Origin of the sequence: Myxococcus sp. NMCA1, from assembly GCF_026810205.1 — a bacterium.
In the GTDB taxonomy this organism is placed as follows: domain Bacteria; phylum Myxococcota; class Myxococcia; order Myxococcales; family Myxococcaceae; genus Myxococcus; species Myxococcus xanthus_A.
In genome coordinates, this window is record NZ_CP113950.1 from 1,711,643 (window position 1) to 1,824,224 (window position 112,582).

At 68.9% G+C, this 112,582-nt stretch carries 94 protein-coding genes, 9 tRNA genes and 2 pseudogenes (1 of these 105 only partly in view); 40 read left to right on the top strand and 65 right to left on the bottom strand.

Features of this window, described 5'->3' with window-relative positions; translation table 11 throughout:
• Positions 1 to 2,458: the 5' portion of a tetratricopeptide repeat protein gene (locus OZ403_RS07315; protein ID WP_268783776.1), read on the bottom strand. Its footprint begins 1,013 nt before the window's first position; the window shows 2,458 of its 3,471 coding nt (coding positions 1-2,458); it begins with the start codon at positions 2,456 to 2,458; its stop codon lies beyond the left edge, outside the window.
• Between the two features lie 146 nt (positions 2,459 to 2,604).
• Here OZ403_RS07315 and OZ403_RS07320 point away from each other — a divergent pair, with 146 nt between their 5' ends.
• Entirely contained in the window at positions 2,605 to 3,504 is a 900-nt protein-coding gene (locus OZ403_RS07320) for a MaoC/PaaZ C-terminal domain-containing protein (RefSeq protein ID WP_268783777.1), read from the top strand.
• Positions 3,505 to 3,532: 28 nt separating this feature from the next.
• Here OZ403_RS07320 and OZ403_RS07325 read toward each other — a convergent pair whose 3' ends face one another.
• Complete coding sequence (locus tag OZ403_RS07325; RefSeq protein ID WP_268783778.1) at positions 3,533 to 4,747, bottom strand: polysaccharide deacetylase family protein; 1,215 nt, start codon at positions 4,745 to 4,747, stop codon at positions 3,533 to 3,535.
• A 194-nt stretch (positions 4,748 to 4,941) separates the two neighbouring features.
• Between OZ403_RS07325 and OZ403_RS07330 the strand changes: the two genes are divergently transcribed.
• Positions 4,942 to 5,514 (top strand): hypothetical protein, encoded by a 573-nt coding sequence (locus OZ403_RS07330; protein WP_268783779.1) that lies wholly within the window; start codon positions 4,942 to 4,944, stop codon positions 5,512 to 5,514.
• Between the two features lie 15 nt (positions 5,515 to 5,529).
• On the opposite strand, the gene OZ403_RS07335 is transcribed toward OZ403_RS07330, so the two are convergent.
• From OZ403_RS07335 to OZ403_RS07385, 11 genes are all read right to left on the bottom strand, one after another.
• The gene (locus tag OZ403_RS07335) at positions 5,530 to 8,352 is read right to left on the bottom strand and encodes an AAA family ATPase (protein WP_268783780.1); all 2,823 of its coding nucleotides are present in this window, start codon (positions 8,350 to 8,352) and stop codon (positions 5,530 to 5,532) included.
• A 116-nt stretch (positions 8,353 to 8,468) separates the two neighbouring features.
• Positions 8,469 to 8,852, bottom strand: coding sequence for a hypothetical protein (locus OZ403_RS07340; RefSeq protein WP_268783781.1), 384 nt, complete (start codon positions 8,850 to 8,852; stop codon positions 8,469 to 8,471).
• Positions 8,809 to 9,072 carry a hypothetical protein gene (locus tag OZ403_RS07345; RefSeq protein ID WP_268783782.1) on the bottom strand — a complete coding sequence of 88 codons (264 nt, stop codon included), beginning with the start codon at positions 9,070 to 9,072 and terminating at the stop codon, positions 8,809 to 8,811. Before OZ403_RS07345 ends, OZ403_RS07340 begins: the two co-directional genes overlap by 44 nt.
• Before the next feature lie 396 nt (positions 9,073 to 9,468).
• The gene (locus OZ403_RS07350; RefSeq protein WP_090484395.1) at positions 9,469 to 10,011 is read right to left on the bottom strand and encodes an HNH endonuclease; all 543 of its coding nucleotides are present in this window, start codon (positions 10,009 to 10,011) and stop codon (positions 9,469 to 9,471) included.
• A gap of 21 nt (positions 10,012 to 10,032) precedes the next feature.
• A tRNA-Leu gene (locus OZ403_RS07355) sits at positions 10,033 to 10,106 on the bottom strand.
• Positions 10,107 to 10,116: 10 nt separating this feature from the next.
• A tRNA-Ala gene (locus tag OZ403_RS07360) sits at positions 10,117 to 10,187 on the bottom strand.
• A 134-nt stretch (positions 10,188 to 10,321) separates the two neighbouring features.
• Positions 10,322 to 10,397 (bottom strand) — tRNA-Gln (locus OZ403_RS07365).
• Between the two features lie 18 nt (positions 10,398 to 10,415).
• Positions 10,416 to 10,486: transfer RNA gene (locus OZ403_RS07370), tRNA-Lys, on the bottom strand.
• 76 nt (positions 10,487 to 10,562) lie between these two features.
• Positions 10,563 to 10,633, bottom strand: a tRNA-Ile gene (locus OZ403_RS07375).
• Positions 10,634 to 10,677: 44 nt separating this feature from the next.
• A tRNA-Tyr gene (locus OZ403_RS07380) sits at positions 10,678 to 10,753 on the bottom strand.
• A 105-nt stretch (positions 10,754 to 10,858) separates the two neighbouring features.
• Positions 10,859 to 11,017, bottom strand: a complete 159-nt coding sequence (locus tag OZ403_RS07385) for a hypothetical protein (RefSeq protein WP_268783783.1) — start codon at positions 11,015 to 11,017, stop codon at positions 10,859 to 10,861.
• A gap of 529 nt (positions 11,018 to 11,546) precedes the next feature.
• Between OZ403_RS07385 and OZ403_RS07390 the strand changes: the two genes are divergently transcribed.
• A complete protein-coding gene (locus tag OZ403_RS07390; protein WP_268783784.1) occupies positions 11,547 to 11,828 on the top strand; it encodes a hypothetical protein in 282 nt (93 codons plus the stop codon).
• 291 nt (positions 11,829 to 12,119) lie between these two features.
• On the opposite strand, the gene OZ403_RS07395 is transcribed toward OZ403_RS07390, so the two are convergent.
• Both OZ403_RS07395 and OZ403_RS07400 read right to left on the bottom strand, forming a co-directional pair.
• Positions 12,120 to 13,610 carry an Ig-like domain-containing protein gene (locus tag OZ403_RS07395; protein ID WP_328285509.1) on the bottom strand — a complete coding sequence of 497 codons (1,491 nt, stop codon included), beginning with the start codon at positions 13,608 to 13,610 and terminating at the stop codon, positions 12,120 to 12,122.
• Positions 13,611 to 13,742: 132 nt separating this feature from the next.
• Positions 13,743 to 14,615: a helix-turn-helix transcriptional regulator gene (locus OZ403_RS07400; protein WP_140797524.1), complete on the bottom strand. Its 873-nt coding sequence runs from the start codon at positions 14,613 to 14,615 to the stop codon at positions 13,743 to 13,745.
• A gap of 182 nt (positions 14,616 to 14,797) precedes the next feature.
• Between OZ403_RS07400 and OZ403_RS07405 the strand changes: the two are divergent.
• A pseudogene (locus OZ403_RS07405) lies at positions 14,798 to 15,145 on the top strand (DUF6444 domain-containing protein); the annotation flags it as partial.
• A gap of 666 nt (positions 15,146 to 15,811) precedes the next feature.
• Here OZ403_RS07405 and OZ403_RS07410 read toward each other — a convergent pair.
• The 7 genes from OZ403_RS07410 to OZ403_RS07440 all read right to left on the bottom strand — a co-directional run bounded on the left by OZ403_RS07410 (position 15,812) and on the right by OZ403_RS07440 (position 20,284).
• Positions 15,812 to 15,884: transfer RNA gene (locus OZ403_RS07410), tRNA-Asn, on the bottom strand.
• Between the two features lie 6 nt (positions 15,885 to 15,890).
• Positions 15,891 to 15,961: transfer RNA gene (locus OZ403_RS07415), tRNA-Lys, on the bottom strand.
• 6 nt (positions 15,962 to 15,967) lie between these two features.
• A tRNA-Pro gene (locus OZ403_RS07420) sits at positions 15,968 to 16,042 on the bottom strand.
• Positions 16,043 to 16,684: 642 nt separating this feature from the next.
• The gene (locus OZ403_RS07425; RefSeq protein ID WP_140797525.1) at positions 16,685 to 17,257 is read right to left on the bottom strand and encodes a HesA/MoeB/ThiF family protein; all 573 of its coding nucleotides are present in this window, start codon (positions 17,255 to 17,257) and stop codon (positions 16,685 to 16,687) included.
• A 9-nt stretch (positions 17,258 to 17,266) separates the two neighbouring features.
• On the bottom strand, positions 17,267 to 17,515 hold the full coding sequence (locus OZ403_RS07430) for a hypothetical protein (protein WP_026113817.1): 249 nt from the start codon (positions 17,513 to 17,515) through the stop codon (positions 17,267 to 17,269).
• A 162-nt stretch (positions 17,516 to 17,677) separates the two neighbouring features.
• Entirely contained in the window at positions 17,678 to 18,985 is a 1,308-nt protein-coding gene (locus OZ403_RS07435) for a S8 family peptidase (protein ID WP_140788568.1), read from the bottom strand.
• A 144-nt stretch (positions 18,986 to 19,129) separates the two neighbouring features.
• Positions 19,130 to 20,284 carry a hypothetical protein gene (locus OZ403_RS07440; RefSeq protein ID WP_268783785.1) on the bottom strand — a complete coding sequence of 385 codons (1,155 nt, stop codon included), beginning with the start codon at positions 20,282 to 20,284 and terminating at the stop codon, positions 19,130 to 19,132.
• 199 nt (positions 20,285 to 20,483) lie between these two features.
• Between OZ403_RS07440 and nfi the strand changes: the two genes are divergently transcribed.
• The 3 genes from nfi (at position 20,484) to OZ403_RS07455 (ending at position 24,348) form a co-directional block, all read left to right on the top strand.
• Positions 20,484 to 21,191 (top strand): deoxyribonuclease V, encoded by a 708-nt coding sequence (gene nfi, locus OZ403_RS07445; protein WP_268783786.1) that lies wholly within the window; start codon positions 20,484 to 20,486, stop codon positions 21,189 to 21,191.
• A gap of 197 nt (positions 21,192 to 21,388) precedes the next feature.
• Positions 21,389 to 23,734 (top strand): GMC oxidoreductase, encoded by a 2,346-nt coding sequence (locus OZ403_RS07450; protein ID WP_268783787.1) that lies wholly within the window; start codon positions 21,389 to 21,391, stop codon positions 23,732 to 23,734.
• A 107-nt stretch (positions 23,735 to 23,841) separates the two neighbouring features.
• Entirely contained in the window at positions 23,842 to 24,348 is a 507-nt protein-coding gene (locus OZ403_RS07455; RefSeq protein WP_268783788.1) for a DUF2267 domain-containing protein, read from the top strand.
• A gap of 4 nt (positions 24,349 to 24,352) precedes the next feature.
• Here the strand turns inward: OZ403_RS07455 and OZ403_RS07460 are convergent, their stop codons facing one another.
• The 4 genes from OZ403_RS07460 to OZ403_RS07475 all read right to left on the bottom strand — a co-directional run bounded on the left by OZ403_RS07460 (position 24,353) and on the right by OZ403_RS07475 (position 28,521).
• A complete protein-coding gene (locus OZ403_RS07460; RefSeq protein WP_225888602.1) occupies positions 24,353 to 24,724 on the bottom strand; it encodes a Mov34/MPN/PAD-1 family protein in 372 nt (123 codons plus the stop codon).
• 10 nt (positions 24,725 to 24,734) lie between these two features.
• Positions 24,735 to 25,724, bottom strand: coding sequence for a hypothetical protein (locus tag OZ403_RS07465; protein ID WP_268783789.1), 990 nt, complete (start codon positions 25,722 to 25,724; stop codon positions 24,735 to 24,737).
• 30 nt (positions 25,725 to 25,754) lie between these two features.
• Positions 25,755 to 27,524: a vWA domain-containing protein gene (locus OZ403_RS07470; RefSeq protein ID WP_268783790.1), complete on the bottom strand. Its 1,770-nt coding sequence runs from the start codon at positions 27,522 to 27,524 to the stop codon at positions 25,755 to 25,757.
• 289 nt (positions 27,525 to 27,813) lie between these two features.
• Positions 27,814 to 28,521 (bottom strand): metallophosphoesterase, encoded by a 708-nt coding sequence (locus OZ403_RS07475; protein WP_268783791.1) that lies wholly within the window; start codon positions 28,519 to 28,521, stop codon positions 27,814 to 27,816.
• Between the two features lie 433 nt (positions 28,522 to 28,954).
• Between OZ403_RS07475 and OZ403_RS07480 the strand changes: the two genes are divergently transcribed.
• Together OZ403_RS07480 and OZ403_RS07485 are read left to right on the top strand one after the other, a co-directional pair.
• Positions 28,955 to 29,623 (top strand): RNA polymerase sigma factor, encoded by a 669-nt coding sequence (locus OZ403_RS07480; RefSeq protein WP_140788585.1) that lies wholly within the window; start codon positions 28,955 to 28,957, stop codon positions 29,621 to 29,623.
• Positions 29,624 to 29,671: 48 nt separating this feature from the next.
• Positions 29,672 to 30,859 (top strand): hypothetical protein, encoded by a 1,188-nt coding sequence (locus OZ403_RS07485; RefSeq protein ID WP_268783792.1) that lies wholly within the window; start codon positions 29,672 to 29,674, stop codon positions 30,857 to 30,859.
• A gap of 50 nt (positions 30,860 to 30,909) precedes the next feature.
• On the opposite strand, the gene OZ403_RS07490 is transcribed toward OZ403_RS07485, so the two are convergent.
• The 4 genes from OZ403_RS07490 to OZ403_RS07505 are packed head-to-tail and all read right to left on the bottom strand — an operon-like array spanning position 30,910 to position 33,897.
• Entirely contained in the window at positions 30,910 to 32,082 is a 1,173-nt protein-coding gene (locus OZ403_RS07490; RefSeq protein WP_140788589.1) for an AraC family transcriptional regulator, read from the bottom strand.
• An 11-nt stretch (positions 32,083 to 32,093) separates the two neighbouring features.
• Positions 32,094 to 32,648, bottom strand: coding sequence for a zf-HC2 domain-containing protein (locus OZ403_RS07495; protein WP_140797532.1), 555 nt, complete (start codon positions 32,646 to 32,648; stop codon positions 32,094 to 32,096).
• Positions 32,641 to 33,408, bottom strand: a complete 768-nt coding sequence (locus OZ403_RS07500) for an RNA polymerase sigma factor (RefSeq protein ID WP_140788593.1) — start codon at positions 33,406 to 33,408, stop codon at positions 32,641 to 32,643. The genes OZ403_RS07495 and OZ403_RS07500 overlap by 8 nt, the downstream gene beginning before the upstream one ends.
• 3 nt (positions 33,409 to 33,411) lie before the next feature.
• Positions 33,412 to 33,897, bottom strand: coding sequence for a PaaI family thioesterase (locus OZ403_RS07505; protein ID WP_140788595.1), 486 nt, complete (start codon positions 33,895 to 33,897; stop codon positions 33,412 to 33,414).
• Between the two features lie 117 nt (positions 33,898 to 34,014).
• Between OZ403_RS07505 and OZ403_RS07510 the strand changes: the two genes are divergently transcribed.
• Both OZ403_RS07510 and OZ403_RS07515 read left to right on the top strand, forming a co-directional pair.
• The gene (locus tag OZ403_RS07510; RefSeq protein ID WP_140853334.1) at positions 34,015 to 36,363 is read left to right on the top strand and encodes an ATP-dependent helicase; all 2,349 of its coding nucleotides are present in this window, start codon (positions 34,015 to 34,017) and stop codon (positions 36,361 to 36,363) included.
• Between the two features lie 215 nt (positions 36,364 to 36,578).
• Entirely contained in the window at positions 36,579 to 37,043 is a 465-nt protein-coding gene (locus OZ403_RS07515; protein ID WP_140853335.1) for a hypothetical protein, read from the top strand.
• Between the two features lie 31 nt (positions 37,044 to 37,074).
• Here the strand turns inward: OZ403_RS07515 and OZ403_RS07520 are convergent, their stop codons facing one another.
• Positions 37,075 to 38,166 (bottom strand): outer membrane protein assembly factor BamB family protein, encoded by a 1,092-nt coding sequence (locus OZ403_RS07520; RefSeq protein ID WP_268783793.1) that lies wholly within the window; start codon positions 38,164 to 38,166, stop codon positions 37,075 to 37,077.
• Positions 38,167 to 38,201: 35 nt separating this feature from the next.
• Between OZ403_RS07520 and add the strand changes: the two genes are divergently transcribed.
• From add to OZ403_RS07540, 4 genes are all read left to right on the top strand, one after another.
• Positions 38,202 to 39,362 carry an adenosine deaminase gene (add, locus tag OZ403_RS07525; RefSeq protein WP_090484346.1) on the top strand — a complete coding sequence of 387 codons (1,161 nt, stop codon included), beginning with the start codon at positions 38,202 to 38,204 and terminating at the stop codon, positions 39,360 to 39,362.
• An 80-nt stretch (positions 39,363 to 39,442) separates the two neighbouring features.
• Entirely contained in the window at positions 39,443 to 40,222 is a 780-nt protein-coding gene (locus OZ403_RS07530) for an SDR family oxidoreductase (RefSeq protein WP_140788604.1), read from the top strand.
• Between the two features lie 161 nt (positions 40,223 to 40,383).
• Entirely contained in the window at positions 40,384 to 41,808 is a 1,425-nt protein-coding gene (locus OZ403_RS07535) for an RtcB family protein (RefSeq protein ID WP_140797535.1), read from the top strand.
• A gap of 122 nt (positions 41,809 to 41,930) precedes the next feature.
• Entirely contained in the window at positions 41,931 to 42,380 is a 450-nt protein-coding gene (locus OZ403_RS07540) for a hypothetical protein (RefSeq protein WP_237078112.1), read from the top strand.
• Here OZ403_RS07540 and OZ403_RS07545 read toward each other — a convergent pair.
• Positions 42,377 to 42,898, bottom strand: coding sequence for a GNAT family N-acetyltransferase (locus tag OZ403_RS07545; RefSeq protein WP_140788610.1), 522 nt, complete (start codon positions 42,896 to 42,898; stop codon positions 42,377 to 42,379). The two genes, OZ403_RS07540 and OZ403_RS07545, sit on opposite strands and share 4 nt — an antisense overlap.
• Positions 42,899 to 42,905: 7 nt before the next feature.
• Complete coding sequence (glgC, locus tag OZ403_RS07550) at positions 42,906 to 44,135, bottom strand: glucose-1-phosphate adenylyltransferase (RefSeq protein WP_140788611.1); 1,230 nt, start codon at positions 44,133 to 44,135, stop codon at positions 42,906 to 42,908.
• A 260-nt stretch (positions 44,136 to 44,395) separates the two neighbouring features.
• On the opposite strand from glgC, the gene OZ403_RS07555 reads away from it, so the two are divergent.
• Positions 44,396 to 45,277 (top strand): GGDEF domain-containing protein, encoded by an 882-nt coding sequence (locus tag OZ403_RS07555; protein ID WP_140788612.1) that lies wholly within the window; start codon positions 44,396 to 44,398, stop codon positions 45,275 to 45,277.
• Positions 45,278 to 45,280: 3 nt separating this feature from the next.
• Positions 45,281 to 45,451: a hypothetical protein gene (locus OZ403_RS07560; protein ID WP_174258684.1), complete on the top strand. Its 171-nt coding sequence runs from the start codon at positions 45,281 to 45,283 to the stop codon at positions 45,449 to 45,451.
• A 198-nt stretch (positions 45,452 to 45,649) separates the two neighbouring features.
• On the opposite strand, the gene OZ403_RS07565 is transcribed toward OZ403_RS07560, so the two are convergent.
• From OZ403_RS07565 to OZ403_RS07585, 5 genes are all read right to left on the bottom strand, one after another.
• A complete protein-coding gene (locus OZ403_RS07565; protein ID WP_268783794.1) occupies positions 45,650 to 46,678 on the bottom strand; it encodes an NAD-dependent epimerase/dehydratase family protein in 1,029 nt (342 codons plus the stop codon).
• On the bottom strand, positions 46,675 to 51,087 hold the full coding sequence (locus tag OZ403_RS07570) for an AMP-binding protein (protein ID WP_268783795.1): 4,413 nt from the start codon (positions 51,085 to 51,087) through the stop codon (positions 46,675 to 46,677). Before OZ403_RS07570 ends, OZ403_RS07565 begins: the two co-directional genes overlap by 4 nt.
• A gap of 8 nt (positions 51,088 to 51,095) precedes the next feature.
• Positions 51,096 to 52,706, bottom strand: a complete 1,611-nt coding sequence (locus OZ403_RS07575; RefSeq protein WP_140788616.1) for a lactate racemase domain-containing protein — start codon at positions 52,704 to 52,706, stop codon at positions 51,096 to 51,098.
• Positions 52,707 to 52,719: 13 nt separating this feature from the next.
• Positions 52,720 to 53,385, bottom strand: coding sequence for an HAD family hydrolase (locus OZ403_RS07580; RefSeq protein ID WP_011551641.1), 666 nt, complete (start codon positions 53,383 to 53,385; stop codon positions 52,720 to 52,722).
• Positions 53,386 to 53,476: 91 nt separating this feature from the next.
• Positions 53,477 to 54,457, bottom strand: coding sequence for an NAD-dependent epimerase/dehydratase family protein (locus OZ403_RS07585; RefSeq protein WP_268783796.1), 981 nt, complete (start codon positions 54,455 to 54,457; stop codon positions 53,477 to 53,479).
• 346 nt (positions 54,458 to 54,803) lie between these two features.
• On the opposite strand from OZ403_RS07585, the gene OZ403_RS07590 reads away from it, so the two are divergent.
• From OZ403_RS07590 to hemH, 6 genes are all read left to right on the top strand, one after another.
• Positions 54,804 to 55,121 carry an SWIB/MDM2 domain-containing protein gene (locus OZ403_RS07590; RefSeq protein WP_011551643.1) on the top strand — a complete coding sequence of 106 codons (318 nt, stop codon included), beginning with the start codon at positions 54,804 to 54,806 and terminating at the stop codon, positions 55,119 to 55,121.
• Positions 55,122 to 55,286: 165 nt separating this feature from the next.
• Positions 55,287 to 58,388 carry a malto-oligosyltrehalose synthase gene (treY, locus tag OZ403_RS07595; RefSeq protein WP_268783797.1) on the top strand — a complete coding sequence of 1,034 codons (3,102 nt, stop codon included), beginning with the start codon at positions 55,287 to 55,289 and terminating at the stop codon, positions 58,386 to 58,388.
• Positions 58,385 to 60,526: a glycogen debranching protein GlgX gene (gene glgX, locus OZ403_RS07600; protein WP_268783798.1), complete on the top strand. Its 2,142-nt coding sequence runs from the start codon at positions 58,385 to 58,387 to the stop codon at positions 60,524 to 60,526. The genes treY and glgX overlap by 4 nt, the downstream gene beginning before the upstream one ends.
• Positions 60,527 to 60,654: 128 nt before the next feature.
• On the top strand, positions 60,655 to 61,605 hold the full coding sequence (locus OZ403_RS07605) for a TerC family protein (protein ID WP_140788621.1): 951 nt from the start codon (positions 60,655 to 60,657) through the stop codon (positions 61,603 to 61,605).
• A 69-nt stretch (positions 61,606 to 61,674) separates the two neighbouring features.
• Positions 61,675 to 62,061, top strand: a complete 387-nt coding sequence (gene apaG / locus OZ403_RS07610; RefSeq protein ID WP_140788622.1) for a Co2+/Mg2+ efflux protein ApaG — start codon at positions 61,675 to 61,677, stop codon at positions 62,059 to 62,061.
• On the top strand, positions 62,061 to 63,149 hold the full coding sequence (gene hemH, locus OZ403_RS07615) for a ferrochelatase (RefSeq protein WP_268783799.1): 1,089 nt from the start codon (positions 62,061 to 62,063) through the stop codon (positions 63,147 to 63,149). Before apaG ends, hemH begins: the two co-directional genes overlap by 1 nt.
• On the opposite strand, the gene OZ403_RS07620 is transcribed toward hemH, so the two are convergent.
• A complete protein-coding gene (locus tag OZ403_RS07620) occupies positions 63,100 to 64,119 on the bottom strand; it encodes a hypothetical protein (RefSeq protein WP_140788625.1) in 1,020 nt (339 codons plus the stop codon). The two genes, hemH and OZ403_RS07620, sit on opposite strands and share 50 nt — an antisense overlap.
• A gap of 48 nt (positions 64,120 to 64,167) precedes the next feature.
• The gene (locus tag OZ403_RS07625; protein WP_268783800.1) at positions 64,168 to 64,758 is read right to left on the bottom strand and encodes a hypothetical protein; all 591 of its coding nucleotides are present in this window, start codon (positions 64,756 to 64,758) and stop codon (positions 64,168 to 64,170) included.
• 184 nt (positions 64,759 to 64,942) lie between these two features.
• On the opposite strand from OZ403_RS07625, the gene OZ403_RS07630 reads away from it, so the two are divergent.
• A complete protein-coding gene (locus tag OZ403_RS07630) occupies positions 64,943 to 68,488 on the top strand; it encodes a DEAD/DEAH box helicase (RefSeq protein ID WP_268783801.1) in 3,546 nt (1,181 codons plus the stop codon).
• Between the two features lie 436 nt (positions 68,489 to 68,924).
• Complete coding sequence (locus OZ403_RS07635) at positions 68,925 to 69,401, top strand: hypothetical protein (protein ID WP_268783802.1); 477 nt, start codon at positions 68,925 to 68,927, stop codon at positions 69,399 to 69,401.
• Positions 69,402 to 69,555: 154 nt separating this feature from the next.
• On the opposite strand, the gene sitI6 is transcribed toward OZ403_RS07635, so the two are convergent.
• The 3 genes from sitI6 to OZ403_RS07650 all read right to left on the bottom strand — a co-directional run bounded on the left by sitI6 (position 69,556) and on the right by OZ403_RS07650 (position 72,008).
• Positions 69,556 to 70,275, bottom strand: a complete 720-nt coding sequence (gene sitI6 / locus OZ403_RS07640) for a SitI6 family double-CXXCG motif immunity protein (protein ID WP_442929762.1) — start codon at positions 70,273 to 70,275, stop codon at positions 69,556 to 69,558.
• Between the two features lie 27 nt (positions 70,276 to 70,302).
• Entirely contained in the window at positions 70,303 to 70,971 is a 669-nt protein-coding gene (gene sitA6 / locus OZ403_RS07645) for a SitA6 family polymorphic toxin lipoprotein (protein ID WP_328285511.1), read from the bottom strand.
• A gap of 74 nt (positions 70,972 to 71,045) precedes the next feature.
• Positions 71,046 to 72,008, bottom strand: a complete 963-nt coding sequence (locus OZ403_RS07650; RefSeq protein WP_268783803.1) for an L-threonylcarbamoyladenylate synthase — start codon at positions 72,006 to 72,008, stop codon at positions 71,046 to 71,048.
• Between the two features lie 31 nt (positions 72,009 to 72,039).
• Between OZ403_RS07650 and OZ403_RS07655 the strand changes: the two genes are divergently transcribed.
• The 5 genes from OZ403_RS07655 to OZ403_RS07675 all read left to right on the top strand — a co-directional run bounded on the left by OZ403_RS07655 (position 72,040) and on the right by OZ403_RS07675 (position 78,132).
• Positions 72,040 to 73,461, top strand: a complete 1,422-nt coding sequence (locus OZ403_RS07655; RefSeq protein ID WP_268783804.1) for a TIGR01777 family oxidoreductase — start codon at positions 72,040 to 72,042, stop codon at positions 73,459 to 73,461.
• Between the two features lie 72 nt (positions 73,462 to 73,533).
• A complete protein-coding gene (locus OZ403_RS07660) occupies positions 73,534 to 74,463 on the top strand; it encodes an ABC transporter ATP-binding protein (RefSeq protein ID WP_268783805.1) in 930 nt (309 codons plus the stop codon).
• Complete coding sequence (locus OZ403_RS07665) at positions 74,460 to 75,182, top strand: ABC transporter permease (protein WP_140788636.1); 723 nt, start codon at positions 74,460 to 74,462, stop codon at positions 75,180 to 75,182. The genes OZ403_RS07660 and OZ403_RS07665 overlap by 4 nt, the downstream gene beginning before the upstream one ends.
• On the top strand, positions 75,179 to 77,047 hold the full coding sequence (locus tag OZ403_RS07670; protein ID WP_268783806.1) for a Gldg family protein: 1,869 nt from the start codon (positions 75,179 to 75,181) through the stop codon (positions 77,045 to 77,047). Before OZ403_RS07665 ends, OZ403_RS07670 begins: the two co-directional genes overlap by 4 nt.
• The gene (locus tag OZ403_RS07675; protein WP_268783807.1) at positions 77,044 to 78,132 is read left to right on the top strand and encodes a hypothetical protein; all 1,089 of its coding nucleotides are present in this window, start codon (positions 77,044 to 77,046) and stop codon (positions 78,130 to 78,132) included. The genes OZ403_RS07670 and OZ403_RS07675 overlap by 4 nt, the downstream gene beginning before the upstream one ends.
• A gap of 17 nt (positions 78,133 to 78,149) precedes the next feature.
• Here OZ403_RS07675 and OZ403_RS07680 read toward each other — a convergent pair whose 3' ends face one another.
• The 4 genes from OZ403_RS07680 to OZ403_RS07695 are packed head-to-tail and all read right to left on the bottom strand — an operon-like array spanning position 78,150 to position 81,700.
• Positions 78,150 to 78,983: a GvpL/GvpF family gas vesicle protein gene (locus OZ403_RS07680; protein WP_268783808.1), complete on the bottom strand. Its 834-nt coding sequence runs from the start codon at positions 78,981 to 78,983 to the stop codon at positions 78,150 to 78,152.
• A gap of 8 nt (positions 78,984 to 78,991) precedes the next feature.
• The gene (locus OZ403_RS07685) at positions 78,992 to 79,402 is read right to left on the bottom strand and encodes a response regulator (protein WP_140788644.1); all 411 of its coding nucleotides are present in this window, start codon (positions 79,400 to 79,402) and stop codon (positions 78,992 to 78,994) included.
• The gene (locus OZ403_RS07690) at positions 79,399 to 81,504 is read right to left on the bottom strand and encodes a PAS domain-containing sensor histidine kinase (protein ID WP_174258687.1); all 2,106 of its coding nucleotides are present in this window, start codon (positions 81,502 to 81,504) and stop codon (positions 79,399 to 79,401) included. The genes OZ403_RS07685 and OZ403_RS07690 overlap by 4 nt, the downstream gene beginning before the upstream one ends.
• 4 nt (positions 81,505 to 81,508) lie before the next feature.
• Complete coding sequence (locus OZ403_RS07695; RefSeq protein WP_140788648.1) at positions 81,509 to 81,700, bottom strand: hypothetical protein; 192 nt, start codon at positions 81,698 to 81,700, stop codon at positions 81,509 to 81,511.
• A gap of 215 nt (positions 81,701 to 81,915) precedes the next feature.
• Between OZ403_RS07695 and OZ403_RS07700 the strand changes: the two genes are divergently transcribed.
• From OZ403_RS07700 to OZ403_RS07710, 3 genes are all read left to right on the top strand, one after another.
• A complete protein-coding gene (locus OZ403_RS07700) occupies positions 81,916 to 83,430 on the top strand; it encodes an FAD-dependent oxidoreductase (RefSeq protein ID WP_268783809.1) in 1,515 nt (504 codons plus the stop codon).
• 54 nt (positions 83,431 to 83,484) lie between these two features.
• Positions 83,485 to 83,973 (top strand): hemerythrin domain-containing protein, encoded by a 489-nt coding sequence (locus OZ403_RS07705; protein WP_140788653.1) that lies wholly within the window; start codon positions 83,485 to 83,487, stop codon positions 83,971 to 83,973.
• Between the two features lie 70 nt (positions 83,974 to 84,043).
• The gene (locus OZ403_RS07710; protein WP_140788655.1) at positions 84,044 to 84,718 is read left to right on the top strand and encodes a DNA-3-methyladenine glycosylase family protein; all 675 of its coding nucleotides are present in this window, start codon (positions 84,044 to 84,046) and stop codon (positions 84,716 to 84,718) included.
• 21 nt (positions 84,719 to 84,739) lie between these two features.
• Here OZ403_RS07710 and OZ403_RS07715 read toward each other — a convergent pair whose 3' ends face one another.
• Positions 84,740 to 86,005 carry an MFS transporter gene (locus OZ403_RS07715; protein WP_140788657.1) on the bottom strand — a complete coding sequence of 422 codons (1,266 nt, stop codon included), beginning with the start codon at positions 86,003 to 86,005 and terminating at the stop codon, positions 84,740 to 84,742.
• 240 nt (positions 86,006 to 86,245) lie between these two features.
• Here OZ403_RS07715 and OZ403_RS07720 point away from each other — a divergent pair, with 240 nt between their 5' ends.
• Both OZ403_RS07720 and OZ403_RS07725 read left to right on the top strand, forming a co-directional pair.
• Positions 86,246 to 87,643, top strand: coding sequence for an APC family permease (locus tag OZ403_RS07720; protein WP_268783810.1), 1,398 nt, complete (start codon positions 86,246 to 86,248; stop codon positions 87,641 to 87,643).
• The gene (locus tag OZ403_RS07725) at positions 87,640 to 88,245 is read left to right on the top strand and encodes an SAM-dependent methyltransferase (protein ID WP_140788661.1); all 606 of its coding nucleotides are present in this window, start codon (positions 87,640 to 87,642) and stop codon (positions 88,243 to 88,245) included. The genes OZ403_RS07720 and OZ403_RS07725 overlap by 4 nt, the downstream gene beginning before the upstream one ends.
• A gap of 59 nt (positions 88,246 to 88,304) precedes the next feature.
• Here OZ403_RS07725 and OZ403_RS07730 read toward each other — a convergent pair whose 3' ends face one another.
• From OZ403_RS07730 to OZ403_RS07755, 6 genes are all read right to left on the bottom strand, one after another.
• Positions 88,305 to 89,594, bottom strand: coding sequence for a pyridoxal phosphate-dependent aminotransferase (locus OZ403_RS07730; protein ID WP_140788663.1), 1,290 nt, complete (start codon positions 89,592 to 89,594; stop codon positions 88,305 to 88,307).
• Between the two features lie 54 nt (positions 89,595 to 89,648).
• Positions 89,649 to 90,455, bottom strand: a complete 807-nt coding sequence (locus tag OZ403_RS07735; protein ID WP_237081769.1) for a hypothetical protein — start codon at positions 90,453 to 90,455, stop codon at positions 89,649 to 89,651.
• A 176-nt stretch (positions 90,456 to 90,631) separates the two neighbouring features.
• The gene (dps, locus tag OZ403_RS07740; protein WP_268783811.1) at positions 90,632 to 91,108 is read right to left on the bottom strand and encodes a DNA starvation/stationary phase protection protein Dps; all 477 of its coding nucleotides are present in this window, start codon (positions 91,106 to 91,108) and stop codon (positions 90,632 to 90,634) included.
• Between the two features lie 131 nt (positions 91,109 to 91,239).
• The gene (locus OZ403_RS07745; RefSeq protein ID WP_140788667.1) at positions 91,240 to 91,764 is read right to left on the bottom strand and encodes a carboxymuconolactone decarboxylase family protein; all 525 of its coding nucleotides are present in this window, start codon (positions 91,762 to 91,764) and stop codon (positions 91,240 to 91,242) included.
• Positions 91,765 to 91,770: 6 nt separating this feature from the next.
• On the bottom strand, positions 91,771 to 92,325 hold the full coding sequence (locus tag OZ403_RS07750) for a peroxiredoxin (protein ID WP_140788669.1): 555 nt from the start codon (positions 92,323 to 92,325) through the stop codon (positions 91,771 to 91,773).
• 435 nt (positions 92,326 to 92,760) lie between these two features.
• Entirely contained in the window at positions 92,761 to 93,036 is a 276-nt protein-coding gene (locus tag OZ403_RS07755) for a hypothetical protein (protein ID WP_140873701.1), read from the bottom strand.
• Between the two features lie 128 nt (positions 93,037 to 93,164).
• Here OZ403_RS07755 and OZ403_RS07760 point away from each other — a divergent pair, with 128 nt between their 5' ends.
• Positions 93,165 to 94,760 (top strand): sigma 54-interacting transcriptional regulator, encoded by a 1,596-nt coding sequence (locus OZ403_RS07760; RefSeq protein WP_140800625.1) that lies wholly within the window; start codon positions 93,165 to 93,167, stop codon positions 94,758 to 94,760.
• A gap of 17 nt (positions 94,761 to 94,777) precedes the next feature.
• Here the strand turns inward: OZ403_RS07760 and OZ403_RS07765 are convergent, their stop codons facing one another.
• Both OZ403_RS07765 and OZ403_RS07770 read right to left on the bottom strand, forming a co-directional pair.
• A complete protein-coding gene (locus OZ403_RS07765) occupies positions 94,778 to 96,142 on the bottom strand; it encodes a hypothetical protein (protein WP_268783812.1) in 1,365 nt (454 codons plus the stop codon).
• A 5-nt stretch (positions 96,143 to 96,147) separates the two neighbouring features.
• Positions 96,148 to 97,532, bottom strand: a pseudogene (locus tag OZ403_RS07770) (hypothetical protein).
• A 169-nt stretch (positions 97,533 to 97,701) separates the two neighbouring features.
• Here OZ403_RS07770 and OZ403_RS07775 point away from each other — a divergent pair.
• Entirely contained in the window at positions 97,702 to 98,277 is a 576-nt protein-coding gene (locus OZ403_RS07775) for a Uma2 family endonuclease (protein WP_174258689.1), read from the top strand.
• Between the two features lie 27 nt (positions 98,278 to 98,304).
• Here OZ403_RS07775 and OZ403_RS07780 read toward each other — a convergent pair whose 3' ends face one another.
• The 3 genes from OZ403_RS07780 to OZ403_RS07790 form a co-directional block, all read right to left on the bottom strand.
• Positions 98,305 to 99,183, bottom strand: coding sequence for a biotin-dependent carboxyltransferase family protein (locus OZ403_RS07780; RefSeq protein WP_268783813.1), 879 nt, complete (start codon positions 99,181 to 99,183; stop codon positions 98,305 to 98,307).
• Positions 99,180 to 100,469: a LamB/YcsF family protein gene (locus OZ403_RS07785; RefSeq protein ID WP_268783814.1), complete on the bottom strand. Its 1,290-nt coding sequence runs from the start codon at positions 100,467 to 100,469 to the stop codon at positions 99,180 to 99,182. Before OZ403_RS07785 ends, OZ403_RS07780 begins: the two co-directional genes overlap by 4 nt.
• 251 nt (positions 100,470 to 100,720) lie before the next feature.
• Positions 100,721 to 102,262, bottom strand: a complete 1,542-nt coding sequence (locus OZ403_RS07790) for a c-type cytochrome (RefSeq protein WP_268783815.1) — start codon at positions 102,260 to 102,262, stop codon at positions 100,721 to 100,723.
• A 139-nt stretch (positions 102,263 to 102,401) separates the two neighbouring features.
• Between OZ403_RS07790 and OZ403_RS07795 the strand changes: the two genes are divergently transcribed.
• Positions 102,402 to 103,538, top strand: coding sequence for an aminotransferase class V-fold PLP-dependent enzyme (locus tag OZ403_RS07795; RefSeq protein ID WP_140853351.1), 1,137 nt, complete (start codon positions 102,402 to 102,404; stop codon positions 103,536 to 103,538).
• Positions 103,539 to 103,549: 11 nt separating this feature from the next.
• Here OZ403_RS07795 and cysK read toward each other — a convergent pair whose 3' ends face one another.
• Together cysK and epsC are read right to left on the bottom strand one after the other, a co-directional pair.
• Positions 103,550 to 104,470: a cysteine synthase A gene (gene cysK / locus OZ403_RS07800; RefSeq protein WP_140788683.1), complete on the bottom strand. Its 921-nt coding sequence runs from the start codon at positions 104,468 to 104,470 to the stop codon at positions 103,550 to 103,552.
• 21 nt (positions 104,471 to 104,491) lie between these two features.
• Entirely contained in the window at positions 104,492 to 105,337 is an 846-nt protein-coding gene (epsC, locus tag OZ403_RS07805) for a serine O-acetyltransferase EpsC (protein ID WP_140788685.1), read from the bottom strand.
• Between the two features lie 208 nt (positions 105,338 to 105,545).
• Between epsC and OZ403_RS07810 the strand changes: the two genes are divergently transcribed.
• Entirely contained in the window at positions 105,546 to 107,195 is a 1,650-nt protein-coding gene (locus OZ403_RS07810; protein WP_268783816.1) for an AMP-binding protein, read from the top strand.
• Here the strand turns inward: OZ403_RS07810 and OZ403_RS07815 are convergent.
• Both OZ403_RS07815 and OZ403_RS07820 read right to left on the bottom strand, forming a co-directional pair.
• Positions 107,182 to 107,583 carry a TfoX/Sxy family protein gene (locus tag OZ403_RS07815; RefSeq protein ID WP_140788687.1) on the bottom strand — a complete coding sequence of 134 codons (402 nt, stop codon included), beginning with the start codon at positions 107,581 to 107,583 and terminating at the stop codon, positions 107,182 to 107,184. The genes OZ403_RS07810 and OZ403_RS07815 overlap by 14 nt on opposite strands.
• Positions 107,584 to 107,640: 57 nt before the next feature.
• A complete protein-coding gene (locus OZ403_RS07820) occupies positions 107,641 to 108,576 on the bottom strand; it encodes a LysR family transcriptional regulator (protein WP_268783817.1) in 936 nt (311 codons plus the stop codon).
• Positions 108,577 to 108,646: 70 nt separating this feature from the next.
• Here OZ403_RS07820 and OZ403_RS07825 point away from each other — a divergent pair, with 70 nt between their 5' ends.
• Entirely contained in the window at positions 108,647 to 110,020 is a 1,374-nt protein-coding gene (locus OZ403_RS07825) for an MFS transporter (RefSeq protein ID WP_140788690.1), read from the top strand.
• A gap of 17 nt (positions 110,021 to 110,037) precedes the next feature.
• On the opposite strand, the gene OZ403_RS07830 is transcribed toward OZ403_RS07825, so the two are convergent.
• Both OZ403_RS07830 and OZ403_RS07835 read right to left on the bottom strand, forming a co-directional pair.
• Complete coding sequence (locus OZ403_RS07830) at positions 110,038 to 111,228, bottom strand: serine/threonine-protein kinase (RefSeq protein ID WP_268783818.1); 1,191 nt, start codon at positions 111,226 to 111,228, stop codon at positions 110,038 to 110,040.
• A 37-nt stretch (positions 111,229 to 111,265) separates the two neighbouring features.
• A complete protein-coding gene (locus OZ403_RS07835; protein WP_140788694.1) occupies positions 111,266 to 112,423 on the bottom strand; it encodes a hypothetical protein in 1,158 nt (385 codons plus the stop codon).
• Positions 112,424 to 112,582: the final 159 nt, after the last annotated feature.

Sequence of the window (112,582 nt, forward strand, 5' to 3'; positions counted from 1 at the left end):
TCACCAACCGCGCCGACGCGCGTGCCGCCAGGTGGTCATGGCGGTGCGCCTGCGCGGTGAAGAGGGATTCCCGCAGGGCCGCGGCGGCGCGAGCGTCATCCCCCGCGACGAGCTCGAGCCGGCCCTCCAACTCCAGCGCCTCCGCCAGCACTGGCCCGTAGCCGAGCTGCCGCGCCTCGGTCAGCACCGCCTTCGCTTCTTCCTGCGCCTGGGGGTAGCGGCCGGCGTCGACCAGGGCCGTGGCCCGGTCCACCCGGGCGCGCAGGGTCTCCACCTGCTGCCGCTGCCCCTCGGGCTCCGACAGGCCCCGCCAGAGCGCGTCCACGTCCGCGCAGGCGGCGATGGGAGGCAGGCGCTGGGCCGCGTCCGGTGCGGCGTTCAGCGCCTCCGCATCCGTCTGTGCGAGCACGCCCGTCAAGGCCACCAGGGCCGAGTGGCGCCGGTCCAGGCACGCCATGCGCAGCGCGAGCTCGTGGTCCGACTGGTGGCCCTGCACCCGGGTGGCCTCGCAGGCCTCGCGGTGCATGCGCGTCCAATCGTGCGCGAAGCCATCCAGGGTCGTCGCCACGCGTTCGAAAGCGGCGGAGGCGTGGACCTTGCCCGTGGAGGCGAAGGCCTTCTGGATTTCCGCCCGGCGTGCCGTGTCCCAGACGCCGGTGAGCCGGGCCTCGGCATCCGGACACGGGCCGTCCCGCTGCGAGCCCACCAGCAGCCAGGTAACGGCGACCACGCTGTTGAGCAGCATGGACGCGGCGGCCACCGCGCCACGGCGGCGCCAGGCCGCCAGCGGGTCTGCGCCCAGTGCATCCAACAGCACGCCCATGGACGGGAAGCGCGCTTCGGGAGCCGGGGACAGGCCCCTCGTCACGGCGCGCAGCACCCACGTGGGGACGCGGCTGCCCCGAGGAGGCGGGCGCACGCGGCCGGCGCGGGCTTCCTCCAAGTACTCATCCGGGCGCTTGCCGTTGAAGGGAAGCTGTCCGTAGAGGGCTTCGTAGAGGGACGCGCAGAAGCTGAACTGGTCCCCTCGCGCGTCGATGCGCCCATCTTCGTGCTGTTCGGGCGGCATGTACGCGGGCGTGCCCATGACGAGCCCGGCCTCGGTGAGCGCCGTCTGGAGCAGGTCTTCCGGGGCGAGGCGCGGCAGCACGGGCGTGGTGCCCCGGCCCGCCTCGGCCGCATCGAGGTCCGCGGTGGTGCGGGCCAGCCCGAAGTCCGTCACCTGCGCCCGGCCGTCCTTGCTGACCAGCACGTTGGCGGGCTTGAAGTCCCGGTGGACCAGTCCAGCGGCATGTGCGGCGGCGAGCCCTCGGCCCGCCTGGCGGAAGATGTCGAGCACCTCTCGCCAGGTGCGGTGCTCGGCGCGGAGCCAGTGGCGCAGGGACAGGCCGTCCACCCGCTCCATGGCGATGAAGACGCGCCCCGCGAACGTGCCCGCGTCGTAGACGGAGACCACGTTTGGGTGAGACAGCCGCGCCATCGCCTGGGCTTCGCGGAGCAGCCGGGACGCGCCGTCCGAGCGCGCCGCCGGGTTGGCGTCCGGGTGCAGCAGCTTGATGGCCACGCGCCGGTGCAGCTCCGGGTCATAGGCGCTGTAGACAGCGCCCATGCCGCCCGCGCCCAGGGTGTCCAGGATGTGGTAGCGGCCCACGCGGATCTGGGCCGAATCCCGGGGCTCGGTGTCCTCGACATCCCTGCGCGCGGGGGGGCGGCCCGACTTTCCACCCCCGGGGCTCGCCAGAAGCGGCTTGGCCGGCGAGGGCGCCAGGGGCATGGACAGGGTGACTCGAGAGCCGCGTCCCTCCGCCGCGTCCGGGGCGGAGAGCAGCCGGCCGCCATGCGGGAGCACATGGGCGCCTGCGAAGTTCTTGGGGCTCGCGCTGGGACCCGGCGCGGCGTGTGCGTTGGGCAGGATGCGCGCGCTCAGGTCCTGAGGCGGCGCGGGTGGCGGAATCGAGAGGATTGCCGGTGGAGGCGGGGCGGGTGGCGCGGCGAGCCCCGCGGGGGCTGGAATCGACACCGGCGCGGCGGGACGGTGGGGGGCGACCGGCTCCGGGGGGCGGGCCTCAGCGGTCGGCACCGTCGCCTTGGGAGGCACGTCCAGGTGGGGGGCGTGCCCGGTCTGGCGGATGGAGGGGCGGGCGGGCCGTTCGGAAGGCTTGGAGCCCGATGGCGACGACGATGATGGCGCACGGGCCGTGGGCCGGTTCCCCATCCGGATGAGCTCGGTGGGGAGCGTGTCGTCATCACCGCGACCCGCCGTCAGGGTGGACGTGTCCGTCGAGATTTCCTGCGCGACGGCGGTGCGCTGCGCCGCCGCGCCAGGCGGCGTCACCCGCGCCAGCAACTGGGCGCACTTGCGGCAACCTTCCGCATGTCTGCGCAATGGATTGGATTCCGAAGCATGAAGCTGTCCAGCGGCGAGCGCACGCGCGGTGATTTCGTCAAAGCAGGACACGGAGGCAACGTTCTCCCACGCTCCGTGTTCCCGAGAAAGGGGGGCTTTACATTCCAAACGGTCCTTTCTTGGACTCTCTGCTTCACGCCGTGGGCCGCGCGTGCTGCGATGCGGTACGTCCGGCTGCGTCATCCTGGAGTCCCAACGTGTCCCACACTTCGCCCTCGCTCGAGCTCTCCCAGCCTCCGCTGCTCGCCAAGGAGCTGCTGCGTGCCGCCGTGGCACGCCGGCCCTCGCGGCCCGGAGAGGTGCCCCGCCTGGATGTGCGGGTGAAAGGCTTCACCCCGGACGCCAGGCAACTGGCTCGCTACCGGGAGGTGTGTGGGTTTCCCGAGGATGGCTACCTGCCGCTGCCTTTCCCTCAGGTGCTCGCGACGTCGCTGCACCTCACGCTGCTCAACCACCCGGCGTTCCCCTACCGGTTGCTGGGCATGGTGCACGTGCGCAATCACATCCAGCAGCATCACCGCCTGAACGCTGGGGCCATGCTCTCCGTCCATGCCTGGGTCGAAGGCCAGCGTGAGGCACGGCAGGGGCGCGAGCTGGATTTGCACACCGTGGTGGAGTCGGACGGCGCGCAGGTGTGGAGCGCCGTCACCACCATGCTCCGCCGCCTGCCTGGAATGGGGGAGCGGCCGCGTGAGGCGGGGCGTCCTCCCTCCACCGAGGAGGCGCAAGTCTTCGCCAACAGTCGTCCGGCCAGCTGGTCCGTTCCGGAGAACGCGGGCCGCCGTTACGCCCGGGCCTCGGGCGACTACAACCCCATCCATCTGTATGGCTTCACGGCGCGCCCCTTCGGCTTTCCCCGCGCCATCGTCCATGGAATGTGGACCGTGGGCCGCTGCGTGGCGGAGATGGGCGAGGCCGCCGAGGCCCCCGCGCTCACGCTGTCCTCGGAGTTCCGCCGTCCGCTCCTGCTGCCCTCCCGGGTCATCTTCCAGACCGCTCCGCAGCCAGAGGGTGCCGTTGCCTACCGGGTGATGGCGGAGGACGGCCAGCTCCACTTGCTGGGCCACCTGTCGCCGGGCGCGTCGCTGGCGCGGTGACGATGCGCCTGCCGCGGGACTGAGGACGTCACTGCGGCAGGAGCACCACGTCATCCAGGTACATCACCGGCTGGTCCGTGCCGGAGTCGTCCTGGAAGTAGATGTCCCGCAGCGTGCCCGTGGTGGCCCCGATGCTGGAGAGGGAAATCGTCACCTGCTGCCAGACCCCCGGGGCGATGGGCGCCCCCAGCGCGGTGTCCAGGCGCGTGGTGCCAAGCATCTGGGTGCCATCGTGGAGCACCAGCCGCACCGCTTGTCCTCCCGCGGTACCGCCGTGGACCCAGAAGCGGATGGACTGGTGCTGCGCCAGGTTCAGCCCGTGGTGGTGGAAGAGCAGGCCATTCCACGTGTCCGGCTCGAAGCGGATGGCGGCCGAGCCCGCATGGACCACCCCTGTCTCGTCGAGCGAGTGGTCCGCCCAGCTCCAGTTGGCGAAGCCGTTCTGCAGCGCGTCGGTGTAGACGAACAGGCCCGCTGTCAGGTCGGGTTCGGTGCGCCCCTCCGTCAGTGCCAGTCCTTCGGCCAGCGTCACGGTGCGCACGCCGCGCGTCTGCACGTAGTCGAGGATGTCCGCGAAGTGGGACGTCTCGTACTGGGTGTCACGGGGCGGCGTGCCGTTGACGAACTCGTGGAAGACGAGGATGAGCCAACTCTTCTCCGCGATGGCCTGGTCCACCCAGCCCTGGACGGTGCTGACCGGAACGGTGCGGGCAACGTCGTTGGCGCGGAGCTCGTAGACGACGGTGTCGCGGAAGTTGCGGCCCTCGTTCACCGTGCGGCCGCTGGCGTAATGCTGGCGGATGACGTCGAGCACCGGGCCGTTCTGCAGGCCATACGGCACCACGAGATTGGGGACGGCGGGCAGGCCCAGCGCGCTCTCCAGCCAGGCGCGCGAGTCCTGCAGCTCGGCCACGAGCTGCGTCGGGGACAGCGACGTCAGGTCCGGGTGTGTCAGCGTGTGGCTGGCGATGTCATTGCCCTCGGAGACGAGCGTCTGGGCTTGCGTCAGCGACATGTAGCCACCCCAGCCTTCGTGGATGGCCAGGGTGACGAGACCGTAGGTGGCGGGGATGTTCCGCGCGTTGAGCTCGGGGCGGGCCAGCGAGAACTGCGTGGCCCAGCCGTCGTCCAGGGTGATGGTGACCATTCCCTCGGTGAAGGGCGCCGCGGCGAACGCGGGCGGCGCCAGCGACAGGAGGAGCAGCGAGACGAACCTTCGAAACACCCCGTGCGGTCTGGACATGGATTTCCCCCCACCGAGGCGAGTCAGCCTCGTGCGGCATGATGAATCCGATACCAGACGGAACGGACGCCAGGCAACCGGCCGGGCCCCCTGGGCAAGCGGCGTGGACCTGGCAGGTGCGGGGAAGGGATTCGAATAGCGGTGCCCCGTGTTCGTCCGAGCCACCGTAGGCCCTTGGAAAAGGAACTCGCTGCATGAAGAAAGTCGCCGCGCTCGCATGTCTGTTGGCCCTGTTGGGAGCGACTTCCTCTCAGGCCGCCGAGCTGAAGGACGTATTCGGCCGTGAGGTTCCCATCGGCAAGGGGCGGCCCACCCTGGTGCTGTACGCCAACCGGGGCTCTCGGGACGAGCTGCGCCAGCACGCCTACTCGTTCATCTACGACCTGCGCGAGGAGCGGCCCATCGTCCTGATTCACGTGGACCTGCGGGACGTCCCCGGCCTCTTCAAGGGCATGGCGCGGGGCGAAATCAAGAAGAGCCACCGCGAGTCCATCGAGCACATGCGGAACATCTTCCGTCAGCACGGCGAGGCGCCGCCTCCCGAGCTGGAGTCGTCGCTCTTCATGGTGGCGGACGCCAAGGGCGAGCCGCATCAGGCCATGGGGCTGAAGAAGGGGTTCGGCCAGGTCGTCGCCAAGGTGCTGAGCCCGTCGGGGCAGGAGCTGGGACGGGGCCCCTTCCCCGAGAGCGCCCGCAAGCTCGGCCAGACGATGGCCTCGGCCTCGGAGAGCCTTTCGACGCTCCGAGTCGTGGACATGTCCCGCTGACGCCTCGCGCCCCGCTCAGCTGCCGGGCGCCTGGGGCTCGGTGGGTGGCCGTGTAATCCACGCGGCGATGAAGACGTCCAGCTCGCCGCGCAGGACGTCCTTCACGCGCGGGGTGCCGGCGCCAGTGCGCGGGTCCTCCACCCGGGCGCCCCGTCCCAGGTAGTAACGCCGTGCCTCGTCCGTGTTGCTGCCCTGGCCGTAGACGACACGCGCGGCGATGTCCTTCAGCTCGTCGATCTCCGTGGCGCCAGTGAGCGTGAGCACGCGTCCGGAGGACTCGTCCTTCACCGTCACCTCGGTGCGGACGCGCTGGAGGTAGGCGCCCTCGTGGCTCTTCATGGGCCGGCCCTGGACCTCCAGGTAGGCCAGCTCTTCCTCGGAGAGCGAGCCGCCGCGGTGGACGCGCACGTAGGCGCGCTGGCGCTTCTCGTCCTCCAGCCGCCGGTGCATGCCTGCTTCGCCCGCGAGGAAGCCATAGGCTCCCGGGCCGGCGATTCGCACGACGACGCGCGAAGGCTCCTCCGCCTCGGCGACCGCGACCGCCTCGTAGCCGCGCCGCTGGGCCCAGCCCAGGTACATGGTGGCCAGTTCCTGCACCCAGGTCGCCTGGGCCTCCGCTGAGTCACTGGCGCAGATGTCCACCAGTGCCTCGGTGTCCTGGGTGGTGGCTCCGGAGGCGTGCAGGGCCTCCGCCATCTGGACCTCGCGCGCCACGTCCTCCACCTGCCGCGCCGCGGAGGCGAGCTGCACCTCGTTCTTCGCCTCGCGCACCAGCCGCCGCGCGAACAGGCCCGCGGCCTCCAGTCGCTCCAGTTCGTTGAGTTGCGCCTCCACGGTGCGGAAGGCGCGGATGACCTCGGCGGCACGCGTGGGGTCGTCCCAGAGGTTGGGCGCCTGCGTCTCCGCCAGCAGCTCCGCGCGGCGCTGCTCCAGCTGCGGCCGGCCGGCGGAGTCCGCCAGGGCGCGCGCCTTGCCCACCAGGCGGTCCATCTCGAACAGGAGTGACTTGCGGTCCAGCCGCCGCTTCACCGGCGCCGCGCGCGCGGACGGCAGCAGCAACTGCGCGGTGGGGGAGGGCGGCGGCGCGGCGGGCTCCGCCACGGCGGTGACGCGGCCGCCCAAGCGGGCCTCGACGCGGACGGGCGTGCCCGGAGGCAGCGGCCTGCGCGCAATCTCCACAGCCAGCGCCGCGGTGAGCGTCTTCTCGATTTCACGCTGCAGGTACCGCGCGCCGAACTGAGGCGAGTAGCCCCGCTCCACGAGCAGGTCCACCACGGCGGGTGTCACCTCCACGTCCAGGGCGCGCGCGCGGATGCCTTCGCGCTCCAGCACTCGGCCGACCTCTCGCTGCGCAATCTTCCGGATGTCCACCTTGGACAGGGGCCGGAAGTGGCAGATGGCGTCGAAGCGGTTGAGGAACTCCGGACGGAACGCCTCTCCGATGCGCCGGTCGACCTCGGGGACCATCTCCTCCGCGCGGCGCGCGCCCGTGAAGCCCATGCCGGACTCGCGATACACCTCCGCGCCCACGTTGGACGTGGCGACGATGAGCGTGTTGTTGCACGACACCGTCTCGCCGGCCCCGTTGACGAAGGTGCCCTCGTCGAAGAGTTGGAGGAAGCGGTCGTGGACGCTGCGCGCCGCCTTCTCGAACTCGTCGAGCAGCAGCACGGTGAACACCTTGCCGTCCAGCAGCGCGCTCAGCTCTCCCCGCCGTGTCTCCAGCGCGGGGGCCCAGGTGGCGCCGAAGGGGACGCTCTCGTCACCGTCGTTGGGGTAGTCCGCCATGTTGAGGCGCACCAGCCTGTCCGCCGAGCCGAACAGATACTCCGCCAGCAGCTTGGCCAGCTGCGTCTTTCCCACGCCCGTGGGGCCCGCGAAGAGGAACACGCCCAGGGGGCGGCGCGGGTCGTTGAGGCCGGCCTTGAGCAGCGCCACTGAGCGCAGCACCGCGCCCACCGCGTCCGTCTGTCCCAGCAGCCGCTCGCCGAAGAAGCGCTCCGTCTCCTCCAGGTCCAAAGGCATCGCGTCGTCGACGACGAAGCGAGGCAGTCGCGTGGCCGCGCAGAAGCGGGTGAGTACGTCTTCGGGACCCACATGGTCCTTGGCCGCGCTCGCCGCCTCCGCGGCCGTCTCCTTAAGCAGCTCGATGGCCTTGCGCGGCATGCGCTGCGCGAGCAGGAACTTGGACGACAGGCGCAGCGCCAGGTCGCACGCCGCCGGGTCGATGGGCAGCCGCAGCTCGCGCTCCAGCTCCTCCGCCACGCGGCCCAGCACCCAGCGGGCCTTCTCCGTTGGAGGCTCGTGCAGGGGCAGCAGGTGGAGCCGCTCGGCCAGCGCCTCGTCGGAGCGAAGCAGCTCCTGCACGCGCTTGGGCTCTGTCTCGAAGATGAAGCGCAGGCCTCCGGTGCGCAGCCCGCGCACGGCGACGGGCGCCAGCGGGCCGCCGAGGGCCGCGGGCAGGTCCCGGATGTAGACGATGGGGCAGGGGTGCCGGGAGAGGTAGGCCAGCAGCTCCTCGAAGCTCTCCGCCGCCTGGCGCTGGGTGCTGCGGGCCAGGATGTTGGCGACGGACACCTCCACCACCCGTGCGTTCGCCAGCTCGGCGTCCACACGACCTTCGGCGATGCGCCGGGCCACTTCCTGCACCAGGGCGCTCTTTCCCACGCCAGGCTCACCGGCCAGCAGGGGATGCTTGCCGCCCCGCGTGAGCAGGCCCAGCACTTCCGTCACCGCGGCGTCCACTCCGTGCGCGGCCGGCAACTTGTTCTCCCGTGCCAGCGCGGTGAGGTCGCGGTCGATGAGCCGCTCCTGGTCCTCGCTTTTCCTCGTCGCCATGTCTTTTCAGCCGCCCCCTCGCCGGGAGCGCACTCTAACCCCCTTGAACCGCGGGGGTGAGCGCGCAATCCCGGTCAAATGCGTACCCGAAGGGGACGCGGCCGTGACGGCCCCGCTCAAGGGGCTGGCGGCGGGGCCATTCCTGGCTGGGCCGAGGGGATGGCCCGGAGATATTCGTAGACGGCCTTCAGGTCCTGGTCGCGCATCTTCGCGTAGGTGGGCCAGGGCATCACCGGGATGATGGCCCCGTGTTCACGGCCTGTCCGCATCAGCGCCAGAAACGCCTCGAAGGTCATGCCGCCTGGGAGACCCTGCGCATCCGGGGTGATGTTGGAGGAGACGAGGCCTGGACCGAACGGCTTTCCTCCCGCGAGGAAGTTCGTGGTGTTGATCTGCTCGGGTTCGCCCTGATACGGGTTGCCTCCGGGGAGATAGCCCGGCTGGGTGTGACAGTCGCTACAGCCGGCCTGGGCATTGAGGATGTAGCTCCCCAATCCCACCCCGGTCCAGGCCTTCCAGCTTCAACGGCACGGGCGAGATTCGAAGCCCGATGTCGATGCGCTCCTGGTCCTCGGCGCCCACGGGAATCTGGGCCTGCTCTCCTCCGGGAGGCCCCTCTTGGGCGGAGCCATCCGACCCGCAGCCAACGCCGATACCTCCCGCGACGCCCAGGAGGACCCAGCCCGCCGTCACCCACCGTCCCATCCGCGCATGCATCATGTGTCCGTCCCCTTGTTTGGCCGGGGGGCCCCGGTGGCGGGATCGTAGGGACGCTCGGGGGGACTGCCATGCTGCGTGCCGGTGTCGCATCACGTCACGCTGCATACAGTCCCGTGTGGCCCGAGAACCGGCGGGGCATACGCAGCGGAAGCCGGAGGACTCGAACCTCGGGCCGAAGAGCGGCTCGCACCCGTTAGCAGCGGGGCCTGGCGCCATCGCCAGTTCAGCTTCCAGAAAAACCGCCAGCAGCGACATCCCGCCTGCTGGCGCGCGGGGCGGCTGTCGGGGTGGGAGCCGCCTCTGGCGGACTCCCGGACCTCCGAGTGCATCCACCGCCGGGGCGGAACACTCAGGAGGCGGAAGCCACCTCGGGTGGCTCCCCTTTCCCCCACGGCCTTACTCCTGCAGTTCCACGTGCCAGTAGGCGACGTCCCTGAGGAACTTCGCCCAGGACATGGGCATGCCCTTCTCGAACAGGAACGTCAGGTGCATCGCCTCGGGCACCTTCTTCGGCTTCATGGGCGCCGTGCGCAGGGCCATGCGGGCCTGCTCCGGCGTCCGGTTGCCCTTCTTCTGATTGCAGGGCACGCACGCGATGACGATGTTCTCCCAGCTCGTCTTGCCACCCTGTGCGCGCGGCAGGACGTGGTCATACGTGGCCTCCGGGCGCGTCACCTTGATGCCGCAGTACTGGCAGCGGCAGTGGTCCCGCAGGTAGACGTTCTCCCGGCTGAACTTCACGCCCTTGGGCCGCCGGCGCAGGCCTCGGATGAAGCGGATGACGGAGGGCATGCGAATCTCCACCGTCACCGAGCGCACGACGCGGTCCTCGTACTCCTCGACCACCTCGACCTTGCCCTGGAAGATGAGCATCACCGCGCGTTGCCAGGGAACACGTGCGACAGGTTCGAACGACTGACTCAGGACCAGCGTCTCCATGACACGGAGCCTCGTGGGTTGTGCCGGAAGCGGGAGTCGAACCCGCACCCTCCAGGTTCTCGACCTGGTGCCTCTGCCAATTGGGCTACTCCGGCGTTGGTGAAGTGGATTCGCCGGGATTCGAACCCGGATCCCTCGGGTGCAAGCCGAGTGCTCTCCCCTTGAGCTACGTACCCATGTGCTGCGAGAGCAGGCCGCCAGGGAATCGAACCCTGCATGCGCGGATTTGGAGTCCAAGCTGCTCCCAAAGCGCGGCCTATGACGAACTGCTCCCCAAGGAGCGCGCAAACGCTCTGAGGGGGTGGAAAGGTGGAACCGGAGGCAGGCTTTGCACCTGCACCTGCGGAGTCAGAGTCCGCCATCCTCGCTGGTTGGACGACTCCGGTATGTGCTGCTGCTTCAGATACCTCCGGAGGGATTCGAACCCTCGCCGTCCGCTTAAGAGGCAGATGCTCTACCAATGAGCTACGGAGGTGTGTTGTGTGCCGCCCCAGGAACGAGCAGACGGCATGCATTCACCACGACGATTCAGTTGTCAGGGCGCTTGTCTGTCGGGGTACTCGGACTCGAACCGAGATTTCTCGCGTATCAGACGAGTGCCCTGCCCTTGAGCGATACCCCGTGAGGTGTGTGCGACTGGGCGTGGCGGGCCACGCTCGTGCTGCATGGGCCCGCTGGGAGTTGAACCCAGCGGGCCCTGTCAGGCTCGGGCTCTACAGGCCCGCGCGTCTCCCCTAACGCTCTACGTTCCCGGAGGAGCGGGGGCCCAAAAAGCCGAGAGGCTGGGTCCCCTGGATGGGAGCCCGGCCTCTGCGTGGCTTGGCGCGCCGGTGATGGGGCGCGAGCGTCAGCAGGGTACGGGCGGATGGCCGCCAATCCGGTCAAATCCCAAGATGCACTTCGAATCGAAGCTCACAAGGGAGCAGGAGGCGGCGTCGAGCTGGGACCAGAGGTTGTTGCGATAGCTGCGCTTCATCGGGTTCGTTTGCATCGTCAACGTCGTCATGGTCGCCGCTCCTTTCGAGGAGACTCTACGTCCGGTGATTATTGTTCCTGACAAGGCTCGATTGTTCGGGCTTCACTGTTGCGATTCATGTCCCCGTGGCAGGTGGTGTCGCCGAGACAAGGCATGCGGGTCGTCGCGCGGCCGTGCGCGGTCCTGGTGATAAGCGGGATGCTCGGGTACGTGGCGGTGACACTGAGTGTCGCATGGAGCTTGCGATGGAGCCCGGAGCCCCTTCATGCTGCCGATGCAGAACCCCATTGTCGGTTCTCAACCAGAAAGGTCGCCCTTCATGCGTGGTGCATTTGGCAAATCCTCGTGGGCCGGCGGTGTCGCCTTGTTGGCGGGTGCGCTCGCCTCGTGCACGGAGCAGGCGCCACCGACATCAATGAACCTTCGAGAACTGAACATTGTGGACGCGCAAGGACAGACACGTGTCCGCATCGGGGCCCCCCTCCCGGGGCCACGTGCCGCGCCCGGTTATGGACTTCAGTTCCTGGGCCCGTCGGGCCAGGAAATGGGAGGGATTGGAATGCTGGACGAGCGAGGCTTCCACGGACTGTGTTTCGACAGCTCGGAGGGCTATGAGGCCGTGTGTGTCTCAACCATCCACGGGAGGCCCTCGATTCAACTTCGCTCGAACGATGGGAACTCCCCCCAAGAGCGCATCACCCTCGGTGTCAACGAGAGCGGCGTCGCGACCGTGGAGATCCGCGACGCCGCTGGCAAGACGCAAGTCCGATTGGAGGTCGGAAAGGACGGTCAGACGCGCATCGAGGGTGTCAGCCCGCCCCTGACAAGCCATGCCCCCTAGACTCCGCGCTGACGGCCCTCGTGCCGGTCAAGTCCCGAGTCGTGTGTAGTCGGTGAAGAGCCCCCTGTGTCAGGGAGTTTGTCGCCGCTGCGGTGCGCGCCTCGCTCGCTTTGACGCATGGTTCGACGCGGCCTTGACGTCCCCATGTCGCAGCGACCGAATTTTGGATAGGCACAGGGAGTTGAGCGAAGCAGATTCCAGACTCGTTGCCGCCACAGAAAGGCGGTGGCGGCAACGAGCGAGGGACGGAGACCGTCATCCGGTCCCACGCCCCACCTCACACATCAGGGCTCAATGGCCGCACTGCGCGGGGCCTGAGTTATCAGAGAACACGTTCCCCAGGCTCGGCGCGGTGAAATCCGTGGTGAAGGTGTCATAGTTGGGGGTCTTCGCACGAGTGATTCCGCACCCCATGGAGTGACGGAGCGTGGTCTGGGTAATGATGGGACCCTTGTCAACGATTACCCTGACGTTCGCGTCTGGGTTCCCATCGCTCGCGCGCGAGCCGCCGTACTCGACCACGGCCCGCGTCAGCTTGCTAGCAGCCGTCGCCATCTCGCCGAACACAAGGCCCTGCCAATGGCCAGACATGGGGAACTCCGCGTCGGCCGTCAGCGTGATGGGGGCCTCGGCCGTTCCCTCGGCACGCAGATTTCCACCCTCTCCCGTGCCAATCTCGAAGTAGCTCAGGCGACCGAAGCGCAGCGTGACTCCCGGGCTCAACGTCAGCGTCGGAGTGGTTGCGCCATCGACATAGACGGAGTCCTCCATGGCGTAGGGGACGCCAACGTTGACCCAGGTCTGCGAGCGGTCCACCTGCCCGCCCGGCGACCGGATGACGTTGCGTCCGTTGGACATGAAAACACTGTCACCCGGGAGGCTTCCGAGTTGGTTGACTCCCATGTAGATGGGGGCATTCGCCACGTCCGTCACCGTCAGCCCCATTGAGTTCGAGCCGAAGGCACCTTCGTGCATGAACGTGATGCCCTGGGACGCGCTGTGCTGAATCGTCACGTCCTGAAAGTTGGGACGCACGGTGCTTCCACTCACGATGATGCAGGCATCGTTCGCGGTGCCGTAGCCCGAATTCGAACCACAGTACTCAACGACGGCGTGGGAGATGCTGCTGGAGGTGGCCCCTTCCAAGAAGTACACGCCCTGCCACTGGCCCGGAGCCGGCGAGTCGGCATTCGTCGTGAAAGTCACCGGCTTCTCCGCTGTCCCCTGGACCCGGAGCGTCCCGCCCTCGCTGCCGTAGCCGATCTCGATTGATGCGCCATGCTCAAAGCGGATGATGCCCCCCGCCTCGATGGTGAGCACCGGGGTGCCGGAACCCGCAACGACAATGTCATCAAGGACGATATGCGGGTTGTCCACCTCGCGCCACGTCTCGCTGGTCAAGATGCTTCCGTTTGAGTGAATGGCCCCCCGAACCGTTAGCGTCAGGTTCCCGCTCTTGTTCCCCGACGCAGCGGTGACCGTCGCAGTCCCAGCCCCCATTCCCGTCACCCTCCCGTCCCGCTCCACACGCACGACGGAGGGTTCGCTCGAACTCCAGGTAACGTCGTCAAGCACCACCGGCTGGCCACGGCTGTCTCGCCCCGCGGCGGTCAACGCGAGCACTTCATTGACAGCGAGAGTGCTCTTGCTCCCCGCGACGGTGATGGTGGTGTCCGTAGGCGTGGGCCTGGGAGGGGGCGGATCATCTTCCTTGCCAGAGTCGGCGCCACAGCCAGCAATGAAGAGGGAAACGAGCAAACAACGCATACGCGAAGCGCGCATGGCACTTCCTCCAAAGGGTGAGTATTGCGCGCATCTGTATCGGTGCGGGCTACGTGGAGACTCAAGCCCTATCCGGCCTTCCAGGCGGAGAGTGGAAAGGTGGCTAGTGGTTTTCCACGAGGCGCAACGCTCTCAGTCCTGCGCCCCCCAGAACGCGGCGATCAACTGGGCTCGGCTCTGATTGCCAGACTTCTTGAGGATGTCCGTGATGTGCACCTCCACCGTGCGCTCGGCGCACCGGAGGCGGTTCGCGATGTCCCGGTTCGAGATTCCCTGAACGACAAGCTCCAGGACCTCGGCCTGGCGGGCCGTGAGCGCCCCGTGCCAGGCAGGGAACCGTCTGCGAGCCCCCGTGGCGCTCTTTCCTCGAGGCATTCTCAGGAGCGCACTGACCTCCGCCTGGAGATGGGAGATTCGTTCCAGCATCAGCAGGTGGGCCTGGCTGGCCACCTCGCTTCCGAGAGCGAAGGCCGTTCGGGAGGGCGGGAGCAGGAACCGATAGACGGCTCGACGTGGCGCGAGCTCCAACTCCACCTGAGCCCGGGGCAGGCCGATGAGCCGCGGCGAGTTCGCGAGCGAGGCGCTGCAGATGCGGAAGAACGCCGGCGAATCGCGCCAATCATCCGGCAGCGAAAGTTCGAGCTGGAGCCGATCCGGCCCGAGCAGCTTGCTCCGGACCATTATCCGAGGATGCGCCCAACTCCCGACGGAAATCACCAACCGGAGGAGCTGAAGAGGCGAAAGCACCCGTCGGGCCACCGCCAGTATCTCGGGGATTTGCTCGTTCACCGCCAGGGCGAACTGCTCGACGCCCCCCAGCGGACTCCATGCTTGTTCGATCCGGTCGTTGAATTCGCAGAAGGCATCCCAACTGATTCTACGAAGCGGTCCGGTCAGCTCGCGCTCCTCGACGGACGGCCTGCCCAGGAGCGTCGCGCGAGGGACTCCATGGCGTTCGGAGACGTACAGCCCAGCCTTGATGACAGAGATAGGGACGTGATTCAAGACGAAGAGCTGAGTGTCAGTCTCGGTTCAGAGAAACGGGGGCACCCTATTACTCCCCGAGGGACTCTACAAATTTGTGCGCCCCCAGTGCCCGAGATAGGTAAGCGTTCAGGGGGGGGCTGGGCGGTTGAAGAAGGAGCAGGCCATCAGCCGGCGGGAGGCTTGTCGCTCGCTGACGCGGCGTGGGACATGAGACACGGCCTGTCGTGGCCGAGGTCGACCCCAAGGATGCGCGCATCGCGGAGCTCGAGCGTCAGGTCGAGGAGCTGACTCGACTGGTGCGGGAGCTCCGGGAACAGTTGCGGCGGAACTCGGGCAACTCGAACCGGCCACCGTCGAGCGACACGCTGGGGCAGCGGACCGAGCGGCGCAGGCAGTGCGGGAGTGGGAAGAAGCGCGGCGGTCAGCCGGGACACAAAGGCCTGACACGCGCGCTTGTTTCCGAGGAGAAGGTGAGCGAGTTCAAGCACCTCTTCCCGTCCGAGTGTGAGAATTGCTGGGTTCCCCTCTCACGCGATGGCGGCACGCGGGGGCTGACGAAGAAATGCAGCTCGCGGCTTGTCTCGGTGCTGTTCGGCGTAACGACAGAACGCTCTCGAGCCAGCGCCAACACACTCCTGGCGTGCGGCAGGTAGTGCTGCACGCCAGGGAAGTGCTTCACGTCAAATGCCCAACCACGTCGTTGCTCTTCTCGGACATGGCCTGCTTCCTCCCCACTGTCCGTGCGCGAATCGCACAAGGGCTCTGCCCGCGCCTCATCCAGCACGTCTTTGCTACCCACGACGCACAGCCTCTCGCACACCGCGGAGTGCGAGGGCCCCCGGTTGCCCGTGAGGGTCAGGACATGGCCTCCCCCGGCCTTCACGATGCCGTCGGCCAGTGCGCCCGTCAGGAGGTTCGCGTCGCCTGTTACCACGGTGTCGGTCAACTCCAGCAGGCTCAGCAGGTCCGCGGCTGCGTCGATGACCAGAATCCCGCGTTCTTTGATTCTCCCAACACGACTCAGGTCCACCCCGCCGACCCCATCCTTTGGTGCTTGAGAATGCCTCCAAGCACAAGTTCCGTTCGTCATTAAGCCTTCCGGCACGACGCCCACCGGACGGTTACGAAGGAAGAGGGACAGATGTCTGCTGCCCAGCCGAGGCGACATCTTTCCTGACACAGGGGGCTACCGGTTGGTAGGGCCCTTCGTTCAGCTCCTCGGGAGGGATTCGAACCCTCGACCCCGCGGTTAACAGCCGCGTGCTCTGCCAGTTGAGCTGCCGGGGAATGCGATACCTCCGGAGGGATTCGAACCCTCGCCACCCGCTTAAGAGGCGGGTGCTCTACCGATGAGCTACGGAGGCGTGGTGTCTGAGTGGCAGGATTTGAACCTGCGGCCTCACGGATCCGAACCGTGCGCTCTGGCCAGACTGAGCTACACCCAGAAGTGAAGTTGGCTGTGATTGGGAACGCTGGGGGTCGAACCCAGCAGGGCCGGAACGACAAAAGGCCGGGTTCCCTGATGGGAGCCCGGCCTCCGCGGCGCATGCCGCGTCCGTATCAGGTACGCGTGCGTCAGCGGGAGTCGGGCGGACTCTTGGAATTCGCGCGGAGACCGCCAGAAAGAGACGGGGCCGCGTCGATGTTGAGCCACGGGCTGCTGGGATACTGGGCGCTCTTCAAGAACTTCTGCGAAGTCATCGTCATGGCATCACGCCCCTTTCTTGGGTGAAATGACGCGCTGAAAATTCACTCCTGACAGCCCGCGGCGCTGCATCTTGTGAGAGACACGGGGCCGCTCAGTCCTGCGTCGGCTCGGAGTCGAGGCGTGCACGCTCGAGCGCTCTTCCGATATACGCCGGGGCGCTCCCCGCGGAATCACACGAATGCGCGACTGAACGACCGACCTACCTCCCGGCCGCGAGGACTCTCTCAATCTTCAACTGGTCCGAAAATTGGAGAGCAGACCACGTCGGCTATGAGACGGAGCGCGCGTTCACAGCGCGCGTTCACCAAGGTCTTCAAGCGTCACTTCAGCGAGACGCCAGGCGCGTATCGGCGCCGAGTCCGGCGCATGCGACCGTGAGTCACTGGGACAGGACCGAACTCAGGTTCACCAGCGAATCACGGCGGGTGCCGTGCTTCACGAAGTCCTGAATGGCGCGGGCCAGTGTCGCGGAGAGCAGCCCCAGCAAGGGGAGGTGTGCGCCTCCTTCGCAGGTGGCCTGGCCCTGGGCGTCCTCGGCATCCGGGGTGAAGCGCTCATCCCATCGCACCAGCCCGAAGGTGCCATCGGCGCTCACCGCGCCGTGGACAAGCGGCTTTCCCGTCTGGTGCGCGTAGTCGATGAGCACCTGCCGGCTGTGCTGGTTGTCCATGCAGTCCACCAGCAGGTCCGCGCCACCGCAGAGAGCCTCCGCGTTGTCTCGGGTGAGCCGCACGCCGTGGGACTCCGCCTTCACCCCGTGCAGGTTGAGGAGTTGGAGCTTGAGCGCCTCAGCCTTGTTCTTCCCGACGGAGGGCTTCACGTAGGCCTGGGCGAGCAGGTTCTTGGACTCGACCCGGTCGAAGTCGACGAAGACCAGGGTGGCCTCCAGGTTGCGGCACAGCACCGCCGCGGTGGAGCCGATGGCGCCCACGCCACAGAAGAGGATTCGCATGGCGGTGTCTCACCGGGCCCCGAAGGGGACCTTGGGGCGCAGGTAGATGCGCTCCTCACCCCGCGCGCCCCGGAACCGGTCGACGACGAAGTGGGCGAACGCGTCGTCGCGAAGCTGGCTCAGGTGAAGGCCGGGCACTCCGCCCGAACGAACCAGCTCCGTCGCGATGCGGCGGATGTCGGTGTCCGGCACGGGGCCGTCCAGCTCCACCGGGACGTCCGCGGACATGCCGTCGTAGGTGATGTTGAGCGTGGCCATCGTCGTGTGCGCCTCCTCACGCGCCCGGCGGAGCGCGAGGGTGCGCCCGGTGGGACTCACGCCGGGACGGCGATGGGGGCAGGCGCCTGACGATATCGGCCGGCGGCGTTGCCAACAGGGCCCGGCTCCCCTCACGGGAAGCCGGGCTGCCAGGGAAGACGCCTACCGCGGCTCGCTGCTGCTGACCACTGCGGGCTTGGGAAGGAAGTCCTTGAGCTGCACGACGGGCAACCCCGGGAGCGCGGTGATGAAGCCCGAGTACGCCATCAGGTTGGGCGAGCACCAGCCCGGGTTGGACACCGTGTTCTCGGTGGCGTTGGTGAACACCGCATTGGCGACCGCCTCGGGCTTCGCCATGGGGTTTACCTCGAGGAACAGCGCGGCCAGTCCCGTCACGTGAGGGGTTGCCATGGAGGTGCCGCTCAGCTCCCGGCTCTCGCGGTCGCCGTAGTGCCAGGAGGACTTGATCTTGTTCCCCGGCGCGAAGACGTCCACGCAGTCCCCCCAGTTGGAGAACGTGGCGCGCTTGTCCTTGCTGTCGGTGGCGGCAACGGTGATGGCCTCTGGCGCACGGGCGGGGGAGTGCTTGCAGGCGTCGTTGTCCTCGTTGCCCGCAGCGACGACGTAGGTGACCCCCGCGGCGATGGAGCGGCGGACCGCGTCGTCGAGCGCCGGGTCCTCGTCGCTGCCCAGGCTCATGTTCGCGACGGCGGGCGAGACGTGATTCCGGGTCACCCAGTCGATGCCCTCAATGACGCCAGAGGTGGCGCCGGAGCCGTCACAGCCCAGCACGCGGACGGAATGGACAATCGCGTTGCGGGCCAGGCCGTAGGATGCGCCCGCCGCCGTGCCCGCGACGTGTGTCCCGTGGCCGTTGCAGTCATTGCCCCGCATGCTGTCGCCAATGGCGTCGTAGCCGATGGAGGCCCGGCCACCGAACTCCCGGTGCGAGAAGCGCACACCGGTGTCCAGGATGTAGATGTGCACGCCCTGGCCCGTCGCGGTGAAGGTGTAGACCTTGTCCAGCGGGAGCTTGCGCTGGTCCATCCGGTCGATGCCCCACGTGGGCCCCTGCTGGCTTTCGGCGATTTTGACCACGCCATTCTCTTGCACGTAGTCCACTGCGGGGTCGTTCGCCATGGCCCGCGCCTGGGCTTCCGTCATCTTGGCCGCGAAACCACGCAACGCATTCTCATACATCGCGAATGCGGTGCCACCGTACGCCGTGGTGAGGCTCGTCGTGGCTTGCTGGACCTCGACCTGTTCGAGGCTTTGTGCGGGTGACTTCAGGACGACAATGTACTCACCCGGAATCTTCTTTCGGACGGTGATGAACTTGCCGGTCTGCTTCTGGCCCATCGTGGGCCTGCTGGCCGTGCGGTCCTTGCAGGGCACCTGCCGCGATGCGCATGCCCCCATCAGCAACATCATGCCCACGGAGACGAACAGCTTCAGTGTGTGTCGATTCATGTTTTACCCAGAGGAAATTGGTTGTGATGGGTAAAACGGGTGTACATCAAAAACGGCTTATTCATGAATCAACCCGGAGGGATGAGCCAGCGGTCCGTGATTGAACATGCCATGGCGCTCCAAGGCGCGATGTCTGGCCATGACCTACCACGGACGAATGGTGGTTCCCCATACGTACAAGACTGTTTCCAGTGGACGTTTCCCGGGGCGCGACAGGATGTCGTTGATGCCCATCTCTCGTGCCGCGTTCACCAGGTGGGCATGCCACGTGCCATGCGTGTCGGAGAGTCGCGTCGCGGCGATGGCCAGCGCGCTCGCGCCCACGGAGTAGCCGCCAAAGACGAGCGGACCGCTGGCGGAGTCCTCCTTCCCCTTCACTCCGCGAGGCCACTCCCGGCAGGCCGCCAGCGGTAGGAGCGAGCCCGCGGGCCGAGCGCAGTAGTCCCGCACCAGGGTGGCGGTGAAGGTTCCCGCGGCGGGATGCGCGGCCATGGCGAGGAAGGCGCCCGTCCACGCGAGCGTGGTGGCCCGTTGCGTACGTTCCACGACGAGTCCCTTCGCGTCGACCTGGGTGGGAAAGCCCGAGGGCAGGGCGGACAGTTCCACCAGTCGCGCGATGAGCCGCTCTGCCGCGGCCTCGGAGGGCGCATGGCCTCGCAGCCGGCCATGGAGCAGCAGGGCCGCGGCGGCCGGCGCGCTGTCACACGGCCAGATGGAGGTACTGAAGCTGGGCAGCAGCAACTGGTGTTCGAGCGCCTTCACGACCTGGCTGGCCAGGGCATCGAAGAGCGCCGTGGACGCAGCGTCCTGCATGCCCGCGCGTTCGATGCCCGCGAGCATCAGCAGCACGTAGCCCCGGTAGAGGATGCTCCGTGGCAGGGCGTGGCCCAGGACGACGTCCGTCCCACCGCGCATGAAGGGGGCCCTGGCCCGTCCCAGCGCGTCCGCGAGGAGCGCATGCAGTCGTCGCTGCGTGTCTGGCAGGGGATGGCCGTCCAGCGCCGCCTGAACGAGGATGAAGGACAGGTGGCCATCGCAGAGGAGCTGTGACTCGACGAAGCGGCGCTTCGCATCGCCGAGCAACGTCGTCTCGCACCCCTCGCCGAGGATGCGCTGTTCCAGTGCGTCCAGCGCGGGTGCGGAGAGCTGTCCGTGTCCCTGGGATGCGGAAGGAGGACGGGGCGGCGCATGGTCGCTACCTGCCGGGCTCTCCGTTCTTGCGGTGCCGGCCAGGCATGCACAGAGCGCCAGAAGGGGAAGGCCCGTCCGGCGGAAGCGGGCGTGGGTGGGTCGTGGCATGGGCGGAGAGCTGAGCACGCACGCGTCCGCCAAGGTCATCCGGTGGGCTCGGTGGTCGCCAGGACAGGCTCAGCGGTTTCTATTCGCGCGTGGAGGGTCGCGGGTTCCAGAGGGGCGCGGCCAGTTCACCAGTCCACGCTGAAGGGACGTCATGGGTTGCCCTTGAGGTCAGAGCCTTCAGATTGGCAGTGGAGGTTGCGTGTGCATGGCGCTTCAGCCCGAGGTGAGCCGGTGGGAGGTCACGCCTTCGGAGGCGGTGGAGCTGCAGCGCCGGCTGCGTGAGCAACTGGTGCTCCGGCCGCCCCCTGGGCTGAAGGTGGAGCGCATCGCGGGCGCGGACATCTCCACGGAGAAGGGGAAGGACACCGGCTTTGGTGGGTTCGTCGTCCTGGACGTGGAGACGTTGGCGCCGGTGGCCCAGTCTGGGGCCGCGGTGACGTTGCACTTTCCCTACGTGCCGGGCCTGCTGTCCTTTCGCGAGTTGCCCATCATCGCCGCTGCCTGGGAGCGGCTCACGGTGCGCCCCGATGTGGTCATCTTCGATGGACAAGGCACCGCCCATCCCCGGCGCATGGGGATTGCGTGTCACGGAGGGTTGCTGTTCGGCGTGCCCTCCATCGGCTGCGCCAAGTCCCTGCTGGTGGGGACGCACGGACCGCTGGGCGAGGCGAGAGGCTCCACCGCGCCCCTCATGCACCGGGGCGAGGTCGTTGGCATGGCGGTGCGCACGCGCAAGGGCGTGCAGCCCGTCTACGTGTCCCCGGGCCACCTGATGGACCTGCCCACGGCGGTGGAGCTGGTGCTCAAGGTGAGCCCGAAGTACCGCGAGCCGGAGACCACGCGGTATGCGCACCGGCTGGTCAACGCACTCCGTCGCGCGGACGGAGAGGCCGCCGAACTGGAGTAGGTGCCCGGCCCCTGATTTTGACCGCCGTCCCAACCGACTCTATGTCCGGAGGTGGCTCCATCGCTTGGGGCCTCAAGGAACGGCAGCTCGGGCGTCTGTCTCCCTGGCCGCCCTTCCCGCCAGCCCATACTGGCGGTAGCACCTCAGGCCGCGAAAAGGGGCTGGGGCCAGGGCGGGAGATGTCATTGGGAGCGCCAATGCGGAGGTTGTCGTCACCTTGGAGTGAGCTGGCGTCGCATTACGCCGTGGTGGTGGTGGGCTCGGGGTATGGAGGGGCCATCACCGCCAGCCGGTTGGCACGCGCGGGCCAGCAGGTCTGTGTCCTGGAGCGAGGCCGGGAGCTCCTGCCCGGTGACTACCCGCGCACGGACGCCGAGTTCATGTCCGAGTTCCAGGTTCACTTCGACCCCGAGGCCGCCGCCGACGTGGGCAGTCCGACGGCCTTGTTCGAGCTCCACCGGGGCGGGGACGTATCCGTCGTCACGGGCTGCGGCCTGGGTGGGACGTCGCTCATCAATGCCAACGTGGCCATGCGGCCGGACCCTCGGGTGTTTCTGGACGCACGTTGGCCGGACGCGTTCCGCGTCGACGTGGACGGCTTGCTGGAGGACGGCTTCGCCTGGGCCGAGCACATGCTGCGGCCGTTGCCCTATCCGGAGTCCGCGCCGCCGCTGGCCACGTTGTCGGCGCTGGCGAAATCGGCGGAGAAGCTGGGCGGCACCTTTCGCCGGCCGCCCCTGGCCGTCACCTTCGAGGAGGGCGTCAACGCCGCGGGGGTGCGTCAGGGCGCTTGCACGTTGTGCGGTGACTGCATGACGGGCTGCAACTTCGGCGCGAAGAACTCCGTGCTGATGAACTACCTGCCGGACGCGCACCGCCATGGGGCGAAGCTCTTCACCGAGGTGGGCGTGCGCTACCTGGCGCGCGAAGGTGCCCGGTGGCGCGTGTACTACCGGCCGATGAACGCCGGCCGCGAGCGCTTCGATGCGCCAGACCTGTGGTTGACCGCCGACCGCGTCATCCTCGCGGCAGGGACCATGGGCACCGCGGAGCTCCTGCTTCGCTCGAAGGCGCTGGGGCTGTCCCTCTCCGGGCGTCTGGGCCAGCGTTTCAGCAACAACGGGGACGTGATGGCGTTCGGCTACAACACGGACGTCCCTGTCCATGGCGTGGGTCTGGGCGAGGCGCCCTCCGCGGGGCGCGAGCCCGTGGGCCCCACCATCAGCGGTATCATCGATGACCGGGCCACGCTGCGGCAGGAAGACGGGATGATCATCGAGAACGGCGCGATTCCCGCCGCGCTCGCGCGTCCCGTGACGGCGCTGCTCGCCGCTGCGTCGGCCATCGCCGGGCAGGACACGGACCGGGGCGTCATCGACCGAGTTGGGGAACTGGCGCGCATCGCGGACAGTGCCGTGCGCGGGCCGTACCACGGGGCCATGCGCAACACGCAGACGTTCCTCGTGATGTCCCATGATGACGGCGCGGGTGAACTGCGCCTGTCGGGCGACCGGGTCCGCGTCCACTGGCCGGGCGCGGGGCGGCAGGCCGTCTTCACGCGGGTGGATGAACGCCTGCGCCGCGCCACGGAGGCGCTGGGCGGAACCTTCGTGCGCAACCCGCTCTGGAACAAGCTCACCGGCCACGAGCTTCTGTGTACCCATCCCCTGGGCGGGTGCGCCATGGGCGAGCGCGCGGAGGAGGGCGTGGTGGACCACGAGGGCCGCGTCTTCGCGGGGCCCGAGGGCACGGAGGTCCACGAGGGCCTCTACGTCAGCGACGGCTCCGTGATTCCGAGGCCGCTGGGCATCAACCCGCTGCTCACCATCTCCGCGGTGGCGGAGCGCACCGTGGCGCTGATGGCCCGGCGGCACGGTTGGAGCGTGGACTACGCGCCGGTTCCGGAGGCCCCGGGGCCGCGGCCCACGCAGCCCCTGGCCGTGCAGTTCACCGAGACCATGTACGGCTACATCTCCGCGGGGGCCGACGAGGACTTCCTGCGAGCCGGGGACCCCGCGCGCAGGGACACGTCGCCGTTTCGCTTCATCGTCACAGTGGACTCACGGGACTTGGAGGAGACGCTCGCGCATCCGCTGCACCCCATGCAGCTGTCGGGCTGCGTGGTGGCGCCCGTGTTGTCCTCCCGTCCGATGACGGTGGAGCAGGGCGTGCTGCACCTGATGACCCACGAGGGCGCTCGTCCTGGCGGACGGCGGATGCGCTACCAACTTCCGCTGGTCTCAGAGTCCGGCGAGCGCTTCTTTGTCGACGGCTACAAGGACGTCCATGACGACGACGGTCCGGACCTGTGGGTGGATACCACGCGGCTCCTGGTGTCCATCTACCGTGGCGAGAACGCCTCGGGGCCCTGCATCTCCCGGGGTTACCTGCGGCTGAACGCCAAGGATTTCGCCGTGCAGCTCTCCACCCTGCGGGTGCTCCATGCCCAGGGCACGGTGCAGCGGCTGGCCGCGCTCGCCCGCTTCGGACGTTTCTTCTTCGGGGAACTCTTCGAGACGTACGTGCGCAGCAAGGCTGCGTAGCGAGCGGGGAGGCGGCGGCACGGACTTCGTGCCGCTGCGTCGTGCTCCTTATGGATGGCGTGGGCACCGTGAGGCGCACACGCCATTTCATGAAGGAAGGACAGCCCATGCCCAATGACCGTGAGCAGGGAAAGGGCGCTCCGCAGGGCAGCGAGCGTCAGACCAGCCGCCGGGATACACCCATCGAGGTCCGCAGGCGGCTGCGGCACGAGTCACGCACCAGCCAGACGTACACGGCCTTCATCAATCATCTGTGCGAGCGAGGCGGCATGTCACCCGCCGTGGCAGAAAAGGCCGCGGTGTCCGTCCTCTGCGCTCTGGAACAGCGAATCCTCAGTGAGGAGGCAAGCGACCTGGAGGACCAGCTTCCTCGCAAGCTGACCATGTTGCTGCACCGCTGTGAGAAGCACGAGGAAGAGCTGCCTCCCAAGTTCCACCGCGAGCACCTTCTGCGTCGGGTCGGGGAGGACCTGAGCCTTCACCCAGACGCGGTGGAGCCGGTGGTGCGCGCGGTGATGGATGCCGTCCGCCACCAGATAACCGAAGGGGAGTCCGAGGACGTCATGGGCCAGCTTCCGCCGGACATCCGCGACCTCTGGACGCGCACCGTCTGAAGACTCAAGCGAGGCCGCTGGGGGTATGGCGGATGCCAGAGGCGCTGCGAAGCGCCTCCGCCCACCATGGCTCGGCCGCCACCAGGACGTCCCGGCCTCGCAGCCGCGCCACCATGCCCTCGGGCGCCACGACGGAGAAGCGCAGGGGCTTCCCGAGCGCGGAGGTGAGCGCGGCCATGGTGCTCTCATCCTCGGCGGAGAAGCCGAGCGGACCGTCGGGGTGGCTGTGCGCCACCTCTTCAAGGACGTCACGCAGCCGCCAGATGGCTTCCCAGCGGGCGCGTGAGTCGGGCAGTTGATTCGGGCTGTCGGACGCGTCGCACCACAGCACTTCGCCGCCGTGGCCGATGAGCAGGCAGACCTCTCGTGTGGACATGGCCGTCTCCTCAGGCATGCCGGGTCACCACCAGGACATCCGTTTCAATGGCCTCGCGAATGACGGACGGTAGGCTCTCCAGCGTGACATCTCCGTCCGCACCGGCCAGGCAGATGCCTGAGTCCAGGACCTGGAGCGAGTCCGCCGCGACGATGGAGACGAAGCGCTCCCCCATGAAGGCATACGTCACCTCCAGCCGCTGGCCCGCCAGCCGCCGCAAGTCCAGCGGACGCGCGCCCGCGTTCATCAACGCCTGCTGCGCGCGCTGCATGCCATCCTCCCTCGGATTCCCGCGGACGCCCCGCGACTCCAGACGGGCGATGCGCCGCTGGGCTTCCGCAATCAATTCCGCGGACCGGGCCCGTCGCTCGGCGTACTCTCGCTCCTGTTGCGTCCGTGCCGTCTGGGCTTCACGTTCATGGTGCAGACGACGCAGGCAATCCTCCGCCGGAACGCGGCCGCCCTCCGCCACCGCGAGTATCCGGCCTCGGACCTCGGCGGGTGCGAAGCGGATGCCCAGGTCGCGCGAGACACGCTCCAGCAGGGCGTAGCCAAACGCGGCCCGCAGGGGGGCGCTCACGCCCCGAATGTGGGCGAGGGGTTGGTTCTGCTCCAGCGCGAGGCGTGCCGCGCCCTCGGCTTCGCTTTCGAAATCCTCGCCTTCGAAGAGCAGGGCGCCGTCAAACCATCGGCGCGCACTCACCGGCGCCAGGCGCGGCGGCTCCTCCTCCGGCATCAACTCCAGGGGCTCCGCCACGGCGCCTTCTCGCACCAGCCGGCGTCCCCAGGCATGTCCCCGCACGCGCGGCAGCGCCTCCATGCACTCAGGCTCGGAGGGTTCACGCGGCGTGGCGTCTCGTCCCTTCACATCGAAGCGCCACCACCCCGGGGTGACCGGGGTGGTGACACGGAGGCGTCGCGAGGCGGAATCGACGGTGCCACCGCCCAGATACGGCAGCACCACCGACTCCACCTTCCCGAGGAACTTCCGGTAGTCCACGACGCCTCCTCTTTCCTCACTGCGTTGGCTTCACGCCACCTTCAGCAGCGGCGTGCGCATCACCCGCTCCACCCAGCCGGACTGGGCGGTTCCGGGCAGCGTGGGCGCATCCATCAGCGCCTTGAGCACCCGGGGGACTTGGTACGGGTCGTCGAACTGGTCCACGTTCACCTCGCTGAAGGGCACTCGCAGCTGCGCGGCGCAGGTTCGAACCGTCGAGCCCCGCGCATGTGCCACCGACACCATCAGGGCCATCGCCGACACCGGGATACGGAGGTCACGGAATGCCCGGGCGAACTGGTCGCCTGCCTCTCCGGCCTCGTCTCCCACCACGATGACCACCAGCTTCGCGTCCTCCGGCACGCGAACGCCGTCACGATGCAACGCGTGCAGCGCGGACGCGTGCACCGTTCCTCCCGACGCCCGCAGCCCCGCCAGCATGTGCTGGACGGCGATGCGGTTGGCGGCCTTTGGACGCAGCACCGTGCCCAGGGTGTCGAACGCGGCGATGTGCAGCTTGTCCATCGGGAAGCCCGCGAGGATGCGCGACAGCGCCTCCTTCGAACTCTCGATGGCCCCCTCCATGGAGCCCGACTTGTCGATGAGGAACATCACCCGCACGTCGGTCTCCGCCGTCGCCTCCGCCACTGCCTGCCGTGCCGCGTTGTCGCTGGCCTCCTCCAGCTTGCGTCGCAGCACCTCGCTGCGGACGTTCTTCGCGATGTTCAGCGCCCGCTGGTCCGTGGCCGTGTGCACCGCCTTCTCCCAACGCGCGCGGATGGCCGGGTCTGTCAGCAGGCCCAGCTCCTCGAGCGTGGGCGTCATCAGCCGCAGGTCACGGTCCGACAGCGAGGGCAACAGCGCTGCCATGATGGCCGGCGTGAGACCCACGTCCTTCGGCAGCCGGCCCACGACCTCCTTGTAGGAGAGGCGCTCCAGGTCGATCCACTCGCAGATTTCCGCCTCCGACAGGCCGTCGAAGCGCTCGCGCTTGACCAGCGTCAGCCCATTCAGGCCCACCTCGCGGTGGCCCTGCGCGGACTGCTTCTGCTTCCAGCCAAGCACCTCGAAGAAGCCCTGCGCGCGCGGCTTGTAGCCGGCCTTGCGCGCCAGCTTCTTCAGCGTCTCCTTGTAGCCCGCCTTCACCAGACCCTGGAGCATGGGCATGTTGGCCTCACGCGCCGCCAGCCACTTCGACGCTACGCGCTTCCAGCGGCCCAGCGGCGCCTTTCGGGACGCCGGGTCACCAAAGCCCGCATCGCGGTTGAGTTGAGCGATCTCCGGATGCTCCAGCAGCTCCGCCACGCGCAGCACCGCCTTGGGCGTGAGCATGCGCGTCGACTTGCGCTCGTAGTGGAGCACCATCGCCTCGCCGATGGCCCGCCAGTCGTCGTCGTGGAAGGCCACGCCGCCCTGCTCATCGCGCACGGGCTGGCCCGCGTGCTCCTGCACCAGCATGAGCGCGCACGTCGCGACCTTGAGGTCGCGCCAGTCCGTCTGGGTCAGCGCGTACGACGCGAAGTGCGCCATCAACTCGGCGTTGAGCCGGTAGATGTCCAGGAGCTGCCGGTAGAGCTTCACCGCGGCGGGAACGAAGAGGCCCGGCTTCACCGGGCGCCCCTTTTCACGCTGGAACGGCGTGGCGTGCGCCGCCGCGTGCCAGGTGCCATTCACATCCAGGCCAGGCCGGTTGTGCCACAGGTGGGCGGAGCCTCCGAGCACCAGGTCCAGCAGGCGCTCGGCGGGACCGCGCTGCGACTCGGGCAGCAGCGCGTTCGGGTTCTGCGTCTGGGTCATCATGGTGTCTCCCTTGGGACGTGCCGCGGGTCAGGCGCGGGGCGGACCACTCGCGACGAGGCGAGCGGAGTGCACCGCGCGTGGACGCACGGGTGCCTTGCGCTTCAGCGAAGGCGGCCCGTGCGAAGTCAGAATGTGGAGGAAAGGGTGCGCCCGAGTGACGAGGCCATTCTTGGATTAACGGTCCCAGTGCTCTACCGCTGAGCTACGGAGCCACGAATGGCTCCGGCGGGATTCGAACCCGCGACAGCTGTATGGCGTGTTGGGCCCCGTCGGCCGGGCGCGAAATTGATTACGAGAAGACGGACACGTCGCCGTGGACCGGAATCCGGGCCACGTCCTTGCCGCCCCGGTATGTACTCCGGGCCGGCACCGAGACGAGCTCCCAGGTAGGGAGTACCACCGCTGTCAGCGACCGTCCGTAGACGCACCCGGTGTCGATACCCACCGCGTGCTCGGTGACGAGCGGCGCGTCGAAGACGGTGTGGCCGAAGATGACCCGCTCCGGCCCCTTCCAGTGGTGCGTCCAGAAGGTCCAGCCTTCAGGCGCCTTGGATGGCCAGTAGCTCTTGGCCGCTGGGGGCCGGATGCACTGGGCATGGAGCAGGTGGTACGGGTCCTGTTTCTCGACAGGGATGTCCGGCAGCATGCCGGCGTGCACCACGATGGCGTTGTGCTCCGGCAGCCGCAGGTAGCGAGGCAGCTGTGCCATCCAGTCGTAGTACCCGGGTTCGAGCACCCGGCGCGTCTCGAGGTGGTCGGGATGCAACCGCTCGTCCGCCCGGTGGCGCTGCTGGAGGTGCTTCTCCTCGTGGTTGCCGAGGATGGCCTCGTGCCGCATGGCCAGCTCCACGCACTCGCGGCGCTTCGGGCCGCGGTCCACCAGGTCACCCGCGAAGATGATCCGGTCGCTGGAGGTCGCGCCCACCTTGTCGAGCAGCTCCACGGCTTCGTCGTAACAGCCGTGAAGGTCTCCGATGACGATGGTGCGGCGGGACATGACGCGAATCCTCAAGAAGGGAAAAGTTGAGCGCCCGAGTGAAGAAGCCAGTTGGCTGATTCCAGGATCAGTGACGGACCACCCGTCGGCACATGCCCATGGGGCATATGTGTGGAGTCGAACCACGGCTTGTAGGGCCGCTTCGGCCGGGCGCTCGAAAGCGATGGGGGCGAAGACGCGGGCCCCCGCTGTTCCTGACAGGTGATTTTCCGGGGCCCGGTTCCTGACGCCTGCTCTATAAATCCCGTCAGGAACGCCACGCGGCTTTCGTCCGACTTCGCGGGTGCCAATTGTCCGGTGATTCCGCCGGGTTGGCGCTCCCTGCTTGTCTCGGAGGCTGCCTGCGGATGCCAACGTGGTACCTTGCCGCGCCACATCCCCGTAACCCAACATCCCGGGGCGACTTCCCCGGCGCAGCCCCCAGGTCCTTCCGGTGTACGAGCAGCTCACGGATGACGAATTGTTCGCGGAGGTGGTCCGCCGCCGCGCCACTGGCGAGCCCGTTGGAGGCCCGCTCGGGGCGTTGGTGCAGCGGTGGGCCCGACCCTCGCGGTACGTCATCAGCAAGATTCAGGCGAGCTACGGCCGTGGTTCCCCAGCGGACGCGGACGAGCTCTTCCAGGACGCGGTCGGGAAGTTCATCGACCGGGGTCTGGACCAGTTCCGCGGCGTGTCGGAGCAGATGCCCGGCCGGAGCGCGTCTCCCAAGACGTTCTTCCTGCGCATCGTCAAGCACGTGGCCATCGACTTCTACCGGAAGCACCGCGAGGAGCTCGCGGCGCCTCCTTCGGACCCCGATGACGCCATGGAAGAGCCACCCTCCGAGGTGGCTCGCGCCGTCGAGTTCGGGAAGCGGCGTGAAGAGCGCGCCGAAGCCCAGGAGCTGTATTGGGCGGCATTTGCCCGCCTCCAGCAGGAGCACCCGAAGGAAGCTTCGGCTTGGGACCTGTACCACCACGAAGACGTCGAGGATCACGAAGAATGTGCCCGGCGCCTGAACATCACCGTGGTGAACAGCTACAAGCGCGTCAGCCGGGCCCAGGCCTACCTCAAGCTCTACCTGCTGGACCTTCATCGCGAGTCGCATGGGGAGGAAGCGTGAGCCGCCTCCTTCCCCGCCACACCCGGGGTACCCAGGAGGAATGAACCCATGATTGTTGGAGATACGCTGTCCCGCTATTCCGCCCGCCGCTCGCAGCTTCTGTCGGGCACTGCTTCTCCCGGTGAAGTGCTCGAGGCGGCGGGTGACCTGCTGCGCCGCCGCTCCCGGTTGGAGACCGAAGGTGTGGACGCCGCCCTGCGGGGCCTGGGTCGACCTCAGGTGGAAGCCTGGTTGAAGTCGCAGAAGCCGCAGTCGCTGCAACCGGTGCTGCTGAGGGCCGCGGAAGAAGCTGTCGAGGTGGCGCTCGACGGCGGCGAAGAGGCGGACATGTGGCGGGCCTCCGCGCTGGAGGGACTTTCCGCTCGCGACCGGGCCGCCTCCGCCGCACACGCCCTGGCCGTCTGGGAGGGCTTTCACGGGGCCCTCGACGGCGAGTCCGCGCAGCTTCGAGACCGCTTTCTCGCCGCGCTCCAGAGTCTGGACTCAGCACTCCGTCCCCGAGCGCGTTGGTTCATCCCACTCAATCCGCAGCGCCGGCAGGAGCGCGACCTCCTCGAGCCCGCCGAGCAGGACGCCGCCTGGTGGTTCTCCGCGCGCGCCGGCTGCGATGACCTGGTCGCCACCTGGACGGCGACTCCCCAGACGCTGACGGCCCACCTTCAGGAATGCGACGCATGCCGCGCGGACATGGCGGATGCCGCGCCCGTGGACATGCCTCCCCGCCGGCACCTCACCGCGGACGACCTCTGGCGCCTCGACATGGGGCTGCTGTCCGAGGACGAGCGGACCCGGCTGGATGCGCACACGGCGCGCTGCGGCGAGTGTGCCCAGGCCGTGCTGGCGCTGGACGAGGGCGAGGCGGCCATCGAAGAGGCGCTGGACATGGAGGAGGACGGGACGGTGGCCCGCTCCGCGCGCACCTCGCGCGCGCCTGTCTCCCACCGCGCTCACGCCGCCCGCCTGCCGGAGCAGCGCGAGGTGCTGGATGAGCGCCGCGACTTTCGCGTGGTGCTGGTGCGTGAGCGTCAGCGCGTGCGCCTGCTGGTGCAGCCCCTGACTGGACGGACCGTGACGGCGGCGGTGTTCCTGAGCCCCGGCCGTCCCTCGCTCAAGCCGGCCCATGGGCCGGAGGGCATCGCCTTTGATTTGACGTCCGCGTCGTCCACCGGCGCGCGCTCTGCCCACCTGTCCGTGCAGGCGGGGAGCGAAACCCTGGAGCGCGACTTCGCCTTCTGACGGGAGGTCCCCGTTTCACGCCGGGGCCCGTGGTCACGGGCCCTCCGCGCTCAGGGTGACATGGGGATTGCGGTCCGCTGCGTGTCGAGCGCCTGACGGCTGCGCACGGGGGGCTGCGGAATGGGAATGCTCCCCGCCGGCAACGTGGGGCTGAAGCCATTCACCAGGAGGGCGATGATGAGCTGCGCGTTGGGTGGGCGGGTGCCGAGCGCCGCGCCGCAGATGTCCAATTGGTCCAGCACCCGGGGGCCCTCGGTGCGCTGGTAGCGGTTGCACGTGGCGCCCACCTGCGGGTCCAGGTGTCGCGCCATCTCGCGCATGTTGCGGCCCCAGCGCATGGTGAGCTTCTCTGGCGTGAGCTGGATGTTGACGGGCTCCTCACCCCACGTCCCCTCGATGAGGGTGCGCCGTCCACCGGCCTTCAGCTTCAGCTCGAGCGCGCGCTGTCCCAGCGTGCCCGTCACCGCGATGCCGTGCTCGTAGACCTCCTCGCCGAGGATGCTCACCCAGACGCCGTCCTTGCGCCGGGTGTACGGCTTGTCCGCGGCGATGCGGCCGTGGTTGAACCAGACGTCGCCCACGCGGCCCAGTGGCAGTTGGTCGTTCTTCGCCACCGGCGCGGGTTCGTCCTCCAGTCCTGAAGGCCCGGCCGCGGCCACCACCGGCCGTGAGGCCAGCAGGTCCGTCACCGGCACGGACGTGTCGACGATCTCGAAGCGCACGCCGTCCAGCCAGGCCTGTCCCGTGCCGCTCATGATGAGGCCGGCCATGATGGTGGTGGCTTCCTTCGGGACGTCCAGCACCACGTCGTAGCGCTTGCAGCCCGCGGTGCCCACCAGGGCGCGCGACTGCATGTTGTCGAAGGCCAGGGGCTGCTTCGGGTCGGGCCCTTCCACGCGCATCCATAGGCCAGCCCAGCCCTCCACGTCCTTGATGCGGAGCGCGCCGGAGAAGCGCAGCCGCTTGCCCCGAAAGTCGTGCGCGCCGAAGGCCTGCATGAAGGTGCCGTAGCCATTCTCATCCGGCGACAGCGAGCGGAGGTAGGCGCTGCGGTTGCCTTCGCACGTGGCGCTGCTGTCCACGCCGGCCTCGTAGCGCTTGGGGGCGCTCTCCGTCACATACCAGCCGACTGGCAACTTCTGGGCGCCTTCCGACGGCTGCGCACCGGCCCCGGTGGAGGCCAGCGCGAGCAGAAGGGCGGCGAGTTTCTTCCGGAAGTCCATGACGGGAATCCTCACAGCGACACGGGGCGGCGCGCGCTCAGCGCACCCTCGGGGAGGCCAGTGCGGGCCTCATAGCGCGGGACTTCACCCGTGCCCCAGGGATATTGGACGAGCAGCCCACGCTCCTCGGCCGCCTGGGTGCAGGAAGCCTGTGTGGCCAGGTCCGGGCACGCCACGACGATGGACTGAGGCTCGGCGACCTCCGTCTCCAATTCCACCGAGGGCGGCTCGACATGAAGGGCCAGCGTCCTGGGCGCGTCGGAAGTTTGCCGTCCACCGGGCAACACGACGAAGGCCCAGGCCGCCGCCGCGGCCAGTGCGGCACCGGCCAGGCCGGCCGTGAGACGTCGAGTCTCCCAGCGGGCCGGGCGGAGGACGTGGACGGCGGGCGCATAGGTGTTGGCGACTTCGTGGAGTTGCTCCGACAGCAGGGCTTCTTCCTGGAGCAGGCGGGCGCACGGATCACATTCCAGCGTGTGTGCCTCAAGGCTCGCGGCCTTCTCTGGTGCCAGCGCCCCCAGGATGTACTGCTCCGCGGAGTCGCGGGTGAGGTGGGGCTTAAGCATGGGTTTCCTCCTCGAGCGCGGTGCGCAGCTTCTTGCGGACCTCGCACAGGATTTGCCGCACGCGCTGGACCGACAGGCCAACGCGTGAGGCGACTTCGGCATGAGGGAGTTCCTGGCCGTCACAGGCCAGGAGGAAGACGTTTCGTGCGCTGGGAGACACCTGCGCCAGCGCGGCATGGGCACGGGAGAGTTGCTCCTCGGACAGCAGGCGCCGCTCGGCGGACACCGACGGGTCCACCGGGTGGTGACGCTCCGGCAGTTCATCCACCGCCCCGGCAATGGACTCGCGACGGGCCCGTCGTGCGTCGTCCGCGGCCAGGAAGGCCGCCTGGGTGAGGGCGAGGTTGGGCAGGCGAAGCTCCGTCAGCAGCCCGCGCTGCTGTTGCTGGATGAGCCGCGCCCAGGTCTCCTGGGCCAGCTCTTGCGCCCGGTCCACCCGGACGCCACGTGCGAGCAGCGATACCACGACCCGCCGGTGATGGCGTGCGACCAGCGCGTCCCAGGCCGCCCTCTCACCCGCCAGGGCGCGCCGCGCGAGGAGGGCTTCGTCCTCCCCGGGCGCCGTCGCCTCGGCCGGCTCGTCGGCTTCCTTTGACAATCGCAGCGTCGTCATCCGCAGGCCCTGCACGGCTGCACTCATGCCGTCTTCCCGTCGCTCAGAGGCGTCCGGGGAGCACGCCTGCTCCCCAGTGTCCCCAGAACGTGTGTCCGGCGCGGACATATCGATGGGGGCAGGGAAGATGTGGGGCGGGGTGGGCAAGGGTCAGTTGACGGCGGGACTGTCTCCCGACGCCCAGCGGAGGTTGGAGAGCTTCACCACGCCCTGGCAGCGGCCGCACACACGGCCTTCACCGTCGTACACCCGGGCGGTGGCGAAGAGGAGGGACACCGTCTGGCTGTCGATTTCAGACTCCACGCGCAGACTGTCGCCGGTGACAGCGCGCTCGAAGCTCATGGACAACTGCACGGTGGCGCAGCGCCGGCCTGGGTCCACCAGGGCGCCGGTGCAGCCCACGGCGTAGTCGAAGAGGGCGGCGAGGATGCCTCCGTTGACGGCGCTGGCACTGCCGGCGCCGCCCCGGTGTTCGGGCCGAAGTTCGGGGATGGTGACGACCACCTTCCGGCCTTCCGGGAAGCTGAGTTGCGCGCCGAAGAGGCGCAGGGTGAGGCTCTGGGAGAACTGCTCGGCGTAACGGTCCAGGTCAGCCTGGGAAGGCCTCGTAGGGGCGCCGGACGTGGAGTCGGACATGGAGGCGCACCATTATATAAGCGCACCACATGCCTTGGGGGCCGGGCGGCCGGGCGGGACTGCGGAAGGGCGCCCATTGGTGGGGGAAAGACGTTAGAAGCATGGGTTCCCTCCCGAATGTCTCCCGCGAACCCACACGAATCCGCCCTCCTCGAAGACCTCAATGCGCCACAGCGCGAGGCCGTGTTGCATGGTGACGGCCCCCTGCTCGTCCTGTCAGGGGCGGGCAGCGGCAAGACGCGCGTCATCACCCGGCGCGTGGCGTATCTGGTGAAGGTCCACAACGTCTACCCGTGGCGCATCCTGGCCGTCACCTTCACCAACAAGGCGGCGCGGGAGATGCGCGAGCGCCTGGTGCACTTGCTGGGGGCCCAGGCGAACGAGCTGGTGGTGAGCACCTTCCACTCGGCGGCGGCGCAGATTCTCCGCCGCGAGGCGGAGCACGTGGGGCTCACCCGCTCCTTCGTCATCTACGACGACTCGGACCAGCTCAACGTGGTGAAGCGCGCCATGCGCGAGGCGGGCATCGAGTCCATGCAGCCGCGCGAAATCCTCCACCGCATCGACCAGGAGAAGAACGCGGCCCGGCTGCCGGAGCACATGCAGGTCGCGCCCGGCGACGAGCGGGGCCAACTGGTGCGCAAGGTGTACGCGGCCTACCAGGAGCGGCTGCGCGCGGCCAACGCGGTGGACTTCGGAGACCTGCTGCTCCTGCTGGTGACGCTGTTCCGCACCCGGCCGGACGTGCTGGAGAACTACCGGCGCCGCTTCCATCACGTGATGGTGGATGAGTTCCAGGACACCAACCCGGTGCAGTACGCGCTGCTGAAGCAGCTGGCGCCGCCCCCTTCCGCCAACCTGGTGGTGGTGGGAGACGACGACCAGTCCATCTACCGGTGGCGTGGCGCGGACGTGGACAACATCCTCGGCTTCCCGCGGCAGTACCCCGGCGCGAAGGTGGTGAAGCTGGAGCAGAACTACCGCTCCGACCAGAACATCCTGGACGCGGCGCACGAGGTCATCCGGAAGAACACGCGGCGCATGGAGAAGAAGCTCTGGTCCGAGCGCCAGCGGGGCCAGACGCTCAACCTGATGCTCAACCGCGATGAGCGGGCCGAGGGGCAGGAGGTGGCGCGGCAGATTCTGGCGCTGCAGCGGGAGGGCTTCATCAAGCTCTCCAGCATGGCGGTGTTCTACCGGGCCAATGCGCAGAGCCGCGTGCTGGAAGAGGCGCTGCGCCTGGCGCGCGTCCCGTACACCCTGGTGAGCGGACGCAGCTTCTATGACCGGGCGGAAGTGCGGGATGCCTCCGCGTATCTGCGGCTGATGGTGAACCCGCGCTCGGACGCGGACCTGCTGCGCATCATCAACATCCCGGCGCGTGGCATCGGCGACACCACGGTGGAGCGGGTGACGGACTTCGCCAACTCGCGCGGCGTGAGCCTCTATGAGGCCTTGTCCCAGCCGGAGCAGATTCCCTCGCTCAATGGCGCCGCCGTGAAGCGGCTCAAGGGCTTCCGCAACCTGCTGGAGTCCCTGACGGCCTTCGCCCAGACGAACGAGGAAGCAGCGGGCGCGGTGGACCAGATGCTGCGCGAGACGAAGCTGGTGGAGACGCTTCAGGCCGAGGGCAGCGACGAGTCTCAGACGCGCGCGGAGAACCTCCGCGAGTTCCTGGGCGCGGCGCAGGAGTTCGACCTGAACCGGGCCGCCGCGGCGGTGGCGGCTGCGGCGAATCCCCCCAGCGACGTTCCTCCCGAAGTGGACGCGGCTCCGCTGACGGCGGACGTGCCGGCGCTGCAGGCCTTCCTGGAGCAGATTTCGCTGGTGGGCGAGGCGGACGCGGAGGTGGGCGAGGGCCGGGTGGCGCTGATGACGCTGCACGCGGCCAAGGGCCTGGAGTTCGACGCCGTCTTCCTCACCGGCATGGAGGAGAACGTCTTTCCGCACTCGCGCGCGGTGAAGTCGGAGTCCACGTTCCTGAACGAGGTCGCCTCGACGGATGGGGAGCCCTCGGAGGAGATGGCCGAGGAGCGGCGCCTCTGCTACGTGGGCTTCACGCGTGCGCGAAAGCGGCTCTTCGTGAGCCTGGCGCAGTGCCGCTCGCTGTTCGGTGAGTTGCGCTACAACGCGCCCAGCCGCTTCCTGCGGGACGTGCCGCCGGCGCTGTTCGGCATCAGCGAGCAGGAAGTCCCCGAAGCGCCTCGACCCATGGTGCCCTCGACGCCGCGCAAGCGGACCTGGGATGAGGACGACGGGCCGCGCATCGACCGCTCGTACTCGCAGGCGTCGGACATGGACGGCGTGGGCGGGGACGTGCGCGGCATGCGCGTGCGCCACGAGCAGTTCGGCGTGGGCCGCGTGGTGTCCGCGGACGGCAACGGCCCCAACGCGAAGGTGACGGTGGAGTTCGGCGGAGGCGTGGGCCTCAAGCGCATCATCGCCCGTTTCCTGATACCGGGCTGAGAAGGGGTCACCCGAGTGGACAAGCCGGTTTGGAGACTTGTCAGCTTGAAGGCTGGTGCCGTCGACCACTTGGCTACCCCTCCTCGCGGAGGGGGCTGGATTCGAACCAGCGAAGTCCTAAGCGTGTAGGGCCTGTCCGGCCGGGTGTGGTGGGAGTGACGAAAGAAAGCCCGCGCGCCTGACAGGGCGAATGCGCTGGTGGCAGAGTCCGGCGCGTGAGACTCGCCTCGCTGACCTGGTGCCTCCTGCTGGTGTGGTGTGGCTTCGGCTGTTCGCGAAGCTTCTCCTCGCAGGACCTCGGTGTGCAGTACGAGCCGCCCTCGGGCATGGGCCTGCGCTCTGTGGATGCCGGGCCCCCGGCGCTGGCCCGCTTTGACGGGGGATTGGAGCTGCGCTCGGTGCGCGGCGCGGCGCCCGCCCTGGATGCGGGGCCGGAGGCCGTGCTGGCGGCGGCGGGGTTGAAGGCGCCCGGAAAGTTGCTCCAGGACACGGAGGGCACGCTCCCGGCGGGGCCCGTGGCGCGCTACGAATTCTCACAGACGGGCGGCTCGCGCACGCTGGTGTACTTTGTGCCCAGGAAGGACGGCTTCGTGCTGGTCACCTTCTCCGCGCCCGAGCGTGACTACGGCGTGCTGTCCGCCCGCGTGGAGCGCTCGCTGTCGACGCTGCGGACGTGGTGAGTCCCGCGACGGTGTCCTGACGGAGGGCGGCTCAAGGGGCGGTCTTGCGCAGCCGCCATGACAGCACGCGTCCGTCCAGGCCCAGGACGATGACCTGGTCACCCAGCACCACGGGGCGGGTGCGCAGCGGCGTATCCGCGCGGACCGAGAAGGCCTGTGCCCAGGTCGCCGTGTTCAACGCGATGAGCCGTCCCTGACGCCCGCTGGTGGGCACCAGAAGCAGGTCCTCCCGCACCGGTGTCACCTCCGAGACGAGCGGGTCGGGCAGCGTGACGCGCGCCACCTCCTTTCCGTCCGAAGGGGACAGGCCGACGAGCGCGGAGGCCTCCCCAGCCGTGCCGACCCACACCGTTCCCAGCGCCAGCGACGGGGGACTGCTCAGGGCCTCCGCGGGGGCCTGCTCCCACAGGGACGTGCCGTCCCCGAGCCGCAGCGCCAGGACGTGGCCCTGGCGGGTGCTCACGTAGAGTGTGTCCTGCCACAACGTCATCCCCAGCACGTCCTGGACGTTCCGCTGCCAGCGCTTCGCCCCATCCTGGGTGGCCAGGGCCATCAGCCCGGCGTCACCGAGCGCCACCACCAGCAAGCCGTCCTGGAGGACCGGCACGGGATATCCGCGGGGCGCGGCCGTCGGCTCGGGCTTTCCGGGTGGGGGGCGCTCCCAGTCCGTCTTTCCCGTGTCCGTGAAGAGGGAGCGGACGGCCCCATCCGGCGCGACGAGGAAGACGAATTTCCCCTCCGCATCCGCCACAGGTGCGGTAAGGACGGGGGGCTCTCCGGTGAGGCGCCATTGTACCGCGCCATCCGCGAGGGTCAGCCGGACCAGGTCTCCGCCCACCGTCCCGGCGATGACGCTGTCTCCCAGCAGGGCAGGGCGTGTGGCCACCTCCCGGTCCATGGCGGCCCGCCAGGCGACTCGGCCGCTCCGCTCCAGGCGGACGACGGTGCCGGCCTCATTGGCGGTGAGGACGCCGTCCTTCAGGGCCACCAGTCCCGCGCGGGACGAGGCGTCCGTGGAATGGCGGAAGTCGCTCGTCGCGGGTTCCCGGCACCCCATGACGGCCACCAGTGTCAGCGCCAGGGCGGGCAGCAAGGGCGTGCATGGACAGGCGCGAGACGACATGGTTTGGAGGATGGCGCAAGGAAGGAACTTGGACCATGCCTACCATTCGTGATGACGAGATTCCCAGCGCCACCGGCATTCCCTCGTCCGCCCGGCGGACGGACTTCGTGCCACCGCCCACCCTGGCGGTGACGGAAGAGCTGCTGCGCGCGCTGCCCAAGACGGACCTCCACTGCCACCTGGACGGGTCCATGCGCCTGAAGACCATCCTGGAGCTGGCCGAGCAGCAGAAAATCAAGCTGCTCGCCGACACCGAGGATGGCTTGGCCAAGGCCATCCACATGGGCGAGGTGTGCGAGAGCCTGGAGGAGTACCTCGTCGCCTTCGACGTGACGCTCTCCGTGCTCCAGACGGCCGAGTCCCTCTACCGCGCCGCCTACGAGCTGGCCGTGGACGCCGCCGCGGAGAACGTGCGCTGGCTGGAGGTCCGCTATTCGCCCGCGCTGCACCTGCAGAAGGGCCTGAAGATGACCACGGTCATCGACTCCGTGCTGGAGGGCCTGCGCGCCGCGAAGCGGGAGACGGGCATCAAGTGCGGCGTCATCGTCTGCGGCATCCGCCACATCAACCCGCAGACGTCCATGCGGCTGGCGGAGCTGGCGGTGGCCTACAAGAACCGCGGCGTCATCGGCTTCGACCTGGCCGGCGCGGAGGCGAGCTTCCCGGCGAAGGACCACCGGGACGCCTTCCAGCTCATCCTCAAGAACAACGTCAACTGCACCGCGCACGCGGGCGAGGCCTACGGCCCCGAGTCCATCTCCCAGGCCATCCACAACCTGGGCGCGCACCGCATCGGCCACGGCACGCGGCTGCGCGAGGACGGGGACCTGCTCAACTACGTCAACGACCACCGCATCCCGCTGGAGGTGTGCCCCACCTCCAACGTGCAGACGGGCGCCGTGACGAGCCTGTCAGCACACCCGCTGAAGTTCTACTTCGACTACGGCCTGCGGGTGACCATCAACACGGACAACCGCCTCATCACCGACACCACGGTGACCAAGGAGCTGTGGACGGCGCACTCCGCGCTGGGCCTGTCGCTGGAGGACCTGACCACCATCCTCGTCTCCGGCTTCAAGAGCGCCTTCCTCCCGTTCCGGGAGAAGCAGGACATGCTGCGGGCGGTGAACGAGGAGATCGCCCAGACGCTGGCGGCCTTCGACCAGAAGCGGCACCTGGTGAAGCAGCCCGCTTGATGACGTGACGTCCGGCGTCCCGGCCCCGTGCGAGGTGCAGTCGCCTCGCGGGGCCGGCGCCGGCCGCGAGGAGGTGGCACGTGGACCTGGAACTGGGTGGCAAGGTGGTACTGGTGACGGGTGGCTCGGAGGGGCTGGGGGCTGCGGTGGCCCGGCGGCTCGTCCGGGAGGGCGCGAAGGTGGCGCTCTGTGCCCGCGGGGCGGAGCGGCTGGAGGCCACCGCCGCGGCCCTGCGCGCCGAGGGTGGGGATGTGCTCACCGTCCAGGCCGACGTGTCACGTGCGTGGGAAGTGGAGCACTTCGTGGATGCCGCCCACGCGCGCTTCGGACGCATCGACGGGCTGGTGAACAACGCGGGCACCGCGGCGGGCCGGCCCTTCGCCTCGGTGAGTGACGCGGAGTGGGAGGCCGACCTCCAGCTCAAGGTCTTCGCGGCGATTCGTGCCTCGCGGCAGGCGCTGCCCTTCCTGAAGGAGTCGGGGAGCGGCGCCATCGTCAACGTGCTGGCCATCGCGGCGAAGACGCCGGGCGCAAACTCCACGCCGTCGTCGGTGTCTCGCGCGGCGGGGCTCGCCTTGACGAAGGCGCTGTCCAAGGAGTTGGGCCCCCACGCCATCCGGGTGAACGCGGTGCTGGTGGGCATCATCGAAAGTGGCCAGTGGGCGCGTCGTGCCAAGGAGGTGGGCAAGCCCGTGGAGTCCTTCCAGCAGGAGATGGCGCGTCACGCCGGAATTCCGCTGGGCCGGGTGGGGAAGGCGGAGGAGTTCGCGGACACCGTGGCCTTCTTGTTGTCACCCCGCGGTGGCTACATCAGCGGCGCGGCCATCAACGTGGATGGCGGCCTGTCCGCGGCCGTCTGATGTCCCTTCGTCAGGAACGGGCCGGGTGCCCGTGTGTGGACGGTGAAGACGGCTTCGCGCCGTCTGGCGACCGCGGCTGCTGACCCCAGGTCCCTCATCTCTCCGTCACGTCCCCCTGGCAGGTCCACGCAAAGGACCCCGGGGCATTCCTGAGTTGGGTCATGCAGCCGAAACTGAACCGGCTTCTCCGGGCGCTCGCCCGCGAGGGGCTCGAGGTCGCCTATGACGGCCGCCTCTATTCCGTCCGCCTCCTGGGTGACGCTCACGCGCCGCCCGCCGAAGTCCTCCTCCCGCCGGACCTGCCCGTGGAGGGCAAGGCCTTCCAACAACTCGCCCAGCTCGCGGCCCTGAGACACCCCGGTGGTGGCGAGGTGCTGCGGGTGCGTGCCACGCCAGACTTCCACCCGGGAGACTCCGGGGTGGCCATTGGCTCGGTGCTCCACACGCGCGGGCTGGTGGTGCCCGGCGCCATTGGCACCGACATCAACTGCGGCATGCGGCTGCACGTCGCGGACCTCTCCGTGGAGGACTTCCTGGCGAAGCGGTCGGCCTTCGTCGAGCGGATGAAGGGCCACTACTTCTTCGGCACGCGTGACGTCACCATGGGCTCGCGGGCCTCCGAGGCGCTGCTGCGCGACGGCGTGCAGGGCTGGCTCCTGGAGACGCTGGAGCAGCCGCTGGGGTGCGCGGGACGGGCCGACCTGGCCCAACTCGACGCGGAGGTGTCGCGCATCCACCTGGGCGGCGGGCTGAAGGGCCATCCGCGCTGGGCGCCCGAGTCCTTCACGCGCGAAGGGCTGGTGCGCGACGCGGGCCTGGCCACCATTGGCGGCGGCAACCACTTCGTGGAGGTGCAGCGCGTGGAGGCCGTGGAGGACCGGGCTCGGGCGTGGGACTGGGGCGTGCGTGAGGGGCAGCTCGCGTTCATGATTCACTCCGGCAGCCGGGACGTGGGCAAGCATGTGGGCGTGGCCTGGCAGGACCGCGCGCGCCAGGCGTGGCCCGCGGGAACGCCGCTTCCGGCCAGCGGCATCCTCCCCCTGGGAGATGCGCGGCTCGTCACCGAATACCTGGAGGCGGAGGCGACGGCGGCCAACTACGCCTTCCTCAACCGCCTGCTGCTGGCGGAGTTGCTGCGCCAGACGCTCCGGGAGCTCTTCGGGGACGTGGAGGCCCCGCTCGTCTACGACGTGCCCCACAACCTGACGCTGCCCTACGAGGGCGGCTGGCTGGCGCGCAAGGGCGCATGCCCGGCGGGGGCGGAGCAACCCGTCATCATCCCCGGCTCCATGGGGGCCACGTCCTTCCTCATGGTGGGGTGTGGGGATGCGCGGGCGCTGGAGTCCGCGTCGCACGGCGCGGGTCGCGCGCGCTCCCGCTTCTCCCTGTCGCGGGGCGGCGCGGACCAGAGCGAGGCCGCCCTGGGGTTGACCGGCGTGGACTGCATCACCCTTCGCGCGGAGCGCCGCGTCGAAGAAGCGCCCGTGGCGTACAAGCCCATCCGCCCGGTGGTGGATGCGCAGGTGGAGGCCGGCATCGTCCGGGAGGTAGCCCGGCTCTCCCCGCTGCTCACCTTCAAGGCCTGAGCAGGGAGGGAGGGGGCACGTCATTTCACTTGGCGTGCTCCCCCGTCTCCGAGTGGAATGGCCGCGCGGCGGGCCCACTGCCCGCACGGCATTTCACGCGGCATCGAGGGGAACTGGGGACCATGGAGAACACCTACGGAGCGATGAACTCTCCCGGCGGAGCGGGCGCGAAGGAGGCCGTGTCGCTGCCGGCCATCTTGCTGATGGTCCTGTCCGCCATCACCGTGCTGCTGGGGCTCATCAACGTGCTCCAGGCCTTCGGTGGAGCGGACCCCGCAGTCGCGGAGGCGCTCAACAACCCCGACCTGCCCGAAGGCGCCCGGGAGATGCTGTCGGGGATGACGAGCACGGGCGGACAGCTGCTGCTCGCGCTGCCCACGCTGGTGCTCAACGGCATCGTCTTCTTCGGCGCGCTGAAGATGAAGAACCTGCAGAGCTACGGGCTGGCAATGGCCGCCGCCATCATCGCCGTCATCCCCTGCTGCGGCCCCTGCGCCTGTCTGGGCATCCCCGTGGGCATCTGGGCCCTGGTGGTGCTCAACAAGCCCGAGGTGAAGGCGGCCTTCACCTAGCCGCGGCGCCAGGCCGGCCATCGCCCCAGGGCCGTGGTCGGCCGCTGCTTCTGCATCCGCACGCACTCCAACTGGACGTCGACCGTGAGAGGGCGCCGGGCGGAGTGGACGGAGGCATAACCGTGCCGCTGATAGAAGTGTTCGGCGTTCAGGCTGGCATCCAGCCCCAGCAGCGCCGCGCTGCCCCGCCAGACGGCGGATTCCAGGGCCGACAGCAGGGCGGGGCCCACGCCATGGCCCGCCTCGTCTGGCACTACGTAGAGCGCTTCCAACTCACCTAGCGCCGCGTCCACCTGGCCGAAGCCCACCGCGCGCCGGCCGCGTTCCGCCACCAGCACCGTGCGCGGACGCTCCGGCCGCAGGTAGCCCTCCGGTTTCAAGAGCCGCACCCAGGTGCTCACCTCGTGCGGCGCGTACGCGCGCGGGCACAGGGCTTCCACGGCCAGGGTGTGGATGCGCCACAGCGTGCGGCGGTCGGACTCCTTCGCGGGCCTCAGGAGGAGTCCGTCCGCGCCCATGGTCGTCTCAGGTCACCTTCATGCCCTTGGGAATCACCACGACGCCCCCGGGCGTGACGTGGAAGCGCCGCCGGTCCTCCACCGGGTCGAACCCGATGGTCATCCCCGGCGGAATCTCCACGTTCTTGTCGATGATGGCCCGGCGGATGCGGCAGCGCCGGCCGATGGTGACGTTCTCGAACAGGAGGGAGTCCTCCACCTCCGAGTACGAATTGACGCGCACCTTCGGTGACAGCACCGAGCGCCGCACGCTGCCGCCGGAGATGATGCAGCCCTCCGCCACCAGCGTGTCCATGGCGTGGCCCACGCGGCTGTTCTGCTCGTCCGCGAAGACGAACTTCGCCGGCGGGTAGTTGTTGGGCTGGGTGTGGATGGGCCAGCGGTCGTTGTAGAGGTTGAACGTGGGGTCCACCTCCACCAGATCCATGTTGGACTGGTAGTAGACGTCGATGTTCCCCACGTCCCGCCAGTAGCCGCGCTCCTTGGCCTCCTGGCCTGGGACCTCGTTCTGGGCGAAGTCGTACACGTACACCGGCGCGCGCTTGTACAGCTCGCTGATGATGGACTTGCCGAAGTCGTGCGCGCTCGTCTCGTTCGCCGCGTCCCGCACCACCTCCTGCACCAGCACGTCGGTGGAGAAGAGGTAGTTGCCCATGGAGGCCAGGCACATCTTGGGGTTGCCCGGCATGGGCGGCGGGTCCTTGGGCTTCTCCAGGAACTGCCGCATCCGCCCGTCCGGCCCCACGTCGATGATGCCGAACTCGCGTCCCTGCTCAATCGGGACGGGAATCGCGGCCACCGTGCACGCGGCCTTCTTCGCGCAGTGGAAGTCCAGCATCTGGCGCGTGTCCATCCGGTACACGTGGTCCGCGCCGAAGACGAAGATGTAGTCCGGCTCCTCGTCGGTGATGATGTTGAGGTTCTGGTAGATGGCGTCCGCGCTGCCCTTGTACCAGTCCAGCCCGGTGCGCATCTGCGCGGGCACGGGCTCCACGTAGTGGCCCAGGAACGCCGTCATCCGCCAGGCACGGGACAGGTGGTTGTTGAGCGAGTCGCTCTTGTACTGCGTCAACACCTTCATCCGGTACACGCCGGAGTTGGCGAAGTTCGAGAGAACGAAATCGATGATGCGGTAGCGGCCGCCGAAGGGGACAGCGGGCTTCGCGCGCTCGCGCGTCAGGGGCTCCAGGCGCGTGCCAGCGCCTCCAGCCAGAATCATCGCCAGGACTTTGGACATAGGTGTTCCGGACGTTAGTCGTCCCCGGGGGGCCGGCAAGGGCACGTGTGCCTGCCTGCCAGCCATCGTTGAGTGCCGAACCGCCTGTTCAGGTGTCCTGACCGGCGCTGGACGTCCCGACGCCTCGGGTTTCCGGGCCTCGCCGCGCCTGGAGGCCGCCCCCGGGCGGCATGTGGGAGAAACGCCGCCAAGGGCCGAAGAACCGGCCCCGGCTGCGTTGCATGGCGTCTGCCGAGGCTATCGTGCTAGCCTCGTTTCCGATGGCCGGCGACGAAACCCGCGTCACCAAGATCTCAACGCTCAACGTGCATGCCCACCGCAGCACGGAGTGTTGTCTCGTGCAGATTCACGGCCCGGAGCTCGGCAAGAAGTACCTCATCGAGGATGCCGAACTCACCATCGGGCGGGATCAGCACAACCACATCGTAGTGGACCTGGACAACGTGTCCCGCCGCCACGCCCGGATTCTGGGGCGTGGGGGGAAGATGCTCGTTGAAGACCTGGGCTCCACCAACGGTACCTTCCTCAATGACCAGGAAGTGCTTCAGGCCTCGCCGCTGCGCAGCGGGGACCTGGTCAAGGTCGGAGGCTCCATCTTCAAGTTCCTCGATGGCGACAACATCGAGACCCAGTACCACGAGACCATCTACACGCTGACCATCGCGGACGGCCTCACCGGCATCAACAACAAGAGGTACTTCCTGGAGTACCTCGAGAAGGAGATGGGCCGGTCGACCCGCTATCAGCGCACCCTCACGCTGATGATGTTCGACATCGACCACTTCAAGCAGATCAACGACGTCCACGGCCACCTCGCCGGGGACTACGTGCTGCGGGAGCTGGCCCAGTCCATCAAGCGCCTGGTGCGCCGCGAGCAGTGCTTCGCCCGCTACGGCGGCGAGGAGTTCGCCGTCGTCCTCCCCGAGGACGGCCCGGACAAGGCGCGCCTGTTCGCGGAGAAGATTCGTCGGCTCATCGCGGAGAAGTCCTTCGTCTACGACGAGAAGGAAATCCCCGTCACCATCTCCATTGGCGTGGCCGAGCAGACGCCGGACATGCTGGAGCCCACGCACTTCATCAAGGTGGCGGACGCCAACCTGTACAAGGCGAAGAAGTCGGGCCGAAACCGCGTGGTGGGCTAGGCCGTGGCCGCCAGCGCAAGCGAAGCGGGCCCGTCCTTCCTCGCGCGGTTGGTGCTCGTGCTCCTGGGCTGCGTCTTCCTCGGCGCGGCCTGGGTGTGGAGCCACCGCGCGGAGCCCTGGGCCGCGCGCCTGGTGGACAACGCCCGGCGCACGGTGGGTGTGCCGCAGCGGTAGTCGCGATGTGATGCGCCTGGCTCCGTGCCGTCGAAGCCAGGCGGTGTCGTCTGGGCGGTTTCGGTCAATGCGGGACGTCGGGCTGCCGTGCGCTCGCCCAGTCGTCTCCGGTAGCGGCGCGACGGCGGGCCACGGTGCGCACCGCGGCCCAGCCGGGGGCGGGATTTCGGTGCCCGGAAGCTCCCGCCAGAATCCCGCTCAGGTGTTCTCGCGCAGCTCCGCCAGCCGGCCCTTGGTGCCCGGCAGGCTCTGGGGCGGCATCTTCCCGTAGATGTGTTGCACCGTCTCGGAGAGCGTCTCCTGGATGTCGCGCGCGCGGAAGCCGAGCTTGGCCTCCGCCTTGGACGCGTCCAGCCAGAACCAGTGCTCGCCGATGTCGATTTCCTGCGGGTCCAGCGTCGGCGTGGTGCCGCGCACCTTGGCCCAGCGCTCCAGCAGCTTCCCGCCGAGCACGTTGACCTTGGAGGGCAGCTTCAGCTTCGGCGCGGGCACGCCGGACAGGCGCTCCAGCCGCTGGAAGAAATCCTTCATGGACAGATTCACGCCCATGAGGTGACGGCCGTACACCTCGCCCCGGGTGAGCGCCTGGACGAAGGCGTCCGCCGCGTCGCGCGCGTCCACGAAGGAGATGCCGCCGCCCGGCATGGCCGGAATCTCGCGGTTGAGGAACTTCACCACCGTCCACGTGGAGGACAGCCGGTCATCCCCGGGCCCCATCAGCAGGCTGGGGTTGAGCACCACCAGGGGAATGTCGTGCTTGCGGCAGTACGCGAGCGCCAGCTTCTCCTCGTAGATTTTCGACAGGTAGTAGGGCCACTGGCCCACCACCGTAATCGGGTAGTCGGCGCTCTCGTCGCGGACGTGCGCCTCCTTCGACACCGCGATGGTGCCGGAGGTGGAGGCCAGCACCACGCGCTTCACGCCGGCCTCGCGCACGTCCCGCAGCAGCTCGCGGGTGCTGTCCACGTGCAGCTCGAACATCTTCCGCGCGTCCTTCGGCTGGAAGGAGACGAGCCCCGCCAGGTGGTAGACGGCGTCCACGCCCTCCAGCGCGCGGCGCACCGCGTCCCGGTTCTTCAAGTCACCGGGGACGAACTCCGTGCCCGCGTAGGGCGCGCCCGAAGGCTGCGAGCGGCCGATGAGCCGCACCTCGTGGCCCGCCGCCACCAGCCTGGGCACCAGGTGCGTGCCCAGAAAGCCCGTGCCTCCCGTCACCAGCAGCTTCACGAGTCCTTCCCTTCCGTGGACGTGGACGCGCGGGGACTGGCCCCGGCCGGAGGCAGGTCCACGCGCTCCAGGTTCAGCACCCGGCCGTCGCGCAGCGCCCGCATCGAGTCCTCCGCGATGCGGGTGACGTAGCGGTAGCCCTCCGAGCGCGCCATGCCCTGCACCCGCGTGCGCAGGTCCGCGTGGCCCAGCACCGGACCGATGTTCACCCGCAGGGGCGTCTTCGTCTTGGGTAGCACGCTGCCCTTGGGCAGCGCGTCGAAGGCGCCGCCGATGTACAGCGGCAGCACGTCCATGTTGAAGGTGAGCGCCAGGTAGCCCAGCGTGGACTTGAACTCCATCAGCTCGCCGGTGGTGGAGCGCGTGCCCTCCGGGAAGATGAGGACGTTGAAGCCCTGTCGCAGCGCCTCGCCCGCCATCCGCAGCGACTCGCGCAGCGAGCCCTGCCGTTCGATGGGCACCAGGTTGGTGAAGTTCTCGAACCAGGCGCGCTTGAGCGGCGTGTTGAAGAAGTAGTCGCGCGCCGCCAGGGACACCAGCCGCTCGCCCTGGTCACCCAGCGCCACTCGAACCAGGCCCGCGTCCAGGTGGCTGGAGTGGTTGGCGATGACGAGGAAGTTGCGGTTCTGCGGGATGAAGGACTTGCCCGTCACCTTCACGTCGAACACGCCGCCGTAGAGCACCTTCTGCCCGAAGGACAAGAGCTGCCGGCCGACGTCCGCGACCACGTCGGGCACCGGAATCTCCACCTCTTCCGCGCGCTCGTTCTCCTTGGAGATCTCCTTCGCGCGCGTCTCCACCGTGGGGCGCTTGCCGGAGGACGCCACCACCTTGCGCAGGTCCTCCACCGTCTGCACCTGCGTCAGGTCCTCCACCGCGGGCAGCGGCACGCCGGCCGCCTCCAGCGCGGAGGACAGCTCGGTGAGCATCAGCGAGTCGAAGCCGAGGTCGCCGCTGAGCAGCGCGTCCGGACGCACGTCGGACACCGGCCGGTGGCTGACGTCCGCGATGAGCGGGAAGAGCCAGTCCGCGATGCCGCCCGTGGCGGGGTTGGCCGCCTTCTCGCGCGCCTTGCTGGCGCTGGCCGCCATGCGTTCCTGGCGCTTGAGCTCCTCCACCACCTGCTTGCGCTTCACGCTGCGCTTGGCGGTGCGGGGCAGCTCGCCGTCCCACAGGCGCAACACCTTCACGCGCCGGTAGAAGGGCATGCCCGCGCTCACCTTGCGGAAGTGCTCCTCCAATTCGCGGCGCACTTCCTCACGCGGGCGGTCCGCGTAGTCGGGCACGCACAGGCACGCCACCTTCTCGCCGCCCGCGTCGTCGGGCAGGCCGACGATGGACAGCTCCTTGATGTGCGTGTGGTCCTGGTACAGCTCCTCCAACTCGTCCGGGTAGATGTTCTTCCCGTTGTGGTCGATGATGACGTCCTTCGCGCGGCCCACCAGGTACAGGTGGCCCTCCGCGTCCAGACGTCCCAAGTCGCCCGTGTGGAGCCAGCCGTCCTTGAGCACCGCCTCGGTGGCCTCACGGTCGCCGAAGTAGCCGGGCATGACGTTGGGGCCCTTGGCCAGCACTTCTCCCAACCCGTCGTTGTCCGGATTGAGGATGCGCAGCTCGATACCGGGCAGCGCGCGGCCCACCGTTCCAGGCTGGCGCTTGTTGCCGGGCTTCGTCACCGCCAGCACCGGCGCGGCCTCCGTCAGGCCGTAGCCCTCCGTGATGTTGAAGCCCAGCTCGTGGAAGGCCTTGTGCACGTCGTCCGGCAGCGCCGAGCCGCCCGACACGATGACCTTGATGCGCCCGCCGAACTTGCGGTGCACCGGCCAGAACAGCAGCTTGCCCAGGTTGATGTTGTTGCGGTTGCGCAGCTCGCCGTGGGTGGCCATCAGAGCCTTGAGCGCCTGCTCGATGAACGGCGGGCGGCTGGCGAACTCCTGCGTAATCTTGCGGTGCAAGAGCTGCCACAGCGCCGGCACGCCCACCATGGCGGTGATGCGGCCCGTCTCGAACACCTCGCCCAGCCGGTCCGACGTCAGCTCGTCGATGTACGTGATTTCCGCCCCGCGCCAGAACGGGGTGAGGAAGCCAGCGGCGAACTCGAAGGTGTGGTGCAGCGGCAGCACGGACAGCACGCCGTCGCCCACGCCGATGTCGAAGGTCCCCGCCAGCTTCGCCACCAGCGCGGCGAAGTTCCGGTGGGTGAGCATGACGCCCTTGGGTGTGCCCGTGGTGCCAGAGGTGAAGATGATGCTGGCCAGGTCGTCCGCCGCGGCGGACTTGCGCACGGGACCGATGCGGTCCGGGTACGCCGGGTCGCCCGTCATCGCCTCCGCGAGGCTGGCCACGGTGACGCCGTCACCCAGCGCGGCGAAGAGGCCGGGGAAGTCCCGGGCCGCATCCTCGGAGACGAGGCACGCGCGCGCTTCCGCCCGGCGGGCGATGTTGACGAGCTCCGCCTCGCTCAAGCCCGGGTCCACCGGAACGACGGTGGCGCCCGCGCGCAGGATGCCGAAGTAGTTGATGCCCCACTCGGGCCGGTTCTCCGACACCAGCAGCACGCGGTCGCCGTGCTTGATGCCCGCGGCCAGCAGGAAGCTGCCCACGCGCTCGGCGTAGCGGTGCACCTCGCCGTAGGTGAAGCGCTCCTCCTTCTCGCCCGCCACCATGCGGAAGGCCACACGGTGCCGGTACGCGTGCACCGTGGCTTGCATCAGCTCCAGCAGGTCGCGGTGCGCGGGGATGACGGTGCGCTTCTCGCGCTCCGACTCCATGCCTGGGAACACCCACTTCTCCAGGCCGGGGAGGTGGGTCCCCAGGAAGTACTCGCGCCAGTCGATGTGCTCCGGGTCCCAGGGCACCTTCAACCGGTCCGCGTGCGCCATGCGCGCGTAGACGGAGCGCGTGTTGTCGCAGCGGAAGACGTAGCGGTTCTCGTAGAGGAAGGGGAGGAACAGCTCCGTCAGGGCGATGATGCCCTGGGCGTTGTCGTCCACCTCGTCCAGCGACACCTTCGCCTTGTCCAGCATGGCCTGGACGGCCGGAGCGCCCCACGCGGGACGCACCTCGTCGATGGCCTTCTTCAGGAAGCGCGCGCCGCGCAGCAGCATGGGCGCGCTGAACAGCTCGAACTCCTTCTTGCTGACCGGCTGCGGCTCGACGCGCGAGCGCAGCTTGTTCATCAGCGCATTGCCGGACTCGCGGTTGCGGTAGTAGCGCCGCCGGTACAGGCCCACCAGCTCCACCGAGCGGCCGGCGTAGAAGGGGTTCTCGTCGCCGGAGGCGAGCTGGTAGATGCGCCGCTCCTCCACGTCCATGGCATGCGCGGTGATGCCGATGGTGGCGCCCGCCACCTGGTCCACCGGGATGATGTCCAGGATGGTGTTTTCGCCCGCGGGGATGCCGCCGGGGCCCTTGATTCCCGCGAAGGCCAGGGGCGCGGAGGTGGTGAAGCCCTCGTTCCAGCCGGGGAAGGGGTAGTGCCGCGCGCTCTCCACGATGGAGGGCCGGACGATGGAGTAGCGCAGGCCCGGGGTGGCCGCGAGCACCTGCTCGCCCAGGGACTTGGTGTACGTGTACGTGTTGGGCCAGCCCCAGTGGGCGGCGCGCTCCATGCCGGCGCGCACCAGCTCGCCGCTGAGCCACAGCTTGCGCTCACGGCCCACCGCCAGCCGCAGCGTCTTCTCGTCGTTGGTGTCGCGGCCTTCTTCTTCCAGCCGGTCCAGCGCCTTCTTGCGGAAGGTGGACGTGAGGGCCCGGTCCTCGGCCTGCTCGCGCAGCCGCGCGACGATGCGCGCCGCGTCCTGCAGCTCCTGCTCCAAGCTGAAGTCGCGGCCGTCCATCTCCTCCCGCTTGGGGAAGTAGCCGCGAACCTCCTCGTCCTCGAAGACGAGCCCGCTGCGGTTGCCGGCCACGAAGGCCGTGGACATGTGAATCAGCGGGACGGACCAGCGCAGCGCCAGCGCCGCGGCGAACTTCAGGCCGTGGGTGTTGACGTTGAGGCCCACCTCCAGCGACGGGTTGAAGGACACCAGACCGGCGCAGTTGATGAACGCGTGCACCTTCCCGGTGAGCGCCTCCACCTGGGGCTCTTCCAGGCCCATCCACGGGTCGGTGATGTCGCCGTCCAGCACCTCCACCTTCTGACGGATGAAGGCCAGCGCGCCTTCGTCCCCCAGGCTGTCGCGCAGCGGCTGGAAGGGCTCGCTGGTGGCGACCTTGTCGAAGAAGCGGCGCTCGGCGGACGCGGCGCTGCCCTTGCGGACCAGCACGTACACCTTGTCCAGGTCCTGCCCGTAGCGGGTCAGCAGCATGGACAGCGTCACCTTGCCCACGAAGCCGGTGGCGCCCGCGAAGAGCAGGCGCTTACCGGTGAAGGTCTGGGTGACGTTCAGCTCGGGAAGGGCGGCCATGGGCGTCCTCACTTCACATCCACCATCACCGTGGGCGCGATGCGCAGCAGGCTGATGGTGGCCGAGCGGCCCATGAACCCGCGGGCTTCTTCAATGGCCTCGGTGAGCGTGTCGGTGCGGTCCCAGCCCATCAAGGCGGGGACGTGGTTGTTCTCCGCGCCCGCGACAATGACCTTGCCCACGTGCTGGCGGCCATTCTCGCCCCAGTACCACATGTAGAAGGGGTGCACGCCGTGGTAGGCGTTGCCCTTGCGGTACAGGTGCACGTAGCTGGGGTTCTCCGCGAACTCGCGCTCGTACTTGTGCTCCAGCTTCATGGAGTCCCGCGTCTCCGGCAGCAGCCGGTGGAAGAACTCGATGTAGCTGGGGTGGTGCTCCGGGTCGAACTCGTCGTAGGCCGGGTGCAGGAGGATGAGCACGCCGCCCTTCTTCACGAGCGGCACGCCGCGGTTCAGGTTGTAGAAGTAGCCCAGCCCCATCACCTGCACCAGCAGCGGGTTGAGGATGGAGTTGACGCTGTACGGGGAGATGAACGGGATGGGGAAGATGACGATGTCGCTCTGTCCCTCCACCGGCACCACGTACTGCTTGTAGCTCGTCTCCAGCGTCTTCTGATGCGTGGGCTCCGTGGCGCCGGCATAGACGCCCGTGACGTCATAGGGCGCGGGGACGGAGTTGAGCACCTTGCGCGCGGCGGCGCGCGGCAGCTTGGACAGCGCGAAGCGCATGGCCTGGAACTTCAGCCGGTCCGCCTCCGTGTAGTCCTCTTCCTTCTTCGCCAGGAAGTCGGTGGGGCCGCCGAACATGCGGTTGTTCAGCGCCGTCTCGATGTGGAAGACCTTCAGGTGCTTGTCGATGTTGCGCCCGATGCGCTCGTTGCTCTTGTAGAGCGCGCTCGTCTTGGGCTCCATGTAGCTGTCGGAGGCGCGGATGGTCTTCGGGTTGTGGTGGTGGCGCAGCGACGCGTAGTTGGACACGCCGGTGCCCATGGACTTGTGCCCGCCGTTCATGGGCACGAAGTTCACATTCACGTAGACGATGAGGTCGCTCTCCGCCACGCGGCGGTTCACCGACACCTCTTCACCGTGGGACGTGCGCTCCAGCGCGACCATCCCGTCCGGGTCCTCGGCGTCGTGGTTGTAGTAGCGGTCCGGGTAGTAGGCGTCGAAGATCTTCTCGCCCACCATGCGCTTCATCTCGCCTTCCGTCATGCGGCGGTGCAGGGCGTTGGCGATGATGAGGTGCACGTCGTCCACGCCGCTGTCGGCGGCCAGCTCCAGGACGATTTCCAGGATGGTCTGCCGCACGTCCGGCGTGACCATGGGCGGCAGCGGCACGCTGATGTCGTCGATGACGCACGTCAGGCGCATGCCCGGCTTGAGGAGCGCGTGCAGCGGCTCCATGCCCTCCGGGTTGTTGATGGCGTAGCGGATGGCGGCCTTGACGTTGGGCACGCCGGCCAGGGGCGGGCGCGGGAAGATGACGCGCGTGCCGACCGGAAGGTCTTCTTGCAGGAAGTTCTCACCGTGGAACAGCACGCGCGGGGGGCTGCCCTTCTCGGTGATGACGACCTGGCTTTCCTCGTCGTACAGCTTCTGGAGCGTCTTGAACGGGCGCATGGCGTGGGGGCTCTTACTTGAGGTCGAGGATGGGCCAGTTGTAGGCGCGCGCGATGGAGCGCAGCCGCAGGTCCGGGTTCACCGCGGTGGGACGGCCCACCACCGCGAGCATCGCGTAGTCAGAGGCGCTGTCGGAGTAGCCGTGGCACTTGTCCAGCGACAGGCCTTCCTTGGTGCAGTAGGCGCGGATGGCGTTCGCCTTGTTCGCGCCTTCGATGATGGGCGGAATCACCTTGCCCGTCGCCTTGCCGCCCACGAACTGCATCTTGTTGGCGATCATGTCGTCGGCGCCCAGGTGGCGCGCCAGCGGGCGCATGGTGAAGTCCAGCGCGCCCGTGACGAGGACAATCTTGCAGCCGCTGCGGCGGGCCTGGTCGATGAGGTCCTGCGTCTGCTCGAAGAGGGCGGGCTGCAGCACGTCCTCGAACATGTCCTCGGCGATGGTGACCAGGCGGTCTTCGCTCAGGCCCGCGTAGTAGCGGTAGAAGAACTCGTTGAACGTCTTGCGGTCCACCGCGTCCATGACACCGAAGAGCGGCACGCTGAGGGCGGTGCTCAGGGTCCGTCCCGCGATGCCCAGGACGGAGCCGCGGTTCATCGCGTAGTACGCGTAGACGTGGACGACGTTCGTCTTCACGAGCGTCCCGTCGACATCGAAGAAGGCAGCTTTCGAGGACATGGGGCTGCGGGCTTCCTGACACTTCGAGGGGGGGGAGGTCAATGATGCCGGGAGTTTGGCGCGTCTCCCGGCGGCTCGGGGAGAGAAGGGGCTACAGCCAGCCCTGCTCCTGGTACCACCGCACGCTGCGACGGATGGAGTCCGCCAGGTCGCGCCGGGGGTGAAAGCCGAGCAGCCGCTCGGCCTTGGCCCCGGAGCACGTCCAGGCAGGCGCCAACAGCTGCTTCGCCATCTTCCGGCTCAGGGCCAGCTTGCGGCCCGTCAGCTGCGACACCCCGTCCGCCGTCGTGGCCAGGGCCCGGAGCACCGCGGGGTGCACGCGCACCGTGCGGGGTGTGAGTCCCAGGGCTTGCGCCCCCATGTCCTGCACCTCCTCCAGGGACAGGGGCTCGCCGGGGCCCGCGCAGAAGAAGGCCTCACCAATCGCCGCGGGGTGGGTGGCCTGCAGCAAGAGGATGTCCACCACGTCCTCCACATCCACCATGGTCAGCGGGCGGGGGCCGCCGGACAGTTCCAGCCGGATGCCGCGCTGGGCCATCTTGAAGAAGGGGAGGTTCTCCCTGTCCCCGGGGCCCAGGATGCGCGGCGGCCGGGACACCGTGACGGGCAGCCGGTCTCCATAGGAGAAGGCGATGCGCTCGGCCTCCGCCTTGCTCTCCCCGTACCATTCGTGGGGGTGGAAGGCGTCTTCCTCCACGTGCGGCCGGGTGGGCGTGGACGGACCGCAGGCGGCCAGCGAACCCGTGAGCACCATCCGGGGGCGGTGGCCCGCGGCCACCATGGCCTCACACAGGTGGCGGGTGCCCTCCGCGTTGACGCGCATGAAGTCGTCTCGTGTCGCGCCGCGGCGAGCGCCGGCGAGATGGAAGACGACGTCCTGCCCCGCCACCGCGGCGGCCAGTGTGGAGGGCACCGTCACGTCGCCGTCCACCCGCGTACAGGTCACTCCCGCGAGCCCCGAGGCGTCTCCTCCCGGGCGCAACAGGCATGTGACGGTGTCTCCGCGCGCGGCCAGGGCCTTGGCCAGCCACGTTCCCAGGAAGCCGCCTGCACCAGTGATGAGGGCTCGCATGACGGGGTTTCATCCAAAAAAACACACCACGTCCGCAAGGAGAATCCGGCGGCTGCTTCGGTGCTGATCCACGCCGGTAAGGGGTTTCCCGAGGACAGATATCGTTCCGGAGCCTGATTTTCGGGCTCCGGACGCGTTTCAAAGCGAAGGCGCGAGAGGGGGCCGAGCGCTCCGGAGGCTGATTCTCGGGCTCCAGCCGCGTTCGCAGAGGGGCGCTCAGAGGGAAAAACGCAGGAGAGGGCTGTTTTTCGGGCTTGGGCGTGCTACTTCTACGCCGCATCGGCTCTCGCTTCACATAAGCAAAGCCGTACAACGTCCCCTTCGGAGGGGAGGAGACTCAAGACGAATGGCCGCCAAGAAAGCTGCTGCGAAGAAGGCTCCCGCCGCGAAGAAGGCTCCCGCTGCGAAGAAGCGCACGCCGAACGCGTCGTTCATGAAGGAGATGACGCCGTCTGCCGCGCTCGCTGAGATCGTCGGCGCGAAGCCGCTGCCGCGCACGGAGGTTGTCAAGAAGCTCTGGGCCTACATCAAGAAGCAGGGCCTGCAGGACGCGAAGAACAAGCGGCAGATCAACGCCGACGACAAGCTCAAGCCCATCTTTGGTGGCAAGAAGAGCGTCACCATGTTCGAGATGACGGCGCTGGTGAACAAGCAGCTGAGCTGAGCATTGGCCGGGGTCTCCCGGTCGCCGTACTCGGGGCTCGCCGCGACAAGCGGCGGGCCCTTTGCATTTCCAGGGGTTGGCGTGTCGCCGCGGAGCGTTGGATAGAGGGCGGACGCGTTTCTGCGTGCTGGCAGTCGGCGCGCGGGCGGCCTACCTCTGGGCCACATGTTGCTCGACGCCTTGGAAGAAGAGGGGTCCGCCTCGAATGGGGCGGGTGGCGCCACGATGACGGCGGAGGCCCTGGCCGAAGGGCTCTATGCACGCGTCCAGGCCGAGCTGGATGCGCGTCCGCACACGCCCCTGTCCACGTACCGAGTGCAGTTCCACAAGGGCTTCACCTTCGAGGACGCGCGGCAGGTGGTGCCGTACCTGGCCCGCCTGGGGGTGAGTGACCTTTACGCCTCGCCCTATCTGAAGGCCACGCCCGGAAGCACGCACGGCTACGACTGCGTGGACCACCAACAGTTGAATCCCGAAGTCGGGACGCCCGAATCGCACGCGGCGCTCTGCGCGGCGTTGCGTGAGCAGGGCATGGGGCAGGTATTGGACGTGGTGCCCAACCACATGGGCATCGAGCGGGACAACCGCCTGTGGTTCGACGTGCTGGAGAACGGCCCGTCCTCCGTCTACGCGAAGTTCTTCGACATCGACTGGTCGCCGGTGAAGGAGGAGCTGCGGGACAGGGTGTTGCTGCCGATTCTGGGGGACCAGTACGGCATCGTCCTGGAGCGAGGGGAGCTGAAGCTGTCCTTCCGCGACGGCGCCTTCTTCCTCCATTACTACGAGCACCTGCTGCCGGTGGCGCCGCGTCAGTACTCCCGCATCCTCCGCCATGGTCTGGAGCGGCTGGAGTCGCGGCTGGGGGGGGAGCACCCCGGCATGTTGGAGTTCCTGTCCATCCTCACAGCCATCGACTACCTGCCCTCGCGCACGGAGGTGGAGCGGCCGAAGGTGGTGGAGCGCCACCGGGAGAAGGAGGTCATCAAGCGCCGGCTGGCCGCGGTGACGGCGGAGTTCCCGGAGATGCTGGCCTACATCGAGGACAACGTCCGCGTCTTCAATGGCGAGCAGGGCAACCCGCGCTCATACGACCTGCTGGACTCGGTGCTGGCGGCGTGCAGCTACCGGTTGGCGCACTGGCGGGTGGCGGGCGAGGAAATCAATTACCGGCGCTTCTTCGACATCAACGGCCTGGCCGCGCTGCGCGAGGAGGACCCGGACGTCTTCCAGGAGGCGCACGCGCTCATCTTCCGCTGGCTGCGCGAGGGGCTCGTCACGGGGCTGCGCATCGACCACCCGGACGGCCTCTTCGACCCGACCGCCTACTTCCTGGACCTGCAGGAGGCGTACTTCGTGGAGCGGGCCCACGCGCTGTTCCTCCAGACGCATGCGGAGGATGACACGCGCTGGCCGGCGGTGGAGTCCACGCTGCGCGAGCGCTGGCGCGCGGAGGTGACGCAGCAGCCGAACAGCCGGCTGCGCAAGGCGTTGTACGTGGTGGTGGAGAAGATTCAGGGCGGCCGCGAGCGCATGCCCGAATCCTGGGCCGTGCACGGCACCACGGGCTACCGCTACGCCAACGCGGTGAGCGGCCTGTTCGTCCAGCCGGACGCGGAGAAGGCGCTGACGGAGACGTACGAGCGCTTCGTGGGAGGGCAGGCGGACTTCGCCGAGCTCGTCTACCAGAAGAAGCTGCTCATCATGCGCGTGTCCATGGCCAGCGAAATCAACGTGCTGGCACACGCGCTCAACCGCATCTCGGAGATGAACCGGCGCACGCGTGACTTCACGCTCAACTCGCTGCGGCGGGCGCTGGTGGAGTTCATCGCCCTGTTCCCCGTGTACCGCACCTATGTGGATGGCTGGCGCCCGGAGCTGGATGGGCGCGACGTGCAGTACATCGAGTGGACCATCCAGCGCGCCAAGGCGCGCAACGCCACCACCAACGCGTCCATCTTCGACTTCCTGCGCGACGTCCTCCTGCGCCGCTACCCGGAGCACACCGACGCGCGCGAGCGGGCGGACATGCTGCGCTTCGCCATGAAGCTGCAGCAGGTGACGGGGCCCGTCATGGCCAAGGGGCTGGAGGACACCGTCTTCTACATCTACAACCGGCTGGTGAGCCTCAACGAGGTGGGCGGCGAACCGGAGCGCTTCGGCGTCCACGCCAACACCTTCCACCTGCGCAACCAGGAGCGCGCGGAGCGGTGGCCGGCCAGCCAGCTCACCTCCAGCACCCATGACACCAAGCGCAGCGAGGACGTGCGCGCGCGCGTCAACGTGCTGACCGAGGTGCCGGAGGAGTGGCGCAAGCGGGTGAAGAAGTGGGCCCGCCAGACGGAGAAGGCGGTATCCCAACTGCCGTCCGGCCCGGCGCCCACGGCCAATGACACGTATCTCTTCTTCCAGACGGTGGTGGGGGCGTGGCCCATGGGCGACTCCCACTCCGAGGAGGAGATGGCGGACTTCCAGCGCCGGGTGCGCGAGTACATGGGCAAGGCCATCAAGGAGGCCAAGGTCCGCACCTCGTGGACCAACCCCGACAGCGCCTATGACGACGCGGTGGCGCGCTACGTGGACGCTTGCTTCGACTCGAAGGGGGCGGGCTCCTTCCTGGCGGACGCGCGGGACTTCAAGCGCTCCATCGAGCGCGCGGGCCAGTACAACGCACTGGGGCAACTGCTGCTGAAGATGGCCTCGCCCGGCGTAGTGGACACCTACCAGGGCTGCGAGCTGTGGGACTTGTCGCTGGTGGACCCGGACAACCGGCGCCCGGTGGACTTCGCGCTGCGCGCGCGGCTGCTGGAGGCGCTGGACGCCGAGGCGGAGAAGGACCGTGCCGCGCTGAGCGCACGGCTGGCGGCGAACCTCGAGGACGGGCAGGTGAAGCTCTACGTCCTGGCGGAGTCCTTGCGGCTGCGTCAGCGGCAGGCAGCCCTCTTCCGGGGGGGCGGCTACCGGGCGCTCGAGCTGACCGGCGCCCGGGCGAAAGCGGCGGTGGCCTTCGCCCGCGAGCACGGCGACACGGTGGTGGTGGCCTGCGCGCCGCGTTACACCCTGTCCGCCCTGCAGGCCCCCGAAGGGCTGGCGGGCGCTTACGGCAGCACGTTCCTGGACCTTCCGGAGGCATATGCGGGCATGATGTTTCGCGATGTGTTCACCGGACGTCAGGTGCGGCCCGAGCGTGGACCGGGTGGCGCGATGTTGCCCCTGGGGCCGCTCCTGGCGGAGTTTCCGGTGATTCTGCTGGAGAGGAGCGCCGGATGAGGAGGGCCGAGGTGCTTCCAGGGAAGCCGTATCCCCTGGGCGCCACGTTCGATGGGCACGGCGTCAACTTCGCCGTTTTCAGCGAGCACGCGAAGAAGGTCGAAGTCTGTCTCTTCGACCCGGAGGACCCCGCGAAGGAGACGCGCCGCTTTCCCTTGCTGGAGACGACGCACCAGGTGTGGCACGGCTACGTGCCTGGCTTGGCCGCGGGCACCCTCTACGGGCTGCGCGTGCATGGGCTCTACGAGCCGAAGAAGGGGCTGCGCTTCAACCCCCACAAGCTGCTGGTGGACCCGTACGCCCGGGCCATCCACGGCCAGGTGGACTACCAGGCCCCCATCTATGCCTATACGCCGGGCACCAAGGAGGACGACCTCGCGTTCGACACGCGCGATGACGCGGCCGCAGTGCCCAAGGGCGTGGTGATGGGCGCGGACACCTTCGACTGGGCGGGAGATGCCCCGCCTCGCGTGCCGTGGCACGACACGCTCATCTATGAAGTCCACGTGAAGGGCTTCACCAAGCTGCACCCGCGCATCCCAGAGGCGCTGCGGGGCACCTACGCGGGGCTGGCGCACCCGGCCAGCATCGAGCACCTGAAGAAGGTGGGCGTCACCGCGGTGGAGCTCTTGCCCATCCAGCACATCGTCGACGAGCCCTTCCTCATCCAGCGCGAGAAGGTCAATTACTGGGGCTACAACACCCTGGGGTACTTCGCGCCGGACGCGCGCTACAGCGGCTCGGGTTCGATGGGCGGGCAGGTGGACGAGTTCAAGCGCATGGTGAAGCAGCTGCACCGCGCTGGCATCGAGGTGCTGCTCGACGTCGTCTACAACCACACGTGCGAAGGCAACCAGCTGGGCCCCACGCTGTCCTTCAAGGGCCTGGACAACGCGGCGTACTACCGGCTCACGGAGAAGGACCCGCGCTACTACATGGACGTCACCGGGTGCGGGAACTCGTGGAACGCCACGCACCCGTACGCGCTGAAGCTCATCGCCGACTCCCTGCGCTACTGGGTGGAGGAGATGCACGTGGACGGGTTCCGCTTCGACCTGGCCACCGCGCTGGGGCGGGACCGGTACGGCTACGACACCCGCGCCGCCTTCTTCCAAATCATCCACCAGGACCCGGTGCTCAGCCGGGTGAAGCTCATCTCCGAACCCTGGGACGTGGGCGACTTCGGCTACCAGGTGGGCAACTTCCCGGTGCTGTGGAGCGAGTGGAACGGCAAGTACCGCGACACCATCCGCCGCTACTGGAAGGGCGATGACCGGCAGGCGGCGGAGATTGGCTATCGCCTCACCGGCAGCTCGGACCTGTTCTCACTGTCCGGCCGCATGCCCGCCGCGAGCGTGAACTTCGTCACCGCGCACGACGGCTTCACGCTGCACGACCTCGTCACGTACAACGACAAGCACAACGAGGCGAACGGCGAGGAGAACCGCGACGGCGCCAACGACAACCACTCCTGGAACTGCGGGGTGGAGGGCGAGACGACCGACGCCAAGATCAACGCCCTGCGCGAACAGCAGAAGCGCAACTTCCTGGCCACGCTCTTCCTGTCCCAGGGTGTGCCCATGCTGGTGGCCGGCGACGAGATGGGCCGGACGCAGAAGGGCAACAACAACGCCTACTGCCAGGACAACGAGCTGTCGTGGGTGGACTGGGAGCTGAACGACACGCAGCGCGCGCTGCTGGACTTCACGTGCGCCCTGACCAAGCTGCGGCGCGAACAGCCGGTGTTGCACAAGCGGCGCTTCTTCCGCGGCGCCCATATGTGGGACAGCGAGCTGAAGGACCTGGCGTGGTTCCGGCCCGACGGCAAGGAGATGCGCAAGGACGACTGGGAGAAGCCCTACGTGCGCTCCCTGGGATTCCTGCTGGGCGGTGACGCCATCACCGCGCCGGACGATGAAGGGAACCGGATTGTGGGGGACACCATCCTGGTGCTGATGAACGCCCACCACGAGCCCATCACCTTCATGCTGCCCGCTGTCGAATGGGGCGCGGACTGGGAGCTGGTGGTGGACACGGCGTTGGCGGGGGAGTCGCCTCGCACGCACACGCCGGCGGGGGGCACCGTGCAGGTGGTGGGCCGCTCCCTGGCCGTGCTGCGCCGCCCGGCGACGGAGTAGCCCCCCGCGGGGCCGGAGGGGGCCCGCTGGACGAAAGTCGGAGGTTCAGCGGGTTTCACGCGGGGGTCGACGCCCAGGCATCCCGCCGGTAGGGTGCGCCCCGTCGTACCCTGCAACAGGATTGCTACGTGAACACGCAAGTCGCGCTCTGGGTGGGTTTCAACGTCTTCGTCCTCGCGATGCTCGCGATGGACCTCGGGCTGTTCCATCGCAAGGACCATGCGGTGACGCCGAAGGAGGCGGGCCTCTGGACGCTGGTGTGGATTACCCTCAGCCTGATTTTCTGCGCGGGCATCTGGCACTACCAGGGGCCCACCGTGGGGCTCCAGTGGTTGACGGCGTACGTGGTGGAGTACGCGCTCTCCGTCGACAACCTCTTCGTCTTCCTGATGGTGTTCAGCTACTTCCGGGTGGCGCCCGAGCACCAGCACCGGGTGCTCTTCTGGGGCATCCTGGGCGCGTTCGTCATGCGCGCTGGCCTCATCATCGCCGGCACGGCGCTGGTGAAGCAGTTCCACTGGCTCATCTACCTGTTCGGCGCGTTCCTCGTCTTCACCGCGGTGAAGATGCTGGTGTCCAAGGACGAGGAGATTGACCCGGAGCAGAAGGGCATCGTGAAGTTCGCGCGCCGGGTGCTGCCGGTGGCCCGGCTGGGTGAAGGCAGCCGCTTCCGGGTGACGGAGGACGGCCGGCGCAAGTTCACGCCGCTCTTCATCGTGCTGCTGGTGGTGGAGGCCACGGACCTGCTCTTCGCGCTGGACTCCATCCCCGCGGTGCTGGGCATCAGCCAGGACGCCTTCATCATCTACACGTCCAACGTGTGCGCGATTCTGGGCCTGCGTTCGCTGTTCTTCGTCGTGGCCAGCCTGATGGAGAAGTTCCACTTCCTGAAGGTGGGCCTGAGCGCCATCCTGGGCTTCGTGGGCGTGAAGATGCTCATCACCTTCTTCGACATCCACGTCCCCATCGGCATCTCCCTGGGCGTGATTGCCGGCGTGCTGGTGGCGGCCATCATCGCCTCGCTGGTCTGGCCGAAGCAGCCCGAGCCCGGACAGGACCGGGAAAGCGCCAAGACGTAGCCGGACGCTGGGGCTTCCAACCCAGCGTTTTCCTTGCAAGTGGCTGCCGTTGCCGCCAAATCTGGGGGCATGTCCTCCAGCGCCACCACCGACGGCATCCGCATCACCGTGAAGCCCGCCTACTGGCCGGAGCGCAGCGCTCCGGAGTCCGGGCAGTTCGCCTTCATGTACACGGTGGAGATTGCCAACGAGGGCGACGCGCCGGCGCAGCTCAAGGCGCGCCATTGGGTCATCACCGATGCCACGGGCAAGGTGGAAGAGGTGCGGGGCGAGGGGGTGGTGGGCCGCCAGCCCCACCTGGGGCCCGGAGAGCGGTTCGAGTACACGAGCTGGGCCATGCTGCGCACGCCCTTCGGCACCATGCGCGGCACCTATGACATGGTGCGGCCGGACGGCACGCACTTCGATGCGCGCATCGCCGAGTTCGCGCTCACCCTCCCCAACTCCCTGCACTGATGCCAACGCCCACTTCGAAGCGAGGGCTGCTGCTCGTCAACCTGGGGACGCCGGATGCTCCGCAGACGGGGCCGGTGCGCCGCTACCTGCGCGAATTCCTCAATGACCCGCGCGTCATCGACATCCACCCGCTGGGCCGCTGGGCGCTGCTCAACTTCATCATCCTCCCGGTGCGTCCGGCGAAGAGCGCGGAGGCGTACCGCAAAATCTGGATGAAGGAGGGCTCGCCGCTGCTCGTGTACAGCCAGGCCCTGGCGGCCCAGGTGGCCGAGCGGCTGGCGGGGGAGTACGAGGTGGTGCTGGCCATGCGGTATGGCTCGCCCTCCATCCCCGACGGCATCGCGGCGCTCAAGGCGCGCGGCGTGTCGGAGTTCACCGTGCTGCCGCTGTACCCGCAGGAGGCCGCGTCCTCCACCGCGTCCTCGCTGGCGCGCACCTACGAGGTGCTGGCCCAGTCGTGGGACGTGCCCTTCGTGCGCGCGGTGCCGGCCTTCTTCGAGCACCCAGGCTTCCTGGATGCCTTCACCGCCGTGGCGCGGCCGGTGATTGACGACGCGCGCGCCGACTACGTCCTCTTCAGCTTCCATGGCCTGCCGGAGCGGCACATGCGCAAGAGCGACCCCACGGGGACGCACTGCCTGTCCACCGCCTCGTGCTGCGACGCCATGACGGACGCCAACCGCCACTGCTACCGCGCGCAGAGCTACGCGACGGCGCGGGGGCTGGCTCAGCGGCTGGGACTGCCGGCGGATGGGTGGAGCGTGTCCTTCCAGTCGCGGCTGGGCCGCACGCCGTGGGTGAAGCCGTACACGGACGTGGTGTTGCCGGAGCTGGCGAAGAAGGGCGTGAGGCGCCTGGCGGTGATGTGCCCGGCCTTCGTGGCGGACTGCCTGGAGACGCTGGAGGAGATTGGCCTCCGCGCGCGGGAGCAGTTCCTGGAGGCGGGAGGGGAGTCGCTGACGCTGGTCCCCTCCCTCAACGCCCACCCGGCCTGGGTGGACGCCGTGGTGCGCATGGTGCGCGAGTCGGACGGGCCGCCTACTGCTGTGGCTGGGCCGTCGGCGCCGGCGCCGATTCCACCGCGGTGAGGCGCAGCTTCAGGGCGCCGGTGGGCACCTGGAGCGCGGCGGTGGGGAAGCCGCCCTTCGTCACCGAGGTGACGGTGCCTTCCCAGGAGCGCCACCGCCCGGCCTTCACCAGGAACTCGCCGCGGCCGGTGATGCTCACCTCGGCGCTGGCGCTGGTTTCGGGCGTGGCCCGGGGCCGGGGGCCTCCCGAGTCGTCCGCCTCCGCGTCTTCCTCTGCGGCGCGCGCGGGCGAGGTGGGGGGCTCGTCCTTCCCGCGGACCTTGCCGGACAGCTTCTCGGAGATGTCGTACTCCAGCGTGGCCACCTGCTCGCCCCCGTCGGCGGGCGTCAGGCTGGCGAGCTTCACGCGGTTGCTCCGCTCGGGCTGGCCGGCCTGGAACTGGGGCCCCAGCGCCTCCATGAGGATGAGCTCGGTGCCGAGCGACCACGCGTCACCGGTGCCCACCGGATCTCTCGGAAGCTCCAGCACCAGGGTGGCGGTGTTGCGGGTGGCGCCCTGCAGGCCGTCGAGCACGAAGCCGCGCTCGCTCAGCGTGGCCGTGTCCGCGTCGGCGTTGCTGCCCACGGGGACGACGCGGAGGCGGTAGTCACCCGAGTCGGTCCGCTCCATGAAGTAGGTGACGGGACCGGGCAGGGCCGCGGGGGCCGCGGCGACGGCGGCGGGCTTCTCCTTGCCCTTGCCCTTGGCGCTCTTGGAGGGAGTGACTTCCTCGGTGCTGGCGGGCGCGCCGCCGGTGCGCTCGACGTCGAGCCGGTACGACGTGGGCGCGCCCTGGGCAATCTTCCACCGGAGGACCACCTTCGAGGGGTCCACGGGCGGCTCCGCGGCAGCAGCGGGAGCGGCCTCCGCGGGAGGCGGAGCGTCCTTCATCCCCGGCGGGCGGGGAATGGGCTCCATCTTCCCACGGGGCTCTTCCTTGCAGGCGGTCAGTGACAGGGCGACGACCAGACCAAACACGCTTTGCTTCACGCGGGGACGCTCCTTGGCAGCCCTCGCGGGATATCGAAGCAGGCGAGGTCATTCAAGTACGTCACCCGGCCGCTTCGAGGACGACTGCGCGAGATACACGTCGACCTGCGTCTTGACGCGTCCGGCGAAGTCTGGGTCGAGCCGCTCCATGATGGCCCATTCGAGCTCGAGGTCCCTGCGGAGGTTGGGCCTGGCGGAGCGCACCAGCACGGGCTCGGTGGAGAGCAGGACCGTGGGCATGATGTTCTGCTTCTCCTCGGGGGCCGTCATGGTCGTCGTCTCCGGCGTCGGCAGCGACTGCGTCCGGGCGGGCATGTTGGCGGCCATATGGTATGCGCGCACGGTGAACCGGCCGTCGGGACGCTTGCGCCCCTCGACGTAGACGCGGGACCAGTGGGTGAAGACGTCGTAGTTGCCGGAGACCTTCCACGGCGTGATGAGGAACATCGGGTCCGTGCTGGGTAGCAGGGCATAGCCGCGCTCACTCAGGACCGCCTCGGCGGCCTTCATGACCTGCCGTGCGGGCATGTCGTACACCACATAGCTGCTCGTGCGCTCCAGCAGCGTCTGGCGTTGGTTCGTGCAACCCACCAGTGCGAGCAGCGTGAGGATGCTTACGAGCGCGGGGTTCATCGTCATCGGCGGGCCTCCGTGCGGGACGCGGTACGCGTGTCGTTGGGTGAAAACGCCACGGCCAGGGGGGCCATATCGGCAGGGACATACGGAAAGTGGAGCGGGGCCGTGGAGGGGCAGCCAGCCGTCTTGCGTCCTCGTGTCACGGGTCTGCTTGCGTTTCGTGCGTGCTTTGCGAAGAAGCGGGTGCATGTCCGAGCCGCCTGAGAAGCCCGTGACTCCCTTGTTCGATACGACCCGTGACGCGCTGGCGTGGCTGCGGGCGCAGGGGCTCGAGCACTTGTCGCGGCTGAGCCTGGCGGTGCTGATGCCGCTGGTGGAAGCGGCCTGGCTGCCCCAGGCGCGTCCCGTGCTCGCCCGCCGAAGGCTCGTGGAGTTGCTGAGCACGGACTCGCTGTCGCGTTGGATGACGGAGGCGATGCCGTCTCCCCGGATGAAGGAGTTGCTGCCCACGCTCGCCTGGCGCTTCGTGGAGGCGGAGCGGCTAGGGGCGGAGGCGTCGCGGGCTTCGCTCGAGGAGCGGCTCGCTCCGCCCGCCGAGTCCCGCACGCACCGCGTCCATGGCCTGCTGCTGGCGCTGCGTGCGCGCGTTCCGGCGTCCGTCGCTCCCCGGCCCATGCACGCGCTGGTGCCGGACCTGATGCAGTATGACGCTCCGCTCCCGGGCTTCCGTCTCCGCGAGACGCGCATCTCCGAGCTGCCTGTGGGGGCGCATGCGGGCTTCATCCTTCCCGAGGCCCGGCTGATTTTCGCTCCCACCGAGGTGACGGGGGACTGCTCCTGTGGCGCGACATTCTGCGTCCACCTGCTGGCGGCCATCGACACGGCGTTGCTGTGGTTGCGCCAGCCCTGGTCCGAGTCCTTTGGAGAGGAGCTGGAGGAACTGGTCCGTCCCGGTTGGGAGCGCGCGCTGCGGGCGCTGGAGCGGGCCGTCGATGACAGTCCCGGTGGGCCCGGAGGCGGCGAGGTCTCCTGGCGGCTGGACGTCATCAACGGGTACGGCGTGGAGCTCGCGGCCTACGTGCACAAGCGCAACAAGAAGGGCCAGCGCAGCACGGGCGCGAAGGTGAGCCGGCGCAAGCTGCTGCAGGACCACGGCTCGCAGTTGTCGGCGGCGGACGCGCGCCTGGCGGCGTTGCTGCCGGAATCGGAAACCCCCGCGTCGCGCGCGCTGCTCTTCGAACTGGTGGGGCATCCTCGCATCCACCTGGACGAGAATCCGGACCTGCTGGTGCGCATCGAGCGCGCGAAGGTCGGGCTCGTTGCCGAGGACCGGGACGGGGTGGTCATCGTGAGCGCGGGTGTGGATGGCGCGATGCTGCCCACGGCGATGCTGGAGCGGCTGCGCAAGGCTCAGCCGGAGGAGGGGCTCTACATCTGGGATGACAGCCAGCGGGTGCTCACGGTGCTGGACGCGGGCCCCGAGGTCCGCGCGCTGCTGACGGCGCTGAACCGCCACGGCAATGCGTTTCCGCCGGAGAGCCACGTCGCGCTGCTGGACCAGCTGTCGAAGCTGTCCCTGCGCGTGCCGGTGGCGCTGCCTCGGAGCGTCTTGGGGGAGTCGGTGCCGCTTCGCTACGCCCCCGTGGTGCGCATGGAGGCACATGCGAGCGGGGCGGTCCGTGTGGAGCTGCGCACGCGCCCGTTGCCGGACAGTCCCACGTTCATTCCGGGCGAGGGGGCGCGCGACGTCCACGTCCGGCGGGGGACGGGGGCCGTGCACGCGGTGCGTGACTTCGTTCAGGAGCGCGACGCGGCGGAGTTGCTTCAGTCCCGGTTGCCGCTCGATACGGCGGAGCCCGAGGAGCTGCCCTTCACCTTCCGCTTCACCAGCGCGCAGGGCGGCCTCGCGGTGCTCTCGGCCTGTGTGGAACTGGAGCCGAAGCCGGAGCTGGAGTGGGTGGGGGCGCCGGTGCGGCTGTTCCATGCCGCCGCGCCTCCGGCGCTGAAGGTCATCCTGGAGCGGAAGCGGGACTGGTTTGGCGTGCTGGGTGGGCTCTCCGTGGAAGGCGAGCGGGTGGAGCTGGCGCGGCTGCTCGATGCGGCGCGGCGGAAGGAACGTTTCGTCCAGGTGGACTCGACGTCCTACGTGGAGATTGAAGGGGCGCTGCGGCAGCACCTGGAGCGGCTGGCGGACCATGCGCATGCCACGCGCCATGGCCTGGAGGTGGGGCCTTCCGCGGTGGAGACGCTCACGGCGCTCCAGGACGCGGGCGCCGAGGTGGAGGCGGACAAGACGTGGCAGTCCCTGGTGGAGCGCATCTTCGCGGCGAAGGAGCTGAAGCCTCGTGTGTCCACGGGTTTGAAGACGGAGCTGCGGGACTACCAGTTGGAGGGCTTCCGCTGGCTGACACGGCTGGCTTCGTGGGGCGCGGGTGGGGTGCTCGCGGACGACATGGGCTTGGGCAAGACGGTGCAAGCGCTGACGGTGCTCCTGGACCGGAGCAAGCGGGGGCCCGCGCTGGTGCTGGCGCCGACGTCGGTGGCCTTCAACTGGATGGACGAGGCGAAGCGCTTCGCGCCGTCGCTGCGGATGACGCTGTTCTCGGACGCGGCGGACCGGGGCCGGACGTTGGAGCAACTGGGGCCCAAGGACGTGCTGGTGTTGAGCTATGGCCTGCTCACGCGGGACATCGAGCGGCTGTCGAAGCTGCGCTTCTCCACCATCATCTTCGACGAAGCGCAGACGTTGAAGAACGCGACGACGCACCGGTTCCGGGCGGCGCGGGCGCTCCAGGGGGACTTCAAGTTCGCGCTGTCGGGCACGCCACTGGAGAACCACCTGGGCGAGCTGTGGAGCCTCTTCGCCGTCGTCTTCTCGGGGTTGCTCGGGAGCTGGGAGGCGTTCCGTTCGCGCTTCGCCGCGCCGATTGAGCGGGGCGTGGACCCGACGGCCGCGCCCGCGCTGGCTCGGGTGCTCCAGCCCTTCCTGCTGCGCCGGACGAAGGCGCAGGTGGAGGCGCAGCTTCCGCCTCGGACGGACATCCGGGTGCCCATTGTCCTCTCGTCGGAGGAGTGGGCGCTCTACGAGGACGCTCGGCTGGCGGCGCTCTCTGATTTGGAGACGCGCAAGCCGAAGATGAAGGAGCAGGAGCGGCGCATCGAGATTCTGGCGGCGCTCACGCGGCTGCGGCTCCTGGCGTCACATCCGCGGCTGTATGACGCCGGGTCGAAGCTGGAGTCGGCCAAGCTGGAGCGGTTCATGGAGTTGGTGCGGGAGCTCCGAGCGGAGGGGCATCGCGCGCTCGTGTTCAGTCAGTTCACGTCCCACCTGGCGCTGGTGCGCGAGGTGCTGGACGCGGAGGGGATTGACTACGAGTACCTGGATGGGCAGACGCCCGCGGGGGCTCGGGCGGAGCGGGTGCGCGCGTTCCAGGAGGGGGACGTGCCGCTGTTCCTGATTTCGCTCAAGGCCGGTGGCTTCGGGCTCAATCTCACGGCGGCGACCACGGTGATTCACCTGGACCCGTGGTGGAACCCCGCCGTGGAGGACCAGGCCTCCGACCGCGCGCACCGGATTGGGCAGGAACGGCCGGTGACGGTGTACCGCCTGGTGACGCGGGGGACCATCGAGGAGCAGATGCTGTCGCTGCACGAGCACAAGCGCGCGCTGGTGGCGGGGGTGCTGGAAGGAAAGGACGCGGCGGGACGGCTGTCGACACAGGAGTTGCTGGGGCTGTTGTCTCAGCGGCTGGCTCCACCTGGGGAAGAGGAGGGGCCCCGGACTCGGCACTGATCCGCAGGGGCTTCGCGTCCGAACATGACCAATAGGCCCCATGTTCTCCATGGGAGCACGGGATTGACGGTGGTGATGATGCCTCTCAACGGCCACCAGAAAAATGCGGAGCCAAGCAGGGGCCCCACTTCGGATGGAGTCGAGACACCGAACCACGCGACGAGATCGGCGGCAGGGCCGTAGCTGACGAATTCGGTGATGACAATGCCAGCCCAAACATGAGTTGCGCAAGGCCTGTCATGATGTCCGAAGCCCCGCAGCCGAATTTCATGCAGTCTGCCTTCCTGTCAGTGAGTAATGCAACTCGTCCGGCACCCGCCTGCTCACGAATTCGAAGGTCTGGGCTGCGAAGAGCGCTACCCAGGTCCATCCGAAGATCGGAAGCCATTCAGGACGGGGTCTTGCCAGCGCAGCATCGACAGTCGAAGAAGGTTCCATGGAGAGTTCGCTCGGCCCCGCCTCTGAAAGGAACGAGAAAGTGAAGAAGAGTTATCGGATTGATTCTGTCGCTCAAGGGTTCGCGGACGAGTTCCTGCGTGCATCGTTGCCGAGCCAACGGGCGATCTTGGTGGCGGCCTGTGATGCGGGGTTGCGCAATGCCGGAGTGGTAGAGCCTGTTGCCAGCAATGCCCTGGAGCTCATTCGGAGTGGCAGTTCAGGGACGGACGCCCTGCGAAAGGACCTGGATGGGCTGGTCGCTCAGTACGACGAGGAGTATTTCTCCCGGAGTGAAGAGGAAGGGCGGGTGGACCTCAAGGCCATGGTGAAGTTTTCGAAGGCCCGAGCATTTGCCGCCTTGTCCTATGCTCTTGGAGAGGGGGACGATTGGCTTGAGGCGCTGTATGAAGCGGTCTCGACCATGGATGAGCAAAAGCCGATTGTTGAGCGACTGAGGGAATTGCTGATGGCTTGAGCATTATATCCGAGTAGCTATAGCCCAGGAGCCAGTTCCAGCCGACCCAGCGGCCCCCTTCTGGGCGGCTTATCCGCAGTGAGGTTGTAGCACTCGGCGGAGGTTCCATTCGCGAAGCAGACGAGCGGCCTTCATCCGAAACGGAACGGGGGCCTTATCGGGCCGCGAGTTCGTTGAAGCGGACTCCCGTCAAGGGGAGTCGCCGCACGGAATCCGCCATTCGTTCGCTTGCCACGATGAATGTGGGCCAGTCGTGTAGACGGAAAAGCTCTGGAGGTTCGTGCATCGAATGAACCTCGAGAATCGGCGGCTGAGGTAGTTCGTGTCGCTGCATCCCGCAGTTCGGGCAGACACGTCTCATTTCTGGGGGCACGCCACCAATGTGCAGTCGGCCATGGAGTTCCAGCTGCATGGCTAGCAACTCGGATGGGTTCTTTCCACGGAACCGCACGTTCATCGGGCAGCCTGAGAGGCCATGAATACCTGCGTCCTGTAGTCGCTCCAGGGCTTCACGGCGGATGTAGAGTGACCAGGGGTTCTGCATGAAGAGGTCGCCAAAAGTACCGCTGCCCGTACCGGTGGGCGGGCCGAAGTCGGCGCCTGGTTCCAGTCGAGCCCAACTGGGAACGAAAGGACGGACCAGGTCCCTCAACCGGGAGAATTCCTCGACGCTGACCTGCCGGCCTGGGTTTTCGAGCGCCTCTCGCTCCTGGAGGCCCGACAGGTCGACACATGGGTACTGAAGGCCAGCCCAGCCGCCTGCGGCTCCACATGCATCGCAAGGAGTAACGCCGGGAAACCCCCAGGGCGGAAGGGCTCGTAGGTTTCCGGTGAACCCAGCGCTCCTGTCTTCTTCGACCACATAGAACTTCAAGAGCCCAGCCTCCTCAGGTGGCCAATCTCAGCGCTTGTAGTAGGGCATGACCTTCCCGATCAGTTCAAAGCGGAAGATCAGGTCGCCGGCGTGGCGGTAGATGACATCGGGGCGCGGAGGATGTGGATGGGCCTTGATGAACTGTGCGCATGCGTCATTCCATCGTCCTCCGCGTGGCCCGCCACCATAAATGTACCGGTGGACATGCTCGGGAATCACCAACGTGAAGTCGTGAATCTTGATGCCGGCTCGTTGGAAGTAGAGCGCGAGGTCAGGCGCTTGGGGAAAGATGTGGTGCCTGACGTACCGGCCTGCCGGGAGTTGATAGACCGGCCGAACCTGGACGTGCGGGCGCCATTGGAATGTGATGACCGGCTGAGCTCCATTGCGTATGCCCAGACGCACACCCCAGCCTCTGCGCAGCGGTGGCCGAGCAACGGGCATGAGCGCAGGCTCGACCCGCGGCGCCACGTCTTCGCAAAGAAAGAAGGCGCACCAGCCCTCGTCACAAGCCAGGGAGACACATGGTGCGGCTTCGGTGGCCTCGCAAAGCTCCGCGGATTCCAGTTCCGCGATGCCACGTGGCGGATCTGGTGTGGGAGGAGCGGACGCGCAGGCGACGACCAAACAACTCAGCACCAGCAATCGCAGAGTTGAAGCGAGTGTGCGCAAGAGTATGGGCCTTTCCGGACTCACGTCGTGCAGGCGTCAGTCGGAAGTTACCCCAAGCGCTACCTTCAAAGGCAGACCCAAGCTGCTTGGCGTAATCGCTACCCGCGCGGAGCGGCGGCACGCGACAGCCTGTCGCGGACAGCGATGCCCAGGCCGCTCTCAGTCGGGAGGCACGCCACCAGTACGTCGTGCCCTTGTGCATCCGCCTCACGCAGCCGGGCGTACAGCACTCGCGCGGCACCTGCGGGCTCATCCGGCACATCGAAGCGCGACACGTCGGGTGGCAGCGCAAGGCTCGCAGGTCCCAGCACCCCCACTCGCAATCCCTGTCCGCGGAGTTCCTGGACGCGCGCTACAGCCTGCGCGGGCTCGGTCAGCACCACGCCGGCACGCGGCGCGTAGTGTGACTCCAACGAGCCTGACACGCGCACCTTGGACGAAGTCCTCACCGGCACCTTGCGCCCCAGCACCCGCTCCACGTCCTCCGCCGCCAGACCTCCGGGCCGCAGAATCGCGGGCTCATCCGAGCTCAAGTCCACGATGGTCGACTCCACGCCCACCGTGCACGGGCCTCCATCCAGGACGAGGTCCACGTCTCCGCCCAGGTCCTCCCTCACGTGTTCCGCCGTGGTGGGGCTCACCTTGCCGAACCGGTTCGCGCTCGGCGCGGCCAGCCCTCCACCCAGCTTCTGGAGCACCGCGAGCGCCACTGGGTGATTCGGCACGCGCAGGGCAACGGTGTCCTGCCCACCCGTGACGGCATCCGTGGCCCGTGCCGTGCGCGGCAGCACCAGCGTCAACGGCCCGGGCCAGAAGGCCTCGGCCAGCTTCCGTGCGGCCTCCGGGACCTCGCGTGCCCAGGTGTCCAGGTGCTCGACGCCCGGGATGTGGACGATGAGCGGGTGGGTGGCGGGGCGGCCCTTGATGGCGAAGACGCGGCGCACGGCCAGCTCGTCCTCCGCGTTGGCGGACAGACCGTAGACGGTTTCCGTCGGCAGGGCGACGACACCGCCGTGCCGCAGCAATTCCACCGCGCGTTCAAGGGACTCTGGAGCAATCATGCGCCGCCGCACTGTCGCCCCAGGAGGGAACATGGGCAAGTCGCACGTCTTCGATGCTCGCAGTCGGATGCCGGTCCCGGCCGTTGAACTCTTCGCCTGGCATGCCCGGGAAGGGGCGTTCGAGCGCCTGTCGCCTCCCTGGGAACGGCTGGAGGTCCTGGAGCGCACCGGTGATGGCATCCGCACCGGTGCCCGCGTCGTCGTCCGAATGCGCGTGGGTCCCGTCCCTCAACGCCTGGTGGCCGAGCACACCGCCTACTCCGAAGGCGCCATGTTCCAGGACACGCAGGTGTCCGGCCCCTTCTCGAAGTGGGTCCACACCCACCGGATGTGGCCCGAGCCCACCACGGGCACGTCCATCCTGGATGACGAAGTGGAATACGTCCTCCCCGTAGGCCCCCTGGGCAGCCTCTTCGGCGGAGGCTTCGCCCGGCGCACCCTGGAGCGGATGTTCGCGTACCGCCACCGCGTCACGTTCGAAGACCTGAAGCGTCACGCCGCCTTCGCGGGGCAGGGGCCGCTCACCATCGCCGTCACCGGAGCCTCGGGGCTGGTGGGCTCGTCGCTGGTGCCCTTTCTCACCACGGGCGGCCACACAGTGAAGCGCCTGGTGCGCGGCAAGGCGGACTCCTCGCGGAACGAGGTCGCCTGGGTGCCTGACAAGGGCGAGGTAGACACCGACGCGCTCGAAGGCGTGGACGCCGTGGTGCACCTCGCGGGCGTCAACGTGGCCGGCCAGCGTTGGACTCCCGAGTACAAGGACGCCATCCTCAAGAGCCGCACCCAGGGCACCCGCACCCTGGCCGAAGCCCTGGCGCGGATGAAGCGCAAGCCGAAGGTGCTCGTCTCCGCGGGCGGCAGCAGCATCTACGGGGACCGCGGCAACGAGGTCCTCACCGAGGAGAGCAGCACGGACGGGAAGGGCTTTCTCTCCCAGGTATCACGCGAGTGGGAAGCCGCCGCCGCGCCCGCCGAGGCCGCGGGCATCCGCGTGGTGCACCTGCGCATCGGCCCCGTCCTGGACGCGCGCGAGGGTGCCCTGGCGAAGATGCTGCCAGCGTTCCTCGCGGGAGGCGGCGGGCCCATCGGCTCCGGGCAACAGTGGATGAGCTGGGTGTCGCTGGAGGACCTGCTCGGGCTCATCCACTTCTCTGTCTTCACCGACGCCGCGCGCGGCGCCATCAACGCCGTGGCGCCGGGGGCGGTGCGGCAGGCGGACTTCGCCCGGATGCTGGGCAAGGTGCTGCGGCGTCCGGCCGTCTTCCCGGTCCCCGCGCCCGTCGTGCGGACCCTCTTCGGACAGATGGGGCAGGAGGCGCTGCTGGATGGCGCGCGAATCGTGCCTCAGGCAGCCCAGCGGCTGGGGTTCGCCTTCCTCCTTCCCGACTTGGAAAGCGCGCTGCGCTTCACGCTGGGGCGCACGACGAAGGGCCCTGAATACCACCATTCTTAGCGAGTCCGGCGCTTGACAATCCCCTCCGCTGCGACAGAAGGAACGACGCTTTCGAAGGGGAGAGGACTCCTGATGATTCAGGTCGAAGGGCTGACCAAATACTACGGTGAGCACGCGGCGATCCGGGACCTGGCCTTCACCATCAGCCAGGGAGAAGTCATTGGCTTACTGGGCCTCAATGGCGCTGGAAAATCGACGACGCTGAAGGTCCTGGGGTGCGTGCTGCTGCCGACCTCGGGGCGTGTCGTCATCGACGGCCATGACGTGGTGAGCAATGCCCACGAGGTCCGCCAGCGCATCGGCTACCTGCCGGACGTGCCTCCGCTCTACGACGAGATGACAGTGGGTGAGTACTTGACCTACGTCGCGCAGCTTCGCGGCGTCACGTCCCGGGACACCGCCAGCCGCGTGGGCGAGGCCGAGGAGAAGACGGGCCTGCGTGACGTCCACGGTGAGCTCATCTCCACGCTCAGTCACGGCTACCGCCAGCGCGTGGGCGTGGCGCAGGCGCTGGTGCACAAGCCCGCCCTGCTCATCCTCGATGAGCCCACCAGCGGGCTCGACCCCCGGCAAATCGTGGAGATGCGCGACGTCATCCGCGGGTTGAAGGGCGCGCACACGGTGCTCGTTTCCAGCCACATCCTCCCGGAAATCTCCCAGACGTGTGACCGGCTGCTCATCATCCACAAGGGGATGTTGGTGGCGCAGGGCACGGAGGAGGAACTGGCGGCGAAGATGGGCGGCCGGGGCACCATCGAGCTGGAGGTGCGCGGCGACAAGGCGCGCGCGGTGGAGGTGCTCCAGCGCTTTGGCACGGTGGAGGTGGACCGCGCGTCGGACGGCCTGGTGGCGCTGACGGTGCGGGCCTCTCCCGACCAGCGACCCCTGGTGGCGCAGGCGGTGGTGGGCGCGGGCCTGGACTTGTTGCGGCTGGACCAGGGCGCCGGTCAGCTCGAATCCATCTTCCTGCGGCTGACACACGGCCAGGAGGTGCGCGCGTGAAAGCGCTGCTCATCGCCCGCCGCGAGCTGTCCGCGTACCTGCGCACGCTCAGCGGTTACGTCATCATCGCGGTCATCCTCGCGTTGAACGGCTTGTTCTTCAACGCGTATGCCCTGGGCGGCGCCAGCAAGCGCTCCGCCGAGGTGCTGTCTCAGTTCTTCTATTACTCGAGCGGCTTCACCGTCGTCGCCTCGGTCTTCATCTCCATGCGTCTGCTGGCGGAGGAGCGCCAGACGGGCACGCTGTCGTTGCTGTACTCGTCACCGCTACGCGACCGGGACATCGTCCTGGGCAAGTTCCTCGCGGGATTGGCCTTCCTCGCGCTGTACCTCCTGTGCACCGTCTACATGCCGCTGTTGGTGCTGGTGAACGGCAAGGTGTCCTTCGGGCACGTGGCGGCGGGGTACTTCGGCCTGCTGTTGCTGGGCAGCGCGTCGCTGGCGGTGGGGACGTTCGGCTCGGCGCTGGCGCGCAACCAGTTGCTCGCGGCGATTACGTCCGCGGTGATGCTGGTGGCCCTCATCCTGTGCTGGCTGCTGGCGCGCATCACCGAGCAGCCGCTGGCGGATGTCTTCAGTGCGATGTCGCTGTGGAATCAGCACTTCCCGCCGTTCCAGGCGGGGCTCATCCACGTGCGTGACGTCGTCTACTACCTCGTGGTCACCTACGTGGCGCTGTTCGCGGCCACGCGGGTGCTCGAGGCGCGGAGGTGGCGATGAGCGCGCGTCCTTCGAGCGGGGGGCTCCCCGTGACGCTGGCCTTCGTCTCGGGCCTGCTGGCGGTCTTCCTCGGTGAGCGGCTCTTTGGCATCGGCATGGGCCGCACCGTCTTGTCTGGCCTGGGCGTCGCGGTGGCGGTGGGCGCTCTGGTCTGGCGCTTCGCGCGCATGCGGTCGGCCAGCGCGGACCGGCGTGCAGTCGAGGCGTGGGTGTCAGGCCTCTACGGCGTGGGCCTCCTGGCCCTGGGGCTCTACTTCGTCCAGGCGGACGTGGGCACCGGACTCTTCGGTGGACCCCTGTCCCAGAGGGCGCCTCGGCTGGCGGTGTCGCTGGCGGCGCTCTTCCCGGCGTTGCTCGCGTGCTGCTTGCTGCCGCTGGCGATGATGGAGGTCGCCGCCGCGGCGATGACGCGCGCGCCGGTGCTGGAGACGGGCCGTGTCCGCAGCGCGTTGTACTCCGGGCTGGGGTTGGCCTTCGTGCTCGTCTTCGCCTTCGCGTCCATGTTCGTCGCCACCCAGGCAGACGTGACGTGGGACCTGTCCTACTTCCGCACAGCGAAGCCAGGCGACGGCACGCGCAAGGTGATTCGCGGGCTCAATGAGCCGCTCCAGGTGACGCTCTTCTTCCCACCCGCGAACGAGGTGGGCGAAGCGGTGGGGCAGTACTTCCGCGACCTGGCGGTGGAGAGTCCGGGCCTGCTCAACGTGGTGCGGCTGGACCAGGCGGTGGAGCCGACTCGGGCGAAGTCGCTGGGCGTCCACAACAACGGCACCATCGTCCTGGCTCGCGGCGACCGGAAGGAGCCGCTCACGGTGGGCCTGGAAATCGAGCGGGCGCGCGGCCAACTCCAGCGGTTGGACCAGGAGGTCCAGCGCCGCCTGCTGACGGTGGCCAGGCCCCGCCGGGTCGTCTACTTCACGTCCGGCCACGGTGAGCGCGCCGAGTCGCGAGCGGTGCCGGGCGAGACGACCCGCCCGTCCGTGGAGACGCTGAAGGAGTTGCTGCGCGCGCAGAACGTGGACGTGCGGCCGCTCGGTGTCTCCGAGGGCCTGGGCACCGAGGTGCCGCGTGACGCCTCCGTGGTGGTGGTGGCGGGCCCGACGCAGGCGTTCCTCCCCGAGGAGCTGAATGCCCTGCGCGAGTACTCCGCGCGCGGCGGCCGGCTGTGGCTGGCGCTGGAGCCAGAGGGGCCGGACTTCCAGCCGCTGCTGGAGCCCCTGGGCCTGAAGTACCTCAAGACGCCGCTGGCCAATGACCAGGTGTACTTCCGCACGTCGCGGCAGCAGAGCGACCGCGGCAACCTGGGCACGGCGACGTTCTCCTCGCACCCGTCCGTCACGTCGCTGTCGTCGTTGGCGGGACAGGCGCCGGCTGTCTTCCTGAGCGCGGGCGCCCTGGAGCAGCTTCAGCCGTTGCCGGGAGGCCTCGCGCAGGACGTGTCGGTGCGCGCGCACGGCGCCACCTTCGCGGACGCCAATGGCAACTTCACGTTGGACGCGGGCGAGACGCGGCGGCCCTGGCCCCTGGTCATCGCGGTGGAGAAGCCCGCGCCGGCCGGCCAGGAGTCGATGCGCGCCGTGGTGATGGCGGACGCGGACGCGGTGAGTGACTTGCTGATGGGCAACATGGGCAACGCGTACCTCGCGGTGGACACGCTGCGGTGGCTCACCGGTGAGGAGTCCATCTCCGGCGCCGTGTCCTCGGAGGAAGACACGCCCATCCAGCACACGCGGGAGCAGGACGTCCTCTGGTTCTACGCGACGGTGTTCCTGGGGCCAGCCCTGGTGCTGGCGGTGGGCTTCGTGACGACGCGCCGGCGGGGACGCCGCGCGCCTCGCCCCGCGGTGGCGGGAGGTGAGCGATGAAGGTTCGGGACCTGGCCCTCCAAGGGGCCCTGGCGGCGGCCGCGTTGCTCGCGGCGTTCGTCGTCTGGCAGCGCGAGCCCTCCGCGGGCCCGGGTGAAGTCACGGTGGTGGATGTCCCGGCGCGCGCGCTGGACAGCATCCGCTACGAGGACGACTCTCGCTTCGTGGACGTGTTCCGCGATGCCAGTGGGCGGGACCGACTCTGGGTGCGTCTGGGCTACAAGGCCTCCAGGGCGGCCTCCGGCGGTGCGAATGCGGGCGCCACCGACGCGGGCGTGGCCACCGCGGCGGTGGGCACGGACGCGGGTACCGGCGCCGCCGGGGGACTGCCGCCGGTGGCCGTGCGCGAGGAACCGCCTCCGCCGCGCGAGCTGCGCGCCAACGAGGTGGCGGACAAGCTGTTCTCCCGCTTCGCGCCCATGCGCGCCATGCGGGCGCTGGGTGAGCTGGACGCGAAGAAGCTGGAGGAGGTCGGCCTGGCCACGTCTCCGCGCAAGCTGACGCTGACGGTGGGCGGCAAGGCGCGTGTGTTCGCCCTGGCGTCGCCTTCGGGCGGATGGGGGACGCCGTACCTGCGCAGCGAGGAGGACGGCCGCGTGTACCTGCTGGGCCCGGCGATGCTGCCGGACCTGGAGAACGCGAACAGCCGTCTGGTGGACCGCCGGCTGCACACCTTCGACCTGGGAGACTTCGACGCGGTGACCATCAGCGCGGGTGGCGCCACCCGTGCCTTCCGGGCCACGGGCAAGGCGCCCGGCCCGGTCGTCTTGGCGCCGGAGGACGCACCGGAGCGGCCGGACGACTTCGCGCGCAACTGGCATGACCGCGTGTGGCGGATGATGCCGGTGGACCTGCTCGGCCGCGACGAGCCGCTCCCTGGGGGCGAGCCGCAGGAGGCCTTCCGTGTGGACTACCTGCGCGCGGGGCGGGCCGTTGGCCACGTCATGGTGGCGAAGGGCGAGGGTGGCTTCTACGCCCGGACCGAGCACACCTCGGGCTGGGCCCGGCTCCACGCCGGGATTGACGCGTTGGCGGAAGAGGCGGCGAGGGTGACGGCGCCCGTGTCCGCCGCTTCAGGGAAGTGACGCGCGGGGACCTGGACTCAGGTCCCCACCGCGCCCTCGTCACGCAGGCCCAGGTGCACGTCCACGAAGCTGTACGGCGCCCAGGGGCCGGTGAAGCGGAATGAGTACGTGTCCGAGCGCGCGGCCAGGGAGCGGACCTTCTCCTCGAAGGACTCCAGCCGTGCCTGCTCGACGAGGAAGGCCGCGTTGAGCAGCATCCGCTCTCCTACGGGGGGAAGCTCGCGCGTGGCGGCGGCACGGGGGCGCAGGCCTTCCAGCAGTGCCCGCATGTCACGCCCGGCGCGGTCCTCGACGGCGGCCTCCAAGCGGCGCTCGTGCTCGGCCTCCGGCTCATCATCGCGCCGGTGAAGCTGGGCGTCTTCCAGCACCAACCGCTGGGCGAGGTGCTCGCGGTGCCAGAGCACCTTCAGGCCCAGCTCCACCTTGCCCTCCAGCGCGTCCAGCACGCCGGACAGTTCGCCATGGGCCGTGCGCAGGACAGCGCGTACCTGGGCCTCGGACGCCATGACGGTGCCGAAGGCCACGGGGAGCACGGTGTGCTCACGGAGCAGGGTTTCGGTGACGCGCTGGTGCCCGAGCAGGTTCGCCCGCGTCGGGTCCACCACGCGGCCGGGGGCCACGGACACCATGGCGGCAAGGCCGGCCTCGCTAACCGCGTACACCTGTGATGGAACGGCGCCCAAGCCGATACGCCCGACGTCCAGGGCCGCGGTGGCACGGACGATGCCGTAGAGATACCGGAGCCCGTCGGGCGTCACCGTCTCCGCCGTGGGAGGCGAAGGCCGGGCGACCTGGGCCGTGCGGCTGTCGCCGTGAGCCGCGCCCTTCCGGGGCCGTGTCGTCCGGGACATGGTGCGCTTCACCTCGCCGATGCGCCTCCGTGGGTGGCGAGCACGCGGCGGACTTCATCCACCAGCGCGTCCGGCAGGCAGGGCTTGGTGACGAAGGAGTCGCAGCCCGCGCCCTTGGCTTCGTCGGACTGCCCCGTCATCGCATGGCCGGTGAGTGCCACCACTGGGATGGCGCGCGTGCGGTCGTCGCCCTTCAGCCGCCGTGTCGCCTCCCAGCCGTCCATGATGGGCAGCGACAGGTCCATGAGGATGATGTCGGGCCGCAGCTCGAAGGCCTTGTCCAGCGCCTCCTGGCCGTTCTTCGCCTCGGCGACGCGAAAGCCCGAGAACTCCAGGTACTCGGCGTACATCTCCCGGGCATCTTGATAGTCGTCTACGACGAGCACGAGGGGCTTCGGGGTCTCAGATGGGTTCGTCATGCGCGCCTCGCGCGTCGGGGGAAGTGCAGGGTGAATGTCGAACCCTCGCCCTGGGTGCTCTGGAGGGTGACGCGTCCCCCCAGCATGGCCGCCAGGCGCCGGCAGATGGAGAGCCCCAGCCCGGTGCCTCCATAGGCCCGGGTCGGAGAACTGTCCACCTGCTGGAAGTCCTCGAAGATTTTTTCCTGGTTCGCTGGGTCGATGCCAATGCCCGTGTCCGTCACGGAGATGGTGAGCGTGGACGTAGCAGCCACGTACTCCGCCTGCACCTGCACTGAACCTTCGTGCGTGAACTTCAACGCATTCGACAGGAGGTTGAGGACGATTTGTTTCACCTTCTGCCGGTCACTGTACACAGCCGGCACGCGCGGGCCGAGGTGGGCGCTCACCGTCAGCTTGCTGCGCGCGATGATGGGGTCCATCTCCGCCATCACCTCCTGGAGCAGCTCCGGGATGCCGAAGTCCGACAGGTTCAAGGGCATGCGGCCCGCTTCGATGCGGGTGATGTCCAGAATCTCGTTGATGACCTCCAGCAGGTGTCTGCCGTTGGAGTCGATGCGCGTGAGGTTCCGTTTCTGCGCCGGGTTCAGTTCGCCGGACACGCCCTGCAGCAGCATGTTCGTGTAGCCGAGGATGGCGTTGAGCGGCGTGCGGAACTCGTGGGACATGTTGGCCAGGAACTGGGACTTGGCCGCGCTGGCCTGCTCCACCTGGATGGCCTGCCGGCGCAGCATCTCGTTCTGTTCGGCCAGCTCCGCGGTGGCGGCCTGCACGCGCGCCTCCAGGTGGACGGAGCCTTCCTTCACCCGCTCCAACAGCCGCGCCTTCTCCAGCGCCTCGCTGCGGTCGTGGAAGAGGGTGACGATGCCCGTCAGCTCACCGGAGTCGCCCAGGACCTTGCTGGCCACGGCCTCCATGGGGAGCGTGGCGCCCGTGGCCGGGTCCAACAGCCCGAGCTGCCCGCGCCAGCGGGGCCGGCCCTCCGCGTCCAGCAGGTTGGCGAGGAACGACGAGAAGCTCGCGTTGTTGGAGCGCAGCCGCCGCAGCGCCGCCTCTCCACTGTCGGGGTGCGTGGCGAAGAGCTTCTCCGCCGGGCCGTTCATCATCACCATGCCGCCCGCCGGGTCGGACAGGATGAGGGGGTCCGGCACGGAGTCCAGCACGCGGTCCAGCCGGTGGCGCTCGCTGCGGGCCTCCCGCTCCGTGGCGCGCAGGCGCCGGTAGCTCTCCCCCAGCGCCTGGGTGGCGCGGCCCAGGTCCGTCACGTTGCGCAGCACACTCACCAGGGCCTCGCGGCCATCCGGCTCGAGCACGGGCGTGCTGACGACCTCGAAGAGCAGGTCGATTCCCTCCACCGGGTCCACCAGCGGGACTTCCCGGCGGCGTACGGTGGATGTGTCACCGCTGGCGAAGCTGGCCAGCGCGGAGGAGAACACCTGCCGGTTGAGCTCCGTCGCCCGGCGGCGGCCTTCGCTCGCATCCGGCCCCGCCACCAGCAGCACCTCCGCGCGGGCGTTGGCGATGTGGGGCCGCCCCTCCAGGTCCGTCAGCAGCACGGGGTCCGCCACGGTGTCGATGATGCGACGGAGCAGCTCGCCGCCCGCCACCTCGCGGCGCTCCGTGGGCAGCATGGCGGCCAGCCGGGGGCCGACGTGCGCGCTCACCCAGGCGGCGTCCGGCGTCAGCGTGGGGCCGTCCGCGGACAGCAGCAGCAGGCCCGCAGCGGGCGCTCCGGGACGGCCCAGGGGCACCGCGATGCACCCCACGGCCGGAAGTGGGGCCCAGGGGGTGGCGAAGAAGCGAGGTGCCCCCTGCGTCAGGGTCTCCGCCAGGGGATGGGAGGCCTCACCGGGCTGGAACGCCAGGGCGTCGCGCTGGGCCTCGGAGAGGTTGCGGGCCGCGAGGCAGACCCACCCTCCCGTGCCGCTGTCGCGCGCGAGGCAGGCGGCGACGTCCGACGGCCGCTCGCGGGTGAGCCACGCCACCACGTGCCGCGCGCACAGACGTGGCTCGTCGCAGGCGAGCAGTTGCTCGGCCAGGGCGAGCCGTGCTTCGACGTCTGGCTCGGGCGTTGGGGTGGGCAGTGCGGCGGGGGGGGCCACTGCGTCAGGCTCCGCGGGAATGAGGGGTGGGCGTTCGCACCTCCACGAACTTCACCACGATGGTGCGTGTGGACGCGGGTGGCCAGTCCTGGAGCGCCTGCTCGTGGACGTTCGTGTCCCAGCGCAGACCCCGGCCCAGCACCCGGTCCAGGACGTCGACGAGGCTGGCGCTTCCAGCCAATCTTTCCACGGGCATCGTCGAAGCTCCTCGGCTCCTGGGGCCGGGTTTTTGTAACGCGCGTCGGCGAGCCGCCCCAGAACAGGCTTGCCCGCACCGTGATTTGCGAACACGAGAGGGCCGGCAGTGTTCGCTCGTGTACATCTGCAACGTCTCGAAGCTGGGTAGGCAGCCAGCCATGAGGTCCGCTCCCGTGGCTTATCGCTCCGGGGCGCCGTTCCTAGCCTTGGGCCATGGACGACGAGCAGCGGGCGCACAGGTCGCTTTGGACGGTGACGGCCCCCCCGCGCGACTTCCCGGCGCTGCCGGGTGACGTGACGGTGGACGTGGCCATCATCGGCGGGGGGATGGCCGGGCTGACCACGGCGTGGCTCCTGAAGCGCGCTGGCAAGCGCGTGGCGGTGCTGGACATGCACCGCATCCTGTCGGGGCAGACGGGCCAGACGACCGCGCACCTCACCGAGGTGCTCGACACGCCCTACGCCACGCTGCGGCGCGACTTCGGTGAGAAGGGGGCCCAGCTCGCGGCGTCCTCCAGCCGCGCGGCCATCGAGCAGATTGCCGCGCTGGTCGACGAGCTCGGCATCGACTGTGACTTCCAGCGCGTGCCCATGTACCGCTACGCGGAGACGGAGCGCGAACTGGCCGACCTGCACCACGAAGTCACCGCCGCGCGCGAGGCCGGCTTGCTGGCCACCTTCACCCACGACGTGCCCTTGCCGTATCCCGTGAAGGGCGCCCTGCGGGTGGAGGACCAGGCGCTCTTCCATCCTCGCAAGTACCTGCTGGCGCTGGCGGACCGGATTCCCGGCGATGGCAGCCACCTCTTCGAGAACACGCGGGTGACGGAGGTCCACGACGGCGCGCCCTGCCGCGTAGTCACCGACCGGGGCACCGTCACCGCCGCGGCCGTGGTGGAGGCCACCACCACGCCGCTCAACCGCGTGGCCATGCACACCAAGCTCTACCCCTACCGCACCTACGCGGTGGCGGGGCCGCTCAACGGGCCGCTGGAGCCGGGCCAGTACTACGACAGCCAGGAGCCCTATCACTACATCCGCACGCAGCAGGTGAACGGGCGCACCTACGTCATCGTGGGCGGCGAGGACCACAAGGTCGGCACCGACGAGGACACTGCCCGGCGCTACGCCGCGCTGGAGGCCTACACGCTGCGGCGCTTCCCGGTGACGGACATCACCCACCGCTGGTCCGGCCAGGTCATCGAGCCCGCGGACGGGCTGGCGTACATCGGCCGCAACACGGCCAGCCGCCACGTGTACGTGGCCACCGGCTTCTCCGGCACGGGCATGACGTTCGGCACGCTGGCGGGGATGATTCTCTCCGACGCCATCCTCGACAGGCAGAACCCCTTCGCCGCGCTCTACTCGGCGACGCGGGTGAAGCCTCAGGCGGGCGCGAAGGACTTTCTCCAGGAGAACGCGGAGGTCGCCTTCCACTTCGTCGCGGACCGCCTGTCACGGCCGGACGGGCACCGGCTGGCGGACGTGGCGCCCGGTGAGGGCAAGGTCCTGGAGGTCGCGGGACAGAAGGTCGCGGTGTACCGCGCGGAGAACGGCACCACGCACGCGGTGTCCCCGGTGTGCACGCACCTGGGCTGCCACGTGCACTGGAACGGCGCGGAGCGCTCCTGGGACTGTCCCTGTCACGGGGGGCGCTTCAGTCCCACCGGCAAGGTGCTCAACGGCCCCGCCGTGAAGGACCTGCCGGCGAAGAAGCTGCTGACCTGAGCACGTCTTCACACCTCAACACGACACACATCATCCACACGGGAGAGGGCGCGCATGGACGCTATCGAACTGTTGACGCAGCAGCACGACGAGGTGAAGAAGCTGTTCAAGAAATACGAGAAGCTCTCGGAGGGAGCGGAGGCGAAACGCCAGGAACTCTTCGAGATGATTTCCGACCGCTTGAGCGCGCACGCCTCCATCGAGGAGCAGTACTTCTATCCCGCGGCCAAGGCCCAGGACACGGAAGACCTGCTGCGCGAGGCCGCCGAGGAACACCTGTCCGCCAAGCGCCTCATCGCCGACCTGCTGGACCTGGAGCCGGCGGACGAGGAGTTCGACGCGAAGATGCAGGTGCTCCAGGAACAGATTGAGCACCACGTCGAAGAGGAAGAGGGCGAGCTCTTCAAGAAGGTCCGCAAGCACATGTCCAAGGAGCAGCTCGTGGACCTGGGCGTCCAGATGCAGCAGGAGTTCGAGGAGCTCATGGAGGGCGAGCCTCGCACCCAGGTTCCCGCCGAGACGGAGCACGCCGCGCCGATTTGAGCGGCGGCGGCTTGCCGCAAGAATCGGGTTGCGTGAAGGGGGCTGGGCGGCGGCATCATGGCTGCCGCCCATGCCGCGTCCTCCTCCCGACGTCATTCGATACCCCAGTTACTACACGCCCTCGGTCCGCCGTGCCCTGTCGCGCGCGGACCCGACGCTGGGCGCATTGATGAAGCAGGTCGGTCCCTTCCGCCTCCAGGTGCGTCCGCTGCACAGCCCGTTCGGCGCGCTGGCGGAGTCCATCGTCTACCAGCAGCTCCACGGCAAGGCGGCCGCTACCATCTTCGGTCGCGTGTGCGAGCGCGTGGGCTCGGGACGGAAGTTCACGCCCCAGGCGCTGCTCGCGGTTCCGGACACGTCGCTGCGCGAAGCGGGCCTGTCCGCCAACAAGCTGGCCGCGCTCCAGGACCTGGCGCGCAAGACACTGGACGGCACCGTGCCGCCGCTGGCCAAGGTGCGGCGCATGGATGACGCCGAGCTCATCGAGCACTTCACCCAGGTGCGCGGTATTGGCCAGTGGACGGTGGAGATGCTGCTCATGTTCCAACTCGAGCGGCCCGACGTGCTGCCCGTGGATGACTACGGCGTGCGCAAGGGCTTCATGAAAGCCTATGGCCTGCCGGAGATGCCCAAGCCCAAGGCGCTGCTCGCTTACGGCGAGCGCTGGAGGCCCTGGCGCTCGGTGGCCAGCTGGTACATGTGGCGCTCGGCGGAGCTCCCCGACGCGCCGCCCGTGGAGGGCTGACAGCGTTCCTGGGCTGTGGCCTCAGGCGGTGTTGAGCGCGGTGCTCGGGGCATGCCGCTGGCGCCGCATGGGCACCAGCAGCACCAGGAAGGCCACGGACAGGACGATGCCCAGCAGGAAGACGGGCGCGTAGCCCAGGTTGAGCCCGTGTTTCGGGTCCGCGAGCCAGCCCGCGAGCGGGCCCGCGGGCGCCTTGCCCCAGACCTCCAGGCTGGCGAGCAGCGTGTAGTGCGTGGCGCCGATGCGGCGGTCCACGCGCGACATCATGAAGGCGAACATCACCGTGGTGAGGGCGCCGCCGAAGAACTCCTCGGCCATGGTGACGCCGATGACGCCCGCGTCGGTGACGCCTCCCGTGGCCAGCAGCCACCGCCCCACCAGGGGAATCACCCGCAGGGACGCGGTGAGCCCCACGGCGCCCAGCAGCGGCATGCGAGAGGCCAGCAGTCCTCCGGCCAGTGAGCCGGCAATGGACGCGCCCGTGCCCCACGTGCCCACCCACAGGCCAATCTGCGCGGCGGTGAAGCCCGCGTCGACGAGGAACGGCTTGAAGAGCACGTCGGACATGCTCTCGCCCAGCTTGTACGTGGTGATGAAGAGCAGCAGCCAGCCCGCGCCCGGCAGCAGGAGCGCCTTCTTGAGCCGCTGGAACAGCTCGCGCCAATCCGGCTCCTGCCGGGCGGTGGGCGTGGACGGCGTGGCATGCGCCTCGGGGGGAGACTCCCGGACGAAGAGCATCACCGTGAAGACGGCCAGACACAGCAGCGCCATGGCGACGAAGAGGCCGGACCAGCCGATGCGCGCGCTGGCCCACACCAGGAGCCCGCCGCCCGTCAGCATTCCCAGCTTGTAGCCCACCACCTGCGCGGTGTTGCCCAGGCCCAGCTCACTGGGGCGCAGGGTGTCCACGGCGAAGCCATCCACCGCGATGTCCTGCGTGGCGGCGAACAGGTTCATCAGGAAGACGAGCGCCAGCAGGGCGGGGAGCGCGTCCCGTGAAGCCGCGACCGCCGCCGCGGCGCAGCTGGCCGCGAGCCCCGCCTGCATCGGCAGAATCCACGACTTGCGCCGGCCGATGCGCGCCGAGCCATACCGGTCCACCAGGGGCGCCCAGAGCGCCTTGAGGGCCCAGGGCAACCACAGCGCGCCGAGCAGTCCAATGGTGGTCAGCGAGACGCCCTGCGAGCGCAGGTACACCGGCAGGGCGGTGGCCTGGAAGCCGAAGGGCAGGCCCTGCACGAAGTAGAGCATGCACAGCAGGGCGAGCCGGGACGACGGGAGTCTCATTGATACCCAGCATAGAGCCACCATGTCGGGAACGAGGAAGTGTCCGCTCGCCAGTCTGGATGTGGAGCCCTGTCCACGGCAGTGCAGAGGAGCCCTCCGTCTCATGGACGGGGAGGGGGCGGTCTCTAGGCTCATCCTCCCCACGGCCGGAACCCGGCCTCATTTTGCGCCGGACGGCGGAGGCTGCCGAGGCGCGTGGAGCATGTGACCATGCAGGAGCAGCAAGCAGGATTCGAAGCCTTGAAGCGTGGTGAGTCCGCGCCGTCTCCGTCATTGCGCGTGCTGGATGTGATGGCCCTTACAGTGGGCATCGTCCTGGGGGCAGGCATCTTCAAGGCGCCCTCGCTGGTGGCCGCGCAGTCCGCCAGTGGTGAGGCCATGCTGCTCACGTGGCTGCTGGGCGGTGTCGCGTCGCTGGTGGGGGCGCTGTGTTACGCGGAGCTGGCCAGCGCCTGGCCTCACCCGGGCGGGGACTACCACTACCTGTACCGCGCCCTGGGCAAGGGGCCCGCCTTCCTCTTCGCGTGGGCGCGGCTGACCGTCATCCCCACCGGCTCCATCGCACTGCTGGCCTTCGTCTTCGGGGACTACGCCACGCAGCTCTTCCCCCTGGGACCGTATTCGTCGCCCGTCTACGCGGCCACGCTGGTGGTGGGGCTGACGGCGGTGAATATCGCCGGACTTCGGCAGGGGACCCGTACGCAGAACCTGCTCACGGCCCTGGAGGTTCTGGGAGTGGGGGCTGTCGTCATCGTGGGGCTGCTGTTCACGCCCGCTCTGGTGCCCGCGGAGGTGGCGCCGACACCGGCCGCGTCGTCGGGGACCGCCTGGGGCCTGGCCATGGTGTTCGTGCTGCTGACGTACGGCGGCTGGAACGAGGTGGCGTACCTGTCCTCGGAGGTGCGGGGTTCGCGGCGCGCCATTGCGTGGTCTCTGCTGGCGAGCATCGGGCTGGTGACGGCGCTGTATCTGCTGGTCAACGTGGCGTACCTGCGCGGCCTGGGGCTCGAAGGCATGGCGCGTTCGGAGGCGGTGGCCGCGGACCTGATGCAGCGCGCGGTGGGCAGCGGGGGCGCGCTGGTGCTGAGCGTCATCATCGCCATCTCCGCGCTGACGTCCGCCAACGCCACGGTGCTGACGGGGGCCCGGACCCACTATGCCTTCGGGCGGGACAGCGTGCTGTTCAATGGGCTGGGGCAGTGGCGCGCGAAGTCCAATGGCCCGTCCCGCGCGCTGCTGGTGCAGGGGGCCATCTCCCTGGCGTTGGTGGGGCTGGGGACGCTGACGCGTCAGGGCTTCGAGACGATGGTGGAGTACACCGCGCCCGTCTTCTGGCTCTTCTTCCTGCTGACGGGCGTGTCGCTGATGGTGCTGCGCGTGCGCGAGCCGGATGCGCCACGGCCGTTCCGCGTGCCGCTGTATCCGCTCACGCCGCTGCTCTTCATCGGCATCTGCGCCTACGTCCTCTATTCCAGCCTGGCCTTCACCGGGCTGGGCGCGCTCGCGGGGCTGGCCGTGCTGGCCACGGGCGGCGTGCTGCTCGCCGTGGAGACGGCGCGGACCCGCAGGGGCTCGCAGGGTGCCTCCCCCAAGGCCTCTTCTTCTCCCAGATTGCAACGAACGAAGGAGGCGACATGAAGCGAAGGATGATGGTTCTCGCGTCCATGGTGGGGATGGCCGCGAACGCCGCGAGTGTCTCGACGGCGCAGCAGACGGTGACGGTGCAGGTTCGCGGCCCATCAGGCGGCGCGATTCAGGCACCCGACGTTCCCTTCGTCCCCACGCCGGAAGGTGCCGTGGATGGGATGCTGGCATTGGCTGGCGTGAAGCCCGGGGACACTGTCTATGATTTGGGCAGCGGAGACGGCCGCATCGTCATCTCCGCTGTCCAGAAGCACGGGGCGAAGCACGCCGTGGGCGTGGACATCAACCCGGAGCGCATCGCCGAGGCCAACCAGAACGCGAGCCAGGCGGGCGTGAAGAACAAGGTGGAGTTCCGCCAGGGAGACCTCTTCGACGCGGACATCAGTGACGCGTCGGTGGTGACGCTCTACCTGCTGCCCTCCGTCAACGAGCGGCTCAAGTCCAAGCTGCTCTCGGAGCTGAAGCCAGGCACGCGCATCGTGTCGCACAGCTTCGACATGGGGGACTGGGCGCCGACCAAGACGGTGCAGAGCGAGGGACGGACGCTCTATCTGTGGGTCGTCCCCGAGCGCGGCACGGGCGGCGCGCCCCGCTGAGCACGGCTCGAGGCGCCCTGGCCCGGCACCCTCGCGTGGAGGGGCCGGGCCACATCACGTCAGGGCGCCGGAGGCGGCTGACCCGGCGTGCGCGAGTAGTGGAGCACCATGGCCTCCAACCGCGACAAGGCCTTCTCCAGCGTCTCCATGGAGGGGCCAAAGGACAGGCGCACGTAGCCGCGGAAGCGCGAGGGACGCGCGCGGCGCTTGCCGGGATTCACGTCGAAGAACTCACCCGGCACGGCGATGATTTTCTGGTCCAGCGCGGCGCGGAAGAAGCCCATGCCGTCGTTGAGCGGCGGCGGCAGTCCAGACACGTTGCCCCAGACATAGAAGGTGCCGTCCGGCGCGCGGTCCGTGCGGATGCCGATGCGCTCCAGCCGGGAGTGGAAGCGGTCCCGCTTCTCCCGGAAGGCGTTGTGGATGGCCATCGTCTCCGCCACCACGGGTTCCTCCTGGAGGAGTTGAATCGCCGCGCGCTGGAGCGGCCGGCTGCCACCGCCATCCAGGAAGCTGCCCGCGCTGGAGACGGCCTCGATGACCTGACGCGGCCCCACCGTCCACGTCATGCGCCAGCCCGGGTAGCGCCAGTTCTTCGTGAAGCCGTCGAACAAGACCACCGGGTCCTTGTTCACGTCCTCCACGTAGCGGGCGGCGCTCTCCACCGGCAGGTGCCCGGGGCGGCCCGTCCAGATGTAGTGTGAATAGAACTCGTCGACGAGCAACGAGCACTCGTGCTCGCGGGCCACGCTCACCCAGCGCGCCATCTCCTCGCCGTGCACCAGCTTGCCGGTGGGGTTGCAGGGGTTGGAGAAGAGCAGCGCCGACAGGCCGCGGCCCTGCACCTCGCGCCGCAAGTCCTCCGCGGTGAAGGCATAGCCGCGCTCACCCTCCAGGAGGATGGGGATGGCGGTGAACGCCTTGAAGACGTCCAGCAGCTCCTCGTAGGCCGTGTAGTCCGGCAGGAAGTGGCCCAGGTTGACGGCGCCCAGGCTGGCCGCGGCGCGGGTGAGCGCCGCGCGGCCACCGCCGGACAGGCTCACGTTCTCCGCGCTGTACTGGCTGGGCATGCCCCGGCGGTAGAGCCGGTTGTAGAGGCTGGCGATGGACTCGCGCACCTCCCAGAGACCGGCGACGGGGGCGTACTCCATGTCGGCCACGTCGATGGTGACCTGGTTCAGCCGGGGCGGCGCGCCGGGGAGGTCTCCCGTCTCCGGCTGGCCCTGGCCCAGGTTGCACCACTCCGGGTCGCTGGAGCGGTAGCCGCGGCGGGAGGCCTCGGCGGTGACGAAGATGACGCCGGTGCGGGGCACGGCGCGGAATGCCGGAAGGGGAACGTCGTCGCTCACGGCGTCACACCCTAGCGGAAGTCCGCGCCGTGCGCGCTGCCTCCGCGCGCCCGCTCAGCGGACGATGGGCACCGTCACCGGCTCCAGGTCGTCGACCGTCACCTCGGCCTTGCCCAGGCGCCACAGGACGGGCTGGAAGCGGGCTTCCACGCGCCGCCCGTCCGCCGTCTCCAGCACCGCGGTGCCTTCCTTCGGCAGGTATTCGCCCACCTCGTAGTGCAGCCCCGTCAGCGTGAGGCGGTCGGTGCCATGAGGGCCCGTCAGCTCGCCCGGACCATCCAGCACCAGCGACGTGCCTCCAATCACGGGCATGCCGGCTCGCATGCCCACACGGCCATCGACGCGGAACGTGTGGCCCTGCCGTCCAGGGACGCCGCCTTGCACGTCCGCCCACAGGCGCGTCTCGTCGCCGCAGGTGCCGTAGCCCACCTCCGCCTGGAGCGGGTGTCCGTCCACCGTCAGTCCGCGCAGGTCCGCCTCCACCTCCATGAGGTCCTCGCCGCCGCGGTAGAGGAACGCGGCCTGGCCGGCGAAGCGCAGGCCGTGCACGTCACAGCCGCCTTCATCGAAGGTGAGCACCACGCGGTCCGTTACGCTGTCATGGGGCTCCACCGCGGCGCGGGCGCAGGCCCACCGCTTGCGCACGTCATGCGCGGCGGTGCTGAGGAAGGCGCGCCGAGGCTCACCGCAGGTGTACACGGGCAGCACGCCCAGGGCTTCCAGCGCGCCGCGCACCTGATGCGAGGCCGCCACCACGCGCTCCACGCGCTGACGGGCGGCGTCCACTTCTTCCTGCGTGGGGGCGCCGCCGCCACAGGCAGTGACGAGGAAGGTGAGGGCAAGACAGGTGATGCGTCGCATGGGCGCTTCTCCAGGGGTTGCACGGCACCGCGGCTTCGCGGTGAGTCATACCCCGTGGAGAGCAACCCTCATGCCCAGCGCAACCTCGCGAGAACACGAGGCGCGGCCGGGACAGGGCCCGGGATGTGCGTGCAGCGTGGTGCACAGCCCCGGCGGGCCCGTCCGGGTAAGGCGGTTCAGCCTTCGAGCGAAGCGCGCAGGAACCACGCATGCTTCTCGAACTCGGTGATGATGTCCGTGGTGAGGCCCTCGGAGTCCGAGTCCCCGTTCTCGATGAAGAGCGCGCGGCTCTTCCGCAGGCCATCCAGGTAGATTTCGATGCGCTCGGCCAGCAGCTTCACGTGCTCCATGTCGCGCGTCGTCTCCTGCGGATACTCCGGCAGGTGGCTCGCCTTGCCCACGTGGCGGCTGGTGCCGTAGGCCCTGCTACCCAGCGTCACCGCGCGCTCGGCGATGGAGTCGTTGTGCGTGGCCAGGCTCACCGCGAACGTCTCGAACAGCGGGTGGAGCGAGGCGAACTGCGGACCCTTGATGTTCCAGTGCGCGACCTTGATTTGCGAGTGCAGGTCGAGCCCGTCCGCGAGCCGCTCGTTGAGCGATTCAGCGATGGCGGCGCGGGTCTTCTCGGGCAGGGGGCTGGGGCTGCGGTACATGGTGTCTTCCTTTCGGCTGTGTGTTGGTCGGTGTCGGCAGGTTGGATGCGCGGCGGGCAAAAAGGGAGCGCCCCCCGGTGTTTCCACCGGAGGGCGCTTGAAACTTCGGCGATGCCTCGCGACAGAGGGGCTTAAGACTCCAGCCCCACCGCCGCCGCGTTGATGACCGACGCGATGCGAACCGCGTCGTGCACCTGGTCCTCGGAGAGACCGCCTTCAAGGACGATCTTCTCGTGGGACTGCATGCACATCTCGCAGCCGTTGATGGCGCTGACGGCGAGGCAGACCAGCTCGAAGTCCACCTTGTTCGTCAGCACCTGCGCGAGCCGGTTCATCCGCAGTCCGGCGCGCTTGGTCGAGTAGGACTCCTTCCCGATCATGTGCCGGAAGCGGTAGTACACATTGTTCATCGCCATCAACGACGCCGCCGCACGCGCGTCCTCGATGACAGGCTCGGGATTCGCGAGGGCCTTCTTCGCCTCGTTGAGCATGGCCTCCTTCAGCCGCTCATTCCGAGCGGCGAAGGCGCATGCCACGGCAACACCCCAACGCTGCTCCGCGGTGAGGCTGCCACCTTCCAGGACACCCTGGAGGTTGAGGCGGGTGTCCTTGTGGGAGTCCGCGAGTTCAGAGCGGACGACTTCGAGCGAGGCCATGGTGGATTACCCCGCCTTCGACAGCTTCTGGGTGAGGGTCTCCTCACCCTTGGTCCAGTTGCAGGGGCACAGCTCGTCCGTCTGGAGCGCGTCCAGCGTGCGAACCGTCTCGGAGACGTTGCGGCCCACGGACAGGTCGTTGACCGTCACGTGGCGGATGATGCCCTCGGGGTCCGCGATGAACGTCGCGCGGAGGGCCACGCCCTCCTCCTTGTGGAGGATGCCCAGCGCGTTGCACAGCTCGTGCTTCAGGTCCGCCAGCATCGGGAAGGGCAGGTTCTTCAGGTCCGGGTGGTGCGTGCGCCACGCGTGGTGCACGAACTCGCTGTCGGTGCTCAGGCCGAGGACCTGCGCGTCACGGTCAGCGAAGTCCTTGTTCTTCTTGCCGAACTCCGCGATCTCCGTGGGGCAGATGAAGGTGAAGTCCTTCGGCCACGCGAACAGGACCAGCCACTTGCCCTTGTAGGTCTCGTTCGTGATGTCCTGGAACTCCTTGCCCTTCTCCAGGGACACGGTGGCCTTCACCTTGAAGTTCGGGATCTTGTCGCCAACGGTCAGCATTACGGCTCCTTGGGATGGGGGCCCGGCGGTGAGCCGACCCCAGTGAATGGGTTCTGTCCTACCGCTTAGCAGTTACCGTGCCAGAACATCGAATCAATGATTCCAAGGGGTTGGATTTCACCCCTGCTGGGTCGGTGCCGCTGGGCCGGTGTCTAACGAAATCTCGGTGCGTCTCGCCACTGCAATTTCGGTGGATCGACGAGCCGGGTGGAGACTGGCCGCTCGTGGCCCTCACGAGCGGGCGGAAAATACGAGAAGCTTCAGGTGGTTGCATCCTCTGCGGCCAGGCAACGGCTCGAATGTGCGGCCGCGAACGCGTGCTCCGTTCACCTACAACGGGCGACTGAGTGTTAATGCGGTGCGTCATGTTCGAGCCCCGGGCTTGCCTCGGCGGCAGGGTGACGGAGGACGGGGTGCTCGAAGGTGAGGAGAACCTCAGCGTGGTGACGCGCGCCTCGCCGTCGGAGGGATTCCGGTGGTGGCCTCGGCGCCATTCGTCAGCAGGGCCACGCCGCCGCTGGCGACGGTGTCATCGCCCGCGACAATCGTCTGGCTGCTCCAGCCTGGCTGGGCCTGTGCGAAGTACTCCAGGTTGGGCAGCGCCCAACGGGTGATGAAGAAGTTGCGGCAATGACTCGCAGCCAGTGCATGGCGCGATGCGCTCGGGGTGCCGGTGGGAAACGGCCGAGCGGGCCTCCCCCGAATGTTCAAAAGAATCTCTTTGTATTCCGGGGGTTGCGACGGATCTTCTGGCCTGGAGCGGTTGCTTGGACGGTGGGCCACGAAATCTCGGTGCCTGCCGCACTGCAATTTCGGTGGAACGCTATTATTTCGTAGGCATGCAGGACGACTTTTCAGGCGCCATCGACGGCGCGAAGGACGCTCGGGACCTCCTTGAGCTGGCAACGGCGGAGGATTCCGTCGGAGATTTGCTGCGCCGTGGGCTCGACTGGCTGACGCGGGTGGTGCGCTTCGACCTGGCCACGGTCTTCCTCCTGAAGGAGGGCCGGCTGGTGTCGGTGGCCGCGCGAGGACCGTTGGCCAACGCGAAGGTGCGGCAGCACTCGTTGCAGTTGTCGGAGTTCCCCTCGCTGCGGCAGGCCCTGGAGACGCGGCGGGCGAAGGCCTTCACGGAAGAGGACCATGCCCACGGGGATGGAGACCCTTTCGACGGCGTGCTGGATTTGCCGCCGGGGCATTCGTGCATGGTGGTGCCGCTGTGCGCGGGTGAGCGCTGCTACGGCGTGCTCTCCTTGGACCGCGCCGAGTGTGAGACGTACCCCCAGCCGGTGGTGGACCTGGTGGAGGTGTACGGGCAGATGCTGGCCACGGCCATCCAGTCGGCCGAGCAGCGCGCCACCTTCGAGCGTCTCCACCGTCAGGACCACGAGCACGCGAAGTTGCTGGAGGCGCAGCTCGGCGGAGACTCGGAGGGCATCCTCGAGACGTCGAAGAGCCCGGTGATGCGAGACCTGGCGCGGCGGGCGCGGCAGGTGGCGGAGACGGACACGCCGGTGCTGATTACCGGTGAGACGGGCACGGGCAAGGAGCGGCTGGCCCGCGCCATCCACCGTTGGAGCGCCCGTGCGGACCAGCCCTTCGTCACGCTCAACTGCGCTGCCATTCCGGCGGGCTTGCTGGAGAGCGAGCTGTTTGGCCACGTGAAGGGCGCCTTCACCGGCGCCACGAAGGACCGGGCCGGACGCTTCCAGATGGCGCATGGCGGCACGCTGCTGCTGGATGAAGTGGGCGAGCTGCCCTTCGATCTCCAGGCGAAGCTGCTGCGGGCGCTGCAGGAGAAGACATTCGAGCCGGTGGGCAGCGACAAGACGGTGCGCGCGGACGTGCGCATCCTGGCGGCCACGCACGTGGACCTCCAGCAAGCCATTGCCCAGAAGCGCTTCCGCGAGGACCTCTACTACCGCTTGAGCGTGTTCCCCCTGCGCCTGCCGCCGCTGCGCGAGCGCCGCGAGGACCTGCCGCAGTTGTGTGCCTTCCTCCTGGAGGAACAGGCGCGCCGGACGGGACGGCGGGGCATGCGGGTGACGCCAGAGGGCCTGGTGCGGTTGGAGGCCTACGAGTGGCCGGGCAACCTGCGCGAGCTGGCCAATGCGCTGGAGCGGGCCACCATCCTCACGCGAGGGACGGAGCTGGGGCCGGAGGCCTTCGACGTGCCCACGCGCGGCGCGGCCATGGTGGCGGCCCTGCCGGAGGAGCCGGCGCCCGCGGCGGGAGGGCCGAAGCTGGCCCCCGTGCTGACGCTGGCGGCCGTGCAGCGCGAGCACATCATGCGAGTGCTCACGCTCACGCGGGGCCGCGTCTACGGCGCCAATGGGGCCGCGGCGCTGCTGGGGCTCAAGCCGTCCACGCTCCAGAGCCGGATGAAGAAGCTGGGCATCGCCCGGCTGGAGCAGTTCGTCGTCGACGAGGCGTGAGCCTTGGAGCCGCGCGCCTAGGAGACGCGCGGTGCCGAGGGCGCCACCGGGTAGGTGCCCCGCTGACCGAACGGCGGGTCGAACAGCGCCGGGTCCGACTGCCGCGAGCGGAAGAGGTCGACGATGTAGTTCATCCGCTGGTCCAGCTTGCTCCAGTCCTTCGCCCCGGAGCCCTTGAGGCTGTCCTGGCTCTTGTCGAGCTGGCCCAGCAGCGCGCGCAGTTCGGGGTTTTCGACGGAGCGCAGGTGCGGCGGGAAGAGCGTCGACTCCATGCCCGGAGGCGGCGGCAAATCATTGCCCAGCTTCAGCGCGCTTCCAGGAACGGCCAGCTTCATCATGTGCTCGGTGGCGACGCGGCGGAACACGTTCGCCACACCATCCACCACGGGGTTCAGCGCCGCGTCCACCAGGCCCGTCTTCAAGGCCGCCTTGCCCGCGAGGTTGGCGGGGAAGGGGAGCGCATTGATTTGCGCCTCGACGGTCTGCTTGAGGATGTCGCGGAAGGTGTCCTTCACCGGCGAGTTGAGCGCCTTCTCGACGTAGGGCTGGAGCTGCGTCTGCTCGTGCAGACCCACCTTGTCGTTGGCCAGGAGCATCAGCTCGGCCTTCTTGTTCGGGTCCTTCTCGAACATGGCCTGGGCGTAGTGGCCGAAGGACTCCTTCAGCAGCGGCTTGTCCGCGGGGAAGCCGCTCAGGTACTGCTCCACCTTGGCGGCGTCGTATTGGGTGTCGCCCTGGAAGGTCTCCACGAAGCGGGCGAACTCCTGGCCCACCTCCTCGAACACCAGCTTGTTGCCGTCGGCGATGGCCTTGCTGACGTTCTGGAGCGCCTGATTGCCCGCCGCGGCGATGTCAGCCAGCGGCAGCGAGGGGAGGCCCAGCTTGCGCAGCAGGTCGTCCACCTTGGACATCGGCCCCATGACGCCGTCGGCGCCCTTGAGCGCGTCCGTGAAGAACTTGGGCATGTCCTCGCCACGGATGCTCACGCCGGCTTGCTTCGAGGCCCAGGTCGCGAAGGTGGACCAGTTGGCGTTCTCCGTGCCCAGCAGCTGCCCCATGGCGTTGGACAGGTCCGAATAGCCCTGGGTAATCGCATGGTTGCGCGCCACCGGGTCCTGCATGGCGGCGATGTTCCGCACGTCCGCGGCGGTGGGATAGCTGCCCGGCGCGACGCTCGGGCCGCGCGCCAGGGCCGCGGGGGCATTCAGCGCCACGGGCTGTTGCCGGGCGGGCGGGGACTCGAACTGGGACACCCCGGACATGCCGGGCCGGGTCACCTGGGCCTTGGCCTGGGGTTTGACCTCGTTGCGAGCGGGGCGGGGCGGCTCGCGGAGCTCGGTGGGACGGGCGGGGGCGCGGGAACCGATTCTTGGGGGACTCATCTTCTCTAGTATCGGTTGAAACCGGAAAAAGTTGCGTCCCCTGGATGATGGAACTCAGGGGGTGAGGTCGACCTTCCAGGCTCACCCGTTCCACCGGGCGGTGGCCATCGGGCGCCGCGCAGGCCGAACGGCGGGTCGAACAGGGCCGGGTCCGACTGGCGCGAACGGAAGAGGTCGATGATGTAGTTCATCCGTTGGTCCAAGCGGCTCCAGTCTTCCGCTCCGGTGCCCTTGAGGCTGTCCGGGCTCTTGTCGAGCTGGCCCAGGAGCTTTCGCAGCTCGCGGTTCTCGATGGAGCGCAGGTGCGGTGGGAAGAGCGTCGACTCCATGCCTGGAGGTGGCGGCAACTCATTGCCCAGCTTCAGCGCGCTTCCAGGAACGGCCAGCTTCATCATGTGCTCGGTGGCGAAGCGGCGGAACGCGCCGGCCATGGTCTCCACCACGGGGCGGAGTGCGGCGTCCACCACGCCCGACTTGAGCGCTGCCTTGCCCGCGAGGTTGGCGGGGAAGAGCAGGGCGTTGATGTTCGCCTCGATGGCCTGCATCAGGATGCCGTGGAAGGTCTCCTTCATGGGGGCATTGAGTGCCTGTTCGATTTGCGGCTGGAGCCTTCGCTGCTCATGCTGGCCCACCTTGTTGTTGGCCAGGAGCATCAGCTCGGCCTTCTTGTTCGGGTCGGTCTCGAACAGGGCCTGGGCATAGTGGCCGAAGGCTTCCTCCAGCACCGGCTTGTCGGCGGGGAACTCGCTCAGGTACTGCGCGACTTTCGCCGCGTCGTACTGGGTGTCACCTTGGAAGGTCGTCACGAAGCGGGAGAGCTCCTGGCCCACTTCCTCGAACACCCGTGTGTTGCCCTCGGAGATGACCAGGCTGACGTTCTTGAGCGCGTCATTGCCGGCCGAGCCGATGTCAGCCAGGGGGAGCGCGGGCAGGCCCAGCTTGCGCAGCAGGTCGTCCACCTTGGAGAGCGGCCGGGTGACGCCGTCGAGCCCCTTGAGCACGTCGGTGAAGAACTTGGGCATGTCCTCGCCGCGGATGCTCACGCCGGCTTGCTTCGAGGCCCAGGTCGCGAAGGTGGACCAGTTGGCGTTCTCCGTGCCCAGGAGCTGACCCACGGCGTTGGACAGGTCGGAGTAGCTCTGCGTCACCGCGTAGTTGCGGACCGCCAGGTCCTGCATGCGCAGATGGCTCGCACGTCCGCGGGGGAGGGGTAGGTACCCTGCTCGACATACGGTCCTCGGAGTGGGGCCGCTTGCGTCAGGTTCGCGGCCTGCTGCTGGCGTGTGACCGCGGGCGCTGAGGGCTTCAGCTCGTTGCGGACAGGACGCGTTGACTCCCCGGACTCCGTGGGGCGCTCGGGGGCACGGGGACTGGGGTGGGGAGTCTTCATTCCCGTATTATCGGTGGAAATCGGGAAAAGATTTACGCCCTGCCCCCGAGGGCATGTCAGACCCCTGAGGTAGGAATCCCTAGACACGCTGTTTCAGGTGGGGTTCCACTTGGGGGAGGCAAGGCGGATGATAGAGGGGTGGGGGGCAGCTGGCCTGGGGAGTCCCGAGATGGGGAATGAGACGAAGCGTCCCGCGACCTATGAAGACCTGGTGGCGCTGCCCGAGAACATGGTCGGGCAAATCATCGACGGTGAGCTCATCGCATTGCCGAGGCCCGCGAGCCCGCATGCGGTGGCGCACTCCGTCCTGGGCGGGCTGCTCGTCTCCCGGTTCCAGGTCGGGCAACGAGCGCCGGGAGGGTGGTGGATTGTTACCGAGCCCGAACTGCACTTCGGTCAGGACGTCCTCGTGCCGGATATCGCGGGATGGCGCCGCGAGCGCATGCCGGTGATGCGGCGAGTCCCCTTCTTCACGCTGGCGCCGGACTGGGTCTGTGAGGTGCTATCTCCGTCGACCCGGAAGCTGGACAGGAACCGCAAGCGGGAAATCTACGCGCGCGAAGGCGTGGGGCACGTGTGGCTGGTGGACCCCACAGCGAAGGCCCTGGAGGTCTTCGCTCGACGGGAAGGCGAATGGGTCGCGCGCGGGCAGTACTCGGGGGATGCGTGCGTGCGCGCCGAGCCGTTCGAGGACCTGGAGCTGGACCTGGGCGCGCTATGGCCCCCGGAGCTGGAAGCGCCCTGAGCCCTGGCGCCGCGGCTTACGGCTTCGTCAGGTGCGTCCCGATACCGAGTGCTCCGCGTGTTGTCGCCACGCCTCCCGTGCCTCTTCGAGGCTTACCTCCTGGAACCGGACAGCGGCTCCTGGACGGCGGGCGCACAGCCGTCCCCAATCGGCGCGAATGACTGTCGCGATGAGTGGATAGCCACCTGTCGTCGGATGGTCGGGGCCCAGCACGATGGGCGTTCCTGAAAGCGTCACCTGGATGGCCCCACGAACCATGGGGCGCGACGTGCCCGTGCCTTCATCGCCATGGGTGAGCGATGGCCCTTGGAGCCGCATCCCCACGCGGTCGGTGGCGGCGGACACGGTGAAAGCGCCCGACAGCAGGGTGGCCACGGTTGCTGGTTCGAAGCGGCGGTTGTCCGGTCCGAGCGTCACGCGGATGGGGGCCGCTGCATCCAGTGACGCACCGGGCGCTCGTGTCTCGGCGTGCTCTCTCGCGTCACCCAGGGGCAGGCTGTCTCCCGGGCGCAGCAGGCGGCCTTCGTGTCCGCCCAGGCGTGCAACCAGCAGTGTGCCGCGTCCTCCCAGCACTTCCGGCACCTCGAGCCCGCCGTCCACCGCGACATAGCGCACGCTCGTCGACTCGGGCGCGGGGACGGTGAGGCTTTCTCCGTCCGCCACCGTGAAGGCGCGTCCGTCCATGGATACACGGACGCTTCGGCCCCGGGCGCGCAGCTCCAACCGGCCGAAGGCTTCCAGGGCCGCCGTTCCGCTCGCGTTGCCCACGGCGAGATTGGCCAGGGCGAGCAGCTCCGGGACCAGCGGCCCCCCCGGAGGCACGCCGTGGTGCATCTTCCCCGGCCGTCCCGCGTCCTGCACCGTGACGGGCGCACCCACGCCCGTGATGTCCAGCCAGCCCGTCATCGGTCCACCCGCTTGAAGCGCACCCGGTCCCCGAGCTGAAGCACCGAGCCCTCCTCGGGTGTGAAGGCGGTGAAGTCCAGCGCGGTGCCGATGAGGTTCCAGCCTCCAGGCGATGCGAAGGGATACACCCCCGTGCGCCCACCCGCGATTCCCACCGCGAGGGCAGGCACTCGCGTGCGGGGCGTGGCCAGCCTGGGGACCGCGATGCTTGGGTCGACTTCGCCCAGATAGGCGAACCCGGGAAGGAAGCCCACGCAGCGTACCGTGTACTCGCGCGCCGTGTGGCGCCGCGCCACTTCGTCCTCGGTGAGGCCCGCGCGTTCCGCAACCGCGCGCAAGTCCTGCCCGTCGTAGCGCACGGAGATGGTCGTGAGGGGCCGGCCGGCCACTGGGGCTGGGATGCGCAGCAACCGCGCCAGCGCGAGCCGAGGCTCCTCGGGTGGTGCATCCGGGGCGAAGTACACGCAGGCGTGCTCCTCGGTGATGACGGCGTCGAGGACGCCGGGCATGGCGCAGAGGGCCTCGCGCGTGGCGCGTCGCTCCAATCCCTCGGGAAGGACCAGTCGCAGGGCGCCTTCACCCAGAGGCTCGGAGCGAAGTGCGAGCGCGTCCAAGGTGGCGCGGACCTCGCGCGCCAGCTCCACCGCGCCGGGCGTGTCGCCGTGAACGCAGACGGTGTCCACGCTGCCGCTGGTGGCCAGTTGCACGGTGTTGGCCCGCGCCTGGGCGTGGTCGGTCAGCACCGCGCCGGGCTGTCCTCGGGGAATCAGCGAGCCGTCTGGCCGGGTGCCTCGGTCCGCGAAGCCTTCGCGGGCGTAGGCCAGTCCCGCCGCCAGGGCCGCGTCGTGCAGCGCGCCCGTGCCGGGGCCAATGAAGGTGACGGCGGTCCCCAGCGCTTCCACGATGCCCGCCACCACCGCGCGGGCCAGGGCCGGTGTTGCATGGGCCGCGTGGTACAGGGCGCCGTGGGGCTTGGCGTACGCCACGGGCAGATGACGGTCAGCCGCCAGCTTCGCGAGCCGGCCGCACTGCGCGGCCACTTGCGCCCGGAGGTGCTCCGGCGTGACGTCGAGCGCGCGTCGGCCGAAGCCCTCTCGGTCCTCGTAGGACGGGTGCGCGCCCACGCGCGTGCCGTGCCGCTCGCACAGCTCCAGCGCCCGGCGCATGGAGGCATCATCCCCGGCATGCCCGCCGCAAGCGATGTTCGCCACATGGGCTAGCGCGTAGAGCTGTTCGTCTTCACCAGGAAGCTCGCCCAGGTCGACGTTGAGGAGGCACTCCGTCATGCGGCGCACCGTACGCGAGCGGCGGCGCGGGTGCAGCCGTCCCTGTAGCCGGAGACGCTGGCGTGCCAGCCGACGGTGCGGTGGGAAGTCTCACGCACCACCCCGGGGCTGGGGCCGGTTGGCACCGGGGTGGTACGCGCCCAGCGAGTGCCTCGACGAGGTGCCCGCTGAGAACTTCCAAGCGGGATACGCCAGCAGGGGTTTTCCTCGGTCATTTCCGGGACGATTTTCCGCGTGCCTCAGGGGGCGGCTCAGCGCGAGGTGGAGGGCAGCGTGCCCGGGCCTCCAGCCTTCACCCAGCGCACCAGCGCACGCGCGGTCTTCTCGTCAATCAACTCCGCGTAGGTGGGCATGGGCGTGCCGGGGAGGAACTGCTCGGGGTTTCGCACCCACCGGACCAGCTCGGCCTCGCTGCGCGAGGCGACCTTGGCGAGCCGGTCGTGATACCGCGCGCCAGGGGCGTGGCAGCTCGCGCAGCCGAGCTTCACGAAGAGGGCGGGGGCGTCCACCTTGGGCGCAGCGGGGCGCGGCTTACGGGTGGGGGCGGGCTTGCTGGCCAGCGTCGAGGGGCCGGGCGCAACGGTGTTGGCCGCGTCGTGATTCGCGGACGGTGCCGATGCCGCGCTCTCGTGGGTGGCGCCGGGCCCTGTGCGCGTGGTCGCGCCGGAATCGGTCGTCGGGGCTGAAGATGTCACGCCGGCATGAGCGTCTTCTCCCGGTGTGTCCTGAGGGATGGCGAGCGTTTGCGCGAGGGGCGCTGGCGGAGCCGAGACTTCTTCCTCTGCTCCCTTCACGGAGGTCTGGGCACTGGGAACATCTCCCGCGCTCTGCTCCTCCGCGACCCAGTCCGGGCGCACCGACGCCGAGGTGAGCCGTGGCCGCGCGCCCTTCACCGCGTTCTTCCTGTTCGGCACCGAGCGCAGGTAGTCATAGAGCGCTCGCGCCTCCACCTCGTCCATGCCCCGGAAGCGAGGCATGGGTGAGCGCAGCACGGAGCCATCCGGTGCCAGTCCGTCACGCACCGCGCGGGTGAAGTCCTCCAACGTCCAGTGCGCCAGCCCCGTCTCGTGGAACGTGATGTTGCTGGAATGAACGTTCCTTCCCTCCGGGTCGACGAACGCCATGCCACCCGCGAATACGTCATCGCCCTCTGTCTTCCGGGGGCTGAAGCCATCCGTGTGACACGAGGCGCAGTCATAGACGTCATGCGCCATGTAGTGGCCGTACTCCCGGGTCGCCGCCTTGGGCGGCACGGGGATGCCCGAGGCGGGCCGTTCCACCGGCTCATTCCCGGTGATGAAGCGGAAGCCGATACCGCCGAAGAAGCTGAACTTCGACGGGGGCGCGGGCACTGAATCCGGCGTGAAGAGCGGGTGCCCGGAGCGCATGAAGCCCAGCACCGCCGCCAGGTCCGCGTCGCCCATGCCGTAGCTGGGCATCACCATCAACCGGCCGTCGCGGCTCACGGCGTAGCGGATGGCTCGCGCCAGCTCTTCATCCGTCATGGCGCCGATGCCCGCCTTGGCATGCGACGTGAGATTCGCCGCGTAGAAGCGCCCCATGTACGAGGGCAGCTCGCGCAGCGGCGCGCCCGACGCCGTCTCCGCGTCGCCCCCGCGGTGACATGACTCGCAGCTCGCGTGGAAGATGGCGGCCCCTCGCTCCAGGGCGGCGGGGGACAGGTCCGCGCGGATGGGCGGGTAGGGCGCGTGGACGGTTCCCGCGCAGCCCGCCAGCAGGGCGGCTCCCACGAACAACGTGTTCCTCATGGCGTCCAGGATGGTGCGGCGCATGGGTCCTCCGCGTCGAGCAAGACCCGACGCATATCGCATCCGCGAGGGGGACGGAAAAACCACCCCGTCTGTCCAGGGCGGACACCCGGCCTTCACGAAGTACGGCGCGGTGCGGCGACGTGGCTACACTCCAGGCACCATGACGCGCTCGCTCGAGTCCTACCGAGACCTCTTCCCCGTGCTGAGGGAGCAGCTCTACCTCAACCACGCCGGTGTGGCCCCCACCAGCCTGCGCGCCGCCGAGGCCGTGCGCGGGTGGATGGAGGACATCGTCCACCACGGCATCAAGCACGAGCGCGGCTGGGAGGCCCACTGCGAGCGCGTGCGGGGCCTGGCCGCCCGCCTCATCAACGCCGAGCCCGGCGAGATTGCCTTCGTGCGCAACACCAGCCACGGCCTGGGCCTGGTGGCCGAGGGGCTGGACTGGAAGCCCGGCGACGAGGTCGTCGTCGCTTCCTCGTTGGAGTACCCCTCCAACGTCTATCCCTGGCTGCACCTGAAGGACCGCGGCGTGACGGTGCGCGAAATCCAGACGCCCGAAGGGGGCGTCACGCCGGAAGCCGTGGCCGCCGCGCTCACCCCAAGCACCCGGCTGGTGGCCGTGTCCTCCGTGCAGTTCGCCACCGGCTACCGCACGGACCTGGACGCCGTGGGCGCTCTCTGTGAGCGGGCGGGCGTCCTGCTCTGCGTGGATGGCATCCAGAGCGTGGGCTGCATCCCCGTGGACGTGAAGAAGAGCCGCATCCACTTCCTCAGCGCGGACAGCCACAAGTGGATGCTGGGCATCGCCGGCATCGGCTTCCTCTACGTGGCCAAGGACGTCCTGCCCAAGCTGCGGCCGGTGTTGGTGGGCTGGCGCAGCACCACCGACGCGTGGAACTTCAACCGCAGCCACTTCGAGCTGCGCCCGGACGCGGGCAAGCTGGAGGAGGGCAGCGCCGCGTACACCGGCATCTACGCCTTGGGGGCCGCGCTGGAATTGCTGCACGAGGTGGGGGTGGACGCCATCTCCGCGCGCATCCGCGAGCTGCTGGGTCAACTGGAGACAGGGCTGCGTGGGCTGGGCTGCGACGTGGGGCCCGCGCCGGAGCACCGGGCGGGCATCCTCACGTTCCTGCCTCCGGAGGGCGAGGCCCGCGCGCTCGGCGCGTGGCTCGCCGGACGGGACGTGGCCCTCTCGGTGCGCCGCGGGCGCGTCCGCCTCTCACCCCACTTCTACAACCTGCCCGAGGAGATGGACCGGCTGGTGGAGCTGGTGCGGACGCACCGCGGCTGAGGGCCCCGGGACTACTGGGCCGGGAAGAGCGGCTCGATGGAGAGGTAGCGCTCGCCCGTGTCGTAGTTGAAGACGAGCACGCGGCTGCCGTCGGTCATCTCGCCCAGCTTCTGATTCACGGCGGACAGCGCGGCGCCGGAGGAGATGCCCACGAAGATGCCCTCCTCGCGCGCGGCGCGGCGGGTGAACTCGAAGGCGTCCTCCTCGGTCACCTGAATCGCGCCGTCCAGCGCGTCCTTGTGCAGGTTCTTCGGGATGAAGCCGGCGCCAATGCCCTGGATGGGGTGTGGGCCGGGCTGGCCGCCGCTGATGACGGGCGACTTGGTGGGCTCCACGGCGAAGACCTTCAGCTTCGGCCAGACCTTCTTCAGCTCCTCGGCGCACGCGGTGATGTGCCCGCCGGTGCCCACGCCGGTGATGAGGTAGTCCAGCCCTTCCGGGAAGTCCTTGAGGATTTCCTGCACCGTCGTGCGGCGGTGGACCTCGATGTTGGCCTCATTCTCGAACTGCTGCGGCATCCACGAGTTGGGCACCTGCGACAGCAGCTCGTTGGCGCGAGCGATGGCGCCCTTCATGCCCTGCGCGCGCGGGGTCAGCTCGAAGGTGGCGCCGTAGGCGGCCATCAGCCGGCGGCGCTCGACGCTCATGGACTCCGGCATGACGAGCACCAGCTTGTAGCCCTTCACCGCCGCCACCATGGCCAGGCCGATGCCAGTGTTGCCGCTGGTCGGCTCGATGATGACGCTGTCCTTCTTGAGCAGGCCGCGCTGCTCCGCGTCCTCAATCATGGACAACGCGATGCGGTCCTTGATGCTGCCGCCCGGGTTGGCGCGCTCGAGCTTCACATGGACCGTCACTCGGGACGGAAACAGCCGGTTGATGCGCACGTGCGGCGTGTTTCCGATGGTCTCCAGGATGTTGTTCACCTTCATGTGGGGCGCCTCGTCGGTGGGTCAGATGTGGAATTCGAGTGCGTCCATCGAGCCATCCGCGCCGCGCTGACGCACTTCGCTGCGGCGGGTAACCACGGATTGAGAGGGGATGCTCTGCGTGAGCCAGGCGTTGCCGGCGATGATGCTGCCCCGGCCCACCACGGTTTCTCCGCCGAGGATGGTGGCGTTGGCGTACACCACCACGTCGTCCTCGATGGTGGGGTGACGCTTCTTGTCCGTCAGCCCCTTCTCCACGACGAGCGCGCCCAGGGTGACGCCCTGATAGATTTTGACGTTGTCACCAATGAGCGTCGTCTCACCGATGACGACGCCGGTGCCATGGTCGATGACGAAGCGCCGGCCAATGGTGGCACCCGGGTGGATGTCCACGCCGGTTCGCTGGTGCGCGTACTCCGTGAGCAAGCGAGGCAGCAGCGGGAAGCCGAGGGCATGCAGCGCGTTGGCCACCCGGTAGATGGCGATGGCGGTGAAGCCCGGGTAGGTGAGGATGACCTCGTCCACGGTGCGTGCGGCCGGGTCCGCCTCGAAGATGGCGTCCGCGTCCTGTCGCAGCCAGTCGTAGAGGCCGGGCAGCCGCTCCATGAAGCGCGCCGGCAAGTCCCGTTCAATGCCCGGATACAGGGGCGCCAGCGTGTCCCGGATGCGGTGGAGGCTGGCCTCCACGGTGGTGACGTCGCGGTGGACGGCGGCGGCCGTACACTCCAAGCGCTCGGCGAAGTGGGGGAAGAGCAGGCCGAGCACCTGGCCTACGAATTCGGGGGCAGCGCGCCGTACGTCCGCAGGGAAGCAGTGGCGCTGCCGGGCTTCCAGCAGGGCCGCGACCAGCCTGGCGTTGGAGTCATCCATGAGTTCCTGTTTCTAACGCAGTGCGTGGGCTGGCTGCACGGCGTAATGGCTGATTCCAGGGTCGACTGTCGTTTCCCAGGAGGGGACTGGCCCCCGGGGGCCCTCGCTGGCAGTGCATGCCGCCTTCCCCCATGCCCCCCTGGCACGCGTTGGACAGCGGTGTTTCGCGGCGCTTGCCGCGTGTCCTCCTCGGCGGGACGATGACGCCATGTCCCAAAACCCGGTCCCTTCCTATGCCCATGGCACCAGCACCACCCCGCTGCTGGGGGAGACGATTGGCCAGAACCTGCGCCGCACCGTCGAGCGCCACGGCGACCGGGAGGCCCTGGTGGTGGCGTCCCAGGGGTTTCGGGCCACGTATCAACAGCTCTGGGCGCTCACCTCGCAGGTGGCTCGGGGGCTGATGGCCCTGGGCGTCCAGAAGGGGGACCGGGTGGGGCTCTGGTCACCCAACCGCTTCGAATGGGTGGCTGTCCAGTACGCCACGGCCCGTATCGGCGCCATCCTGGTCAACATCAACCCGGCCTACCGCACCTCGGAGCTGGAGTACGCCCTCAACCAGTCCGGCGCCAAGGTGCTGCTCCACGCACAGGGCTTCCGGCAGACGGACTACCGGGGCATGGTGAAAGAGGTCCAGCCGCGCTGTGCCGGCCTGGCGACGGCGCTCGTCTTGGAGGACGACTGGCAGCGGCTGCTCGATGGCGCGAAGGATGTTTCAGAGGACGCGCTGGCCACCCGCGAGGCGTCGCTCCAGTTCGATGACGCCATCAACATCCAATACACGTCGGGAACGACAGGCTTTCCGAAGGGCGCCACGCTGTCGCACCACAATGTCTTGAACAACGGCTTCTTCATCGGGGAGGCCCTGCGCTACGGCCCCGAGGACCGGGTGTGCATCCCAGTGCCGTTCTATCACTGCTTTGGCATGGTGATTGGCAACCTGGCCTGTACCAGCCACGGTGCCACCATGGTGATTCCCGCCGAGGCGTTCGACCCGTTGACGGTGCTCCAGACGGTGCAGGCCGAGCGCTGCACGTCGCTGTACGGCGTGCCCACGATGTTCATCGCGGAGCTGGACCATCCGCGTTTCGGTGAGTTCGATTTGTCGACGCTGCGCACCGGTGTCATGGCGGGCTCGCCGTGCCCGGTGGAGGTGATGAAGCAGGTGCAGTCGCGCATGCACATGCGCGAGGTGACCATTTGCTACGGCATGACGGAGACGTCGCCGGTGTCCACGCAGAGCGCGCTGGATGAGCCGTTGGACAAGCGCGTGTCCACCGTGGGGCGCGTGCATCCGCACCTGGAGGTCAAGGTCATCGACGCGGGCACGGGGGAAGTGGTTCCTCGCGGCTCGCCGGGCGAGCTGTGCACGCGCGGGTACAGCGTCATGTTGGGGTACTGGGCCAACCCCGAGGCCACCGCCGCGGCCGTGGACGCCGCCGGGTGGATGCGCACGGGCGACCTCGCGGTGATGGACGACGAGGGCTACGTGAAGGTGGTGGGCCGCATCAAGGACACCATCATCCGGGGCGGGGAGAACATCTCCCCGCGCGAGGTCGAGGAGTTCCTCCACACGCACCCAGGCGTCAGCGAGACGCAAGTCATTGGCGTGCCGAGCAAGAAGTACGGCGAGGAGGTCATGGCCTGGGTGCGCGTGAAGCCCGGCGCCACGCTCACCGGCGAGGAGCTGGCGCGGTTCTGCGCGGGCCGCATCGCGTCCTTCAAGATTCCCCGCTACTGGAAGTTCGTGGACGCGTTCCCGATGACGGTGACGGGCAAGGTGCAGAAGTTCAAGATGCGCGAGGCGTCCGTCGTCGAGCTGGGGCTGGAGGACGCCGCGGCCATCAAGACGGCTTGACGCGCGAGGTGCGCTTCTTCGCCGGCGCCTTCTTTCGCGGCGTCTTCTTCGCCTTCTTCAGCGCGGCCCGGTTCGCCGCGTCCACGGCCTTCCGGGCCCAGGGCAGGAGCGCGTAGGCGTCATCCGCCGCGTCCGCGGGCGGAGTCCAATAGCCCAGCTCCACCGGGGTGCTCATGCCTTCGTAGACGAAAGGCCGGCATCCGGCGGCCTGGAAGTCCGGCTTGGTGACGTCATCCACCTTCAGGAACAGCTGCCCGCCGCCGATGAGCCCGAACATCCGTCCGCCGAAGTAGAGCCCCCAGCCGCCGAACATCGACCGGGACTTCACGGGCCCCAGCTTCTCCAGCAGTTCCACCGTGTACTCAACGAAGCTGTCCGTCCGGGCCATGATGCGTCTCCGTGTCTCGATGGGCCTCGTGAAGGCGGCGCCACCGGCCGCGGCACGCTAGCGCACCCGAGGGCCTGGAGCGGCCTTCCTCGTGCCCCAGGGTTCCGGCATGGCGCGCACGCTCTCCACGATGAAGGACTTGAGCGCCCGCGCCGCGGCCGTGAGGTAGCCCTCTCCCCGGTGTATCAGCGCCACCTGCCGCTTCAGCCCGGCGCGCGCCAGGGGCACCACGTCGAAGCCCCGGGCATGGTGGTCGCGGGCCATCAACTGCGGCACCACCGCCACGCCCAGGCCGCGCTCCACCATGCGGCGCATGGCCTCCGCGTTGTCCGTCTCCACCGCCAGGCGGGGTGTCACGCCCCGCGCCTCACAGGCGGCCTCCATCGCCCGGGTGCCGCTCATGTCGGGGATGATGACCCAGGGCTCTTCCACGACCTCGTCCATCGTCACGGGCTTGCCTGACTTCGTCAGCCGGTGTCCACGCGGGACGGCGAGCACCAGTGACTCCTCCCACAGTCGCTGCGCCACCAGGTCTGCGCGCCGCACGGGGAGGGAGAGGATGGCCAGGTCCAGGGCCCCGCGTGCCACGCCTTCCTCCATGGCCGGTGCCAGTCCCTCGCTCAGCCGCGGCCGGACCTCCGGGAACTGGCGGGCGAAGGCTGGGATGATGTCTGGCAGCAGGTACGCCCCCACGGTATGCAGCGTGCCGAGCGACACCACGCCGTGTGGCGTCCCGGACAGCCGCTCCAGCTCCGAGGTGCCCGCCGTCAGTGCGTCCAGGGCGCGCTGGGCGTGAGGCAGGAAGCGCTCTCCCGCGTCTGTCAGCACCGCGCCCCCAGGCGTGCGGACGAGCAAGCGCGTGCCCAGGGCGGCCTCGAGTGATTGGAGCTGCCGGGAGAGGCCGGACTGGGACAGACCCAGCCCACGCGCGGCGGTGCCCAGGCGTCCCGCCCGGGCGACTTCGAGGAAGGCTCGGAGCTGTTCGGAGGTCATGCGGATTCCGCAAGAAGTCTATGCGGAAGATGCGGTTTCCGCATGAGGACTTGGGGCGTACAGGGAGGTGATGGACGGAAGCGGCGTCACAGCGGAGCCCATGGTCAGCGCGCGTCCAGGCGTGGCGCGGCGGACAGCGACGGGCGCGGTGTTGCTGGCCCTGGTGGTCAGCGCGTTCGAGGGCACCGTCGTGACGAGCGCCATGCCCACCATCACCCGGGAGCTGGGAGGCCAGCACCTCTACTCGTGGGTGTTCTCCGCCTTCCTCTTCGCATCCACCGTCGGTGTGCTCGTCTCCGGGAAGCTGGCGGACCGGCTGGGCCGAAAGCCCGTCTTCTTCTCGGGCATGGGGTTGTTCCTGGTGGGCTCGGCGCTGTGTGGCCTGGCCGACTCGGTGCCGGGGCTCATCGCCTTCCGTGTCGTCCAGGGCTTGGGCGCGGGGGCGTTGCAGCCCACCACGCTCACCATCTCCGCCGACCTCTACACGCTGCGCGAGCGCGCCGCCGTGCAGGGGCTGTTCACGGGGGCCTGGGGCGCGGGCAACGTCGTGGGGCCGCTCATTGGCGGCTGGCTGGTGATGCACGCCTCGTGGCGCTGGGTGTTCCTGGTCAACGTGCCGGTGGGGCTGTTCGCCGCGGCGCTGCTGTACCTGTCGTACCGCGACCCGCCTCGTCGTCCCGAGGTCCGCACGGACCGGTGGGGGCCCGTGCTCGCGGGCTCCTCGGCGGCGCTGCTCCTCTTCTCGTTGGAGCCGGGGGCCGCGAGCCTGCGGTGGGCATGCGCGCTGGCCGCCGTGGGCGCGGGCTGGCTGCTGGTGCGGCAGCAACGCACGACGGTGTCGCCGTTGCTCCCGGCGGAGTTGCTGAGAGACCGTGCGGTGCTCAGCGGTGTCGTGGGCGGCATTGCGGGTGGCTCCCTGCTGTACAGCATGGCCGCGTGGGTGCCGCTGTGGATGACGGAGCAGGGCGGTCACACGCCGCTGGCGGCGGGACTGGCGCTGCTGCCGATGCTGTTGGGCTGGTCCGTGGGCTCCACCTTCGGCGTGAAGCTGCTGATGCGCGGGGGCATGCGATTGAGCGCGGGCGTGGGCTTCGCGGTGGCGGCGCTGGGGGCCGGGTGGTTGTCATTGGCCGCCGCGCGGGGCTGGGGTGTGCCCGCTGCGCTGGTGGGGCTGGCGGTGCTGGGCCTGGGGCTGGGGCCCGCCGCGAGCACGTCGTTGATTGGACCGCAGTCCCGCGCGCCCTGGCACCACCGGGGCATCGTCACCAGCGCGCTCTACGCCACGCGACTGCTGGGCGGCTCATTGGCGGTGGCGTTGCTCGCGCTGGCCAGCGGGCACTTCGCCTTGCAGTTCGGCATCGCCGCTGGACTCACGGCCGTCGCGGCGCTCGGGTTGGCGCTGCTGGCTCCGGGAAGGACGGAGCCAGCGGCATCGGGGGCGTGACGGCTGGCACGTTCCGCTCAGCCCGTGGCGCCTCCCGGGGCCGGTGCGCGCGCGTGGGGCGGCGTCGGTGCTCGTGCCGGCGCCGGGGCATCTCCGTTCAGCGCATGGGGCCACAGCTTCGCCAGCGCGGAGCGGAGCTCGGCCGCGGTCCGGTAGCGGTCATCGGGGCGTTTCTCCAGCAGCCGCAGCACGACGCGCTCGAAGGGCTCCGGCAGTCCCGGCCGCAACGTGCGCGGCGGCACGGGGCGCTCCTGGACGTGCAGGAACATCAGCGGCACGGGCTCCGGGTGGCGGAACGGAAGCTGTCCGGTGAACAGCTCGTAGGCCACCACGCCGAGCGCGTACAAATCCGTGGCGGGTGACACCGCGGGACTTCCCGTCACCTGCTCGGGAGCCATGTACTCCGGCGTGCCGAGCACCGCGCCCTGGGCCGTCGTCCCCATGACGTGCGTGCTCTTGGCGAGTCCGAAGTCCATCAGCTTGAGCACGCCGGTACGGGTGATGAAGAGGTTGGCGGGCTTCACGTCGCGGTGGAGCACGCCCCGGCCGTGCGCGTGCTCCAGCGCCACCGTCGCGTGGGTGAGCCAGCGCAGCGCCTCCGCCAACGTGGCGCGCCGCTCCAGCAACCGCTGACGCAAATCCACGCCGTCCAGCAACTCCACGGTGAGGAAGTGCCGCTCGCCGTCCACGCCCACATCGAAGACACGCAGGATGTTGACGTGCTCCAGCGCCCGGGCGTGCTCTACCTCCTGGCGGAACCGCGCCACCATCGCGGCATCCGCGTGGGGCACCGCGAGGACCTTGAGGGCCACGCGCAGGTCCTGGTGGAGGTCGATGGCCTCGTACACGGTGGAGCTGCCCCCAGCGCCCAGCCAGCGCTCCACGCGGTACCGCTGGGCCACCGTCTGGCCGGGCACCAGGCCTCGCATGACGCTGGAGGCCGCGGGCACCACAATGCCCTGGAGCAGCGTGCCGTGCGGCGACATGGGGGTCACCGGGCGAAGTGTCTCCCCGAGCGACAGGGCCGGAGGTGGCGTCACCGGATGGAACGTCGCGTCGGGAGGGGTTTCCGTCCGAGGCGGGACAGGGGGGAGGCCGGCGCGGGGCGGCGGCTTCACGATGGCCGGCGGCGGGGTCACCCGCAAAAGTGGCTCCGGCGCGGCGTCCCCAAGGTACGCCACGCCGTCTTCGTCGTCGGTCGAGTGCACCTCGGCCTCCCTCGGCTGCTTCGTCGCGTCGTCGCTATCAGGGGTCGAGCAGCGAAACGTGGGACGGTGCCCCCACGCCCTCGATGTCCAGGTGCGGCGTGGGCAGGTTGTACTCGGACGCGGCGCTGGTGGCCTCGACGATGATGGGGCCGGCAATCTCCGGCGGCTCGCCGTGGCACAGCAGGTCCACCACGTGCTCCACCGTCCACTTGCCCAGGCGGCTCACCACCAGACGCGTGCCGTCGTACTGCGCCGTGTCCGACAGGTCCCGGCTCGCGGCCAGCTTGGCCTCCACGGAGTCGCCCAGGTAGCCGCGCGCCAGCGACACCACCCGGTCCAACACGGAGTTCCAGGCCTGCAGGTGCGTGCGGTCCTGCGCCTCGTCCATGATGTCCAGGCCCACCTGGAGCTTCTCCATGCGGTCCAGGAACTGCTGCACCAGCGGCCCGCGGATGATGCGGCCGTGCTGTGGTGCAATCATCTCCACGCCCGGCTCCAGCTTGCGGATGGCCGCCACCGTGCGCTGCAGCGCCGCGTTCACCGGCATGTAGATTTGATGGAAGGCGCGGATGCCCGCCCAGTCGGACTCATCCGCCCAGATGCCCTTGGCGTTGGAGTCCGTGAGCCCGCCGAAGAGGTCTCCGGTGAAGAGCACGCGCGTCTGCGGGTCATAGAGCATGACGGCGCCGCGGAAGTGACAGAAGGGCGAGGGCACCGGCAGCAACCGGTGGCCGGTGGGCACGCTGAGGCCCTGCGCGAACTTCTCCGTGGGGATGAATCGGTGGCGCGGCAGGTTCTGGTGGACGATGAGCCGCCAGGTGTCCTCCGAGCACAGCAGCCCGGCCCGGGGCGCGTAGCGCGCGGAGATGATGCTCGCCGACGAGCCCACGTCCGGGTCCTGGTGGTTGATGAACATGGCCGACAGCCGCTCCATGCCACCAATGAGGGACGTCACCTTGGTGTGGATGGTGGAGAAGTCGCTGCTCGAGCCCGGGTCGATGAGGAGGTTGAACTCCGTGGGCCGCTGCGTCTTCTTGTCCGTGCCGCGGAAGCGCAGCAGATAGGGGTTGGCGTAGAAGATGTTGCCGGGCTCGCGCTTGCCCACCCAGAACGTCTCGGGGGCAATCTCCACCGGCACGAGGCGGAGGTCGGAGCTCTGGCTCGGGCTCGGGACTGGGGCAACGGTGCTGCTCATGGGCGCGGCGTTCCTTCCCTTTCGGGTGTATGCCCGTCCCCATAGCAAGCGCTGCGCCGTGGCCTTCTCTCCCCTGGGGCACGTGTCCGCGGGCGGGGATGGGGCGCAATTCCTGCGCGCGGGTGGGGTGGGGCGCAGCCCTTGCGCCCTGGGTGTCTG

What these genes read in the sequence shown, in the direction of transcription:
- OZ403_RS07325 (WP_268783778.1), bottom strand. Translation starts at nt 4,747, where the DNA reads ATGTCCAGACCGCACGGGGTGTTTCGAAGGTTCGTCTCGCTGCTCCTC.
- OZ403_RS07330 (WP_268783779.1), top strand. Translation starts at nt 4,942, where the DNA reads ATGAAGAAAGTCGCCGCGCTCGCATGTCTGTTGGCCCTGTTGGGAGCG.
- OZ403_RS07335 (WP_268783780.1), bottom strand. Translation starts at nt 8,352, where the DNA reads ATGGCGACGAGGAAAAGCGAGGACCAGGAGCGGCTCATCGACCGCGAC.
- OZ403_RS07345 (WP_268783782.1), bottom strand. Translation starts at nt 9,072, where the DNA reads ATGATGCATGCGCGGATGGGACGGTGGGTGACGGCGGGCTGGGTCCTC.
- OZ403_RS07350 (WP_090484395.1), bottom strand. Translation starts at nt 10,011, where the DNA reads ATGGAGACGCTGGTCCTGAGTCAGTCGTTCGAACCTGTCGCACGTGTT.
- OZ403_RS07385 (WP_268783783.1), bottom strand. Translation starts at nt 11,017, where the DNA reads ATGACGACGTTGACGATGCAAACGAACCCGATGAAGCGCAGCTATCGC.
- OZ403_RS07390 (WP_268783784.1), top strand. Translation starts at nt 11,547, where the DNA reads ATGCTGGACGAGCGAGGCTTCCACGGACTGTGTTTCGACAGCTCGGAG.
- OZ403_RS07395 (WP_328285509.1), bottom strand. Translation starts at nt 13,610, where the DNA reads ATGCGCGCTTCGCGTATGCGTTGTTTGCTCGTTTCCCTCTTCATTGCT.
- OZ403_RS07425 (WP_140797525.1), bottom strand. Translation starts at nt 17,257, where the DNA reads ATGCGAATCCTCTTCTGTGGCGTGGGCGCCATCGGCTCCACCGCGGCG.
- OZ403_RS07430 (WP_026113817.1), bottom strand. Translation starts at nt 17,515, where the DNA reads ATGGCCACGCTCAACATCACCTACGACGGCATGTCCGCGGACGTCCCG.
- OZ403_RS07435 (WP_140788568.1), bottom strand. Translation starts at nt 18,985, where the DNA reads ATGAATCGACACACACTGAAGCTGTTCGTCTCCGTGGGCATGATGTTG.
- OZ403_RS07440 (WP_268783785.1), bottom strand. Translation starts at nt 20,284, where the DNA reads ATGCCACGACCCACCCACGCCCGCTTCCGCCGGACGGGCCTTCCCCTT.
- OZ403_RS07450 (WP_268783787.1), top strand. Translation starts at nt 21,389, where the DNA reads ATGCGGAGGTTGTCGTCACCTTGGAGTGAGCTGGCGTCGCATTACGCC.
- OZ403_RS07455 (WP_268783788.1), top strand. Translation starts at nt 23,842, where the DNA reads ATGCCCAATGACCGTGAGCAGGGAAAGGGCGCTCCGCAGGGCAGCGAG.
- OZ403_RS07460 (WP_225888602.1), bottom strand. Translation starts at nt 24,724, where the DNA reads ATGTCCACACGAGAGGTCTGCCTGCTCATCGGCCACGGCGGCGAAGTG.
- OZ403_RS07470 (WP_268783790.1), bottom strand. Translation starts at nt 27,524, where the DNA reads ATGATGACCCAGACGCAGAACCCGAACGCGCTGCTGCCCGAGTCGCAG.
- OZ403_RS07475 (WP_268783791.1), bottom strand. Translation starts at nt 28,521, where the DNA reads ATGTCCCGCCGCACCATCGTCATCGGAGACCTTCACGGCTGTTACGAC.
- OZ403_RS07485 (WP_268783792.1), top strand. Translation starts at nt 29,672, where the DNA reads ATGATTGTTGGAGATACGCTGTCCCGCTATTCCGCCCGCCGCTCGCAG.
- OZ403_RS07490 (WP_140788589.1), bottom strand. Translation starts at nt 32,082, where the DNA reads ATGGACTTCCGGAAGAAACTCGCCGCCCTTCTGCTCGCGCTGGCCTCC.
- OZ403_RS07495 (WP_140797532.1), bottom strand. Translation starts at nt 32,648, where the DNA reads ATGCTTAAGCCCCACCTCACCCGCGACTCCGCGGAGCAGTACATCCTG.
- OZ403_RS07505 (WP_140788595.1), bottom strand. Translation starts at nt 33,897, where the DNA reads ATGTCCGACTCCACGTCCGGCGCCCCTACGAGGCCTTCCCAGGCTGAC.
- OZ403_RS07510 (WP_140853334.1), top strand. Translation starts at nt 34,015, where the DNA reads ATGTCTCCCGCGAACCCACACGAATCCGCCCTCCTCGAAGACCTCAAT.
- OZ403_RS07520 (WP_268783793.1), bottom strand. Translation starts at nt 38,166, where the DNA reads ATGTCGTCTCGCGCCTGTCCATGCACGCCCTTGCTGCCCGCCCTGGCG.
- add (WP_090484346.1), top strand. Translation starts at nt 38,202, where the DNA reads ATGCCTACCATTCGTGATGACGAGATTCCCAGCGCCACCGGCATTCCC.
- OZ403_RS07535 (WP_140797535.1), top strand. Translation starts at nt 40,384, where the DNA reads ATGCAGCCGAAACTGAACCGGCTTCTCCGGGCGCTCGCCCGCGAGGGG.
- OZ403_RS07540 (WP_237078112.1), top strand. Translation starts at nt 41,931, where the DNA reads ATGGAGAACACCTACGGAGCGATGAACTCTCCCGGCGGAGCGGGCGCG.
- OZ403_RS07545 (WP_140788610.1), bottom strand. Translation starts at nt 42,898, where the DNA reads ATGGGCGCGGACGGACTCCTCCTGAGGCCCGCGAAGGAGTCCGACCGC.
- glgC (WP_140788611.1), bottom strand. Translation starts at nt 44,135, where the DNA reads ATGTCCAAAGTCCTGGCGATGATTCTGGCTGGAGGCGCTGGCACGCGC.
- OZ403_RS07555 (WP_140788612.1), top strand. Translation starts at nt 44,396, where the DNA reads ATGGCCGGCGACGAAACCCGCGTCACCAAGATCTCAACGCTCAACGTG.
- OZ403_RS07570 (WP_268783795.1), bottom strand. Translation starts at nt 51,087, where the DNA reads ATGGCCGCCCTTCCCGAGCTGAACGTCACCCAGACCTTCACCGGTAAG.
- OZ403_RS07575 (WP_140788616.1), bottom strand. Translation starts at nt 52,706, where the DNA reads ATGCGCCCGTTCAAGACGCTCCAGAAGCTGTACGACGAGGAAAGCCAG.
- OZ403_RS07580 (WP_011551641.1), bottom strand. Translation starts at nt 53,385, where the DNA reads ATGTCCTCGAAAGCTGCCTTCTTCGATGTCGACGGGACGCTCGTGAAG.
- OZ403_RS07585 (WP_268783796.1), bottom strand. Translation starts at nt 54,457, where the DNA reads ATGCGAGCCCTCATCACTGGTGCAGGCGGCTTCCTGGGAACGTGGCTG.
- OZ403_RS07590 (WP_011551643.1), top strand. Translation starts at nt 54,804, where the DNA reads ATGGCCGCCAAGAAAGCTGCTGCGAAGAAGGCTCCCGCCGCGAAGAAG.
- treY (WP_268783797.1), top strand. Translation starts at nt 55,287, where the DNA reads ATGTTGCTCGACGCCTTGGAAGAAGAGGGGTCCGCCTCGAATGGGGCG.
- glgX (WP_268783798.1), top strand. Translation starts at nt 58,385, where the DNA reads ATGAGGAGGGCCGAGGTGCTTCCAGGGAAGCCGTATCCCCTGGGCGCC.
- apaG (WP_140788622.1), top strand. Translation starts at nt 61,675, where the DNA reads ATGTCCTCCAGCGCCACCACCGACGGCATCCGCATCACCGTGAAGCCC.
- hemH (WP_268783799.1), top strand. Translation starts at nt 62,061, where the DNA reads ATGCCAACGCCCACTTCGAAGCGAGGGCTGCTGCTCGTCAACCTGGGG.
- OZ403_RS07625 (WP_268783800.1), bottom strand. Translation starts at nt 64,758, where the DNA reads ATGACGATGAACCCCGCGCTCGTAAGCATCCTCACGCTGCTCGCACTG.
- OZ403_RS07630 (WP_268783801.1), top strand. Translation starts at nt 64,943, where the DNA reads ATGTCCGAGCCGCCTGAGAAGCCCGTGACTCCCTTGTTCGATACGACC.
- OZ403_RS07635 (WP_268783802.1), top strand. Translation starts at nt 68,925, where the DNA reads ATGGAGAGTTCGCTCGGCCCCGCCTCTGAAAGGAACGAGAAAGTGAAG.
- OZ403_RS07650 (WP_268783803.1), bottom strand. Translation starts at nt 72,008, where the DNA reads ATGATTGCTCCAGAGTCCCTTGAACGCGCGGTGGAATTGCTGCGGCAC.
- OZ403_RS07655 (WP_268783804.1), top strand. Translation starts at nt 72,040, where the DNA reads ATGGGCAAGTCGCACGTCTTCGATGCTCGCAGTCGGATGCCGGTCCCG.
- OZ403_RS07660 (WP_268783805.1), top strand. Translation starts at nt 73,534, where the DNA reads ATGATTCAGGTCGAAGGGCTGACCAAATACTACGGTGAGCACGCGGCG.
- OZ403_RS07670 (WP_268783806.1), top strand. Translation starts at nt 75,179, where the DNA reads ATGAGCGCGCGTCCTTCGAGCGGGGGGCTCCCCGTGACGCTGGCCTTC.
- OZ403_RS07675 (WP_268783807.1), top strand. Translation starts at nt 77,044, where the DNA reads ATGAAGGTTCGGGACCTGGCCCTCCAAGGGGCCCTGGCGGCGGCCGCG.
- OZ403_RS07680 (WP_268783808.1), bottom strand. Translation starts at nt 78,983, where the DNA reads ATGTCCCGGACGACACGGCCCCGGAAGGGCGCGGCTCACGGCGACAGC.
- OZ403_RS07685 (WP_140788644.1), bottom strand. Translation starts at nt 79,402, where the DNA reads ATGACGAACCCATCTGAGACCCCGAAGCCCCTCGTGCTCGTCGTAGAC.
- OZ403_RS07695 (WP_140788648.1), bottom strand. Translation starts at nt 81,700, where the DNA reads ATGCCCGTGGAAAGATTGGCTGGAAGCGCCAGCCTCGTCGACGTCCTG.
- OZ403_RS07700 (WP_268783809.1), top strand. Translation starts at nt 81,916, where the DNA reads ATGGACGACGAGCAGCGGGCGCACAGGTCGCTTTGGACGGTGACGGCC.
- OZ403_RS07705 (WP_140788653.1), top strand. Translation starts at nt 83,485, where the DNA reads ATGGACGCTATCGAACTGTTGACGCAGCAGCACGACGAGGTGAAGAAG.
- OZ403_RS07710 (WP_140788655.1), top strand. Translation starts at nt 84,044, where the DNA reads ATGCCGCGTCCTCCTCCCGACGTCATTCGATACCCCAGTTACTACACG.
- OZ403_RS07715 (WP_140788657.1), bottom strand. Translation starts at nt 86,005, where the DNA reads ATGAGACTCCCGTCGTCCCGGCTCGCCCTGCTGTGCATGCTCTACTTC.
- OZ403_RS07725 (WP_140788661.1), top strand. Translation starts at nt 87,640, where the DNA reads ATGAAGCGAAGGATGATGGTTCTCGCGTCCATGGTGGGGATGGCCGCG.
- OZ403_RS07735 (WP_237081769.1), bottom strand. Translation starts at nt 90,455, where the DNA reads ATGCGACGCATCACCTGTCTTGCCCTCACCTTCCTCGTCACTGCCTGT.
- dps (WP_268783811.1), bottom strand. Translation starts at nt 91,108, where the DNA reads ATGTACCGCAGCCCCAGCCCCCTGCCCGAGAAGACCCGCGCCGCCATC.
- OZ403_RS07745 (WP_140788667.1), bottom strand. Translation starts at nt 91,764, where the DNA reads ATGGCCTCGCTCGAAGTCGTCCGCTCTGAACTCGCGGACTCCCACAAG.
- OZ403_RS07750 (WP_140788669.1), bottom strand. Translation starts at nt 92,325, where the DNA reads ATGCTGACCGTTGGCGACAAGATCCCGAACTTCAAGGTGAAGGCCACC.
- OZ403_RS07760 (WP_140800625.1), top strand. Translation starts at nt 93,165, where the DNA reads ATGCAGGACGACTTTTCAGGCGCCATCGACGGCGCGAAGGACGCTCGG.
- OZ403_RS07765 (WP_268783812.1), bottom strand. Translation starts at nt 96,142, where the DNA reads ATGAGTCCCCCAAGAATCGGTTCCCGCGCCCCCGCCCGTCCCACCGAG.
- OZ403_RS07775 (WP_174258689.1), top strand. Translation starts at nt 97,702, where the DNA reads ATGGGGAATGAGACGAAGCGTCCCGCGACCTATGAAGACCTGGTGGCG.
- OZ403_RS07780 (WP_268783813.1), bottom strand. Translation starts at nt 99,183, where the DNA reads ATGACGGGCTGGCTGGACATCACGGGCGTGGGTGCGCCCGTCACGGTG.
- OZ403_RS07785 (WP_268783814.1), bottom strand. Translation starts at nt 100,469, where the DNA reads ATGACGGAGTGCCTCCTCAACGTCGACCTGGGCGAGCTTCCTGGTGAA.
- OZ403_RS07790 (WP_268783815.1), bottom strand. Translation starts at nt 102,262, where the DNA reads ATGCGCCGCACCATCCTGGACGCCATGAGGAACACGTTGTTCGTGGGA.
- OZ403_RS07795 (WP_140853351.1), top strand. Translation starts at nt 102,402, where the DNA reads ATGACGCGCTCGCTCGAGTCCTACCGAGACCTCTTCCCCGTGCTGAGG.
- cysK (WP_140788683.1), bottom strand. Translation starts at nt 104,470, where the DNA reads ATGAAGGTGAACAACATCCTGGAGACCATCGGAAACACGCCGCACGTG.
- epsC (WP_140788685.1), bottom strand. Translation starts at nt 105,337, where the DNA reads ATGGATGACTCCAACGCCAGGCTGGTCGCGGCCCTGCTGGAAGCCCGG.
- OZ403_RS07810 (WP_268783816.1), top strand. Translation starts at nt 105,546, where the DNA reads ATGTCCCAAAACCCGGTCCCTTCCTATGCCCATGGCACCAGCACCACC.
- OZ403_RS07815 (WP_140788687.1), bottom strand. Translation starts at nt 107,583, where the DNA reads ATGGCCCGGACGGACAGCTTCGTTGAGTACACGGTGGAACTGCTGGAG.
- OZ403_RS07820 (WP_268783817.1), bottom strand. Translation starts at nt 108,576, where the DNA reads ATGACCTCCGAACAGCTCCGAGCCTTCCTCGAAGTCGCCCGGGCGGGA.
- OZ403_RS07825 (WP_140788690.1), top strand. Translation starts at nt 108,647, where the DNA reads ATGGACGGAAGCGGCGTCACAGCGGAGCCCATGGTCAGCGCGCGTCCA.
- OZ403_RS07835 (WP_140788694.1), bottom strand. Translation starts at nt 112,423, where the DNA reads ATGAGCAGCACCGTTGCCCCAGTCCCGAGCCCGAGCCAGAGCTCCGAC.